At 61.4% G+C, this 113,961-nt stretch carries 93 protein-coding genes, 2 tRNA genes, 29 pseudogenes and 1 riboswitch (2 of these 125 running past the window's edge); of the genes and pseudogenes, 63 read left to right on the forward strand and 61 right to left on the reverse strand.

What is annotated here, in order from left to right; genetic code table 11:
* Nucleotides 1-175: the 5' portion of a hypothetical protein gene (locus tag ACFQH2_RS09505; RefSeq protein WP_377076667.1), read on the reverse strand. 155 nt of this gene lie to the left of the window's left edge; 175 of the gene's 330 nt are visible here — the first part of the coding sequence; it begins with the start codon at nt 173-175; its stop codon lies off the left edge, out of view.
* 109 nt (nt 176-284) lie between these two features.
* Here ACFQH2_RS09505 and ACFQH2_RS09510 point away from each other — a divergent pair, with 109 nt between their 5' ends.
* Nucleotides 285-944: an HAD family hydrolase gene (locus tag ACFQH2_RS09510; protein ID WP_377053043.1), complete on the forward strand. Its 660-nt coding sequence runs from the start codon at nt 285-287 to the stop codon at nt 942-944.
* A gap of 47 nt (nt 945-991) precedes the next feature.
* Here ACFQH2_RS09510 and ACFQH2_RS09515 read toward each other — a convergent pair whose 3' ends face one another.
* The gene (locus ACFQH2_RS09515; RefSeq protein ID WP_377053045.1) at nt 992-1,606 is read right to left on the reverse strand and encodes a PIG-L deacetylase family protein; all 615 of its coding nucleotides are present in this window, start codon (nt 1,604-1,606) and stop codon (nt 992-994) included.
* Nucleotides 1,607-2,663: 1,057 nt separating this feature from the next.
* Here ACFQH2_RS09515 and ACFQH2_RS09520 point away from each other — a divergent pair.
* From ACFQH2_RS09520 to ACFQH2_RS09560, 9 genes are all read left to right on the forward strand, one after another.
* The gene (locus ACFQH2_RS09520) at nt 2,664-4,073 is read left to right on the forward strand and encodes a flippase (protein WP_377076668.1); all 1,410 of its coding nucleotides are present in this window, start codon (nt 2,664-2,666) and stop codon (nt 4,071-4,073) included.
* 262 nt (nt 4,074-4,335) lie between these two features.
* Nucleotides 4,336-4,485, forward strand: coding sequence for an NAD(P)-binding domain-containing protein (locus ACFQH2_RS09525; RefSeq protein WP_377076669.1), 150 nt, complete (start codon nt 4,336-4,338; stop codon nt 4,483-4,485).
* Between the two features lie 220 nt (nt 4,486-4,705).
* Nucleotides 4,706-5,677, forward strand: coding sequence for a nucleotide sugar dehydrogenase (locus ACFQH2_RS09530; RefSeq protein ID WP_377076984.1), 972 nt, complete (start codon nt 4,706-4,708; stop codon nt 5,675-5,677).
* The gene (locus ACFQH2_RS09535) at nt 5,667-6,863 is read left to right on the forward strand and encodes a glycosyltransferase family 2 protein (protein WP_377076670.1); all 1,197 of its coding nucleotides are present in this window, start codon (nt 5,667-5,669) and stop codon (nt 6,861-6,863) included. The genes ACFQH2_RS09530 and ACFQH2_RS09535 overlap by 11 nt, the downstream gene beginning before the upstream one ends.
* Nucleotides 6,860-7,399 carry a hypothetical protein gene (locus ACFQH2_RS09540; protein ID WP_377076671.1) on the forward strand — a complete coding sequence of 180 codons (540 nt, stop codon included), beginning with the start codon at nt 6,860-6,862 and terminating at the stop codon, nt 7,397-7,399. The genes ACFQH2_RS09535 and ACFQH2_RS09540 overlap by 4 nt, the downstream gene beginning before the upstream one ends.
* Nucleotides 7,400-7,461: 62 nt before the next feature.
* Complete coding sequence (locus ACFQH2_RS09545; RefSeq protein WP_377076672.1) at nt 7,462-8,823, forward strand: hypothetical protein; 1,362 nt, start codon at nt 7,462-7,464, stop codon at nt 8,821-8,823.
* Nucleotides 8,824-9,098: 275 nt separating this feature from the next.
* The gene (locus ACFQH2_RS09550; RefSeq protein ID WP_377076673.1) at nt 9,099-9,272 is read left to right on the forward strand and encodes a hypothetical protein; all 174 of its coding nucleotides are present in this window, start codon (nt 9,099-9,101) and stop codon (nt 9,270-9,272) included.
* A complete protein-coding gene (locus ACFQH2_RS09555) occupies nt 9,269-10,132 on the forward strand; it encodes a polysaccharide lyase (protein WP_377076674.1) in 864 nt (287 codons plus the stop codon). Before ACFQH2_RS09550 ends, ACFQH2_RS09555 begins: the two co-directional genes overlap by 4 nt.
* Before the next feature lie 162 nt (nt 10,133-10,294).
* Entirely contained in the window at nt 10,295-11,401 is a 1,107-nt protein-coding gene (locus ACFQH2_RS09560; protein ID WP_377076675.1) for a glycosyltransferase, read from the forward strand.
* 6 nt (nt 11,402-11,407) lie between these two features.
* On the opposite strand, the gene ACFQH2_RS09565 is transcribed toward ACFQH2_RS09560, so the two are convergent.
* The gene (locus ACFQH2_RS09565; RefSeq protein WP_377076676.1) at nt 11,408-12,385 is read right to left on the reverse strand and encodes a DUF1616 domain-containing protein; all 978 of its coding nucleotides are present in this window, start codon (nt 12,383-12,385) and stop codon (nt 11,408-11,410) included.
* Nucleotides 12,386-12,744: 359 nt separating this feature from the next.
* Here ACFQH2_RS09565 and ACFQH2_RS09570 point away from each other — a divergent pair, with 359 nt between their 5' ends.
* A complete protein-coding gene (locus ACFQH2_RS09570; RefSeq protein WP_377076677.1) occupies nt 12,745-13,707 on the forward strand; it encodes a DUF2334 domain-containing protein in 963 nt (320 codons plus the stop codon).
* A gap of 144 nt (nt 13,708-13,851) precedes the next feature.
* Nucleotides 13,852-14,586 (forward strand): annotated as a pseudogene (locus ACFQH2_RS09575) (IS6 family transposase).
* Between the two features lie 23 nt (nt 14,587-14,609).
* On the opposite strand, the gene ACFQH2_RS09580 reads toward ACFQH2_RS09575, so the two are convergent.
* The 9 genes and pseudogenes from ACFQH2_RS09580 to ACFQH2_RS09620 form a co-directional block, all read right to left on the reverse strand.
* A complete protein-coding gene (locus ACFQH2_RS09580; RefSeq protein WP_377053063.1) occupies nt 14,610-15,545 on the reverse strand; it encodes an NAD-dependent epimerase/dehydratase family protein in 936 nt (311 codons plus the stop codon).
* A gap of 333 nt (nt 15,546-15,878) precedes the next feature.
* Entirely contained in the window at nt 15,879-16,928 is a 1,050-nt protein-coding gene (locus ACFQH2_RS09585) for a tyrosine-type recombinase/integrase (protein WP_377053065.1), read from the reverse strand.
* Nucleotides 16,925-17,365, reverse strand: a complete 441-nt coding sequence (locus ACFQH2_RS09590) for a DUF5805 domain-containing protein (protein WP_377053067.1) — start codon at nt 17,363-17,365, stop codon at nt 16,925-16,927. The genes ACFQH2_RS09585 and ACFQH2_RS09590 overlap by 4 nt, the downstream gene beginning before the upstream one ends.
* Nucleotides 17,366-18,974: 1,609 nt before the next feature.
* Nucleotides 18,975-19,601, reverse strand: a complete 627-nt coding sequence (locus ACFQH2_RS09595; protein ID WP_377053069.1) for a DUF1641 domain-containing protein — start codon at nt 19,599-19,601, stop codon at nt 18,975-18,977.
* Nucleotides 19,601-20,739, reverse strand: a pseudogene (locus ACFQH2_RS09600) (NAD(P)/FAD-dependent oxidoreductase). Before ACFQH2_RS09600 ends, ACFQH2_RS09595 begins: the two are co-directional and overlap by 1 nt.
* A 1-nt stretch (nt 20,740) precedes the next feature.
* Nucleotides 20,741-20,980: a sulfurtransferase TusA family protein gene (locus ACFQH2_RS09605; RefSeq protein WP_377053073.1), complete on the reverse strand. Its 240-nt coding sequence runs from the start codon at nt 20,978-20,980 to the stop codon at nt 20,741-20,743.
* Between the two features lie 440 nt (nt 20,981-21,420).
* A complete protein-coding gene (locus ACFQH2_RS09610; RefSeq protein WP_377053075.1) occupies nt 21,421-22,005 on the reverse strand; it encodes a DUF502 domain-containing protein in 585 nt (194 codons plus the stop codon).
* A gap of 43 nt (nt 22,006-22,048) precedes the next feature.
* Nucleotides 22,049-22,587, reverse strand: a pseudogene (locus tag ACFQH2_RS09615) (CBS domain-containing protein).
* Between the two features lie 37 nt (nt 22,588-22,624).
* Entirely contained in the window at nt 22,625-23,002 is a 378-nt protein-coding gene (locus ACFQH2_RS09620) for a DUF555 domain-containing protein (RefSeq protein WP_377053079.1), read from the reverse strand.
* A 303-nt stretch (nt 23,003-23,305) separates the two neighbouring features.
* Here ACFQH2_RS09620 and ACFQH2_RS09625 point away from each other — a divergent pair, with 303 nt between their 5' ends.
* From ACFQH2_RS09625 to ACFQH2_RS09665, 9 genes and pseudogenes are all read left to right on the forward strand, one after another.
* Nucleotides 23,306-23,581: a hypothetical protein gene (locus tag ACFQH2_RS09625; RefSeq protein ID WP_377076678.1), complete on the forward strand. Its 276-nt coding sequence runs from the start codon at nt 23,306-23,308 to the stop codon at nt 23,579-23,581.
* Nucleotides 23,582-23,590: 9 nt separating this feature from the next.
* Nucleotides 23,591-24,324: pseudogene (psmB, locus tag ACFQH2_RS09630) on the forward strand (archaeal proteasome endopeptidase complex subunit beta).
* A gap of 44 nt (nt 24,325-24,368) precedes the next feature.
* Complete coding sequence (locus ACFQH2_RS09635) at nt 24,369-25,604, forward strand: HD domain-containing protein (protein ID WP_377053085.1); 1,236 nt, start codon at nt 24,369-24,371, stop codon at nt 25,602-25,604.
* A 73-nt stretch (nt 25,605-25,677) separates the two neighbouring features.
* Nucleotides 25,678-26,690 (forward strand): annotated as a pseudogene (locus tag ACFQH2_RS09640) (amidohydrolase family protein).
* 87 nt (nt 26,691-26,777) lie between these two features.
* The gene (locus ACFQH2_RS09645; protein ID WP_377053089.1) at nt 26,778-27,053 is read left to right on the forward strand and encodes an ArsR/SmtB family transcription factor; all 276 of its coding nucleotides are present in this window, start codon (nt 26,778-26,780) and stop codon (nt 27,051-27,053) included.
* Between the two features lie 55 nt (nt 27,054-27,108).
* Nucleotides 27,109-27,420 (forward strand): hypothetical protein, encoded by a 312-nt coding sequence (locus ACFQH2_RS09650; RefSeq protein ID WP_377053091.1) that lies wholly within the window; start codon nt 27,109-27,111, stop codon nt 27,418-27,420.
* Nucleotides 27,421-27,624: 204 nt separating this feature from the next.
* Nucleotides 27,625-29,691 carry a DUF7282 domain-containing protein gene (locus tag ACFQH2_RS09655; protein ID WP_377053093.1) on the forward strand — a complete coding sequence of 689 codons (2,067 nt, stop codon included), beginning with the start codon at nt 27,625-27,627 and terminating at the stop codon, nt 29,689-29,691.
* A gap of 130 nt (nt 29,692-29,821) precedes the next feature.
* The gene (locus ACFQH2_RS09660; RefSeq protein ID WP_377076679.1) at nt 29,822-30,067 is read left to right on the forward strand and encodes a universal stress protein; all 246 of its coding nucleotides are present in this window, start codon (nt 29,822-29,824) and stop codon (nt 30,065-30,067) included.
* Nucleotides 30,058-30,300, forward strand: a complete 243-nt coding sequence (locus ACFQH2_RS09665) for a universal stress protein (protein WP_377076680.1) — start codon at nt 30,058-30,060, stop codon at nt 30,298-30,300. Before ACFQH2_RS09660 ends, ACFQH2_RS09665 begins: the two co-directional genes overlap by 10 nt.
* Nucleotides 30,301-30,309: 9 nt before the next feature.
* Here the strand turns inward: ACFQH2_RS09665 and ACFQH2_RS09670 are convergent.
* A pseudogene (locus ACFQH2_RS09670) lies at nt 30,310-31,241 on the reverse strand (biotin--[acetyl-CoA-carboxylase] ligase).
* Between the two features lie 99 nt (nt 31,242-31,340).
* Between ACFQH2_RS09670 and ACFQH2_RS09675 the strand changes: the two are divergent.
* Nucleotides 31,341-32,337: pseudogene (locus tag ACFQH2_RS09675) on the forward strand (tyrosine--tRNA ligase).
* A gap of 363 nt (nt 32,338-32,700) precedes the next feature.
* Nucleotides 32,701-32,826, forward strand: coding sequence for a hypothetical protein (locus ACFQH2_RS09680; protein ID WP_377076681.1), 126 nt, complete (start codon nt 32,701-32,703; stop codon nt 32,824-32,826).
* A 204-nt stretch (nt 32,827-33,030) separates the two neighbouring features.
* Here ACFQH2_RS09680 and ACFQH2_RS09685 read toward each other — a convergent pair whose 3' ends face one another.
* Nucleotides 33,031-33,540, reverse strand: coding sequence for a macro domain-containing protein (locus ACFQH2_RS09685; protein ID WP_377053103.1), 510 nt, complete (start codon nt 33,538-33,540; stop codon nt 33,031-33,033).
* Between the two features lie 120 nt (nt 33,541-33,660).
* Here ACFQH2_RS09685 and ACFQH2_RS09690 point away from each other — a divergent pair, with 120 nt between their 5' ends.
* A complete protein-coding gene (locus ACFQH2_RS09690) occupies nt 33,661-34,821 on the forward strand; it encodes a hypothetical protein (protein ID WP_377076682.1) in 1,161 nt (386 codons plus the stop codon).
* A 20-nt stretch (nt 34,822-34,841) separates the two neighbouring features.
* On the forward strand, nt 34,842-35,078 hold the full coding sequence (locus tag ACFQH2_RS09695; RefSeq protein ID WP_377076683.1) for a hypothetical protein: 237 nt from the start codon (nt 34,842-34,844) through the stop codon (nt 35,076-35,078).
* Here ACFQH2_RS09695 and ACFQH2_RS09700 read toward each other — a convergent pair.
* Nucleotides 35,075-35,695 (reverse strand): DUF7504 family protein, encoded by a 621-nt coding sequence (locus ACFQH2_RS09700; RefSeq protein WP_377053107.1) that lies wholly within the window; start codon nt 35,693-35,695, stop codon nt 35,075-35,077. The two genes, ACFQH2_RS09695 and ACFQH2_RS09700, sit on opposite strands and share 4 nt — an antisense overlap.
* 115 nt (nt 35,696-35,810) lie before the next feature.
* Here ACFQH2_RS09700 and hisC point away from each other — a divergent pair.
* The 5 genes and pseudogenes from hisC to tpiA all read left to right on the forward strand — a co-directional run bounded on the left by hisC (nt 35,811) and on the right by tpiA (nt 39,313).
* Nucleotides 35,811-36,882, forward strand: a pseudogene (gene hisC, locus ACFQH2_RS09705) (histidinol-phosphate transaminase).
* Between the two features lie 8 nt (nt 36,883-36,890).
* Nucleotides 36,891-37,385: an adenylate kinase family protein gene (locus ACFQH2_RS09710; RefSeq protein ID WP_377076684.1), complete on the forward strand. Its 495-nt coding sequence runs from the start codon at nt 36,891-36,893 to the stop codon at nt 37,383-37,385.
* Complete coding sequence (locus tag ACFQH2_RS09715; protein ID WP_377053113.1) at nt 37,382-37,990, forward strand: CDP-alcohol phosphatidyltransferase family protein; 609 nt, start codon at nt 37,382-37,384, stop codon at nt 37,988-37,990. Before ACFQH2_RS09710 ends, ACFQH2_RS09715 begins: the two co-directional genes overlap by 4 nt.
* A 57-nt stretch (nt 37,991-38,047) precedes the next feature.
* Nucleotides 38,048-38,584 (forward strand): multiprotein bridging factor aMBF1, encoded by a 537-nt coding sequence (locus tag ACFQH2_RS09720; RefSeq protein WP_377053115.1) that lies wholly within the window; start codon nt 38,048-38,050, stop codon nt 38,582-38,584.
* 84 nt (nt 38,585-38,668) lie between these two features.
* Entirely contained in the window at nt 38,669-39,313 is a 645-nt protein-coding gene (tpiA, locus tag ACFQH2_RS09725) for a triose-phosphate isomerase (RefSeq protein ID WP_377053117.1), read from the forward strand.
* 28 nt (nt 39,314-39,341) lie between these two features.
* On the opposite strand, the gene ACFQH2_RS09730 is transcribed toward tpiA, so the two are convergent.
* The 3 genes and pseudogenes from ACFQH2_RS09730 to ACFQH2_RS09740 all read right to left on the reverse strand — a co-directional run bounded on the left by ACFQH2_RS09730 (nt 39,342) and on the right by ACFQH2_RS09740 (nt 42,082).
* The gene (locus ACFQH2_RS09730) at nt 39,342-39,638 is read right to left on the reverse strand and encodes a PadR family transcriptional regulator (protein WP_377053119.1); all 297 of its coding nucleotides are present in this window, start codon (nt 39,636-39,638) and stop codon (nt 39,342-39,344) included.
* 301 nt (nt 39,639-39,939) lie between these two features.
* Complete coding sequence (gene sod / locus ACFQH2_RS09735) at nt 39,940-40,551, reverse strand: superoxide dismutase (RefSeq protein ID WP_377053121.1); 612 nt, start codon at nt 40,549-40,551, stop codon at nt 39,940-39,942.
* A 111-nt stretch (nt 40,552-40,662) separates the two neighbouring features.
* Nucleotides 40,663-42,082 (reverse strand): annotated as a pseudogene (locus tag ACFQH2_RS09740) (cryptochrome/photolyase family protein).
* 98 nt (nt 42,083-42,180) lie between these two features.
* Here ACFQH2_RS09740 and ACFQH2_RS09745 point away from each other — a divergent pair.
* Both ACFQH2_RS09745 and ACFQH2_RS09750 read left to right on the forward strand, forming a co-directional pair.
* Nucleotides 42,181-42,465, forward strand: a complete 285-nt coding sequence (locus ACFQH2_RS09745; protein WP_377053125.1) for a DNA-directed RNA polymerase subunit L — start codon at nt 42,181-42,183, stop codon at nt 42,463-42,465.
* A gap of 256 nt (nt 42,466-42,721) precedes the next feature.
* Complete coding sequence (locus ACFQH2_RS09750) at nt 42,722-42,913, forward strand: multidrug transporter (protein WP_377076685.1); 192 nt, start codon at nt 42,722-42,724, stop codon at nt 42,911-42,913.
* A gap of 152 nt (nt 42,914-43,065) precedes the next feature.
* On the opposite strand, the gene ACFQH2_RS09755 is transcribed toward ACFQH2_RS09750, so the two are convergent.
* Nucleotides 43,066-43,365: a hypothetical protein gene (locus tag ACFQH2_RS09755; RefSeq protein ID WP_377076686.1), complete on the reverse strand. Its 300-nt coding sequence runs from the start codon at nt 43,363-43,365 to the stop codon at nt 43,066-43,068.
* Nucleotides 43,366-43,463: 98 nt separating this feature from the next.
* Between ACFQH2_RS09755 and ACFQH2_RS09760 the strand changes: the two genes are divergently transcribed.
* The gene (locus ACFQH2_RS09760; RefSeq protein WP_377053131.1) at nt 43,464-43,739 is read left to right on the forward strand and encodes a hypothetical protein; all 276 of its coding nucleotides are present in this window, start codon (nt 43,464-43,466) and stop codon (nt 43,737-43,739) included.
* 112 nt (nt 43,740-43,851) lie between these two features.
* Here ACFQH2_RS09760 and hisF read toward each other — a convergent pair.
* The 3 genes and pseudogenes from hisF to ACFQH2_RS09775 all read right to left on the reverse strand — a co-directional run bounded on the left by hisF (nt 43,852) and on the right by ACFQH2_RS09775 (nt 45,559).
* Nucleotides 43,852-44,666, reverse strand: a pseudogene (gene hisF / locus ACFQH2_RS09765) (imidazole glycerol phosphate synthase subunit HisF).
* 54 nt (nt 44,667-44,720) lie between these two features.
* A complete protein-coding gene (locus ACFQH2_RS09770) occupies nt 44,721-45,062 on the reverse strand; it encodes a hypothetical protein (RefSeq protein ID WP_377076687.1) in 342 nt (113 codons plus the stop codon).
* Nucleotides 45,059-45,559, reverse strand: coding sequence for a hypothetical protein (locus ACFQH2_RS09775; protein ID WP_377076688.1), 501 nt, complete (start codon nt 45,557-45,559; stop codon nt 45,059-45,061). Before ACFQH2_RS09775 ends, ACFQH2_RS09770 begins: the two co-directional genes overlap by 4 nt.
* A gap of 112 nt (nt 45,560-45,671) precedes the next feature.
* Here ACFQH2_RS09775 and ACFQH2_RS09780 point away from each other — a divergent pair, with 112 nt between their 5' ends.
* Nucleotides 45,672-46,208 (forward strand): GNAT family N-acetyltransferase, encoded by a 537-nt coding sequence (locus ACFQH2_RS09780; protein WP_377053137.1) that lies wholly within the window; start codon nt 45,672-45,674, stop codon nt 46,206-46,208.
* A gap of 15 nt (nt 46,209-46,223) precedes the next feature.
* On the opposite strand, the gene ACFQH2_RS09785 is transcribed toward ACFQH2_RS09780, so the two are convergent.
* Nucleotides 46,224-46,844, reverse strand: coding sequence for a hypothetical protein (locus tag ACFQH2_RS09785; protein WP_377053139.1), 621 nt, complete (start codon nt 46,842-46,844; stop codon nt 46,224-46,226).
* Between the two features lie 145 nt (nt 46,845-46,989).
* Between ACFQH2_RS09785 and ACFQH2_RS09790 the strand changes: the two genes are divergently transcribed.
* The 4 genes from ACFQH2_RS09790 to ACFQH2_RS09805 all read left to right on the forward strand — a co-directional run bounded on the left by ACFQH2_RS09790 (nt 46,990) and on the right by ACFQH2_RS09805 (nt 49,432).
* Nucleotides 46,990-47,403, forward strand: coding sequence for a PadR family transcriptional regulator (locus ACFQH2_RS09790; RefSeq protein ID WP_377053141.1), 414 nt, complete (start codon nt 46,990-46,992; stop codon nt 47,401-47,403).
* A gap of 389 nt (nt 47,404-47,792) precedes the next feature.
* Nucleotides 47,793-48,020, forward strand: a complete 228-nt coding sequence (locus ACFQH2_RS09795) for a hypothetical protein (RefSeq protein WP_377076689.1) — start codon at nt 47,793-47,795, stop codon at nt 48,018-48,020.
* A 6-nt stretch (nt 48,021-48,026) separates the two neighbouring features.
* On the forward strand, nt 48,027-49,043 hold the full coding sequence (locus ACFQH2_RS09800; protein WP_377076690.1) for a multicopper oxidase family protein: 1,017 nt from the start codon (nt 48,027-48,029) through the stop codon (nt 49,041-49,043).
* Nucleotides 49,031-49,432, forward strand: a complete 402-nt coding sequence (locus ACFQH2_RS09805; RefSeq protein ID WP_377076691.1) for a multicopper oxidase domain-containing protein — start codon at nt 49,031-49,033, stop codon at nt 49,430-49,432. The genes ACFQH2_RS09800 and ACFQH2_RS09805 overlap by 13 nt, the downstream gene beginning before the upstream one ends.
* A gap of 32 nt (nt 49,433-49,464) precedes the next feature.
* Here ACFQH2_RS09805 and ACFQH2_RS09810 read toward each other — a convergent pair whose 3' ends face one another.
* Entirely contained in the window at nt 49,465-51,138 is a 1,674-nt protein-coding gene (locus ACFQH2_RS09810; protein ID WP_377053147.1) for a glycoside hydrolase family 13 protein, read from the reverse strand.
* A gap of 214 nt (nt 51,139-51,352) precedes the next feature.
* On the opposite strand from ACFQH2_RS09810, the gene ACFQH2_RS09815 reads away from it, so the two are divergent.
* Complete coding sequence (locus ACFQH2_RS09815; protein WP_377053149.1) at nt 51,353-51,637, forward strand: DUF7550 family protein; 285 nt, start codon at nt 51,353-51,355, stop codon at nt 51,635-51,637.
* A gap of 88 nt (nt 51,638-51,725) precedes the next feature.
* Here ACFQH2_RS09815 and ACFQH2_RS09820 read toward each other — a convergent pair whose 3' ends face one another.
* The 5 genes and pseudogenes from ACFQH2_RS09820 to malA form a co-directional block, all read right to left on the reverse strand.
* Nucleotides 51,726-52,121, reverse strand: a complete 396-nt coding sequence (locus ACFQH2_RS09820) for a hypothetical protein (protein ID WP_377053151.1) — start codon at nt 52,119-52,121, stop codon at nt 51,726-51,728.
* Between the two features lie 137 nt (nt 52,122-52,258).
* Nucleotides 52,259-54,668, reverse strand: a pseudogene (gghA, locus tag ACFQH2_RS09825) (glucosylglycerol hydrolase).
* A 170-nt stretch (nt 54,669-54,838) separates the two neighbouring features.
* Complete coding sequence (locus ACFQH2_RS09830) at nt 54,839-55,186, reverse strand: fluoride efflux transporter FluC (RefSeq protein WP_377053155.1); 348 nt, start codon at nt 55,184-55,186, stop codon at nt 54,839-54,841.
* The gene (locus ACFQH2_RS09835; RefSeq protein ID WP_377053157.1) at nt 55,187-55,588 is read right to left on the reverse strand and encodes a fluoride efflux transporter FluC; all 402 of its coding nucleotides are present in this window, start codon (nt 55,586-55,588) and stop codon (nt 55,187-55,189) included.
* A 26-nt stretch (nt 55,589-55,614) separates the two neighbouring features.
* Nucleotides 55,615-55,686: riboswitch (Fluoride riboswitch) on the reverse strand.
* A gap of 44 nt (nt 55,687-55,730) precedes the next feature.
* Nucleotides 55,731-57,683, reverse strand: coding sequence for an alpha-amylase MalA (malA, locus tag ACFQH2_RS09840; protein ID WP_377076692.1), 1,953 nt, complete (start codon nt 57,681-57,683; stop codon nt 55,731-55,733).
* A gap of 299 nt (nt 57,684-57,982) precedes the next feature.
* Here malA and ACFQH2_RS09845 point away from each other — a divergent pair.
* Nucleotides 57,983-58,914, forward strand: a pseudogene (locus tag ACFQH2_RS09845) (quinone oxidoreductase family protein).
* Here ACFQH2_RS09845 and ACFQH2_RS09850 read toward each other — a convergent pair.
* Nucleotides 58,911-59,600, reverse strand: a complete 690-nt coding sequence (locus tag ACFQH2_RS09850) for a 6-hydroxymethylpterin diphosphokinase MptE-like protein (protein ID WP_377053163.1) — start codon at nt 59,598-59,600, stop codon at nt 58,911-58,913. The pseudogene ACFQH2_RS09845 and the gene ACFQH2_RS09850 sit on opposite strands and share 4 nt — an antisense overlap.
* A gap of 207 nt (nt 59,601-59,807) precedes the next feature.
* Nucleotides 59,808-61,025 (reverse strand): annotated as a pseudogene (gene folP / locus ACFQH2_RS09855) (dihydropteroate synthase).
* Nucleotides 61,026-61,181: 156 nt separating this feature from the next.
* Between folP and ACFQH2_RS09860 the strand changes: the two are divergent.
* Complete coding sequence (locus ACFQH2_RS09860; RefSeq protein ID WP_377053167.1) at nt 61,182-61,703, forward strand: hypothetical protein; 522 nt, start codon at nt 61,182-61,184, stop codon at nt 61,701-61,703.
* A pseudogene (locus tag ACFQH2_RS09865) lies at nt 61,696-62,425 on the forward strand (RNA methyltransferase). Before ACFQH2_RS09860 ends, ACFQH2_RS09865 begins: the two are co-directional and overlap by 8 nt.
* On the opposite strand, the gene ACFQH2_RS09870 reads toward ACFQH2_RS09865, so the two are convergent.
* The gene (locus ACFQH2_RS09870) at nt 62,410-62,682 is read right to left on the reverse strand and encodes a hypothetical protein (protein WP_377053171.1); all 273 of its coding nucleotides are present in this window, start codon (nt 62,680-62,682) and stop codon (nt 62,410-62,412) included. The pseudogene ACFQH2_RS09865 and the gene ACFQH2_RS09870 sit on opposite strands and share 16 nt — an antisense overlap.
* Before the next feature lie 112 nt (nt 62,683-62,794).
* On the reverse strand, nt 62,795-63,808 hold the full coding sequence (locus ACFQH2_RS09875; protein WP_377053173.1) for a DMT family transporter: 1,014 nt from the start codon (nt 63,806-63,808) through the stop codon (nt 62,795-62,797).
* A gap of 180 nt (nt 63,809-63,988) precedes the next feature.
* Between ACFQH2_RS09875 and ACFQH2_RS09880 the strand changes: the two genes are divergently transcribed.
* Entirely contained in the window at nt 63,989-64,468 is a 480-nt protein-coding gene (locus ACFQH2_RS09880; protein ID WP_377053175.1) for an Lrp/AsnC family transcriptional regulator, read from the forward strand.
* Between the two features lies 1 nt (nt 64,469).
* On the opposite strand, the gene ACFQH2_RS09885 is transcribed toward ACFQH2_RS09880, so the two are convergent.
* The 9 genes and pseudogenes from ACFQH2_RS09885 to ACFQH2_RS09925 all read right to left on the reverse strand — a co-directional run bounded on the left by ACFQH2_RS09885 (nt 64,470) and on the right by ACFQH2_RS09925 (nt 71,396).
* Nucleotides 64,470-64,913 carry a hypothetical protein gene (locus ACFQH2_RS09885; protein ID WP_377076693.1) on the reverse strand — a complete coding sequence of 148 codons (444 nt, stop codon included), beginning with the start codon at nt 64,911-64,913 and terminating at the stop codon, nt 64,470-64,472.
* A gap of 326 nt (nt 64,914-65,239) precedes the next feature.
* Nucleotides 65,240-65,458: pseudogene (locus ACFQH2_RS09890) on the reverse strand (GAD domain-containing protein); the annotation flags it as partial.
* A pseudogene (gene gatE / locus ACFQH2_RS09895) lies at nt 65,370-66,334 on the reverse strand (Glu-tRNA(Gln) amidotransferase subunit GatE); the annotation flags it as partial. The pseudogenes ACFQH2_RS09890 and gatE, both read right to left, overlap by 89 nt.
* A 212-nt stretch (nt 66,335-66,546) precedes the next feature.
* Nucleotides 66,547-66,752, reverse strand: a pseudogene (locus ACFQH2_RS09900) (HVO_2901 family zinc finger protein); the annotation flags it as partial.
* 224 nt (nt 66,753-66,976) lie between these two features.
* Nucleotides 66,977-68,383 (reverse strand): class II fumarate hydratase, encoded by a 1,407-nt coding sequence (locus ACFQH2_RS09905; RefSeq protein ID WP_377053181.1) that lies wholly within the window; start codon nt 68,381-68,383, stop codon nt 66,977-66,979.
* Between the two features lie 58 nt (nt 68,384-68,441).
* Nucleotides 68,442-69,422 carry a flap endonuclease-1 gene (fen, locus tag ACFQH2_RS09910; RefSeq protein ID WP_377053183.1) on the reverse strand — a complete coding sequence of 327 codons (981 nt, stop codon included), beginning with the start codon at nt 69,420-69,422 and terminating at the stop codon, nt 68,442-68,444.
* Nucleotides 69,423-69,508: 86 nt separating this feature from the next.
* Nucleotides 69,509-70,366 carry a hypothetical protein gene (locus ACFQH2_RS09915; RefSeq protein WP_377053185.1) on the reverse strand — a complete coding sequence of 286 codons (858 nt, stop codon included), beginning with the start codon at nt 70,364-70,366 and terminating at the stop codon, nt 69,509-69,511.
* Nucleotides 70,367-70,481: 115 nt separating this feature from the next.
* Complete coding sequence (locus tag ACFQH2_RS09920) at nt 70,482-71,063, reverse strand: GNAT family N-acetyltransferase (protein ID WP_377053187.1); 582 nt, start codon at nt 71,061-71,063, stop codon at nt 70,482-70,484.
* A gap of 3 nt (nt 71,064-71,066) precedes the next feature.
* Nucleotides 71,067-71,396: a hypothetical protein gene (locus ACFQH2_RS09925; RefSeq protein ID WP_377053189.1), complete on the reverse strand. Its 330-nt coding sequence runs from the start codon at nt 71,394-71,396 to the stop codon at nt 71,067-71,069.
* Between the two features lie 119 nt (nt 71,397-71,515).
* Here ACFQH2_RS09925 and ACFQH2_RS09930 point away from each other — a divergent pair, with 119 nt between their 5' ends.
* From ACFQH2_RS09930 to ACFQH2_RS09955, 6 genes are all read left to right on the forward strand, one after another.
* Nucleotides 71,516-72,466, forward strand: a complete 951-nt coding sequence (locus tag ACFQH2_RS09930; protein ID WP_377053191.1) for an A/G-specific adenine glycosylase — start codon at nt 71,516-71,518, stop codon at nt 72,464-72,466.
* Nucleotides 72,467-72,591: 125 nt separating this feature from the next.
* Nucleotides 72,592-73,170, forward strand: coding sequence for an NADPH-dependent FMN reductase (locus ACFQH2_RS09935; RefSeq protein WP_377053193.1), 579 nt, complete (start codon nt 72,592-72,594; stop codon nt 73,168-73,170).
* Nucleotides 73,167-73,763, forward strand: coding sequence for a YIP1 family protein (locus ACFQH2_RS09940; protein ID WP_377053195.1), 597 nt, complete (start codon nt 73,167-73,169; stop codon nt 73,761-73,763). Before ACFQH2_RS09935 ends, ACFQH2_RS09940 begins: the two co-directional genes overlap by 4 nt.
* A 102-nt stretch (nt 73,764-73,865) precedes the next feature.
* Complete coding sequence (locus ACFQH2_RS09945) at nt 73,866-74,132, forward strand: HalOD1 output domain-containing protein (protein ID WP_377053197.1); 267 nt, start codon at nt 73,866-73,868, stop codon at nt 74,130-74,132.
* Between the two features lie 81 nt (nt 74,133-74,213).
* Nucleotides 74,214-74,759, forward strand: a complete 546-nt coding sequence (locus ACFQH2_RS09950; RefSeq protein WP_377053199.1) for an HAD family hydrolase — start codon at nt 74,214-74,216, stop codon at nt 74,757-74,759.
* Nucleotides 74,644-74,910, forward strand: a complete 267-nt coding sequence (locus ACFQH2_RS09955; RefSeq protein WP_377053201.1) for a zinc ribbon domain-containing protein — start codon at nt 74,644-74,646, stop codon at nt 74,908-74,910. The genes ACFQH2_RS09950 and ACFQH2_RS09955 overlap by 116 nt, the downstream gene beginning before the upstream one ends.
* A 249-nt stretch (nt 74,911-75,159) precedes the next feature.
* Here ACFQH2_RS09955 and ACFQH2_RS09960 read toward each other — a convergent pair whose 3' ends face one another.
* A complete protein-coding gene (locus ACFQH2_RS09960) occupies nt 75,160-75,822 on the reverse strand; it encodes a uracil-DNA glycosylase family protein (protein WP_377053203.1) in 663 nt (220 codons plus the stop codon).
* A 518-nt stretch (nt 75,823-76,340) separates the two neighbouring features.
* On the opposite strand from ACFQH2_RS09960, the pseudogene ACFQH2_RS09965 reads away from it, so the two are divergent.
* Nucleotides 76,341-77,028, forward strand: a pseudogene (locus ACFQH2_RS09965) (metallophosphoesterase family protein).
* A 21-nt stretch (nt 77,029-77,049) separates the two neighbouring features.
* On the opposite strand, the gene ppk1 reads toward ACFQH2_RS09965, so the two are convergent.
* The 6 genes from ppk1 to ACFQH2_RS09995 form a co-directional block, all read right to left on the reverse strand.
* The gene (gene ppk1, locus ACFQH2_RS09970) at nt 77,050-79,428 is read right to left on the reverse strand and encodes a polyphosphate kinase 1 (protein ID WP_377053207.1); all 2,379 of its coding nucleotides are present in this window, start codon (nt 79,426-79,428) and stop codon (nt 77,050-77,052) included.
* A 1,107-nt stretch (nt 79,429-80,535) separates the two neighbouring features.
* Nucleotides 80,536-80,609, reverse strand: a tRNA-Thr gene (locus ACFQH2_RS09975).
* A gap of 69 nt (nt 80,610-80,678) precedes the next feature.
* Nucleotides 80,679-81,254, reverse strand: a complete 576-nt coding sequence (locus ACFQH2_RS09980) for a CBS domain-containing protein (protein ID WP_377053209.1) — start codon at nt 81,252-81,254, stop codon at nt 80,679-80,681.
* Between the two features lie 85 nt (nt 81,255-81,339).
* Entirely contained in the window at nt 81,340-82,101 is a 762-nt protein-coding gene (locus ACFQH2_RS09985) for a GTP cyclohydrolase III (protein ID WP_377053211.1), read from the reverse strand.
* Between the two features lie 60 nt (nt 82,102-82,161).
* Entirely contained in the window at nt 82,162-82,482 is a 321-nt protein-coding gene (locus ACFQH2_RS09990; protein ID WP_377053213.1) for a DUF5785 family protein, read from the reverse strand.
* 46 nt (nt 82,483-82,528) lie between these two features.
* Nucleotides 82,529-83,989, reverse strand: a complete 1,461-nt coding sequence (locus tag ACFQH2_RS09995) for a DUF7289 family protein (RefSeq protein ID WP_377053215.1) — start codon at nt 83,987-83,989, stop codon at nt 82,529-82,531.
* Nucleotides 83,990-84,170: 181 nt separating this feature from the next.
* Here ACFQH2_RS09995 and tbsP point away from each other — a divergent pair, with 181 nt between their 5' ends.
* Nucleotides 84,171-84,983, forward strand: a complete 813-nt coding sequence (tbsP, locus tag ACFQH2_RS10000) for a transcriptional regulator TbsP (RefSeq protein ID WP_377053217.1) — start codon at nt 84,171-84,173, stop codon at nt 84,981-84,983.
* Here tbsP and ACFQH2_RS10005 read toward each other — a convergent pair.
* On the reverse strand, nt 84,980-86,740 hold the full coding sequence (locus ACFQH2_RS10005) for an ATP-binding protein (RefSeq protein WP_377053219.1): 1,761 nt from the start codon (nt 86,738-86,740) through the stop codon (nt 84,980-84,982). The two genes, tbsP and ACFQH2_RS10005, sit on opposite strands and share 4 nt — an antisense overlap.
* A gap of 87 nt (nt 86,741-86,827) precedes the next feature.
* Nucleotides 86,828-88,014: pseudogene (gene mct, locus ACFQH2_RS10010) on the reverse strand (succinyl-CoA:mesaconate CoA-transferase).
* Between the two features lie 183 nt (nt 88,015-88,197).
* Between mct and glmS the strand changes: the two are divergent.
* From glmS to citE, 5 genes and pseudogenes are all read left to right on the forward strand, one after another.
* A pseudogene (glmS, locus tag ACFQH2_RS10015) lies at nt 88,198-88,617 on the forward strand (methylaspartate mutase subunit S); the annotation flags it as partial.
* Between the two features lie 25 nt (nt 88,618-88,642).
* A pseudogene (locus tag ACFQH2_RS10020) lies at nt 88,643-90,066 on the forward strand (methylaspartate mutase subunit E); the annotation flags it as partial.
* 9 nt (nt 90,067-90,075) lie between these two features.
* Nucleotides 90,076-91,347: pseudogene (locus ACFQH2_RS10025) on the forward strand (methylaspartate ammonia-lyase).
* A gap of 25 nt (nt 91,348-91,372) precedes the next feature.
* A pseudogene (mch, locus tag ACFQH2_RS10030) lies at nt 91,373-92,484 on the forward strand (2-methylfumaryl-CoA hydratase).
* Nucleotides 92,481-93,515, forward strand: coding sequence for an L-malyl-CoA/beta-methylmalyl-CoA lyase (gene citE / locus ACFQH2_RS10035; protein ID WP_377053231.1), 1,035 nt, complete (start codon nt 92,481-92,483; stop codon nt 93,513-93,515). Before mch ends, citE begins: the two are co-directional and overlap by 4 nt.
* A gap of 182 nt (nt 93,516-93,697) precedes the next feature.
* On the opposite strand, the gene ACFQH2_RS10040 is transcribed toward citE, so the two are convergent.
* Nucleotides 93,698-94,177, reverse strand: coding sequence for a response regulator transcription factor (locus tag ACFQH2_RS10040; RefSeq protein WP_377076694.1), 480 nt, complete (start codon nt 94,175-94,177; stop codon nt 93,698-93,700).
* A gap of 637 nt (nt 94,178-94,814) precedes the next feature.
* Between ACFQH2_RS10040 and ACFQH2_RS10045 the strand changes: the two genes are divergently transcribed.
* Nucleotides 94,815-95,171 carry a transcriptional regulator FilR1 domain-containing protein gene (locus ACFQH2_RS10045; RefSeq protein WP_377076695.1) on the forward strand — a complete coding sequence of 119 codons (357 nt, stop codon included), beginning with the start codon at nt 94,815-94,817 and terminating at the stop codon, nt 95,169-95,171.
* A 158-nt stretch (nt 95,172-95,329) separates the two neighbouring features.
* Here ACFQH2_RS10045 and ACFQH2_RS10050 read toward each other — a convergent pair.
* Both ACFQH2_RS10050 and ACFQH2_RS10055 read right to left on the reverse strand, forming a co-directional pair.
* A tRNA-Ser gene (locus ACFQH2_RS10050) sits at nt 95,330-95,413 on the reverse strand.
* Nucleotides 95,414-95,466: 53 nt separating this feature from the next.
* Nucleotides 95,467-96,216 (reverse strand): hypothetical protein, encoded by a 750-nt coding sequence (locus ACFQH2_RS10055; RefSeq protein ID WP_377053237.1) that lies wholly within the window; start codon nt 96,214-96,216, stop codon nt 95,467-95,469.
* A gap of 99 nt (nt 96,217-96,315) precedes the next feature.
* On the opposite strand from ACFQH2_RS10055, the pseudogene ACFQH2_RS10060 reads away from it, so the two are divergent.
* The 3 genes and pseudogenes from ACFQH2_RS10060 (at nt 96,316) to ACFQH2_RS10070 (ending at nt 99,069) form a co-directional block, all read left to right on the forward strand.
* Nucleotides 96,316-97,709: pseudogene (locus ACFQH2_RS10060) on the forward strand (phosphomannomutase).
* A 68-nt stretch (nt 97,710-97,777) separates the two neighbouring features.
* Nucleotides 97,778-98,164 (forward strand): cytidine deaminase, encoded by a 387-nt coding sequence (gene cdd / locus ACFQH2_RS10065; RefSeq protein ID WP_377053241.1) that lies wholly within the window; start codon nt 97,778-97,780, stop codon nt 98,162-98,164.
* Nucleotides 98,165-98,209: 45 nt separating this feature from the next.
* Nucleotides 98,210-99,069: pseudogene (locus ACFQH2_RS10070) on the forward strand (nucleoside phosphorylase).
* Here ACFQH2_RS10070 and ACFQH2_RS10075 read toward each other — a convergent pair.
* The 3 genes and pseudogenes from ACFQH2_RS10075 to ACFQH2_RS10085 all read right to left on the reverse strand — a co-directional run bounded on the left by ACFQH2_RS10075 (nt 99,064) and on the right by ACFQH2_RS10085 (nt 101,687).
* Nucleotides 99,064-100,218, reverse strand: coding sequence for an NAD(P)/FAD-dependent oxidoreductase (locus ACFQH2_RS10075; protein ID WP_377053245.1), 1,155 nt, complete (start codon nt 100,216-100,218; stop codon nt 99,064-99,066). The pseudogene ACFQH2_RS10070 and the gene ACFQH2_RS10075 overlap by 6 nt on opposite strands.
* A gap of 111 nt (nt 100,219-100,329) precedes the next feature.
* Nucleotides 100,330-100,860 (reverse strand): annotated as a pseudogene (locus ACFQH2_RS10080) (TrmB family transcriptional regulator); the annotation flags it as partial.
* Nucleotides 100,861-101,007: 147 nt separating this feature from the next.
* A pseudogene (locus tag ACFQH2_RS10085) lies at nt 101,008-101,687 on the reverse strand (metal-dependent transcriptional regulator).
* A 112-nt stretch (nt 101,688-101,799) separates the two neighbouring features.
* Between ACFQH2_RS10085 and rocF the strand changes: the two are divergent.
* Nucleotides 101,800-102,704: pseudogene (gene rocF, locus ACFQH2_RS10090) on the forward strand (arginase); the annotation flags it as partial.
* A 7-nt stretch (nt 102,705-102,711) separates the two neighbouring features.
* Here the strand turns inward: rocF and gyrA are convergent.
* Together gyrA and gyrB are read right to left on the reverse strand one after the other, a co-directional pair.
* A complete protein-coding gene (gene gyrA / locus ACFQH2_RS10095) occupies nt 102,712-105,177 on the reverse strand; it encodes a DNA gyrase subunit A (RefSeq protein WP_377053253.1) in 2,466 nt (821 codons plus the stop codon).
* A 13-nt stretch (nt 105,178-105,190) separates the two neighbouring features.
* Nucleotides 105,191-108,403 (reverse strand): DNA topoisomerase (ATP-hydrolyzing) subunit B, encoded by a 3,213-nt coding sequence (gene gyrB / locus ACFQH2_RS10100; protein WP_377053255.1) that lies wholly within the window; start codon nt 108,401-108,403, stop codon nt 105,191-105,193.
* Nucleotides 108,404-108,615: 212 nt separating this feature from the next.
* Here gyrB and ACFQH2_RS10105 point away from each other — a divergent pair, with 212 nt between their 5' ends.
* Entirely contained in the window at nt 108,616-111,072 is a 2,457-nt protein-coding gene (locus ACFQH2_RS10105) for a DNA topoisomerase VI subunit B (protein WP_377053257.1), read from the forward strand.
* Nucleotides 111,069-112,159, forward strand: a pseudogene (locus tag ACFQH2_RS10110) (DNA topoisomerase IV subunit A). The gene ACFQH2_RS10105 and the pseudogene ACFQH2_RS10110 overlap by 4 nt, the downstream one beginning before the upstream one ends.
* A gap of 5 nt (nt 112,160-112,164) precedes the next feature.
* Here the strand turns inward: ACFQH2_RS10110 and ACFQH2_RS10115 are convergent.
* Entirely contained in the window at nt 112,165-112,911 is a 747-nt protein-coding gene (locus ACFQH2_RS10115) for an MBL fold metallo-hydrolase (protein ID WP_377053261.1), read from the reverse strand.
* A 58-nt stretch (nt 112,912-112,969) separates the two neighbouring features.
* Nucleotides 112,970-113,961: the 3' portion of an ATP-dependent DNA ligase LigA gene (ligA, locus tag ACFQH2_RS10120; protein WP_377053263.1), read on the reverse strand. Its footprint extends 685 nt past the window's final position; only the last 992 of its 1,677 coding nucleotides appear in the window; the start codon falls outside the window, past its right edge; the stop codon is at nt 112,970-112,972.

Consider the following 113,961-nt stretch of genomic DNA (forward strand, 5'->3'; position numbering starts at 1 on the left):
GCCAGTCGTCGTCGGTCGCCAGCGGGACGGGTGCCCCCGCGTCTGCCAGGCGAATTCCCGCAGCTGCGGGGTTCGCGTCGATACCGATCACCTTGTGATCCGTCCTGGCCAGCAGCGATTTCACCGCCCCAACGCCGCTTGCGCCGCCGACGCCGGTCACGAGTACTGTCGCCATGTAGTTCGTTTGCCAGTTGTGACACTTATCTAATAACTGCTTACGACGGGACGACTACAGTAGGACCTAACTATTGAAATGCTATTGTCCCTAAATATAACCACTTGCAATGCCTGCCGCAGTGTGTTTCGACCTTGATGGGACACTGTTCGACGACCGTCAGTACGTGCGCGCGGGCCTCGAACGTGCCGGCGAAGTCTACGCTGAGCGAACTGGCGTTGACTTGACCGATGCTTTTCTTCGGGCGTACTTCCAAGCCAATGCGACCGACGCAACGTTCGATGCGGTGCTCGCAGAGCGTGGATACTCCCTTGATGCAGTCCCGGAGTTGGTCGATGCGTACCACGCCAACGACGCCGCGCTGGTACCGTTCTCGGATGTTGAACCGACGCTGTCGGTCCTCAAAAACGAGTACGCGCTCGGCTTGGTCACCGGCGGGCGAAACGGTCGCGCAAAACTTCATCGGCTCGGGCTGGCGGACTACTTCGATATCGTGATCGTCACATCGGAACTCGACACATCCAAGCGGGAGCCCAAACCATACAAGACTGCACTACGGGAACTCGACGTGCCGGCAGAGGCGGCGGTGTACGTCGGTGACCGCCCCAGCCTGGATGTCTTACAGCCCCGAGCCCTTGGCATGCGGACCGTGCGAGTACGGCGGGGCCAGTACGCGGAGCGCGTCCCGACCGGGGATGCCGTCCCGGATGTCACCATCGATAGCCTTGCCGAGCTCCCAGACTTGCTGGCGTCCCTGCCGGACGACTAAACCGAGTGAGGTAGGCCGGCAGAAAACACCACTCAGGGACTCGTCCGCTAGTTCCTCGGATCCTGCTTGATGCGTATGACTTGGAACGCCTCGGCATATCGGGTATTTGCTTGTCGCCCGCGGAACCGTGCCAGCCCTTCCATCGCCTCTGCTTCGAGATACTTCTTTTCGGACTGGCTCTCGTGAGTGCGAATTGCCTCGATCTTCTTTTTGAGCACAGATTCAGGCATGGGGCTGTAGTATTCCGGCGCGAACGAAGACCGCGTTGACGGCGACTCGAAGGACAGCACCTCGTCGACGTTCCGGGCCGCCGCGATAGATGCCAGCGCGGTGTTTCGGTGGTCTTGGTGGGTGTCTTTTTCCGAGTGGATGTAGACACGGTCGGCGCCGACCGACTCGAGGATGTCATCGATCTGCTTGACGAGTTCACCCCCGTAAGCGACTTCGGTGTCCGTATAGCCGAGAAAGTGGAGGTTGTCGACATCAAGAATCTCTGCTGCCCGCTCGCACTCGCGCTCCCGTTTGGCCGTGTTCGAGAGTTCGCCGCCGCTGGTCACCACGATGAAGTCTATAGTGTGTCCCTCGGCTCGGTGGAGTGCAACCGACCCGCCAGCCCCGATCTCGATGTCATCAGGGTGAGCTCCGATGGCGACAATGTTCATAACAGTAAGATGATTTCATAGGCATAATGTTATTTTCCAAATACCACTAGCGATGAGTTCGGGTCCGGACCGGTCGGCTGTTACGAAACAGTCAGGTGTAAAAATGTTGATGCTGCCGGTCCACTTGGCTTTTTCACTCGTCATCGAAACTGTGCGAAACTCGTAGTCGATCTCCGGGGAGAGCCCAGTGAGGCTTGTTACAAAGAACCCGGTCTCTACCCGCGTCTCGCCGATGCTACGGTCTATTCTTGTCGTCAACCTCAAGTCATTTGAAGTGACAGTTGGCAAACTGCGCGCCATCGAAGCCACTGAACGCCCAAAAGTCCATGGCTATCGTGTTCGGTCACGCCCCCACCCCTTAGAACCATATCTCTATAATTGCGCTATTCACCACCATAGGCACCCCTGCCGAAGCCCCCCTCGCCGTAGCCACTATTCCCGGCGCGTGTGCTACCTTTCTGGCTCGCCACCGCTCCGAGACCAATGGCGACCGCCCCAGTCATATGCACGAAGCCTCGTCGATCCACGGAAAATTCGGAATCGGGACTGGTAATATCGTCATACTCGTGTTTAGGATCTTCTACCATATGCGTAGGTACAAGCTACTACGGGTAATTAATACTTTTTGCTAACTGCTTACCTACTATACAAATTTATATACTTACTAATATAATATAGGATATTTATACTAACTAGATAGGAATCTCCAAACCTAAAGTAAGGTACTATTACCTCCACCGATCAGGCGACTCTGAGTGTTCGCGCTGTGCAATCGTCGCTACGCTCGTGGAGTCGCGATTCCCATGTGCGGAGCCGGTCGCAGGGGTGCTCGGACGCCATGAAAGCTGCAAATACTATTGCCGGGCCTGATGTTCTTTGTGCCACAGCAGTCGTCACGAAAGCCGGTCGACCCGTATCTGTGCGTCGCAACCGGGTGGGTCCAGGGTAGCGTTCGCGCCACTCCTATGATTGACGGGGCCGTGCTTCGTCGTGGCGGTTGTCACTGGATACGATGGTCGACGCTTCGAGCCTCTCACGGGACTTCGCGACTGAGACTATGGCGAGACTGGTGTACTACGTGACCTCGGGCTTAGTCATCGTCTTCCTCTCCCGAGAGCTGATGCCGTCGGACTATGGCAAGTTGTTTTTCGCCATCTCTGTACTGACCGTCTGCCGACTGTTCAGCAGTCTCGGGATCGCGAAGTCCGCGGCGAAACACGTCTCGTATTACCTCGATGCCGACGGCCAGCAGGTCCGCCACGTCCTCACACAATCCGTACGGTACAATGCCGTCTCCATCTCCGTGGTTGCTGGCACGGTCCTGTTCGGCGCAGGCACCATTGCGTCCGCTCTCGGCGAACCGACCATCGCTCCGCTGCTCGCCGTCGGGAGCCTCTACGTGGTGTTCGCAACATTGTACAACTACACTCGCGTGGTGCTCCAAGGGTTCCAGGACATCACCGCCAGCGCGACCGTCTATGCGAGCGAGGGCGTCGGGCGCATCGCTGGCGTGTTCATACTCGTCACGTTAGGCTACGAACTACTGGGAGCGCTCGTCGGCTACATCGTCGGTTTCGTGCTCGCGGCTGTCATCGGTGTCTGGCTGCTCGCCCAGCGAATCCCCTCCCGCAACGAGACCGACCCCATTGAGAACGGACTGGTCAGGCGTATGCTCCGGTACAGCCTACCGTTGACGGTGACGCGGGGTGCGTGGGTGCTCGACCGGGAAGTGGACATCATCCTCGTGGGATTATTTTTGAACCCCGCGGTCGTGGGATACTACGTCGTCAGCAAGCAGATCATGACGTTCGCGACGGGGCCTGCCCAGTCCATCGGGTTCTCTATCGGACCGCAGTTCAACGAGGCTGCGGTCGCCGAGAACGAGGCGTATGCCAGAAAGACCTACGAGCGCGTCCTCGTCTACCTCCTGTTGTTCTACCTCCCCGCCGTCGTCGGGCTGTTCCTGCTGGCGGCGCCGGTGGTAACGACGGTGTTTGGCGAGCAGTACCGGGATGTCGTGCCAATCCTCCAGACGTTCTGCGCCGCCATCGTGCTGGTTGCAGTGACGAAGTCGACAGAAGATATCCTTGACTACCTCGGGCGAGCTGACTCCCGTGCCGTCTTCAAGATACTGACTTCCGCCGGCAACGTTGCGCTTACTGTAGTGTTCATCCAGTCGCTAGGCGCGATCGGGGCCGCCGTAGCGACGGTCCTCATGCAGGCGGTGTACGCGGCGCTCTGTCTCGGAGTTGTGAACACCGAGCTCGGACTGCGGGCGGGGTTCCTCCTTCGGCAGTCCGTACAGGTCGTCGGAATCAGCACGATGTTGGCTATGGTGGTGCTGGTGATCCGCGGATATGCGAGCAGCCCAGTGGCAATCGCGGGCGTCATCGTCACAGGGACGATGGTCTGGACCGTGCTCGCCGTGTTCGGGGGTTCTTTTCTTTGGACTCGCTGTACAACCTAGCGCCCGGAAAGGAGTAGCGTCCCCCGATGGCCGACGGTCTCATCGACCCGCCGCCCCGCACGCATTCTCTTCCAAACGGGTATTCGATCACATTACAGCTCACGCTACGGACAGACAGGGAGAGTGTTCGCGGATATCTGGGAGCTTTTCTGCGCTTGCAGTGGGGGGTCGATCCGGCGCCACAGTACTTTGGCTGGTAAGTTTCAGTTATATATAATTCGTTGCTCATAACCAAAAGGGCCCTCCACAAAAGGGGGATAGCATGACGGAGATACGCGTCATTGGGATGGGGTTCGTTGGGATTCCACTCGCAGTCGCGTTCGACGACGCCGGCCACGAAGTCGTTGGACTCGACATCAAAGAAGAACGGATTCGAGAACTCAGACTGGGAACGACCCGACTAACGAACTAGAGGACGCGGTGATCAGGGAGAGTGACGTCGAGTTCACGACCGACCCGACAGCCGTCGAGGGGTTAGACTACGCCATCATTACGGTTCCCACGCCCATCGACGACTGGCACCGACCGGAACTCGACATGATAAAAGCCGCTGGACGCATTGTCGGCGACCAGCTTCAGCCGGGGGCACGGTCGTTCTTGAATCGACCGTCTACCCCGGGGGTACAAGGGAGATCCTCGTCCCGGCGCTTGAAGCCGCCTCGGGGCTGGAGGCCGGGCATGACTTCGGAGTCGGCTACTCTCCCGAACGCATCGCCCCCGGCCCCGCTGACGACTACAGTTTGCGACAAACGAGCAAGCTCGTTAGCGCGGGTGACGAACAGACGCTTTCGGAGACCGTCTCGCTCTACGAGTCCATCATCGAGGCCAGCGTCCACCCGGTGCCCACCATCGAAACGGCAGAGGCGGCAAAGTGTTTGGAGAACGTCCAGCGAGACGTCAACATCGCACTCATCAACGAGTTCACCATCGGATCCCGGAAACTCGACATCGACCTTGACCCCAGGGCAGTCCTTGACGCGGCAGGCACGAAACCAGCGTTCCACGACTACCAACCGGGTATCGTCGGCGGCCACTGCATCCCGATCGACCCCCATCTGCTGGCGAAACGGTTCAATCGGGACGGCTTCTACTCGGCACTAATAGAGAGCGCCCGCCGGACGAACGATTCCTTTCCGCGGCATATCGCCGAGCAGGTCGCCAAGAACGTCCCTCAAACCGAGACCGTCCTGCAGGCGGACGGGGGCGGAGTGGAAAGACTATCGGACGGAACGATGGCTGACAGGGAGTCCGAGGGGTTCCGTACGCTGGTCCTCGGATTCGCTTACAAGGCGAACATAAGTGACCCACGTAACGACGCCCTCGGCACGCTCATCGACGAACTGAACTCCTACGGCGCGTCCGTCGATGGTTACGATCCGCTGGTCGACGACAACCATTTGGCGGCCGAGTTCGGCGTCCATCCCGTCGATGATCCCGACTTCGCGGCGTATGACGCTGTCATTGTCACGACGCTTCACGACGAGTTCCGGGATTACAGCCTCAACGACCACAACACCGCGGACGAGTCGCCGTATATCGTCGATCTGACCGGCCACTTCAGGCAGTCCGCGGACACGCTGTCGACAGAGAATAATGTATCGTGATGCCACCGTCGGCGTGGTCGTCCCCGCCTACAACGAGGAAGGGTTCGTCGGTGACGTGCTGCGGGACATACCAGACTTCGTCGACCGGGTATACGCCATTGACGACTGCTCCACGGACGGCACGTGGTCAGAGATCCTTGACGCTGCCTCGGTAGCGGTGTGCGGCAACGGCGCCGGCAAACTCCAGTACCGCGACGAGCGGCCGGACGCCCACGGGTCATTCCTTCGCGAGCCCGAAGCATCGCGGTCAGTCGTACAGACGTTCGAAGATCGCATAGACACCATCGAGTCCCGTAACGATCTGGTAGCAATTGCACACACGGAGAACTTCGGCGCGGGCGGCGCCATCAAGACGGGCTACCTCGCCGCGCTCGTTGACGGCATTGACATCACCGTGACCATCGACGCAGATGGACAGATGGACCCACGAATCATGAATCGACTCGTCAAGCCCGTCGTCGACGGCCGCGTCGAGTACACGAAGGGGACCCGGCTCGTAGACGGCCGGCACTGGCGTGAAATGCCGCCAGTACGCGCGTTCGGTAACACCGTCCTGACATGCATGACGAAGGTAGCAAGCGGTTACTGGCCGATGACAGACTCCCAGAACGGGTACACGGCAATCTCTCTAGACGCCCTGCAGCGCATTGGGGTGGAGAACCTCTTCGAGTACTATGCGTACTGCAACGCAGTCCTCGTTCGCTTGAACACCCAGAATGCGCCCATCGCGGATGTCGAGGTCCCGACCACATACGGCGAAGAGACAAGCAACATCGAAATTTCAACGTTCCTGACCAAGGTAACGCCAATGCTCGCGGAGCGATTCCTCTGGCGGCTCCGCACTGAGCTTGTCGCCGACAAGTCGTCGCTCGTGGCGCTGCTGTACCTCGTCGGAGTGGTCTGTCTCCTCATCGGTTCAGTGCTCCTGACACCGCTTTGCCGGCTGGTAACCGGCCGGCGGTCCTACCGAGGTGCGGCGGAAACCTTGGGTGCGGGCGCGCTTTCGTTGACAGTCGCCATGGTCGTCGAGCGCACGGCATCAGCCGACCTCGTCGAAGTGGTGCTGCCGAGAACCACGACGGCTGGGGAGGTAAACGATGACCCGGTATTCGCGATTGGAACAGTCTCACCACCGACGCCCTGCCCCCGAGCATGGGTGCCGCTGCTCGACACTGACCAACTATGACGTTGCCGATGGACGTGTGGGCGATCGGAAGGGATTACGACAACATCGCAGGTACCGTTGCATACCTCGCGCCGGCGGCGGCCATTTCCGCGACAACCGGTGTTTACGTTGCGGGACTGACGACATTCGCTGTCGTCTCTCTGTACGCGACCGTGCCGATCGTGGTCGCGTCGACGACGGCACTCCTTGTCAACCGCGTTTCGATCGCGCGCGAGGTGGTGTTTGCGAGATCACTCACCCCGGCCAGATTGCGGCTCTCTGTTGCCGGCTACTTGACAATTCACGGACTCTCCCTGCTGACTGCGTCGGCCGGGGCCATCCGACCGTATGCCTACTACGGTCTTGTTGCGCTGGCGGCCGCCATCATACTGTTCCAGCTGCTCCACACTGAACCGAGCCGAGCACGAGTCGTTCTCTTCCTGACGGAGATTGCAGCCCTACTTGCGACTCTTGTCTGGTCAGTAACTCTAAAGTACCGGTATTTTTTGGACGCACAGATGTATTTCCCCACCACCGTTTTGTCGACAGCCTGCTGACCACCGGACACATTACTGATGCCTTCGGTTCGTACCAGGGGTTCCCGCTATGGCACGTCCTAATGGCGTTCCAGCAGCAGCTCTATGGCGGCGTCGTGGACACGCTCGTAGTGTTCTTTGTGACAACGGGCGTCGTCTATGCTGTGGCGACAGTCGCCATCTACGCGATGGCGAGACGGTTCGGATTTTCAAGAGTCATCGCCGTCGTGGCGGCTCTCGGGATGTGTGCGATACCGTTCGTGGTTTTATACGGGATGTATTCCATCCCGCGGAGCGTCACAGCTGTCCTGTTCCTGTTCTCCCTACTAGCCCTGCTGCTTGAGGACCGTCGAGGGACCTTCATATTCCTCGCGTTCGTCGTCGGAATCGCAGCCTACCACACTGTCAGCCTCCCGTTTATTTTCGTCACCCTTGGCGCGTACTACGCCGCGGAACGACTTCTCAACACGCGCTCTCACGGGAACGGAGCGTCTTCGTATGTGGTCTCCACAGGAGCCCTGCTCACGATACCGGTTGTGCAGGTGGTCTACTGGGGACTCATGGATCCTGCTTTGATAGAACGGCTCATCTCCCTCGCCACCGAGAACGCGACATACGGCCTGTCCAATGAGACCGGAGGTATCACGACACAGTTCATTGAGTCGCCACTGCACGAACTCGCAAACTACACTCCGTTCGGGTTCCTGTTGCTGTTCATAATGTTCGCCGTTGTCGGCTCGGCGGCCGCAAGCAGGCTCTCGCGGCGCGGCGAGTGCGTCCTATTGGCGACGCTGCTGCTGGTCCCACTCTCGTTCCCAGGGCCGGCGATGCTATTTAGCGTAGTGTCGAACGTTACGGCTGACATGGTCCTCCGGTTCGGCCAGTACACATACCCCTTCGTCGCGCTCACGTTCGGCGTCGGAGTCGTGTCTGCGGCGCGGGCCGGGGCGGCCGTCGGCGGCCGTCGCATCGCGCTGGCGGTTGTCGTCGTGCTGGCGTTCACCACCGTCTTCTTTGCCGTCTCGAACGACTTCGTCGCCTCGGACAACCCGGTGGTTGAGCGCGACGATTTCTACACTTTCTACCTCTCCGAGTCCGAGGTGACGAGCGTCGGGACGATCACCGAGACAGCCGACCGGTCGGTGACCAGTGACTACGTGACCTGCAGGTACGTTGAGAACCCCGGGAACGGGGATTGTCACATTATCCAAGCAGACCCGATGAACAGGGAGTTGCACACCGCGGACGGCTCAGTGTTCGTTCTCCGGGGCGCCGAACTAGCACAACGGCCGCTGAGCGTGTTCCCGACCAACGAGAGAGTGGAGGACCCGCCGTACTCGAACTTCCGCCAGTCCCTTCCGGCATCCTCGCCAGTCTGGAACGACCTCGACGACCGTCACCGCGTCTACGACTCGGGGTCCGTGACGGCCTATACAGCGGACTAACAGTACGCTCAGCCAGGGGTGGCCGCTTTCCGGATAGCGACATTATCTTCCCAGGAACAATTTATTACATTCCAACTACCGTACTCATACGGTTTCGATATATTTTTATATTAGTTATATATATACATATAAAATTAACCAAAAAGAGTATAAACCGTTTTGCTATATGGGTACCTATGACAGAGAACCACGGCTTCGACACACCCGAGCAGGGCACAAGCGACTGGGGGTGCCACTGAACCGGAATTTCTGAACGACTCGACATTGCCGTCGAGGTGCGCGACCAGGAGTCCGAACTCGACACCTACGACCCGAAATCTGGTGCCAAGTTCTACGCCGTCGATACTGGGAACGCGTACGTCGGTGACGGAAGCGAGTGGTCCCAGGTGCCAGTCGCGACCCATAACCACCAGCAACTCGCCGTCGGGGACTCCTCCGACTCCCGGTGAAGGACAGCGACCCCGATTCGCCAGCTCCCGGCGACGTGTGGTTCCGCGGCGACGCCGGTGAGGTCCGCGTCCACACTACCGATGGCACTCAGACGCTCGGCGGGTCCTCGACCAGCACAGCCGACAGCACCCAGGTGTCCTTCGACGTTACCGAACCGTTCGAAGACGACAACTGGACCGCCACCTTCGGCGACGGCTGGGACTACGGGCTCGCCGCAAACGCCGATATCCGCGATGTCGCGGGACGCGACGGGAACCAGCTCCAGGCAACCGTCCCCGGCGGCGAGAACCGTGGCATCTACACGATCCACAACCATGCGGCTCGAACCGGCCAAGCGCCGACGTCGTGCTACCACAGCTTCGCACTCCGGTTCGAGCCCGGGTTTACGGACAACATCACCGACGACGGGAAGCTCCCCGGGTTTGCCGGCCGCGACGGCACTGACGAGGGCGCTGGCGGCAGTCCCGCCAACGGCACGGGCTGGTCGGCGCGCATGGGGTGGGACGACCCCAGCGACCACGGCCCCGGCATCGCAGTCGACTGGTACATCTACCACATGGACGTATCGGGCTCGTACGGCGAACACGATTATTGGGGCCGGCTCCTTGAGGAGGACGTGTGGCACGACTTCGAGCAGTACATCGACCTCGGCACGCCCGGCGAGAACGATGGCGTGCTCCGGGGCTGGATCGACGGGAAGCTCGAGTACGAGCGGACGGACCTCCGCTTTCGGGACAGCGGCGGAAACGATGTCCAATGGTCTTGGTGGGATTTATATCACGGTGGCGGCAACACGCCGAGCGGCAACATCACCGTCCAGTTCGACGATCTCGGCATCGTCCGCGGTGGGATGCCATAACCGGCACAACCCACCGCAACCGACCCGGTTGCCGAGTGATCACGCAACCATCGCGGGGTTGGCCGGGTAGGCTGTTTAGAACAATACCTTAGGCCCTCTTGAGAATGTCAGACAATGACCAGCGACGACACGGACTGCGACGACCCAGGACCCGGGGTCCAGATGATCGGAACACTCCCGCCCTGGAAGGGCATCTCGTCGTACTGCAAGGCGCTGTACGACGGACTCAACCGGTCGCTCCGTAACTTCACGTTCGCCGGCTGGCGGAGCCTCTACCCGGCGTCGCTCTACCCGGGCGGCGACCCCCGGACTGGCGAGGAGCCTGTCAAGGCCGAGAACGTCCAGCGTCGGCTCGCCTGGTACGACCCGGTGAGCTGGCTACGCTTGGGCCTCGACCCGGATATCGACCTGATTCACGCCCAGTGGTGGTCATACCCGTTGGCGGTCCCGTACGTGGTCGTCTTCGCCGTCGGCAAGGCCCGCGGCAAGACTATCCTTCTGACCGTTCACAACGTCGAGCCGCACGAACAGACGCGGCTCAAGATGTTCCTGAACGCTGCCGTCTACCGGTTCGCCGACGAGCACGTCGTGCACAGCGACCGCAACCGTAAACAGCTTACCGACGGGCGCCCCATCTCGCCCGAAGATGTCCACGTCATTCCCCACCCGACCATCGGCCCGGACCGCCGCGGCGTCACCGCGACAGAAGCCCTGTCCTGGCTCAACCTTGACGAGGACGCTGATGTAGTCCTGTTCTTCGGGAACGTCCGAGAGTACAAGGGCCTGGACTCGCTCGTCGAGATGGTCGCGGCGCTCCAGGAAAATCGGGACATCGAACTGGTCGTCGCAGGCAAGTCCTGGGTCAACTGGAGTAACTACGAGGCGCTCATCGCCGAACAAGACCTTACAGAACACGTCCACCGGTTCCCCGGCTACATCCCCGAGGCCGATCTTGAGTACTTCTTCACGGCCGCCGATGTCGTCGCGCTTCCCTACGATTACTTCGACGCCCAGAGCGGCGTCGCGGAGCTCGCGGACCACTTCGAGACGCCGACCGTAGGATACGATGTCGGGGGACTTGCCGACCAAGTGGACGTCGTTGCTGACGACCGCGCCGAGTTCAAGCAGGCGCTTTGCGACGGTATGGACAGCAATTTGTCCAAGTCAGCGGACTCTGAGGACGCGATCGAACGCCACCTGCGGCTGTACGAAGACCTGCTCGACGAGAACGTGACTGTTTCTGAGGAGCCTGTGCCGCGCGGGCACTGACGGCGGTCACTGCGCCGTCCGATAGTCGGACTTGCTCGCGTTCGATACAACCCAGAGGTATACATGGTTCGCCGCGGACGCCGTCGACGCGGTGTCCGGGACGTCGTTAGGATAGAGGAGCCAGACGACCCGGGATCGGTCGTCGCGGGCGGCTGGCGTGAACGTATAGTTCCGGACCACGGTCTCGTCGGCGTCGACGGCGACGGTGAAGCTGTCGAGCGGCGTCTGGTCGCGGACCTCTGTTGCGTTCCCGGCCTCGTCGACAGTCTGCTGGATGACGACGACCGTGTAGTTCTTAGGCTGTCCTTCGTGGTTGCTGATGGCCACGCCGATGGTTTGCTGGTCGCCCCCGACAACCACCGAGGACTGGTCGACACCAGCGAACGTCTCCCCATCTCCCGACAGCAGGTAAAACTCCGAGTACTGCTCGTCGTAGGACAGCTCCACGGCTGCGTACCCGGCGCTCATCGCGAAGAAGAGGACCGACACGACGAGAACTGCGTTCACCACCCTCACTGATCCACCGCCAGTGCCAACCGGCCACACCTCGTCGAGACCGTCTGGCAGACCTGGCCGGAACTGTGCATTGCCGGGAAGCTGCCACCGGCGCAGTGCGGCGAGGACGGCAACCACGATTGTGAATCCGCTCACTGAGAGCAATACAGGGACCAACTGGATGCCCCAAGGCGTGAAGTTCCACGCGTATCCGATGGCCGGTACTATGATGATGCTTAGCCCGACGGAGAGCAGGAACCGCTCGGTGACGGTGACGCCGTTAGCTCCCTCCGTCCCGGGCGCTGACGATAGCTGTCCTCCAACACGTTCGCCGCTCTCAGCACGGAACCGCTCTGGGAATAGGGCTGCGACAACGACGTACCCGGGCACGAGACAGACGAAGACGAACCCGAGGGGTACTCGAAGCGGCGTGCTGCGGAGGATTGGGAAGAAAACGGCAGTGTTCAACGCGAACGTCAGTCCAATCACCCCAGGAGGTCGACCGGTACGGGGCGAGCTGTCGAACGGAAAATACCCATTTATGGTCCACGTTATCATACGGTAGTAAAGTAATGCGGCCCGAAACGACCTGACGGTCGCCGTCCGACGGACGAATCCACTGACCGTTGGCGAGGCGCTCTGGGTACGCCAATGCTACTGTCAGTCGTCGGGACTGCACTAGACGGAACGCACAGACCGACTGACCTGCCCCAAGTAACACTGCAGCACGACTCCTCGAAATCTAGAACTCCGCGGAGAATTCGAGCCGACCCAGACAGACTTGGGACGCGAACAACACAATTTGCGAGTATAGTTTTGTGGCTGGATAACGTTATTATCGGTGAACAATGGGACACAAGCCAATCAATCGGCGACAACTATTAGGTGCGCTCGGCGGGAGCGTTACCGTTTCTCAGCCGGCTGCCGCCGGATTAGAGAAGGGACACAAGCATCGCCAGATTCTGAACCAATCTGATACTACAGATAGTGACGAGACAGAATATAACACGGTTGTAATATTCAGAAACGACGATCCAGCGCCCTGGACAGATATTGAGGTTCTTTCTGGTGTCAATGAAGTCTTCATAAATAATGAGATACCCTTCACACAGGGGATAGTTCCATATGATAAAAATGAAGACGAAGGTATTAATTTAGAACATGAAGTCTGCGAGTACTTAAATTCTGTCGCCGAAGACAACCCAGAGTTGGTTGAAAATGCCCTGCACGGTTACACTCATGTCCGAGAAACGGATTTCTTCTGGGGTAGTGAGTTTGGTGGCCTAACATACGATCAACAGAACCAAAAAATAACAAATTCACTACAACAGTTCGACGAATGTTTTGACCAGACCCCAACGACATTCATACCACCCTTCAATACATATGATGAAGCAACAGTACAGGTGTTAGCCGAGAAAGGATTCCGGCTGGTATCCGGTGGATTTTATTTTCAGAGAGACTATTTTGGAAAAGAAATGGTTTGGGAAGATAACGGAATCATACACCTACCAGCTAACCTGGCTATGGAGGACTCAGAGACACAAGAAGTCAAGAAAATAGACAGTTTAGAACAGGAATATGACAAAAACAGCGAGGAATATAGTCTAAATGTTATAATGTTGCACTATAATCGTTATTCTGAAGAGGCGGATAAACAAGTCTTGGAGGGAATGATACAGCACGCCTTGGAGGACAATAGTAAATTTATGACGTTGGGTGGGTTTGCAGAGCAGATCGAAAATGGCGCCCTCAAGAGAACGGAAGACGGGTGGAGAGTGAAGGAAACCCACTCCACCAAATCCTCTTGAGAATGAACGAAGGGGAGGTTGCCACTATCATACCCGTCCAGAATTCAACGAACGTCTAATATTATAAATCATAGTATAAATTCCCTATAGGGAACTGTCTAGTTGAGGGATTGAGGAACGAGGAGGTCGTAGTGAGTTCTGTCCATGAAACTCGTAGACCTCCTCAAAGAACGCTTAGATGTGGAGAATAAAGATACTTGGGAGAACGAGCGCACGCCGACACCCGTGCGCTGTTTCGCGATTCGACTTCACTCGAGGGGGTTGTCAGTGCGTAAAGTCGAGGTCGTCTTGGACTAGTTGGGTGTCGATCGCTGCTATCAGGCAGTCTGGAACTGGAAAGAGAAACTAACCGAGACAGAGCCCGAACCGCCGATGTCCACGAGAACAAAGTTCTCGTGCGACCCATCAGAACGCTTGAGTTCTGAGGACGGTGGAGCCATCGCGGGTTGCGGTTGACGAGAAGCAAATCAAAGTTGACGGGGAGAAAAGTTGTTCTACGCCGCGATCGACACAGGGTCAAAATTGCTGCTTGAAGTCGATGTCTACAGCTGCCGCAGGACAGACCTCGCAGCGGCGTTCCTGTATCGCCTTACCGAGAAAAATGGGATCGCCAATACAGAGTTTCTCGTCGATGCTGGAGGCTACTTGACTGCCCCTGCTCGCCGAGAATTGAGCGGTCAGCTCAACTACATAAGGCGGAACCACATCGAAAAGTGGTTCCAGACCGTGACGATGCGAATCAACTGCTTTCACCCGTTTTGGCGGGGCAATCCATCCAGTGCGAAACGCTGGCTGCGACGATTCAGACACTACTACAATCGACACCGACCGAACCAAGCGTTAGATGGAGCGATTCCTGCCGAGGTGGTTCTGAACTAGACAGTGCCAAAAACAGGCGTTTGTCAGCCATTCGGTGGCTTGTTCGTGTACTGGCGACACACTCGTTTGATACCTTCTTCGAATGATACTTGGGGCACCCATCCCGTTTCTTCCTTTATTTTCTCTATATCGGCACACGTGTCAGAGACATAGACATCCTGTGGAATCGGATTCTCCACGTATTCTGGATCGATATTTCGTCCTAGTTCCTCGTTCAGCAACTTGACGACGGTGTTGAAGTCGTAACTTGTCTCGGTACCGAGATTGTAGGTGCCATCGAGTTCGTGATCAGCTGTGAGTTCGAGCCCGCGCACTACGTCGTTGACATGGGTGAAATCCCGCGTCTGGGTACCGTCCCCGTATAGTTTCGGCGACTGTCCGTTCGCGATATCGTCGGCGAACTGAGCGATCACGTTCGCGTACTCCCCTTTGTGTTCCTCGGCGCCACCGTACCCCTGGTAGACCGAAAAGAACCTCATTCCGGCAACGTTCATATCGTAGTGATTCGAGAAGTACTCGCCGTACCGCTCGCGAGCGAGTTTCGAGGCCTCGTATCCCGTATTCACTGAGACGGAAAGGTCCTCCGGCGACGGTTCAGTCCGGTTTCCGTAAATCGAAGAGGTGGACGCATAGACGATCGTCTCACAGCCGCTTTGGCGGGCGTGTTCGACGACATTTGTGAATCCTTCGACGTTTACACGCGCACCGAGCTGGGGATCCTCCTCGTGCATCGCGTACGAAGAGAGTGCAGCGAGGTGGTATACGACATCGACATCGGTCGGGAGATCGTCTTCGAGCACGCTTCGCTCGTGGAACGTGACCGCTCGGTCGAGATTGTCCGGCGTTCCCAGATACCCGTTATCGACTACGACGACGTCGTTATCTTTTGCGAGGTAGTTTGCGAGATTCGATCCTATGAACCCGGCACCGCCGGTTATCAATACGCGATCGTCCTCCATAGAAGAATACGCCACAAACGGATACAAAAACGTGCCACCCGTCAAACACTGTGATGAAATTCCATGTCAGAGTAGGCTACCCCGCATGGACGGCCGAACGAGACGGTTAGAGCGGTCGACGATGGATCCGAACTATGGCCACCGTGCTCAAACACAAAGACGTGTATACCGGACAGTTTTCGTGTGTGTCGTACATCGGATCGATGCCCGGTAGTCCCCTACCGATTGATATAGCATTATTTGATTTATTAGGTGGCAGTCGGACAGCTTTTACCGTTCAGCAAACCAGAAAGTCGCTCCACTACACACGAAATCAGTCGTATCGGTGTCGAACTACAACAACGAGTAAATACTCTCCTCGTACGTCTCCCTTACCCGATCCCCCCAGTTGTGGGTGTACGTATCGATGACGTCGTCGGCGACGTCCCCACGCAGATACTTCACAATCCCACGGTCACCCGTCTCACTCCGAAGGTGCGTTGTGAAGAAGTGCCGAAAGTAGTGCGGCGTGACGTTCTCTGCGGCCCCGCCGCCGGTCCGGTACCAGCCCCGCTCACTGGCGTGGTCCGTGACGAGCGTATGAGCCATGTCCGTCGTCAGGCGGTGGCCCCACGAGTCACCGGTGCTTACGAACAGTGGATCGGCCTCGGAGATCGGATCCGGGCGGACGGCCAGCCACTCGACGAGCACGGATCGGAGCTCGTCGTCTATCGGAACGACCGTCTGGCGTTTCCGCTTGTTCGAGGCCGTCCGTTGCTCGCCGTTCGTCAGTTCCCCACGGGAGGGCTCCGGCGAAACGTACAGTGTGTTCGTCTGTCCGGAGAGCTGCGGTCGGACCTCACTCTCCGTGTCCAGATCCAGGGGCTGTAAATTCACGTCCTGGATGTCGAGATTGCAGAGTTCGCCGACCCGCAGTCCGGTCTTCAGCAACGTCACGACGACTGCTTTATCCAGCGGGTGACAGATACCCTGTACGAACTCCCGTATCTCCGGGATGGAGATCTCTCGCCGGGCGGGGTCAGTGTCGATCGATTCCTCGATCTGTTCGACGACCAGCGTCATCGGGTTCGATTCGAGTACGCCGACCTCCATCATGTAGCCGTAAAACCGGTGGAGATACGAGGCGTAGGTCGCAACGGTGCTTCCCGCATGCCCTCCCCGTAGCGAATCGACCCACTCCATGCAGTCCCGATGGGTTGCCCCGTCGATACTGAGGCCACCCTGAGAACGTTCTGTCCCCTCGCCGAGGAATACCTCGAACTGCCGCAAAACGCGTTCGTAGGCCGCCTGTGTCCGCTCTGTCTTGCCGTGATAGCCGACGTCGCGGACGAAGTATTCGATCGGATCCTCGACGCTCTCGTCGGGCGTTTCGGTACGGCTCATCTGTCCCCCGAGAGCGTGTAGCCGCCATGCCGGCCGCTGTAGCGGACCTTGCTTTCGTCCTGCAGTTCGGCCATCGTATCGTCAAGCCGTTCCTCGATGTCGTCGGTCAGCGCCTCGACCAGTGCTTCCCACGAGAGCGTCCCCTCGCGTTCGAGCAGGGCAACGACCCTTTCGGAGAGTTCACCACTGCTGCCGGCCTGTCGGACCATGTTCTCGTTCTCTCTCTCCTGGGCCGATGCACCTGCTGGGGAGGAGTCATCGGCGTCGCCGTCCGACCCGCCGAATCCACGCCGACCGGCCTGCACCATCGACCGGACGAACTCGCTCTGACTCATACCGAGTTCGTCGGCGTGAGATTTCCATTGTGCTTTTTGATACGCCGGGACGTAGGTCTTCACGGAGGTTCGCGAGGTATCGACGTCGTCGTCGGTAGCCATGAACGGGTGAACGACTCCCGCCTGCATTAATGTTACCATAACTCCAGATAAACATACTTATCCCTAATTCTGACACTGTATATTTTCTTTCTAAGAGCCTGATACCCTTCGTTTAGATTTTTATATTATATTTTAGGACCATATATTGATCGCTGGTTTGAGAAGAATCTCCAGATTTGCGGAGTACGGTTATAGAGTGATCTCCTCATTCACCCTTGGGAATAGAGCCCGACAGTCGTCTTCCTGAAGCGGGTTCCAGACGCCGAATCTGGTATGGCTCTTGCTTCAGATTCGCTACTGCGATGCGAAGATTCCGCAGTGCAGTTGTTGATTTACTCGGTCGAGATGCTCATATCAGTGGGATGATGATCGACGGTTGCACCCAATGAGTGCGTCGGCCGGGTGGCGGCGTGTCGGCGAATCACGCGGGAGGCCCGCGCCTGCTCCAGGCAGATCAAGCATCCGGACCGTCGTTGAACCCGGAAGAGGTGGTATATCGAGAACATCGTCTCGTCCGATCGACCGACCTGTCGGGCGGGGTAGTCCCCTATCGGGCAGTCGTCGAGAAGTATGTGCGAAGCCGTTTCATGGGTCAGTCCGAGTAACAACCGACCGGGCATCCCGCAGTTTCAGAGTCGTTTGACCACCCTGCCGCAGGAAGTACGGTTACAGCTACGACTGCAATCGGATGCTCCTTGCCAGAAAGCTATGTCGGATCGAGAGTGTCACCATGACTGCGGTGGTAGCTAGCGACCCGCCTCGAAACGAATCGCTTGCCAGGTGAGCAGCGTGAACTCCGATACGAGACCACAGTTCCAGTGGGGCGTCTATGTCCCGGGAGTGGGGTGGCTGTGTCCGCCGACGGGTGTCATCTCCGGGGGGACACATAAAAGCACGCCCCAAGGTAGATGTAGGATAGTTTGTCTGTGAGAGTGTGGGACGCTGATACAGAGTCCGATAGCCGCGCTCCAGTATTCGGTCTCCCCGGGTGACGGTTCCCCTGGCTGATTGGGGTGGGAGTACCCGCTACCACTTGCAGGATACACCCCTCGCGCCTGTGCACACCAGGGGTTCCGGTGTAGATGATGGCATCAAGCCACGGGTATAATGGAATTGACGGTGCCGGATCCAGGCTTCCGGCCGGGGTACAGTTGGGTCGATCCAGAGCGGTGAACGAGCCGTCGAGTATGGGGTGTAGGATTCACGATGGACAATCAACGACATTTCCCGGGGTCGTCCGGGAGGGCTCTGTACTCAATCATCAGCCAGCCGGGAGCAGTGATAACGACTCCGACGATATCGGTAGCGGGCAGGTACAACCGCCGCTGGTTCTTGGATCTGTTCGCAGTCCTAGATCAATAAAATCCTGCTTCATACCTCTCGACGACGGATTCCGGCATCGACCAGACTACCGAATCCGTTCTCAGTAGAGTACAGATACTGTCCGAGTGTGTACGCATAAACTACATATAGCTATATCGAAACTGGGGATGTGTTTGTAGATAATCGAGTGAAAGATACTTAATCAATTCAGCGGGAATTGCGCTCGCTGGATGGGCTCGTACGGGTTGCAACGGGAAGTGGACTCTCGTCCACCCCTCGCTACGGCCTACCCGCTCTCGGTCGTCTGCCCGACTGCCTTCGCGAGCGAGAGGAAAAAGCCAAGGCCTTCTTTGACTTCGGGGTCTCGCAAGGCTTTGACGACGCCGACTGCACCGACTGGCTCCGTCGGTTCGGCACCCGCTTCACCCACCGCTTCGAGTAGCGACTCGACAGTTCGGGCGACGTCGTCGTCCGAGGCAGTGTCCGCGACCTCGCCGAGCGTCGTTCCCGTCGCCGCGAGTTCGGTCACCATCTCGTCGTCCATCGCGTTCGAGGCGAGTGCGATGAGGTCAGCCATCGCCATGAGGTCCTCGAGCGTCCCCGACCGCTGCAGTTCGGCCACTCCCTCGATGGCGTCGGCCATGTCCTCAGCGTTCTCGCCTGCGGCCTCGCCGAGTTGTGCGGCCTCGGGCGTCGCCAGCCTATCGGCCGCCGCACCGAGATTCGTCGCAGTGCCAGACAGTTCCTGGACCATCCGGTCGTCCATCGCGGACGTCGCGAGTTCGGCAGTGTCGAGCAGGTCGTTAGCGACCCCAAGCCGATCGAGAAAACGGGCGACCTCCTCGGGGTTCTCGGCGACGAGGCTTTCCAGGTCGACCTCCTCAGCGTCGGGAGGGTGTGCAGTGTCCGACATTACAGTAGACCCCGTGCTGTCAGCCAGTAGGACTCGTTGTAGCCCAGTTTCGCCCAGTGGAGATGTTTCGACGGCTCACGGACGAACGGTTCATCACCGTACTCGAACTCGATGAACGTGGCCTCGTCCATCCCAGCCTCGAGGAAGCAGACTGTCTTGCCGCTGTAGGTGGCGGTAGGAACCGCTCCCCGGGCCTGGCTAGCGATCCGGTCGGCGACCACGTCTGCCTCATAGTGGGCGACGCTGCCGGCCTTGCTCGTCGGGACGTCCGCCGCGTCACCGATGGCATAGACGTCTTCGGCCGCCGTTGCTTCAAGCGTGTTCCGGTCCACGTCGACCCAGCCATCGTCGCCGAGACCGGCGTCAGTGACGAGGTCGGTGCCGCCGTGGGGCGGAATCGCGACCAGCAGGTCGTACGACAGTTCGGAGCCTTCCAGCGTCTCGATGACCTCCGCCTCGGGGTCGACCTCGTCGACGTTGAAGAACGTCTCGTAGCCGATGTCGCGTTCGTCGAAGAGATCCGTCGCCCAGTCGGCGATCGATTGGATCCCGTGAGTGCGGTTGATGGGATATGTGTACGTGATTTCGACGTCATCGCGCAGGCCGCGCTCGCGGAGCCAGTCGTCGACCATCAACACGAACTCGACGGGTGCGGCCGGACACATATGGGGAACGCCGATGACGCTCAACACCAGGTGTCCGTCGGTGAACTGCGCAGCTCGTCGCGCAGTTGCTCGGCCCCGTCAGGGCCGTAGAAGTGGTGTCCACCCTCTACGAGCCCCGGGACGGTCTCGGGTTCGAGGTTTGCACCGGTCGCCACTGTGAGTTGATCGTACGCGAGCGCGGGCCCGTCCGCGAGTGACAGGCGCTTCCCGTCAGTATCGATGTCGACGACCTCGTCGATGGTAAGGGAGACGCGTCTGTCCACGAGTTCCTTGATCGGTCGCTTGGCGTCCTCGACCGTCTTCTTCCCGAACGGGATGTAGAGGAACGTGGGCTTGTAGACGTGGTTCTCGTCGGCCGTTATCAGCCGTACCTCGACGTCGCCGTTCTCGATTTCGGTCTGGAGTTCGTCCGCGAGTCGGTTCGCGAGCACGGTCCCGCCCGTCCCGCCGCCGACGATAGCGATTCGCTCCATCTCAGGTAACCTCGATGTAGATGTTCCAGTGGTCGTCGAGCTCTTCGATCTCGAGTAGCTCGTGGCCGGCCTCGTCGAGCCACTCCGGAACGTCAGTAGTGGAATTACGCTCCGTCGTCTGTAGCTTGACGACCGTGCCGGGGTCGAGTGTCTTCACCTTCCCGATGAGGTCCATTAGCGGGCCGGGACACGTTGCTTCGCGCGAATCGATCGTAACGTCCGCAGTGATATTTTCTGTCATTGTTTTCGGTTTCGTAGTCGAGCACCGCCGCGTCGTCGATGGAACTCGTCCGCGCCGAGTTCACCGTACGCGTTGCGGTCGCGGGTGGTCACGAGTGCTCAACCTCCGTGATCACAATGGATCTACAGTATTGTTAAATAAACCCATTTCTACAAATTCCAGACTGGGAGATTCGGCGATACGTATATATGCGTGTAGACGTTCTGGGGGTAGGATCCGCCTCCAACGACGCCTCAATGAATACACTAAAACCCGAAATAGGGGCTATAACGCTATAAAACGCATTTTCTTGACGAGGCTAATGTCTCGATGTCGGTCAGTCCGACAGTCATAGGAATAGCACGATCCAATGGGAACGACGCCGCCGCGGTTCTGGGCGAACCCGTCTTGTTTTATATGCACACGATAGCTGTGTCAACTCCCGCAGTTAGCGGACTCCGTCAATCGTCGGACGGCACCTGCTCCGACGACATGCCGTTTTGCTCCCCGAAGCCGGCGCTGAGGACGCGGGTCAACGCATCCTCGATCGACTCGTCGATCTCTTCGAACTCGTCATCGTCGAGTTCGATGACGAGGCCGCTGGTGACGTTCGGGGAGGTCGGAACAAAGATGACGTGATCACCCGATTTGGACCGCTTTCCAGTTTTGAACGCGGTCATCCGCAGGTCCCCCCAGAGGTTCACTTTGACAGGCTGATTGAGCTCGGACGATTCCGTGACGGCGGTTTCGACAGCCATCTGGGAGGCGTTGTAGACGATCCGAAGGCCGGGAACGCGATTCATCAGGGAATCCATCCAGCCCGCGAAGATGGAGCCAATCGCCGTGCGCATTAAGTATCCGACGCTAAGAACGACGGTCGCAACCAGTAGAATGCTGAGGACGACGCCGACCGGGGAGGGGTTGATGTCGTTGAACAGCGGTAGCCCTGCAATAAACCCGTAGAGCCATCGGAGTGCGTACAATGAAACGAGAATCGGGACCAGAACGACGAAGCCGCTTCCGAGGTCCCGTTTCACCCAGTCCATATCCTACCCTGGCTACACAGCCTCATATGCGTTCCTGTCGATGCTACGAGAGGCGGCCGGCGATGTCGGCCTCGGTGAGGATGCCGACGGTCTCGCCGCTATCGGTCACCATCACGGCCTTGTAGTGTTCGAGTAGGCTCGTAACTTCGTCGAGCGTAGTATCTTGGGACACCGTCGGAAAGCTCTCGCTCATGAACTCCCGAACCGGTTCGTTCCTGTCGTCTTCGTCGGCATGAACCAGGTCGCCCTGGCTTATACTGCCGACGGGGATACCGTCCTGCAGGACCGGTAGCTGGGAGTACGCCTCCTCTTCCATCTTCCTGACCGCATCGCTCAGTTCGTCGTCGGGCGAGACGCTGATCACGTCGCTGTGCATCAGATCCTCGGCTCGCACGATTCCGGTTTCGGCCTCGGCGAGCGCGCTAACGATCCGCCGAAGCGTCGACAGTCGCGGATCGACATCGCCTCCTCGATTCGCGCGATCAACGGCTGTGAGACGTCCGCACGATCCGCGAGTTCGCTCTGGGTTAGCTCCAGTTCGTTCCGTCGTTCTCGAAGATCGGCTGGCGTCGGGAGGTCCATACCGGTAATTACCCGGGGTTATAGAATAATGTTTGGGTCAGGGTTCCGATTCTTCTTCGAGTTCGGCCTCGTCCTCGTACTCGATCGTTTCGACGACCGAGAGCGGGACGTCTCGAAGGGTGCCACCGACTTCGCTTTTGCCGATGCGCTGGGCGTGCTCCTCGCTATCGGCGTTGAACACCTTCATCTCCAGCACGAGGCCGACGAGCGCGGTGTCAGCGGCGATGAATGCCGAGTCGAACGGCTCACCGCAGGCGGGACAGCCCGTCGCCCCGACATCGACCTCGACGTAGTCCATGTCCTGCTGATTCAGTCGCTTCCCGGCTTCGCTGACCGCGACGCCGATTGCGTCGTCGATCGAATTAACGTCACGAACCAACCACGCGGCTTCCATCACAACGAGATAGTTGCTCATAGCTGTACCTTCCCGCTGGAGGTTATCGTTCTTTGCGGTTCGTCCCTGTGCTCGACGAGCGGAAAACCGTCACTGCCGGGCGCGCACGAGAACGGGATAATACTTATAACTTATACAGTGCCACCGGATGTGCGCTCCGATTCCTACCGCACGTCTGTCGGCTATCCTACTGTAATTTCTCCCGGGAAAAGCGGAGTTGAATCGCACGACGTAGTCGGTGTGATCCAGCTATGATCTGTCATTCTATATGATTTCATTAGTTATGCTTTTATACGACCCTCGCAGAGCCACGAGCGAAGACAGATGATCGAACGCGTTGCCAAAGCCACACTGCTTGCCCTGTACCAGCTTACCATCGTGATCGGGATCGTCCTGATGCCAGTCGCGGTAGCACTCCAGCGCACCCTCGGGCGCGCCCCCCGCTTCACCGGTTTATCGAGCGCGTCGATCGAACGTACGAAACGGCGGTCTGATGGCAGTACTCTCGCTGAAACGCAGTATTTGGCCAGCAACAGTAGGGTTCCGATAGCTGCCCTCGAATACCGCAAACTCGGCCATTTATATGTGGCCGGCTTGTAGTAACGCCCAATGCGTACCCCCATGGATAACTCCCAGTTCTCACGCAATCAGGACCGTCTCGATAATACCGGTACGGACCCGCTGAGCCCTCGCTCGGCTCTCTGCCGGACCCGCAGGTCTCCGAATCCGAACTCGAAAACGTCAACAAGACCGGGACGACCACCATCGGTCTGACGACCGACGACGGCGTCGTCGTTGCGACGGACATGCGTGCCAGCCTCGGCGGCCGCTTCGTCTCCAGCAAGGACGTCCAGAAGGTCGAGCAGATCCACCCCAACGCCGTTCTCACGCTCGTCGGCTCTGTCGGCGGCGCGCAGTCCTTCATCAAATACCTCCGCGTCGAAGCGAACCTCTACGAGACCCGCCGCGGCGAGACGATGTCTATGCAGGCGCTGTCGACGCTCGCCGGGAACTTCGCCCGAGGCGGACCGTTCTTCGCCATCCGACCCATCCTCGCCGGCGTCGACGAGGAAGGCTCCCACGTCTACAGCCTCGACCCCGCGGGCGGCGTCGTCCGCGACGACTACACCGTCACCGGAAGCGGCATGCAGGTTGCCTACGGTACCCTCGAACAGTATTACGAGGAAGGAATGTCGAACGAGGAAGCAATAGAGGTCGCCGCACGTGCGATCCAGAGCGCCACCGAACGCGACACCGGGAGCGGTAACGGTATCTTCATCGCCGAAGTGACCGAGGAGGACGTCGATATCCACGGTCACAAGGACTACGACGAACTGCTGTAGGCCACGTGCCATCCTTTTTATAGCAACACGCCGAACGCGCGTCCATGGCGACGATCAAAGACAGCGTCCACGACCATATCGAGGTCGAGGGCGTTGCAGCGGCGTTGCTGGACACCCCCGCTGTTCAGCGGCTCCGACGGATCAGACAACTTGGAACTGTTTCCTACGTCTACCCGTCCGCGAACCATACCCGATTCGAGCACAGCCTCGGCGTCTACCATCTCGCCTGCCAGGCACTCGATGGACTCGGCGTCCACGGCCAGCAGGCCGAACGGGTCCGCGCTGCCGCGCTCCTCCACGACGTGGGTCACAGCCCGTTCAGTCACAACGTCGAGACGGTGATCCACCGACACACCGGCCGGTATCACGACGACGTCGCAGAGCTCCTCGCAACGAACCCCGTCGGTGACGTGCTACGGGCACACGATCTCGAACCGGCCAGGATCGCGGATCTGATCGCCGGAAACGGACAGTACGGACAACTCGTCTCCGGAGAACTGGATGTCGATCGGATGGACTATCTGGTCCGTGATGCTCACCACACCGGCGTCCCGTACGGCACGATCGATCACGGGCGGCTCGTTCGGGAACTGACGTTCAAGAACGACCAACTCGTCCTGCAGGAGGGGAACGTCCAGAGCGCCGAGAGCCTGCTGGTCGCGCGTGCGCTGATGAACCCGACCGTCTACAACCACCACGTCGCCCGGATCAGCAAGTCGCTGCTCAGACGCGGCACCGAGCGGCTGATCGACGAAGAATCCGTCTCCGGGTCGGACCTTCGCCGGATGGACGACAGTGACCTACTCGTTGCGCTCCGGCGTCACGACGCGACCGAATCATACGCGGAGGCCCTGGACGAACGGGACCTGTTCAAACGAGCCGTCTGGGCCGAACTCATGGACGTCCCGGACGAGATTATCGAGGCCGGACACGACCGCATCCGCGATCTGGAGGCGGATATCGCGGATCAGGCGAACGTCCGATCCGCACAGGTCATCCTGGACGTCCCGGACCGACCGACGATGACCGAGTCGACGACACGGGTCGTCGTCAGCAACGAGATCAGACGGCTCGATCAGCAATCGCCGCTCGTCGAGGCGCTCCGTGCCGCACAGCAGTCACAGTGGCGGCTTGGCGTATACGCCCCCGAGGAAGTAAGCGAACGCGTCGGGCGGGCGGCCGCGTCCGTCCTCGGTCTCGATACCGATGGTGGCCTCGTCTCCGACGTTCGCGAGGGGCACTACGCCACACTCGACGAGTTCGATCACGCCTCGAACTAACGGCGATAGACCCGCTGGGACGGTCTCGATCCGGAACGACAGGCAAATGGGTGATACGCGTGTACACCCGCGTATGCATCTGGACGGGACAGTGCTGCGCGGTCCCTCCTTCGAGCCGGTCGAGGGGCGCGTGGTGATCGATGGCGGGGAAATCGTCTCTATCGAGGAGATGGAGACGACGAGCGATGACATCATTCTCCCGGCGTTCGTCAACGCCCACACCCACCTCGGCGACTCGATCGCAAAGGAAGCGGGCGGGGACCTTTCGCTCGAAGAGCTAGTCGCGCCGCCGGACGGGCTAAAACACCGACTGCTCAGGGAGGCATCACGGGACGAACTCATCGAAGGGATCCGGCGCTCGCTCCAGTTCATGGAGTCGACCGGGACGGGCACCTGTCTCGAATTCAGGGAGGGCGGCGTCGAGGAGTCCGAATGTTCCGAGAGGCGGCCGAGTACAGCGACCTGCAATCGCTAATCCTGGGGCGGGAGACCATCGATGCGATGCAGATCGCGGACGGCTTCGGTGCCAGCGGCGCGAACGACGCCGATTTCGAGACCGAACGGACGGCGACTGGGGAGGCTGGCAAACTGTTCGGCATCCACGCCGGCGAGGTGGACTCCAGCGACATCAACGCCGCACTGGACCTCGACCCGGAGTTCGTCGTCCACATGGTTCATCCCGATCCAGTCCATCTCCAACGCATCGACGACAGCGAAGTTCCGATCGTCGTCTGCCCGCGATCGAACATCGTCACCGGCGTCGGCCGCCCGCCGATCGCGGAGTTGGCCGAGCGCACGACGCTCGCGCTCGGCACGGACAACGTGATGACCAACAGCCCCTCGATGTTCCGGGAGATGGCCTTTACTGCGAAACTGTTCGATCTTTCCGCCCGGGACGTACTCCGGATGGCGACGGTAAACGGTGCACGGATCGCGGACCTCGACCGTGGCCTCGTCGAGGAGGGCCGGCCCGCGAAACTCCTCGTTCTCGACGGCAACTCCGACAATCTCACCGGTGCACAAGACATCGTCCGGGCGGTCGTCCGCCGCGCGGGACCGGCCGACGTGAAGCGACTCGTTCTGTAGCTATCGGGCCGTCGAGCATGTTTCGGTAGCGGTCCTCGTCGACCGTTTCCCGGGCGTTTAATACAATCCGCTGATTCCATCGGATTAATGGAGGCGGTTCTGTGGTACGTGCTAACCGGAACCCGCGGTGGTGAGAACCGTGTTCGGATCCTCAACGCGCTCGACGAGAAACCGCGAAACGCCAACCAGCTCGCTGAAGCGCTCGACCTCGACTACAAGACGGTTCGTCACCACCTCGACGTGCTGATGGAAAACGACATCGTCAGCAAGAGCGGTGACGACTACGGAGCGATCTATCTACCCGCTGACCGGACCCGCCACCACTGGGAGACGGTCGAAGAGATCATCACACAGGTGGAGTAACTATGTACGAAATTGGGAAAGGACGTATCAGAGCTGACTGTAAAGGAGGGGACAGATGAGTATCTGGGTATCAGTGGCTCAAGGCGCCACTGCCATCAATGTCCTGTTGCTGCTCGGGTTGAGTTACATCTGGGGTAGCAATTTCCTCAAGTTCCGGTCGAAGCACGCTTTCGGACTACTGCTGTTTGCTGTCTTCCTGCTGCTGGAAAACGGTCTCATGCTGTACTACTACCTGATCGATCCGATGCTTTCAGCGTGGTGGCACAACGAGTCGTTAGTGCCGATAATCGTCTGGCAGACACAGATGGCGATCAACGTCATGCAGACGGTCGGTCTCTCGGTGCTGCTCTGGATCACCCTCGACTAACGCTCCTGCGGGCACCACTCCCTTCCTGCGCTCCCTGACCGCCAGCGACGCAACGGCCCGCGCGTCGCGGACTCTCCGGGCCTCTCGACCCCCCGCCGTCCCGTCCGATGTGGCGGAATTTGGGTGACAATCAGGCCGGAATACTGCACGAGTACGGCCGTAGTCCGGGAAATCTTCTTTTAAGTAGTCCCGGGGAAGTATGATATGCGTCGAATCAGCGCAGCGCTGATGGCACTCGTCGTTGCGACCAGCGTGGTCGGGATGGCGGGGGTCGTCGGTGCGAGTGCGACCGAATCGAGCAGTATCGGACCAGCAACAGAAAACGAGGCAGCAGTGACCTTCGAGACACAGACTTCTGGCGGATCGACCGTCACCGTCGACGAGGCGACACTCCCAAACGGCGGCTTTGTGACGATTCACGATAGCTCGCTGGCCGACGACGAGGTGTTCGGCAGCGTCGTCGGAACGAGCGCGTATCTCGAAGCGGGCACGCACGAGGATATCGAGGTCGCCCTCGAAAAACCGGTGACCGAGGACGACACCCTGTTCGCGATGCCCCACACGGACACGGACGACGACCGGATCTACTCGTTCGTGTCGAGTAACGGCGACGCCGATGGCCCCTACACCGTCGACGGGGAGATAGTCCTTGACGACGCGGACGTGACGGTGTCGGCGTCTCTGGAGGCGACGGCACAGCCAAGCGACGGCGAGTCCGTCGTCGTCGACCGCGTCGAACTGTCCGAGGGCGGTTTCGTGACGATTCACGACAGCACGCTCGAAGACGGCGCGGTGTTCGAGAGCATCCGCGGCACGAGCGAATACCTCGCCCCCGGCGTCCACGAGAACGTTCGCGTGACGCTCGACGAGTCGCTCCACGGCCACGAGACGGTGTTCCCGATGGCGCACATGGACACGAACGATAACCAGTCCTACGACTTCCCCGAGACTGAGGGTGCCGAGGACGGGCCGTTCGCCGATGCGCATGGTGCTCCAGTTACGGTCTCCGCGGACGTGACAGTTAGCGAGGACGCCACGGTCTCCTTCGAGGCACAGTCCTCGGGCGGCAATGCGGTCGTCGTCGAGGAGGTCTACCTGCCCGACGGTGGCTTCGTCACGATGCACGACAGCACGCTCGAAGACGGCGCGGTGTTCGAGAGCATCCGCGGCACGAGCGAGTACCTCGACGCCGGACTTCACCAGAACGTCGTCGTCCACCTGGACGACACGGTGGAGGCTGACGACACCCTGATGGCGATGCCGCACACCGACACCAACGACAACGAGGCGTACGACTTCCCAGAGACGGAGGGGGCGGAGGACGGCCCGTACACGGTCGACGGTGAGATCGTGATGGACGGCGGCGAAGTCGAAATTTCGGCCGCGGTCTCGGTGAGCGACCAGGACTCCGACGGTACCAACCTGGTCGTCGACCGCGTCGACACCGCCGAGGGCGGCTTCGTGACAGTTCACGACGCCAGCCTGTTCGGTGGCGACGTCTTCGGCAGCGTCGTCGGGACGAGCGAGTACCTCGCCCCCGGCGTCCACGAGGATGTCGAGGTTCAGGTCGACGAGCGACTGACAGCGAGCCAGGTGATCGTGCCGATGGCCCACACGGACAGCAACGGGAACGAGGCCTACGACTTCCCCGAGACGGAGGGCGAGGAGGACGGCCCGTACGTCGCTGATGGCGGGGCAGTCGTCGACACGGCGAAAGTGACGGTCCCCGCGAGTATCGACGTGAGCAATCAGGACTCCGACGGCAAGTCGGTCGTCGTCGACGAGGTCACGCTTCACGACGGCGGCTTCGTGACGGTTCACGACAGCACGCTCGAAGACGGCGCGGTGTTCGACAGCGTCGCTGGGACGAGCGAGTATCTCGGACCGGGAACCCACGAGAACGTCGAGATCATGCTCGACAGCGAACTGACCGCCGACGAGACGGTGTTCGCCATGCCGCATCTGGATACTGACACCGACGAGACGTACGACTTCCTCGACACCGAGGGTAGCGAGGACGCACCCTACACTGCTGGCGGCGAACCAGTGCTGACTCCGGCAACGATCAGCGTCGATGGCATGGACGACGAGGAGATGAACGGTGACGAAGAGATGAACGGTGACGAAGAAATGGACGGTAACGAGGAGATGGACGACGAGGAAATGACCGCCGAAACCGACGATGGCGACGACGGATCGCCCGGCTTTGGCTTCGTCGCTGCAGTCGCTGCGCTACTCGCCGCGGTCGGTATCGCCCGACGGCGCGAGTAGGCCCGAACGGTCCCATTCGGCTCACGCTGGTGGTTCGGCCCTGCTTTTCACCCCGTTTCCGCTTTCCGGGAGCGGCGCGAGCACGCACCGAAACGTTATACTCCCTGATGGTAAGGTACCATGTAACAAGATGTACGATCGGATACTGGTTCCGACCGATGGCTCCCCTGGCGTCGGACGCGCGGTCGATCACGCGGTCGACCTCGCCGCAACCCACGATGCGACAGTCCACGCCATCTACGTCGTAAACTCGGCGACGTTCGCAGGACTCCCCATGGAGGCGTCGTGGAACGGGATCAGCGACGTCCTCCGCGAAGAGGGTCAGGAAGCGCTGAAGCTGTCGAACGAACCGCTGATAAAGCGGATGTGCCCCTGAAGACACGCCTGATCGATGGCTCCCCACGCCGTGCAATCGTCGAGTACGCGGACGGCCACGACTGCGATCTGATCGTCATGGGCACCCACGGCCGCGGCGGGATCAACCGCCTCCTGATGGGCAGTGTCACGGAAGGCGTGATCCGGACCTCCGACCGACCGGTGCTGACGGTGCAACTGGGGGACAAATCCGACAATGACGACCAGCGAGACGACACACCAACCCAAGCCTGAGTCCGACGATCAGGTCGCCCGGAGATGTTCGCAGTCCCCCGCGTGGACCCGCACCGTTTCCGTTCCTGTATCGACGAGCAATGTCCCCGGCCGTTCGACGTCGATTGCTTCTCCCTCTACGACACCGTCCGGCGTCTCGACGCGGACGCGCCGGCCGAGCGTCAGCGCGAGGTCGCGCCAGCGGTCGAGAATCGCTTCCTCGTCAGCGAGCAGGTCGTCGAGTCGTTCGAGCACTCGCTGAGTGAAGGTTCGCCGGTCGACGTCGCCGACCTGCTCGCGGATGCTCGTCGCCGTATCCGGGAGTTCCTCCGCGTCGATGTTCGCGTTGACACCGATCCCGACGACGACCCAGGAGACGCGGTCGGCTTCGCCCTCCATCTCCGTGAGGATGCCAGCCAGTTTTTTCTCACCGTCGTCGGTCGGCACTAACACGTCGTTTGGCCACTTGATCCCGGCGTCGACGCCCGTCTCGCGGGCCGCCGTGGCGGTGGCGACCGCAGCAGCCAGCGTCACCAGGGGGCATGCGCCGGCGGCATGGATGGTCGGAGGACGGCACTCAGCCAGACGCCGCCACTCGGCGCGGCCCATTCACGGTCGAGTCGTCCGCGCCCACCCGTCTGCTCGTCGGCGAGCACGACACGGTTCTCTGCCCCCTCGCCTGCCGCCTCGCGTGCGCGGTCGTTAGTACTCCCGATCGAGTCGTGATATTCGATCTCGAAGGGGGCTTCGAGGCCGTACTCGACGGCGCTTTCCCCGAACTCGGGGACCGATTCGAGGACGTAGCCGTCGCCCTCGCTCTCGATGACGAAGCCCTCCTCCCGGAGCGCCTCGACGTGTTTCCAGACTGCGGCACGGGTGACGTCGAGGCGCTCCGCGATCTCTGCCCCGGAGACGTCGTAGTCGGCGATTGCTTCGAGAACGGCGCGTCGGGTCTCGTTCATGCGTGGGTGTTCAGAGCGGGGGTATTGTCGGTTCTGTCACGCCGTCGAGACCTGCCCGACTTGGGAAGCCCTAAATTCCCTCCCCGATAGAGTGCTCGTATGGATACTTACGACCTGATCACTCGCAACGCCGAGGAGGTCGTCACCGACGAGGAAGTCGAAGCGCTCGCGGCCGACCCCGACGAGAAACGGGCATACGTCGGCTACGAGCCATCCGGCGTCCTGCATCTTGGGCACCTGCTGACAGCGAACAAACTGATCGACCTGCAGGACGCGGGCTTCTGAAATCGTCGTCCTGCTCGCCGACGTCCACGCCTACCTCAACGGGAAGGGGACGTTCGAGGAGATTCGTGAGACGGCCGAGCAGATGCGCGAGCAGTTTCTCGCGTACGGACTCGACGAGTCCCAGACCGAATTCGTCTACGGTTCCTCCTACCAGATGGACGAGGAGTACGTTCTCGACCTCCACGCCATCGAACTGGAGACCTCGCTGAACCGTGCCCAGCGCGCGATGGCCGAGATTCAGGGCGACGAGACGGCGAAGGTCTCTCACGTCGTCTACCCGCTGATGCAGGCGCTCGACATCGAGTATCTGGACGTCGACCTCGCTGTCGGCGGTCTCGACCAGCGCAAAGTCCACATGCTCGCGCGTGAGGAACTCCCGAGTCTGGATTACGAGGTCCGGCCGTGTCTGCACACGCCGATCATCGCCGACCTGACGAGCGGCGAGGGGAAGATGTCCTCCAGCAGCGGGACGACGATTTCGATGGAGGACACGCGAGACGACCTCGAAGAGAAGATCAACGCGGCGTTCTGTCCGCCCACGCGGGACCCCGAACCGGACGACGACGGTAACGAGCGCGAAAACCCCGTCCTCGAACTGTTCCAGTACCACGTCTTCCCACGGTTCGAGTCCGTGACTGTCGAACGCCCCGACGAGTACGGCGGCGACGTCACCTACGAGGAGTACGAGATACTCGCCGAGGACCTGGAAAGCGGCGAACTCCATCCGGCCGACGCAAAGGGTACTCTCACCGCCTACCTCGACGAACTGATCTCGCCCGGCCGAGAGCGTCTCGACGAACTCCGTGCGTAAGCAGTTCTTCTGATCGTTTTTGAATTGAGGCGCTACGACCCCTTCCTCAACGGGCGACCGAGGGGAGCGAGTAGAGAGGAGAGACAGCGTTCACTGCTCTTCCATGAGATCAGTCACTCGGTGCTATAGTCACGCATAAGTTATAGAGATATAATTTAGCACATATTGCGTGGTTCATCAGGAAATTTGTAAAGAATCTGAAGAAGTGTTTTAGTGGGATTACATAGTATATCTTCCTGTACCGGTGATCAAATGTCCCAGAGCACGTCAGATCCCACTAGAGGCGAGTTGTTTCAGAACGAGCGACCGACCCGGCAGGGATCAATATCGAGATACGACCTCCTCCTCGCGGTCATACCGCTGGTGTTTCTGATCGCAGCAGTGTTCGGCGCTTTGCTCTCGGTGCCGCTAAACCTCTCGCTGTTCGGTGCGGCGCTGGTCGGTGCTGTCGCAGTCGTCGACGGCGTGTTCTGGAACCCGCCAGTGTGAGGATTCGGCAGCGTCGAATCCCGACGCGCACGTTCGTCCAGCAGTCTCTACAATCAGCGTAGGATCTCAACCAGTTCGTGCACCTCGACGGAATCAGCGGTTACGCCGCGATGAAAGGCATTCCCGCTCCGAGACTGAGCGTTGCTTTCAACGGTGGTCTCCCGGATCGACGTCGAGCGGACCGGTAGCCCCGGTTAAGGTCGCTTAACTATCGGTGAACGGCGCGGTAGCCGACTCGACGGTCGCGTATTCGTCGTCGCTATAGGCGATAAACCGAACGTCCGATAGCGAATCGGGGTCGTACTCGGCGATCGTTTCCGCGATGATTTCAGCCCCTCGGTCGAGGTCGAAGCCAGCGACGCCACAGCCGAGTGCGGGGATCACGAGCGACTCACAGCCTCGCTCGTCCGCGGCTTCCAGCGCATTTTGTGTGGCCTCGCGGATGCTTTCGGCCGTCGCCTGGCCGTCGCCGTAATGGGGCATCGCGGCGGCGTGGATGACGTACTCCGCGTCGAGGTCGTAGGCGTCGGTCACCGCCACCTCGCCGAGGTCGATGGGCCCTTTCGACGTCGCTTCATCGTCGAGTTCCTGGCCTGCACGACGTCTGAGTGCCCCGGCGACACCGCTTCCCATTTTGAGACTCGTTCCGGCCGCGTTGACCAGTGCGTCAGCGGACTGTGCAGCGATATCACCCTGAATGGTCTGGAACTCCATGATCGGAGCTACCACCTCCGACCCCCTCACTGTAATGGGTAGTAACGGTACCATTTGACATGGCATGGAAAGGTAGAAATGCCCTCGATAAGTAGTATATAACGAGACAGTACCCCGCAAATGAGTCCCGACGACACACCGGATCCCTACGGCGATTATGCCGAGTTACTCCGTGAGATCGGTATTCCAGACGAGGAGACCCGATCACTCCACGTTGGCGACGGCCACGACGTCGCCGACCAGCCGCTCTTGCCCTTCCTGGAAGACAGAGTTGAATCGTCGGCCGCGACAGACCTCGCCCGCAAACTCGTCGACGTCCTGACTCAGTCGCGGCGCGGGATGAGCGCGACCGGGAGCTACTGGAACTACGCGCCGGAGGTGCACCTGAACGAAGTGTTCGAGCCCTACGGCTGCTCTGTGACGTTCCAGGACGCCTCACACGGCGATGGCCAGTCGAGTTTCGAGGTGATCCTCGAAGACGCCTCCGGAACTGGCCACCGGACCACCTTCGAGTACCCCGAAACGCCGCTCGGAGACGATAACTTCCCGGCGCTGCTCGCAGCCATCGAACGACGCCTGCTCTCGAACACCGACCTGACGTTCGTCCTGCTGACCCCAATCGACCGGCGCTGGCGAGTCCTCATGATCGAGCACGCACGGCTCGACCATCTCCGAAGCGAGTACGGCGAGCGAATCAAGTTCGCCGGACTCCCGCTCCTGCGCGAGGACCAACTCGAGGCCTTCGAGCGTGGCGAGGCGACCACAGTGAAGCCACAGTCTGGCGAAACGATGGCGGGGACGGATCGCGACCCCAGCACCGCCCATCGGCGAACACACCCGGACGCGGCCGACGGTTCGCTTGCACGTATCACGAGTGTCGATGACGGACCGACGCCCGATCCGGACAGCGAGGGCGATCCTGGGGCGGTGTTCGCGGGCTCTCCGGACGACCTCGCCGCCCAAGCAGGGGAAGACGCCGGCCAGTCCAAGCGCGACGGTATGCAGGCCACGGATGGCGAACTCAATCAGGTGTTCGGCGACCTCTCGGGCGTCTCGCTCGAACCCATCGAGCAGGAGACCGACAACGACGGCCCGGTCGAGGAGTCGGTCGATATCGGCGAGCGAACCGAATCCGAGGCCGAGGCCGAACCGGATGGCCTCGACGACCTGTTCGAACAGATCGAGCGCGAAGCGCTCACCGACGAGGATAGCGCCTCTCCGGCCGGACCCGGCGACTCGACTGCCGTTGCTGCCACGGCAGGGGAGGCGGAGCGTTACTGACGGCGTCCAGCAAGGGCCAGTTGGCCGAGGACAGAGAGACGACCGACGGGACAGAGATAGCTTCAGACGCGGATTCGGCGGACGAAGACGCGTTCGACATCGCCTCGCTGGTGGCAGGGCTATCCGCCGAGGAGGATGCCGACGCTACGGAAACGAAGGAGAGAACGGAGGACACCGACCCCGTCGAGGACGCCGACAGCACCGAGTCGTCTCCCGAGTTCGAGTGGGTGAGCGACGACGAACTCAGCAGTCGTTAGAGGCGAAGCCAGTCGCTGGAGACGTCTTTGCCGAGCAGATGCCAGCGCTGCTCGGCGATTCCGTCCTTCTCACGAACCTCGACCAGTGCGTCGAACAGCGGTTCGATCAGGTTGACATGATCGCTCCCCCGTTCGACGCGAAGGTGGTAGTGGCCGATCCCGTAGACGCGTCTGACCGAGGCCGTAAGGACGTGCAAGAGCCGAAACAGCTCTTCGGGGTCGTGGTCGACGAACAGGGGGCCAAGCGAATCGAAACAGAGTCGCAGTTCGGCTGGCGAAAGCGCTCCGGCACGCGTCTGGAACTCCTCTATCCGGGAGACGACCTCGCTCCCGAGCCCGCTCAGTGAGCTCTCGCCCGTCGCAGACTCCTCGCCAAAGCGCACGATTTCCCGGTCGATGCCGTCGAGGGTGTCGGGAGCACAGGCACAGACCGGCCCGCGTCCGGAGAACACGAACAGTCGGCGACGGTCATCGTCACCGACCAGATGGCGACATGCGTTGCTGTGGACGTTCCCGTTACCGACGAGCAGGAGGTTACAGCCGTTCTGTTTGAGTTCGGCCAGTTCCTGGGAGAACGTCGTGCTGTCCGGAACGCCGTCGCCGCGTCCGAATTCCATCACTTTTTCGTTTGAAAACAAGGTCTATTAAACATTGCGGCGTCCGGCGTTCTCAGGTGGCTACAATCCATCCTCCTTGAGCACGCTTAAGAACCGCCGGAAACTGGTAGGGAGTATGAACCCACGCGACCTGTCGGCCCACACCGAGTACGTGGCGGGCCGAGGTATCGAGGAGGTCGCCCGCGACCTCGGCATGGATCCGTCGGACCTGATCAAACTCGCGTCGAACGAGAACGCGTTCGGCCCGAGTCCGGCCGCCGTCGAGGCTATCGAGGCCCACGCCTCGTCGGTGAACAGCTATCCGAAGACCTCACACGCGGATCTGTCCGAGGAACTCGCCCACCGCTGGGATGTCGAGCCGAAACAGATCTGGCTCTCCGCCGGCGGTGACGGCTCACTCGATTACCTCTCGCGGGCCATGCTCGCCCCCGACGACGAGGTGCTCGTGCCGCAACCGGGCTTTGCCTACTACGCGATGAGCGCTCGCTATCACCACGGCGAAGTGAACGAGTACACCATCTCACAGGCGGACGGCTTCGCACAGACCGCAGAGCGGGTACTCTCGGCGTACGACGGCGAACGGATCGTCTATCTCACGAGTCCACACAACCCGACCGGGACGGTCTGTCCGCTCCCCGACGTCGAACGGATCGCCGAGGAGACTGCCGAGGAGACGCTCGTCGTCGTCGACGAGGCCTACGGCGAGTTCGCCGATATCGATTCGGCGGTCGGCCTCGTCCGCGAGCGAGAGGACATCGCGATCATCCGGACGTTCTCGAAAGTGTACGGGCAGCAGGGCTTCGGCTGGGCTACGCCATCACGCCGAGCGAGTGGGCGGATGCGTACGCCCGCGTCAACACGCCCTTTGCGGCGGGAGAGCTCTCCTGTCACGCCGGCCTGGCGGCGCTCGACGACGAGGAACACGTCGAGCGAACCGTTTCGACGGCCGAGTGGGCGCGCGAGTATATCTACGAGCACGTCGACGCACCTACCTGGGATAGCCAGGGGAACTTCGTGTTGCTCAGGGTCGGAGAGGCCACTGCAGTCGCCGACCGACTGCAGGAGCGCGGCGTCATCATCCGCGACTGCACTGCTTCGGGCTGGACGACTGCATCCGGGTGACCTGCGGTACGGAAGCCGAGACGAAACGCGCCGTGGACGCGATAAACGAGGTGTTAGCGGAGTGAGAGTCGCAGTGACTGGGACGCCCGGGACGGGCAAGACCACCGCGACGGAACTGCTGGAGACCGACCTCGACGTCGTCCACCTCAACGAGGCCATCCGCGAGGAGGCTCTCTACGAGCGGGTCGACGAGGAGCGCGACAGCGTCGTGGCCGATATGGATGCCGTCGCGGAGTGGCTCGGCGGTCGGGACGACGTCGTCATCGACTCGCATCTGGCCCATCACCTGGACATTGATCGCGTCGTCGTCCTCCGCTGTCGCCCCGACGTGCTTGAGGAGCGCCTCGTCGAGCGTGGCGAGGGCGAAGCGTCGGCCGCGGAGAACGCCGAGAGCGAGGCGCTCGACGTGATCCTCTCGGAGGCGGTCGACACGCACGGCTTCGATTCCGTCTACGAGATCGAAGCGACCGAGCGCACGCCCGAGGCGGTTGCCACGGAGATCGAAGCGGTCATCGAGGGAGAGCGCGATCCGAGTGCCGGCGAAGTTTCGTACATCGAGTATCTATGACACTGGATCAGTTCCGTTCGGTCGCCGACCGAGCACTCGAACCGTTCGTCGCGCTATCGACCCGACTCGGACTGTCGCCCGACGCGATCAGCGTGCTCGCCTTCGTCGCCGCGGCCGTCGCAGGCGGTGCCTACTACCTCGCGAGCGAGACGGCGATCCTGTATCTCGCGGGGGCCGTTCTCGTCGGACTCAACGGGGCACTCGACCTGCTCGACGGCGCGGTCGCTCGCGAGCAAGAAGTCGACTCGAAGGCCGGGGACCTGCTCGATCACGTGCTCGATCGGTACGCCGATATCGTCGTCATTGCGGGACTCGCCGCGGGAATCGGCCACTACCCGCTCGGGTTCGCGGCCGTCACAGGCGTCCTGATGACCTCCTATCTCGGAACGCAGGCCCAGGCGGTCGGGCTGGACCGGGTCTACGCCGGCGTGCTCGGGCGTGCCGATCGGCTCGCACTCATCGGCGTCGTCACCGGCGTCGCCGCGTTCGTTCAGCCGTCAGTGGCCGGATTCGGCCCGATCGGCTGGCTGCTCGTACTCTTTGCCGTCGTCGGCCACGTCACGGCGCTCCAGCGGTTCTGGGGCGCATGGGGCGCACTCGATTGACCGACGGCGTCGCCACGGCGTACCTTTTATCAACGCTGGCAGCGAAAGGGGAGACATATGGTGCAGTGTGAAATGTGCGGCGCCTCGGTGTCGTCGCCTAAGACCGTCAAGATCGAGGGAGCCGAACTCGACGTCTGCAGTGACTGTGCTGACTTCGGGACCGAAATAAAGACCCAGCAGTCCTCAAGTTCGTCCACGAAGTATTCGACGGGGTCGAGTTCGAGCGGCTCGGATGGTTCGAGCGGATCGTCCGGAACCAGCGGCTCCGGCGGTTCCAGCCGATCGCGATCCCGCTCGGACATGTTCGACGACATGGACGAGATCGTCACCGATTACGACGAGCGGATCCGCTCTGCACGCGAAGAGAAGGATCTCAGCCAGTCCGACCTCGCGAACGAACTCAACGAGAAGGCGAGCCTCATTCGAAAGCTCGAACGCGGTGACACGCTACCGAGCGACGACATCAAGTCGAAGCTCGAGAGCTTCCTGGGACTCTCGCTGACCGGCGGCGTGGCGTCGGACGACGAGGAGTGGAGCGGCGGTTCGGCTGACGGCGAGTACACGCTCGGCGACGTCGTCAAACGAAAAGACTGAATCCGGCCTCGAACTGGGGAATCGTCTTCTCAGCGGCCGGGAGTTCTCGCAACCTATTTGTCGCCAGCGACCGCTGGTGAACGTATGTTCGTCCTTGTAAACCTCAAGGCGTATCCGTGTGATCCAGTCGAAGTAGCCACCGCAGCGCGCGAGGCAAGCGAGTCTTCCGGCATCGACGTCGGTATCGCGCCCCAGGCCGCAGCGATCGAGGCCGTCGCCGAGACGGGCGTCGAGACCTGGGCCCAGCACGTTAGCCCCGTCGAGCACGGGAGCCACACCGGTAGCACCCTCGCCGAGGCGGCCGACGACGCGGGTGCGACTGGGACCCTGCTCAACCACTCGGAGAACCGTCTCAAACTCGCCGACATCGATGGCTCGCTCGACGCGGCCGACCGCGTCGGCTTCGATACGGTCGTCTGTGCGAACAACCCTGATCAGATCGCCGCCGCGGCCGCGCTCGGTCCCGACGCCGTCGCTGTGGAGCCGCCGGAGCTAATCGGGACCGGCACGCCGGTCAGCCAGGCCGATCCCGACATCGTCCGTGACGCCGTCGACGCCGCCGCCGCGGTTGACGAGTCCGTCGACGTCTACTGCGGTGCAGGGATCAGCACCGGAGAGGACGTCGTCGCAGCCGAGGAACTCGGTGCTGACGGCGTACTGCTCGCCAGCGGCGTCGCGAAGGCCGACGACCCGCAGGCGGCGCTCGAGGATCTGGTCGAACCGCTGTAGACGCCCGAAAACACTCCTGAAGTCACGATTATAGCGAAACCTCGGTTTCGTCGTTTTCGAGGTACCGTCGCTCCCACTCCCGCCGCGCTTCGAGTTCCCGGTCGCCCCGCTGGGTGAGTGCGTAGTAGTTGGTTCGGCGGTCGAGTTCGCCTTTTTCCACTAGCCCCTTATCGACGAGAGCATCGAGATTCGGGTAGAGCCGTCCGTGATGGATCTCGCTCTCGTAGTACTCTTCGAGTTCTTCTTTGATCGCGAGACCGTGTGGGTCGTCACGGCCGGCGATGACGTACAGTAGGTCCCGCTGGAATCCGGTTAGGTCATGCATGTTCTCCCCCATATAGTTATCCAACTATCAAACTGATAAATGTACAGGGAGTTAGGAGATACTGAGAGGGGTATCTGTCGGATCCCGGTGAAGATCAGGTAACCGTGTTACCTCCGAGACATCGGTTATTGGTCGTCTTTCACCGACATATTCGAGCATGCTAAACTACTGCTGAGAATTCATGTCATATATTGATAGTGCTCAGGAATACGTGTCAGTTACATACGGTTCTTGGGGGCGTTAATACTTTCAGCTAACCGTAGCGTACTGCAGAAAGAATCGTGAGGTCTTGGCGGCTACACTACTCGAAGTGGTCGAGGCACTTATCGTACTCTTCAGTTGCCTTGTCCCAATCGACGACCTCGAAGAACGCGCTGATGAAGTCGCCACGGGCGGGGCCGTAGTCGTAGTAGTAGGAGTGCTCCCAGACGTCGATGGCGAGAACGGGATGTGCGCCCCAGAGCGCGCCCTGGTCGTGCTTGTCGACTGCGACGTTACGCAGTTGTTTGGCGACCGGGTCGTAGACTAGCAGGGCCCAGCCACCAGCAGCGCTGGCGGCGGCCTCGAACTCGCCTTTCCAGCCTTCGTAGGAACCGAAGTCCTCTTCGATGCGTTCGAGTAGTTCGCCGTCGGGTTTGCCGCCCCCGTTGGGATCCATGTTCTCCCAGAACAGGGTGTGGAGATAGTGTCCACAGCCGTTGTGGGTGACGTTGCCGATAGCGCCCGCGGAGGTACCGAAGTCCCCGTTCTCACGGTTCTCGGCGAGGGTCTCCTCGGCGCTGGCAAGGCCGTTCACGTAGCCCTGATGATGGGTGTCGTGATGCCACGTCAGCACCTGCTCGGAGATGTGCGGTTCGAGCGCATCGTAGTCATACGGCAGCGGCGGCAGTTCGGGTTGGGAATGTTCTGGCATAGCTATTGCCTCCAGTTCCAGTATCGGTTCGATGACTGTTAAACGTTTAGAAGAGGGTAGTTGACATACCACATACCAGAGAGTTGTCCCCGGCTTTCACAGTCGCCCTGGTCACTCGCCCCGTGCCGTCTCGAACATCTCGATTGCCGCTTCTCGGCGCTGGCTATGCTCGACGATTGGGTCGGGATACTCCGGTGCGAGTCGACGCCGTTGTGTCGCGGAGAGTTCGTGCCAGGTGTGGATCTGCTCGGCCTCGACCGCTTCGAGTTCTGGTATATACCGCTTGATATACGTCGCGTCGGGGTCGTAGCGCTCACCCTGCGTCATCGGATTGAAGATCCGGAAGTACGGCTGGGAGTCGGTGCCGGTCGAGGCGGCCCACTGCCAGCCACCGTTGTCGTTTGCCGTCTCGTGGTCCACAAGCCTCTCGCGGAACCAGTCGTAGCCCTCGCGCCAGTCGATCAGCAGATCCTTGGTAAGAAACGAAGCGACGATCATCCGCACGCGGTTGTGCATATAGCCTTCGTCAGCAACTGGCGCATCCCGGCGTCGACGATGGGATAGCCCGTCTCACCGGCTTTCCACGCCGCCAGATGCTCCGGGTCGTCGCGCCACTCGATTCCGTTCTCGTACTCCTTGTAGTTCTCCGAGACGACTTCCGGATTGAAGAAGAGAACGTGGCTGTAGAACTCCCGCCACGCGAGTTGGGATTGGAACTCCTCGACGGACTCTGCTTCGGCGTCGCTGTCGGCACGCTCCATCGCGTCGGCAGTCGCCGCGTACACCGTGCGAATCCCGATGGTTCCCCACTTCAGATCCGCCGAGAGCCGCGAGGTAGCGTCGTCTGCCGGGTAGTCCCGCCGCTCGTCGTAGCGGTAGATATCCCCGGCACAGAACTCGTCGAGACGGTCGCGGGCGGCGTCGGTGCTGGCCGACTGCAGGTCGGCATCAGGTTCGTCGAAGCCGAGGTCGCCGACGGTGGGTAGCGACGTCGACCACCGATCCGGGACCGAGTGCGACGCCGGATCGGCGAGGTCGTCCGCATCCGGTGTCTCGTAGGGGTCTCCTTCTCCCGATCCAACCACTTCCGGCCGAAGTAGGTAAAGACCGAATACGGGTCACCGTCGTTCGTCGTGATCGAGCCTGGTTCGTGACAGATCGCGTCGTGGTAGCTCTCGCGGGCGACGTCAACCTCGTCGAGCGCCTGTCGAACCTCGGTATCGCGTTCCCGCGCCAGTCCCGAGTAGTCCTTGTTCCAGACGACGGCCTCGGCGTCGGTCGTTTCGGCGAGACGCGACAACACGGTTCGAGGATCACCGCGCGCGAGGAGGAGGTCACTGCCCTTGTCACGATAGGATTCTCTTAGCGAATCCAGCGCATCAAGCATATACGCGACCCGTGGTGGTGATCCGTGCTGGAGGACGGCTTTGTCAAATACGAAGACGGGCAGAACCGATCCGGAACCGGCAGCCTCGGTGAGGCCGCAGTTGTCCGTCGGTCTGAGATCCCGTCGGTGCCAATGGATCTTCATACCCTTCTTGACGACCCGAAGGGAATAAATCCTCCTCCTGACCGGTCGGAACGCTCGCTATCGAAAGCTACAAACCCGCCACAAGCAAATTTGTCGACATGGAACTACGGGTCATCGAAAACACTGAGGACGAACTCTCTATCGAAATCGGCGAAGAGGATCACACCTTCATGAACGTACTCAAAGGCGCGCTACTGGAGACAGAAGGCGTCACTGCGGCGACCTACGACATGAACCCGGAGCAGTCCGGTGGACAGACCGAACCGATCCTCGGTATCAAGACGGACGAGTCGACGGACCCGCTCGACGCGCTTGAAGACGGCGCGGGACGAGTTCGGGACAAGACGAACGCCTTTCGCGATGCCTTCGAGACGGCGGCCTGATCGGAACTAGCTTTTCTGTTGTGGTGTCGGATCGGACACTGGTCGTCCATGCCGTTCAGTGAACCGCCTCGGGGTCAAGCTCCGAAACACTCGGCCTGTTTAGATGTCTCACAGCAAAGCATCTGCTTCGGTTTCGCCTCTGCCGTGCCACCACAGGCAGTTCAAGGCTAGAACCCTGCCCGGTCTGAAACGGCATAGCTACGCGTCGCCGGTCGATCACCCCCTTTTTGAGTTCTCGGAGAACATAGTTGAGAACATGTACCAGATCGAGTCGTCCTGGGGTGCCGTGATCGGATTGCTCGTTGCTGTCGTCGCAATCGTCGGTACGCAGATGCTTGGCTGGGAGTGGGGATCCGAACAGCTGGTGCCAACGATTATCGGCGTCGCTGTCGCCGGAATTGCCGTCGTACTCGTCGTTCAGAAGACTACTGGGGTAATAAGTAATTAGGATCCAGTCATCACCGGGCCGTCCGCGCCCCCCACCGTTCAGTCCGGGTGGGTCACTGATCGGTCGGTTTGGACCCTCCAACGTCTTCCACGGCACCGATTACAGCGCGATGAGCGCGATCAGTCCGAGTCCCGCAATCGCGATCAGCACCATCAGCGGCAGGTACGGCCTCGCAATCGATTTCCACCCGGTCCGGCGTTCGAGGTCGCGATCGAGTTGTTCGTAGGAAGGTTCGATCTTCTCCAGTTCCTGACTGCCACAGCGACTGCAGGGGGCGTGTGCTTGACGTGCTGGCGACCGCAGTCGCTACACGCCCAGACGAAGTTCGGGCCCGTCTCGACCGTTGCCGACGTCTCCTCGTCGTACTGCTTGAACGAGTCGTACCCACAGTCGGTACAGGGCGGGTCGTCGCGTGCGTGAGGTTTTCCACAGCGCTCGCACCGGTAGACCATTCATTGAACCTGGGAGATGGTACATATAAGACCCGTGAAACCCCCTCCCCGGCGCCGGAGAAGGAAGGTTTTAGTCACGAACTCGGCTACATTCGACTATGATCAGAGCGCTCGTCTTCTACGTGTCGACGGCGGTAGTCCGGGCCATTTTCGCGGCTGTCGGCGCGGTGAATCTCACCGGCGAGATCATCGGGCCGGGGTCCATGCTGATGGCGCTTGGCGGCCTCGCGCTGGTGGTGTTTGCGGCGTACAGGCTTCTCCTCGACGACCCGGCCGAGTCCGCGCCGGACGATAGCTGGGTCGGGACGATGGTCGTCGCTGCCGTGCTGTTGAGTCTCTGGGCGGTGACGGTGTCGCCGATATCGAGCGGGTGAGGTCGTGGCTTGTTTTCGACGTGGTTCGAGTATCGTGACAGACCACTTCGAGAACTGTAGCGGTATACTTCGAGAAGTGTAGAATCGAACTTCGCAGCGACAGACGAACGGTCTACAGCCGAACAGGCACGTCCCGCTCGTCCAGATACTGTTTCACTTCCTGAATCGAATACTCGTCGAAGTGGAATATCGATGCCGCAAGCGCGGCGTCGGCGTTCGCCTCAGTGAATATATCGTAGGCGTCTTCGGGTCCCCCACAGCCAGAGGACGCGATTACGGGCGTATCGACGGTATCACAGACTGCCTTCGTCAGCGGGATGTCGTAGCCGTCTTTGGTCCCGTCGGCGTCGATGGAGTTGACGAACAGTTCGCCCGCGCCGCGGCGTTCGGCCTCCGTGGCCCACTCGACGACGTCGATGCCGGTTCCCTCGCGGCCACCCTTCTTCGTGCACTCGAACCAGCAGGACTCGCCGTCGACCTCGACGTAGTGTTCGCCCCCTCGTCGTAGCGGCGCTGGGCATCGACGCTGATAACGATACACTGGCTGCCGAAGGCCGCCGCCCCCTCGTTGATGAGGTCGGGGCGTTCGAGCGCGCCAGTAGTGATCGAGACTTTGTCCGCGCCGGCGCGGAGCGTCTCCTTGATGTCCGCACGGGTCCGGATGCCGCCGCCCACAGTGAGGGGAATGAACACCTCGTCGGCGACGTCCTCGACGACGCCGAGCATCGTCTCGCGCCCCTCCGCGGAGGCGGTGATATCGAGGAAGACGAACTCGTCGGCACCGGCCTCGTTGTACCGCTTTGCCATCTCGACCGGGTCGCCGGTGTACTTGAGATCCTCGAAGTGAACGCCGGTGTAGACCGCGGGGTTGCCCTCTTCGTCCAGATCCACGTCGATACAGGGGATGATCCGCTTTGTGAGGCCCATATGCCCGACCGTAGTGTGGGAGGGTATACAAAGGGACCGCTCCACGCAAGCGCGTCAGTCGGCGACGATCCGTTCCAGTCCGGCACTGACGACGACGCCGCCGACCAGACCGAGCCAGTGCGCGTAGACGTTGATGATCATACCGTCGACGACGACCCGTTCGGGGAACAGTCCCACGACGAAGGCGACGAGGAGGGCAGTGACAAGGCCAACGGGAATCGCTTCGGCACCGAGTTGAATCCAACTGGCCCGGTCGTTGGGGAGTCGACCGCGGACGCTGACGGCCAGCGCTCCGAGACACAACACTGAACTCCCGGCCGCGCCGGCGAGCACCAGCGGGTCGACGACGCTGGCGTGCGAGAGATAGAACGTCACCAGTAGTATCAGGAAGATCAATGCGCCGGCAAACGTCGCGGTGCTTTTCGAGTAGGCGGTTCGCAACAGGACGAGCAGGGCGACGTAGACGAACCCCCGGCGGCGGCGACGACTGCCGAGAAGCCACGCGTCGTCGGTGCTCCGGGAAACATCGTCGCGAAGGTCGTGTAGCTGACGACGTTGACCGTTATCGGAACGACTACCAGTATCGCACCGAGCGTGGCGAAAAACCACCGACGGCGTCCTGCTTCGAGACAGAGCAGGTAGGCCATCACGATTGCAGCGACGTAGCCAGTGACGTTGTTCCGTAGATGTGGGACGTTCGAGTGGACGTAGGCGGCGGTGAGAAACTCCAGTGGCTCCGGATCGCCGTGCTGGAGGATGAGCGTTGTTCGCAGGCTCTCCGGTGCCAGGAGATGAACTCCGATCAGCAGCGCCGGGATCGCAGTGGCCACTACGAGCACGTCGAGCGCGACGCTCCGGCGCCTGTAGCCGAACACCCGATGAGCCTCTTCCATGCGACCTGTCGTCAATATGTAGCGTCAGTAGGGCTTTCCGCGTTTCGGCTCCGGCCATCGAGACTGCCTGGAGAGAGTCAGTTTTTTCTCCGTAGCTTCTGTACGAGAGTCTATGCCCGGACCCGTGTTTCTCCAGGGCGAGCAGGTCGAGTTACGCACCATCGAGAAGGCCGACCTGCAGTTCATGCAACAGCAGGTCAACGATCCGCAGGTCTGGCGGGCAATCGGGAGCGACCGACCGATCAACGCCGAGCAGGAAGAGGAGTTCTACGACGACGTCGTCTGTGCCGAAGACAACGTGAACCTCCTGATTACGGACGAAGGGACCGCCGTCGGGACCATCGGCCTCGACAAACTGGATACGGGTAACCACACTGCGGAACTCGGTTACTGGGTCGCACCCGACCACCACCGGATGGGCTACGGCGGCGACGCCGCCGCCCGGATTGTCGAGTACGGCTTCCAGCAACTCGGCCTCCATCGGATCGAGGCCCGCGTTTTCGAGTTCAACGATGCCTCGAGTGCGCTGCTCGAATCGGTCGGCTTCCGAGAGGAAGGCGTCCACCGGGACGCGGAGTTCGTCGACGGCCAGTTCCAGGACGTCTACTGGTACGGCCTGCTGGAAGACGAGTGGCGCGAGCGTCAGTGAACTCACACGGCCCCCTTACGGCAGTTCTTCAGTCGCTTCTACGAGATCAGACACCGTCCGCCAGCGGTACAGTCGCCCTTCCCCTTCGAATAGCTCGAAAACGCCGTCCTGCATCCAGCCGAACGGGTGGTCCTCCTCGTACTCGCGTTTCAGCACGTGGCTCCTCTCGAAGTACTCCTCAGTGCCGACGAGCAGTCCCTGCTCGACCAGGAAGCCGCTCTGCTCTTTCTCGGCGACGCCGACGAGATAGGTGACAAGGTCGGCGATCAGGCAGAACTTCTGGATACTGTTGTCCCACTCGCCGCGGACGTCGACCATGCGGAAGGCGTAGGCGTCCCCGCGGCGATTGAGACGGTCGACGACGAGATTCAGCCGACGTATCGGCTCACGGTCGTAGTTCCCCAGCACGAAGTACGACCGATCCGTCTCGTAGACCGGACCGAGTTCGGCCATCGCGTGGAGGATCTCTTCGTTGTCGGCCAGCGTGATCTCGTCGGCGTCGAGACGCTCTGTCGCACTCGTCAGGACGTCCCCGGGCACGGAGGGATCCTCCTCGTCCGCGGACTGTTCGCTGGAGGTGGACGGCGCTTCGTGGGAGGGCCCCTCGTTCGGGGACGACGACTCCTCGTTAGACATATCGGTGTCGTCTCACCGGGGTTGCATAGGCGTTGTGTCCGACTGCTCCAGCAGATCCTCTAGAGTACTTTCTCTCGAAGTAATCTACCCGAAAGTGATTTACTCCAGAGTAAACTACTTATGGACACTTCGCGTAGATCACAGTATGAGCACCGACCTGAGCGAGGACGAGGGCGCGGACAACCGCGAACTGCTGCACTTCGTCACGCAGGAGACGCGGTTTGCCATCCTCAGCAACGTCCTGCAACATCCCGAGGGACTGCCGTCGATGTACGAACTCGAACAGCTAAACCCGAGCGTCAGCGAGGCGACCGTCTACAAGCACGTCCAGAAGCTCATCGACGCGGGCGTCCTCGAAGAGGTCGCGCTGCCGGACGGCGAGCACCGGCAGGGCTACCCGTGGAAGTTCTACGGCCTGACCGAGGAGGGACGGGCGTTCCTCGAGGAGCACAACCTACTGGCCGCCGAGGAGACGCTCCAGCGGATCTACGAGTCCATATCGGACAGACCCGAGAAGATGGAAAAGTACGAGAACGCGCCGCGGCCTGACGGCGGATAACCGCGGGCACTCTCCTCCAGTTCTGACGGATTTCTTCGGGCAAGGCAGGCGGTCGCTCGGAGTAGTTGAGACCGCAGGAACGGACTCGCACACCTGCAGATGGAGCACCGGTTCGGATTCTGCACCGTCCGGACGATGAGGGCAACAGCCTACGGACAGAACTGCGCCCCCTGCAGGGGCAGTTGATGCCGTCCGAGTCGTAGTCAGTTGGCCTGTCACATGTTTTGCAATACACACTATATCATACAATGACGTATCTACTACTGTGACCGGCATATGAGGCCATCATTACACCGTCTCGGCCGCATCGCGCATAGGGTCCTTCAGCAGGACTCGTGCTCGGTGCAGTCCCAACTGCTATCGCCGCCCCGCAGCAGCGAACTGGCGAGATGATGAACGAGAGCTGGGGCCTGTTCGGTGTCTGGTGGATACTCTGGCTGTTGTTGCTCGTCGGACTGATCGTTCTCGTCCTTGTCGTACTCGGCCGGGGCTCCCAGTTTCAGTCCAGCGATGAGCCGGATCGAGCCCTCGCCGAACTGCGCGAACCGTACGCGCGCGGCGAACTCGACGACGAAGAATTCAGAACACGATGCCGGCGGCTACGCGAGGAGCGATGATTCCCCATGACTGAAAAGAAACTCACTCGACGACAGGCGCTCGCAGTTACCGGTGGTACAGTCTCGGCCGGACTCGCTGGCTGTCTGGACAACTTTCCGGGCGGTGATAGCTCGCCCGAAACAGGTCCGTTGCCGGAACCGGAGTACGGTGATCCGGACCGAACGTATCGCCTGACAGCAACCGAGAGCGACGTCTCGGTGGCGTCCGACGAACGCCACGACGGCTGGACGTACGACGAGGAGTACCCCGGTCCGGAAATCCGGGCCCGCGAGGGCGAACGCGTTCGCGTCGTCATCGAAAACGACCTCCCGGAGGAGACGACGATCCACTGGCACGGGATGGTCCTCGACGGGGACAACGCGATGGACGGCGTACCCGGCGTCACCCAGGAAGCGATCCAGCCGGGCGAGGAGTTCACCTACGAGTTCGACACTGAACCGGCCGGCACACACTGGTATCACAGCCATGTCGGCCTGCAACTGGATCGGGAACTTCTGGGCCCACTCATTATCGAAGAGAGCGATCACCACGTCGAGTACGATACGGAGGAAACACTCATTCTCGACGAGCACCTCCCCGGTGAGCCGCGGGTAGAGACCTCGTCGAGGAACGGCCGGGGCATGGGCGGCGGATTCCCCGATGCGCCACCTGCAGTCGGCACGCTCGTGAACGGACAGCTCCCTCGCGAACCAACACACGTCGACGTCGAGGAAGGCGAGCGCATCAGACTCCGACTGATCAACGCGGCAGCAGCAGCGACCTACCGATTCGGGATCGAGGGACACGAGCTACTCGTCACGCACACTGACGGCCCTGCTGTCGAGCCTGTCTCCGTCGATACGCTGGAGATCGGCATGGAGGAACGATACGACGTCGTGGTCGAGGCGCAGTCGCCGGGACGATGGCCGATCCGGATCAGGCCGGTCCGCTCGTCGACGCCTCCCGGCCGAGCGATACTCGATTACGAGGGGAGTGACGGGCGGATCACCGAGGAGGGATCGGCCGTCGGATGCTCCAGCTAACGGACCTCCGATCGACCGACTCACAGGCCGCGTCCGAGGGGACTCCTGACCGGACGGTCGATCTAACCCTATCAGGGACGATGATGAGTGGCGACGCGTGGACTATCAACGGACAGACCTACCCTGATGCCGATCCGATCTATATCGCCCCAGGGGAGCACGTTCGGTTCCGGATGGTCAACCGAAGTCCGATACGCCATCCGATGCATCTTCACGGACATCAGTTCAGAGTCGGCGACGTACTCAAAGACACCGTCGTCGTGCCCGGTCGCATGGGCCAGGTGACGTTCGACTTCGTCGCATCGAACCCCGGCGGCTGGTTCTTCCACTGCCACCATCTCTATCACCTGGAGACCGGTATGGCGCGGGTCATTCGCTACGAACAGTGATCGAAACGATTTGCCTGGTCTGCGATTCAGAACTACTGCTGGTAGACGCGTGCTTCGTAGGGTCGTAGCTCCAGCACTCGATCCTCCGGAGTCTCGTCGACGTCGTAGTTGCTGACGACGAGTTCGGCGTCGTCTGCGAGATCGCCGATGTGGATGTGGGGATGACCGTTAAAGAAGTTACAGACGACGATCAGTTCGTCGTCGTCGAGTCGGCGCCGGTAGGCGAACACCTCGCCGTGTTGGGGATCGATCAGTTCGTAGTCGCCGTAGACGAAGACGTCCCGCTCCTCGCGGAGATCCATCAGTTCGCGGTAGTAGTGCCAGATGGACTCTTCGTCGGCACGAGCAGCCGCGACGTTTACTTCGTCGTAGTTGTCGGTGACGTGGATCCAGGGCTCGCCGTCGGTGAAGCCCGCGTGCTCGGAGCCGTCCCACTGCATCGGCGTCCGGGCGTTGTCACGGCTCATGTTTTCGAGAATCGGCCGGACGTCCTCCTCGTAGTCGTCGGCCCAGTCGCCGAGTGACATCTCAGTGAAGTTCTTCGCTTCGACGTCCCGGATCCGGTCGGGATCCTCGAAACTCGTGTTGGTCATGCCTATCTCCTCGCCCTGGAACACGAACGGCGTCCCCTGCAGGGTGAACTGGAAGGTGGCGAGCATCTTCGCGGACTCCTCGCGATACTCTCCGTCGTCGCCGAAGCGCGATACTGCGCGGGGCTGGTCGTGGTTAGTGAGATAGTTACAGTTCCAGCCGTCCTCGGCGAGGGTGTTCTGCCAGGAGCCGATGATGCGCTTGAGTTCGCGCAGATCGAGTTCCTGCAGGTCCCACTTGTCGTGGCCGGTGTCGACGCCCATATGCTCGAAGTGGATCAGCATCGAGAGGCCGGTCCCCTCCTCGGCGACGTACTCGCGGGCGCGGTCGGCATCGACGCCGACCATCTCGCCGACGGTCATGACGTCACGGCCGGCGACGGTTTCATCGACCATCTCGCCGATGTACTCGAGGATGCGTGGGCCGCCGACGAAGTGTGAAGCACCGCCGTGTTCGCCATCCGGTAGGCCCTCCGTCTTGGAGACGAGGTTGATAACGTCCATGCGGAAGCCGTCGATACCGTGGTCGAGCCACCAGTTCATCATGTCGTGGATCTCCTCGCGGACGGCCTCGTTGCGCCAGTTGAGATCGGGCTGTTTCTCGTCGAAGAGGTGGAGATACCACGCCTCGCGTTCGTCGTCCCAGCTCCAGGCCGGGCCACCGAAGAAGGACTCCCAGTTGTTCGGCGGTTCCTCCGGGTCTCCCTCACGCCAGTAGTAGTAGTCCTCGTACTCGGGGTTACCCTGCCGGGACTGCTGGAACCACTCGTGCTCGTCGGAGGTGTGGTTAACGACGAGGTCCATGATGAGCCGCATGTCGCGGTCGTGGAGTTCGTCGAGTAGCGTCTGCCAGTCGTCCATCGTCCCGAACTCGGGGTGGATCGACTGGTAGTCTGCGATGTCGTAGCCGTTGTCGGCCATCGGGGACTCGTAGACGGGGTTGAGCCAGACGACGTCGACGCCGAGCGCGTCGAGATAGTCGACTTTTTCGACGATGCCCGGGATGTCACCGATCCCGTCGCCGTCCGAGTCGTTGAAGCTTCGCGGGTATATCTGATAGACTACTGCCTCCTTCCACCAGTCACGGTCAGGAGACTGCTCGTCGGTTCTCGTCATTGCCAGATTGTCAGCAATGGACAGTCAAAAAGACAGTGATCCGTTTCTTTACGGCCTCTACCGGTGTATCTATTGGCTCGGACCGCTGAGCACGGTCCCCCAGCGGTTCAACGTCGGAAGGGCGGGCCGTCACCCCGCGAATCTCGACTGGACAGTCTGGAGCCCTCATCGGCGGACAGAACTGCTTAAGTTCACCCGTCGTAAACATCCGCCTATGACCGATGCTGACGACGAGGCCGACGACGAACTCGCAGTCGACCAGAACCCCAGCAAGACGGACGTCCCGTTCGGTGAGGGTAGCGAGGACGACGAGGAGTTCGAAGAGCCCGAGTCGACGTCAGAACCCACGGAATCGGATGAGGACGCCGACAGCCCAGCGACCGTCGAGGGGCGGACGACTGCCCCGCAGAGCGCGTACAGCAACCGTCAGGCACTGATCGGCGGCCTGATCACCGCGGTCGGTCTCGTAGTCGCGTTCGGCATCCCGCTGTTGCTCTGAAGACGCCGTACCTGAGGACTGCAAATCGCGTCGCGTCATCGCTGGCTTTCGATCCCTGCTACCGCTGCGTGCGTATCCGGGAGACGTATTAATCGCCAGTAGACAGGTGTCGCTCCTGTTCGAGGCGCTGGCAACCAACGACCAGCGAATCGGGGATCCGGCCCGTGGAGGTGTGAAGTGCCTCAAAGACGGCCGCGACTTCCTCGAACCGCGGACCACGTTCCACGACGAGGGGATCAGTTTTCCACTCGACGAACTCTCGGTCCGCCAGCAATGGCAGGTGGCGGTGATACAGCTCTACTTTCAGTGCCTCCGAGTCGGCGGGAGCGTTCGGATTGACGGCACTCTCGGGCAGGGGAACTGCTCCCTCGGTGTCCAGCAACGAGACGATCAGTTGCCGACGGGGTTCAGCTGTGAGGACCTCAAATACGTCATTCCATTTCTCGATATTATGTTTTCCGTTTTTAAATTGGGTACCGGTCATACTGTCAACGAATGTGGACATCGCATAAAGTATTATCTTGACAACGCTAGACACAGAGAATCCATCGGGACTCCCTCTTCTCACAGGGATAACGTTTGCGAGTCTCGGCCCTCTCCGTGACAGAGTGTATGGCCGTTTCAGCGAGTCCGGGAGAACACGACCGCCTCGCTGTCGTTCAGCGTCAACGGTTCATCGGCAGCGACCTCGTCGAGGGCTGGAGTTGCCAGCGCGACTTCCCAGCCGTCGCCCGCCTCGTCGACGAGGTCGGTCGGCGTGACTGTCGCCGCCCGTCCCTCCATATTTGCCACGAACAGGAGCTCTTCACTGTCGTCGGGCGCACTCCGCCGACCGTAGTAGAGTACAGATCCGTCCGTCGGGTGACGGTAGTCGAAGAGCTCGCCCTCGTCGAGCGTCTCGCGGAGCCACGGCCGGTCGTGGCGGAACTCGCGGATGCGCAGGTCGAAGGCCGTCCGGTCGGCGTCCTGTTCGTCCTCGTAATGAACGAGATTGGCAAACTCGGCGACGTCGCGCATCCAGGCGAGCGCGTAGGCTTCGAGGTCGTCGGGCGTCAGCGGTCCGTCGCCGAGGGGCGGATTGGTCGCGTCGAGCAGTGGTGCCATCTCCTCCAGATCGAAGTCGACGGCCTCCCCGATCGCGGCGAGGGTGTGGCCGAACGCACACAGGGCGTCTGCGCTCTCGAAGCCGAGTTCTCCGAGTCGGGTGAACTGTTCGGGATCTGCGAACGCCTCGTCGGTGACGTACCAGTCGACGAAGTACGCGCCGTTGGCGACGACTTTGACGTTCCAGCTATCGTCGGTATCGCGGGTGAAGTACCACGGTGCGCGGGCGTTGCCGTGAGCGAAGTCCATCGGGACGCCCGGGAGGAAACAGTACATCAGCGCGTTCGAGGCCGGGTTGTCGTAGGCGCGTTCGATCGTTCCACGGAGCGTCTCGGCGAGATACGGGTTCTCCTGGGTGGCGTCCCACTCCTTGCCGACCTCGACCTGCGCGCCGCGGCGCATCGTATCGTGGTTGGCGACGCCGGAGATCCAGTGGTCGCCCAGATCAGCAGCTCTTCGACACGCCACCATTTGCTCGCCCAGAAGGTGAGGATCGCAGGCGTGTTGTGGGCGAACGTAACCGGTCCCCACTGGAACGAGTGGGGGTGGTCCTCGATCAGTTCGCGGTAGGTAGAGGCGAGTTCCCAGTCCTCCTCGGGCCACGGCCGGCCGTCCTCGAAGATCATCCACGGCCGGTACTCGGTACCGGCTATCTCCTGGGTGACCTCGTCCATCTCGGTGAGATACGCGTCGTCGTGGTACTCCTGTTCCGTCTCGGAGTCCCAGTAGGTGAAGTCCTGTGCACCGTCGACGCGAATACCGTCGGCCCCCAGTTCATCTTTCGCCGCTGGAGTTCGAGCAGGATCGCCCGAACGGTCGGTTGGCGGTAGTCCAGTTCCTGCCCGTACATTCCCGGCCCCTCGAAGTAGTAGTCGTTGAGTAGCGGGAGCGCACCGTTATCGGCGTGGCCGAGCGCGATGTCGAAGACGACCCGCATCGGCGTCGGCATCTCGTGGAGGGTTGCGATGAAGTCGACCAGTTCGTCCGGACGGCCGGTTTCGAGCACCGCGGGGTTGATCGCCGAGAAGCCCGAGACAACGATGTCGTAGCCCCAGTTGACCATGTCGGGGGAGCGAGTCGTGATCTCGACATCGGTCGGCTCCGGGTCCGTAATCGGGCCGTCGATCTCGAAGTGATTCGGCTGGTGGTCGCTCTCGACGATCGGCGCGATCGGCATCACCTGCACGCCGTCGTAGCCCGCGAAGTTCCGCTCCATCGGAGTCAGTGCCTCGCCCTCGCGCTGTTTGCGGGCGATCTCCTCGTAGCGACGCGCAAGTCCCCCGAGCGACCCCGCTTCCGAGGTGGTGCCGGGGTGCAGTTCGAGCAGATTCGTCGCCGGGTCGACCCGCGGAAGCCCGTCGTGCTCGCTCGTCCCGACCGGTTCCTCGTCGGCGCCCAGCGACTCGAAGTACCCCCGATCCGGACGACTCGCGTTCAGCGCGTCGACGTCGTATAGCTCCGCGGGGGCGTACGCGCCGAACGGGAGCGAGTACGCGAGCGGGTCCTGAATCGTCTCCCAGCCCTCGTCGGTCTCGTAGGTGAGACGGTAGAGTGTTCCGAGCGTCTCCCGGGTTCCTGGCTGTGCTCCCTCGACGGCGGCCCAGGTGTACTCGCCCTGACGTCGAGTCGGCACGCGCTCGTGGCGGAACGTTGTCGTGGCCTTGTCCGCACCTGGATCGACGTCTTCGACCGGCGTGAACAGTTCCAGAGAGACATCGTCGGGGCCAACGCCTTCGTCGACCAGCTCCGGCGTCCAGAAGCCGAACTCCGCGACGTCGCCGTCAACGTGCGCGCCGAGTCGCTCGACGACGACCTGAGCGCCTTCGAAGGACTCGTCGTGGCGCTTCAGTCGGTCCACCGTCCATTCACAGAGTCGTTCAGTCCGACGTTCGTGCAACGTACAGGGGTCCGATGTGTGCTCACTCATGCTATCTCCTCAGTCCGTGGCCGGGAGTCGACGGGGCGCGCCGCCGTATCTCCGGTCCACCGATGGCCTGCTGCCTGGGTTTGTCGTAACAGGTGTTGATAATACTTTTCGATACGCCGGATGACCGGGTAGTTAGTCGATCAGCTCTGGAGGTGTGGACTCGTCTGGGGCTACGCCTGAACGAGCAGTAGCGCGATTCCCATTGCGATGAGCCCGCCGACGAGGTTCCCGACGACGTGGAGCGCCGACATCCACTGTTGCCCGCGGTCCCAGAGGTCGACCGCGACAAACGAAAACGAGGAGAAAGTGGTGAAGGAACCACACGCGCCGACGCCGACGAACAGCATCGCGCCTTCGCCGACGCCGCCGAACGCGACCAGTCCGAGCACGAAGCTTCCGATCACGTTCACGACCAGCGTGGCCCATGGGAACTGGGCGGCCGGAAGCGACTCACCGACGGCGTAGCGGAGGACCGCACCGATCGCACCGCCCGCCCCGAGGAGATATGCTGGCTCCATCTACGCCACCTCCTCGACCCTCGGCGCGACGACCCGGTGTACGACTACGCGCCCCAGAAACACGGCCGCAAAGCCGGTGACGTAACTGGCGAAGATGTAGCCGAGTCCGATCAGCGGGTCGGCGGTGACCACGTCCAGCACGAAGGTGCTGAACGTCGTAAACGAGGAGAGAAAGCCCGTGCCGAAGACGAACTGGGACTTGTCCGAGAGCGCGCCGATCATCGACGCCTCGTAGAGGATCAGCGCGAGCGCGAAACTACCGAGAACGTTGACGGCGAACGTCGCCCCGAGCGTCGATGGGATGGTCAGTTCGACGAAGTAGCGCAGGTTCGAGCCAGCGAAGCCGCCGACGGCGATCAACAGTACCGTTTCCAGACGCACGAGTGGATGAGGGCCTGACATTGTAGAGTCCCACCTGTAGCGGCGGGTTCGGGGTAGGAGTCATCAGCCAGCAATGCTGCTGGCGGTTGAGTCAGGCGGACTCCATCGCCCAGTACAGAAAGATAGGTGATAGAAGGAGTAATAAATCTATTCGTTCCGGCGACTACTCGGCGGGAACGACGACGACGTCCTCGACGAGCACGTCGGCGTCATCGGCGTCGATGTCTTCCCCGGAGATGAGGTCTTCCGACCCGACGGCCTCGCCGAGCGAGACGGACTCGGCGTCGGGGCCGAAGTTCAGGACGACGACGACGCGTTCGCCCTCGTTTTCGCGGGCATAGGCGACGACGCCCTGGTGAGACGCCTCGCTCTCGACTTCCTCGTAGTCGGCATCGTAGCTGAGTGCATCGAGTTCGTCGCGAACGTTCACCAGTCCCCGGTAGTGGTTCCGCAGGTCCTCGTCGGGGTCGTGCCAGTCGACTTTCTCGCGGCGGGTCTCCTCACCGATCTCCTGACCCGCGTACAGGAGCGGGATACCGGGCAGAGTAAACAGCGCACCAGCGGCGGCCTTGGCCTGGGTCTTCCCGCAGTCCTCGGCGTAGCGGCTCTCGTCGTGGTTCTCCATGTACAGGAGGAACGCGGCGTGATCCGGGAAGCCGGTTCGCGCGCGGTTCTCGATGGCGTCGGTGATCGCGGAGGCGTCCATCGCCGCGTTACCGACCTGCCGGAGGTTGTGATACAGCGTCGTGTCGAAGTGGACGTCGAAACAGAGTTCGTGGAAGTCGGCAATGTAGGGAATCGTCTCGTCGAGCAGGAGGAACTCGGAATCCTCGGCTTTCACGCGGTCGCGAAGTTCCTGCCAGAAACTCGTCGGGACGGCCCAGGCCATGTCACACCGGAACCCGTCGACCAGCGGTGCCCACTCGTCGACCGCGTCCAGCAGGTGACGACGAACCTCCAGGTTGTCGAAGTTGAAGTTCGCGATGTAGGGCCAGTCGAAGTAGGTGCCAGGCTTGTCGTTCTCCGGATCCTCCCACTCGTACCAGTCGCGGTACTCGGAGTCACCGATCTCGGCGCGTTTGAAATACTCGTGTTCCCGGGCGGAGTGGTTCATCACGAGGTCGAACAGTACCTTGATACCGTTGTCGTGACAGTCGTCGACGAACGCCTCGAACTCCTCGCGGGTGCCGAGGTCGTCGGCAATCGAGAAGAAGTCGACGATGTTGTAGCCGTGATCGAAGTCGTCGTTCTGGAGTACCGGCGTCAGCCAGATACAGTCGATACCGAAATCAGAGAGGTCCTCCAGTCTCTCGGAGATCGCCTCGAACGTCGCCTCCTCGCCGTCGGAGAAGGTTCGCACGTAGATCTCGTAGAGTGTGACTTCTTTGCCCCAGGCCGGCGGTTCGTTGAGACGGTCGACCGTGACCGTCTCCCCGGTGGTGTCGACTGCGACCGCGTCGGCGACGCTGTACGCGCCGGGAGCGACGGCGACCGCGTGGAACCGGCTGTACTCGCCGAGCGACTCGATCGGGACTCGGGCGGTGTGATCATCGACTTCGATGTCCTCGGTCGATGCAGCATCGCGGTCGTCGGCGACGAACTCGACGTCGAGATCATCGACGGAGAGATCGCTTCCGACCGGCGGCGTCGCGTCGCCAGTAAGCACGAGGTAGTCGCCGTCGACGTGTGCGTCGAGTCGGAGGCGAGGTCGGTCGCCGGAGCCGTGGACGCCCGTTCCTGCGCCGCTCCCGCTACCGCTTTCCATGCCGGATCCCGAGCGCAGACCGGAGCCAGAGCGAAGGCCCGATCCGGAGCGCAGACCGGAACCGGATCGTGGACCGGAGCCTGCCGGATCGAGCACTGGTGGGCTGTAGTTCGACGGGAATGCCCGGATCGTTAGCTCGTGGTATCCGTCCGGGGCCTCTAGTCCGATCGTATACGTCCCGACTCCGTCGGGGACGAACGTTTCCACAGGATCCGAACCGACTGCCGCGTTACTCTCGTCAGGTGCGTCGACGACGTTCCAACTGTAGGTGCCGGAGGGATCTGGATCCCTCGGCGCGAGATCGATCTCCGAACCGACTGCCTCGAAACGAGGCGGGCCAGGGTGATGCATAATCACTTCAGAAGTTCATCCTACCCCACCTTTTATTTCCCGGTTCCCGTTTTCGTATGTACTACCGCAATTAAACATGTTGATTCCGGTTATATGCTACCTAAGAATCGTCCTCGTAGGCATCGGATCACGACGCAGCCGGGTGATTTTGCTCATCGAACCCGCCCTTCCACAGAGAAACCCCGAAACAGAAAACACCTGTAAAGTTCTCACAAGTTGTACACGATTTATACATGCGGCTGCCCTACGAGCGCACGATGCAATCAGTGCTGGTCGAGGCGTTCGGCGGGTCGGAGACGATGACAGTCCAGGAACAGGAACGTCCAGAGCCGGGTCCCGAGCAGGTCCGCGTCGAGGTCGAAGCGGCCGGGATCAACTTCGCAGACATCATGCAGCGCCGCGGCAAGTATCCCGGGGTCCAGAGCCACCGTACGTTCCTGGGATGGAGGCGGCCGGACGTATCGACGCGACCGGCGAGCGCGTGAATCTGGACGAGGGCGACCGTGTCGTCGCAACGCTACCCGGTGGCGGCTACGCGGAGTACGCTCTCGCCGACCCACAGGCGCTGTTTCCGATTCCCGACGGAATGAGTTTCGACGAAGCTGCGGGCTTTCCGGTGCAGTTCCTGACCGCTCACGGCTGTCTGTTCGGCTGGGGTGACCTCGAAGAAGGCGAGCGAGTACTGATCCAGGCCGCCGCGGGCGGCGTCGGAACTGCGGCGGTGCAGTTGGCCTCGCAGGCGGGTGCGGAAGTGTTCGGAACGGCGAGCACGGCCGAAAAACTCGACCTCGCCAGTGATCTCGGCTGTGATCATCCGATCAACTACACCGAGACCGACTTCGTCGAAGAGATCGACGAGATCACCGACGGCGAGGGGGTCGATCTGGTGCTCGACGGTGTCGGCGGCGACGTGTTCCACGAGAGCCTCGATGCGCTCACCCCGTTCGGTCGGATCGTCACGTACGGTGCGGCCAGCGGCGAAACCGCATCCGTCGACACCGGGCGGCTCCTGTTCGAGAACAAGAGCGTGATCGGCTATCACCTGGGCCGCGCACGGGCGGAGGATCCGGGCCGTGTCCTCGAAGCCGTCCCGGAGCTAACGGGTAGTCTGACGAGCGGCGATATGGAAGTCGTCGTCGGCGAGTCGTTCCCCCTCGAAGACGCCGCGGAGGCTCACGACTACATCGAGGACCGACAGTCCTCCGGCAAAGTCGTACTCCATCCGAACTAGATCGGCAGGTCGGACGTATCGATTTCGTCCCGCCGACCATCGAGAACCTCGAACTCGTCGCCTCGCCGACGCTCTAGCCAGTACAACAGGCGTTCGGCCCAGTCGAGTTTCTGTCGTTTCATCGGTTCGACCGAGTGGTCGTCCAGATCCCACCCGGGAAAGCGTAGCTCCCGCACACCGAATTCGTCGGCGAGAAACGCCGCCCGGTCGCCATCAGTAAAGCCGCCGAAATTGTAGACCGGCCCGACTGGAGCGGCCTGCGTCGTCGCAAGCACCTGCTCCTGGTCGAACTCCGGGACGTGCTCGCGCACCGCAGGGACGTTGTCGCCGTGTGCGTGGACGGCGACCGGAACACCCGCGTGGGAGAGTTCGATGGCCGTGTCGACGTTCTTGTCGAGGTCCGTCACCATCAGATCGATGTCGACCCCTGCGTCTCTGAGGTGATCCGCCGCGACGGAGGCGGCGACGACGAAACCGGCCTCGGCCGCGCGGTCGGTCTCTGCCTCGATAGACGGCCCTCCGCCAGCGATGGCGACCGTCCCATCCCCTACGTCGACCAGCCGATCGAACTCGAACGGCGTCGCAATCTCCGCAAGGACGTCACGCGCGTGCTCGTCGGCCGTCCGGTCGAAGCCGAAATCCCGAAGAATCGCTTCGTACACTGGCTCCCACTCGGCTAGTTCCATGCCGGTCCCCCACGGTGCCGAACTGGACTGCCGAGGCTGTTCGGAGTCCCATCGGCAGTAGAACCGCGCACACGGCGCTGTCGCTCGGATATGTAGGTCCACAGCAAACCGCTGATGTGGGCCGGAACGGCACCTCCAAGTACCCCTACCCGAGGGCCCTTCCGGCTTCCAAGCTTTCTTTTCTGGTCCTTTGGCATAAGCTTTCTCTTACTCAAGCACCGTCCGGAGAGCGCTCGTAACGGACTCTCGACCCGTCTCAGGTTCGTTTGCCGTAGCTGAATCCGTTGTTTCCGAGAGCCGTTCGACGACCGATCGGAGCGCTCGATCCGACCCGACCAGAAGGCTGGATTCGGTCCCCGCGACGAACGACACGCCGGCGGACTCCGCCACGTCTGCAACGAGTTCCGCCGTCGCCGCACTGACTCCGCTCAGTTCTATCGTGCGAGTGACGAGCGCGTCGGGATCCGGTTCCGGCGCACCGATCCGGTCAAGATGACGCGCCACGTCGCCCGCCGTCCTGACATCTAGCTGTTCTGCGCTCACGTCACTGCCCCACTGTCGCGACGAGGAGCGGCCGAACTCGTGACCGATCGCGGCGGCGTCGACCGTCTCCTGCACGTCGTGCGTTCGGATGACGTGTGCGCCTCGTTCGACCGCCATCGACGTCGCGGCGAGGCTCACCGGAAGCCGCTCGTCGGTCCCGCGGCCAGCGACGTCACCGAGGAAGTTCTTCCGGTTGATCGAGACCAGCATTGGCTGGCCGAAGCCGCGGAACTCCCGTAGTCGGTGGAACGTCTGCTGGTCGTCCTCGATGGTCTTCGCCTCGCTCCAGCCGCCGAACGCGGGGTCGACGATGGTCTTGTCCGTCATCCCGTTCTGCTTGAGCGCCTCGTACAATCGATCGACGTAATCGGCGCTTGCCGCCCACTCCGCCGAGCGGCGCTGTTCCCAGTCGATAGCTTCGATCGCTCCCGGACGCTCCAGATCGGCCGGGCTAGCCATCTTCGCGACGGCGACGTCGTACTCCCGGCAGACATCGGGCATTCTGGGATCGGCGAAGCCACAGATGTCGTTGACCATGTCGAAGCCGCGGTCGAGTGCGGCCTCTGCGACGCTGCGTAGCGCGTCTCGATCGAGAAGACGGCATCACCGCTGACGCTCTCGATCGTCTCGATGGCCGTATCCAGCCGTTCGAGTTCTCCTCGGCCGAGAGCACCTCGAAGCGTTTGTTGGCCGATTCGAGGCCGACGTCGACGATGTCGGCTCCCTCGCCGATCAGTTCGTCGTCGACGTAGGCCGCCGCCTCGCCCGGATCGTCGTAGACGCTGGGGTCGTAGGGGAGTCCTCGCTGACGTTCAGAACGCCCATGATCCGCGGGGGATGATCGTCGCCAATACCGAGACCGGCCGCGTCGACGGTTTGCATGTGCGGGTAGTAGGATCGAAGCAACATATGGGGACCGGTACACCCGACCACGGACCGGTATTCGATCGCCTCCTCGGCGGGATTGGTGTCGAACCTGGCCGTTGCGATCGACCTGCAGACGCGCTCTTTTTACTCCCGCGGTGGCTATCCGGATCCATGAGCAAGGTCAGTATCGGTCTGCGTGGCTGGCGGTTCGACGAGGAGAAGGTCTTCACCGACGACGGCGAGTTCAGACCGCTCGAAGAGATGCCACTGGAAACGAAAAAGCGGCTGGTACGGTTGCAAGACATCGTCAGCGCACCGTGTGACGCCTGCTGGCTCGAACACGGCGACGAGAACCCCGACGAGTACAATCCGAGCGAAGTCGTCTACGGCGAACCGCTCTCGGAGGTGTTGCTCTGTGGCGAACACGAGAACGATCTGGTCTACTGGTTCCGCGAGGCTGGCGGGAGCGAGTACGCCGAGACCGACGAGTTCGACGACGCCTTCCACGAGTGGTTCCTTGACGGCGGCCGCGCCCCAGAGGGGTACGACGGCGTCGAACACGTTGCGACGGATCCCGACGAACTTCCGGATCCGCCGGCCGTCGACGAACAGGAACAGGACGGAGAGTGGGAAGTGACCGAAAAGGTCGATCTGCAGGACCTCGATCAGGAGTACCCGGGCGCGGATGAGTAGTGCCCCAGCGGTCGCAGTCGTCGACGCCCAGACGCCCGGCAACGTGGGGACCATCGCCCGCGCGATGAAGAACTTCGGGTTCTCCGAACTGTTGCTTGTCGACCCGCCCGAACTCGACCGGGAGGGGAAGCCTACGGCTACGCAGGACAGGCCCGCGAGGACATCCTGCCGAACGCTACCGAGATCGAGTTCGACGACCTCGTGAGCGAGTACCATACCGTCGGACTGACGGCGACGACCAACAAGAACGCGACCAAACACGTCCGCTATCCGTTCTCGACGCCCGACGAACTGGCCGAGGAGTTACAGGTCGTCGACGCCCCCACCTGTCTCGTCTTCGGCCGGGAGGACAACGGGCTAAAAACGAGGAGCTGGCTCGCCTCGACGAGGTCTGTGCGATTCCGGCCAGCGAGGACTACCCTGTTCTCAACCTCGGACAGGCGGCGACAATCACGCTCTACGAGTTCCGCGAGTTGGCGCTATCGAGTACGCAACTTCCCGATGTCGAGCGGGATCGGGCCAGCGAAGCCGAGATAGAGCGGCTTTACAGCCAGTTCGACGAACTACTCGCGGGGATCGGTCATCCCGACGAGAAACGCGCGAAGTCGGGACGGATGTTTCGTCGGCTAATCGGTCGCGCACATCCGACAGATAGAGAAACGGTAACGTTGCTCGGGATCTTCCGCCGGGCGGCCGAGGAACTGACTCAGGACGTCGACTGAGCGGCGTCCCGATCCGCGATCAGTTCCTTGCGGCGGAGTTTCTCCTTGTCGAGCCACATCCAGTCCGCGCGTGGATGGGTCTCATCCTCCGATTCATCCGACCGGACTCCCTCATCGTCGATGGCCTCGCCGATGATCTCTCTGGCAGTCAGTACGGATTCCTCTCGCTTGTCTTTGATAATCTGTGCAGGTGTCAGTTCCGGAGAGTTGCCCATGCTCCAGGATAGGACGCTATCACTCGTTAGTATGAACTCCATACGGCTACAGTAAGCTGTGTTTACCTTCGTTTAACGACTGTATTCTATCGGCAATCTACCAGACATAACGATGACCTATCAGCAATATAGGAAAATTATAACATCGATACGATTAGTCGGCATCCTGTTCAGTCGGCCGACCGCCGTCAGTTCGTGTTGGGCCCCCGTGGGCGTCTCCGGTAGTTGCCGCCCTGCCAGTAGCAAGCGTCGACCGGAGCAGGGCGCGGATGGACTTCCGCTTGATGAGTGCAAAGCCGGTCGCGATGGTCACGAGGCCAACCACGGTCAATGCATCGACGACGGATCCGAGCAGGAGCCAGCTAATGCCGATGGCGACGACGGGTTCGGCGTAGCCGACCAGGTTGACCTGAATCGCCCCGCTCCGCTCGAGCAACTCGAAGTACAGCAGGAACGCGAGGACGCCCGAGACGAGCGTCAGATAGCTGTACGAGAGCACTGCGGTCGCCGTCATCTCGACCGCTGCGAGGGACTCACCGCTGGCGAACGCCCAGACGAGCAGGACGGCAGCACCGATCAACATCGCCCACGCCTGCAGGGTTTCGATCGGTAGACCGGCGTCGATCGGTCGGACGAGCACGCTCCCCAGCGCGAACGCGGCCGCGGCCCCAAACACGAGTGCGACGCCGACGGTGACGTCGGAGGTCAGGGCCGCTCGTGAGGGCTGGACGACGAGGCCAACGCCGATCAGACCGAGGACGAATCCGACGACGCTGATGGCGCTCAGTCGCTCGTTCGGGAGGATCGTTCCCGCGAAGGCGACGGTCAGGATCGGTGACGTGCTGACGATAGTCGCCGCTACAGCCCCCGAGACGTACTGCTCGCCGATGTACAGCAGGCCGTGATACAGCGCAATGACGAACACGCCTGCGACGATCACTGCGAGCCACTCGGCCCAACCCGTCGGTCTGAGCCGATCAGTGACGACGCCGGCGTAGCCGAGCACGATCACACCCGCCAGCGCATAGCGAAGACCCGCAAAGAGCAGCGGGGGGACGTGTTCCAGTCCGATCTCTATCGCCACGAACGAGCCACCCCAGGAGAGGGCGAGCAACGAAAACAACACTGTATTCCGAAATCCAGACGGCATAGATCCGAACGTTCTCATACTGGGTTCGAAATTGTTGACTAAACTTATAGTCTTCTACAACACACCGTGATATCGTTGATGATGATTCCCACATATGGATAATATCCGAGTCTATACCCATAGCAGGCCCATCAGTTGTAGCTTTCTTCAATCATATACGCCGAAGAACATTAGTGACGGTATCGCAAAGGGCGGATCATGGACGAACGCGACGTGCGCCTCCTGAAATCCATCGCCGAACTCGGGACGGGAAGCCCCGAACAACTCCACGAGGAAACCGGGATCCCGGTCTCGACGATCCACTACCGGCTCTCGAACCTCCGGGAGGAGGGTGTCATCGAGAACGACCGTTACGAGATCGACCTCGACGAACTCGGCCTCGGCGTCACGGTGCTGATCGAGGTTCACGCCGATTACGAGGGGTCCTACGAGGAGTTCTCGGAGCAGTTGCTCTCCGTCGAAGGCGTCACGAACGTCTACTTCACGATGGGCGAGACGGACTTCATCGTCGTTGCACGGCTGAGCAGCAGCGAAACGGTCGAACGACTGATCGCGGATTTCGAGCAACTCGATGGCGTCGACCGGACGGACTCGACGTTCGTCATCTCGGCCATCGAAGAGAGAGACGCCCTGCAGAGTTACAGTCTCAACACGTTACTCGACGAACTGGTCGAGTAGTTCAGGCTCGCTTCTGGATCTCCTCGCGCAGTAGTTCGCTCACGAGGTCACCGTCGGCTTTCCCGCGAAGCGCGCCCATGCACTCGCCCATCAGGCCGGAGAACGCGCCCATCCCTTCCTCGGCGACCTGCTCTTCGTTGCGCTCGACCACTTCGACGACTGCCTCGCGGACGTCGTCTTCGGCCGCACTGCCGAGCCCTTTTTGCTCGGCGAGTTCTGCGGCGTCCGAATCGGGATTCTCCGCGAGCGCGGTCAGGAGTTTGGGGACGCCCTCTTTGGCGAGGTCACCGTCGTCGACCAGTTCGAAGACGGCGAGGAACTGCTCGTCCTCGAGCGCTTCGACCGGCACGTCGTCACGGCGGAGTTCTGTGACCGTGCTTTCGAGCGTGCCCGCCACGAGCGTCGGATCGGTCCCGTTCTCGACGGCGTGCTCGAACAGCGGCATTCGGCGGCCGTAGGCGACCTGCTCGGCAGCCCCTCGCCGAGGCCGAACTCGGACTGGTAGCGCTCGACCTTCTCCGTGAGGAGTTCGGGCTCTTCGACCGCCGAGAGGTCGGGTTCGACCGGCGGAACGTCCGTCTCGGGATACATTCGCGCCGCACCTGGCAGGGGCCGGAGATACTTGGATGTGGTGTCCTGGTTCGCGCCGCGGGTCTCCTCGGGAACGCCCTCCATGGCCGTCTCCGCTCGCTCTGCGGCGGCCTCGATTGCGCCGTCAGCGACGTCCGCCGCCGCGGCGACGATGGCAACTGCGTCCTCTTCGCCTGCGCCGACCGCGTCGCGGAGCGCCGCGACCTCTTCCTCGGTGACGCCGTAGGCCGGCAGTTCGTCGGTGTGGAAGATACCGCCAGCGCCGTGTCGTTTGGCATGATCGGAGAGTTCGGTTCCGAGTCGGCGGTCGGGCTGGATCTCCTCCCGACCAGCCCATCGAAGCCGTAAAGCGGGACGGCAGTGACGGCACCCCCTCGTCCAGTGCGCCGCGGATGACACCGCTGTCGGTGTCTGCAAACACGTCCGAGACGTCCTGTACGTCCCCGACTGCGGCGTCGCGCTCGCGGAGTTCGTCGCGAATCTCCAGCAGGCGTGCCTGGCGGCGGACCTCGTTGCGGACGAACTCGTCGATGTCGTCGAGGCTCTGGACGCCTTTGAGTTCGACGCGTGCGCCGTCAGCAATCGAGATGTTGACGTCCTGGCGGATCGTCCCGAGGCCGCGCTTGACTGCTCCCGTCGAGCGGAGCAACATGCCGATGCGCTCGGCGGCGTCGCGGGCCTGCTCGGGGAGGAGATGTCCGGTTTCGTCCCGATTTCGACGAGCGGGATGCCAAGTCGGTCGAGGCTGAATCGGACGCCCTCCTCGGTCGCGGCGACGCGCTGGGCGCTTTCCTCTTCGAGCATCAGGTCCTCGATGCCGACCGGTCCTTCGTCGGTCGATATTTCGCCGTCGTCGGCCATCTTCGTGGTCCGCTGGAACCCCGTCGTGTTCGAGCCATCGACGACGATTTTCCGCATGACGTGTGCCTGATCGACTGGCGTCATGTCCAGTAGTTGGGCGATTTCCAGCGCGACTTCCAGCGCCTCGTCGTCCAGCCGTCGCGGCGGTTCGTCGTCCTCCTCGACCAGACAGGTCGTATCGTAGCCGAGATACTCGAACTCGCGTTCGACCTGGCTCTCTTCGAGCGCGGCATCGTCGATCTCGCCGAGTTCGGATTTCGTCGGGTGGAGATACCGCGTGAACCGGCGCACCGACTCCTCAGGGTCGCGTAGCTCCGTCGGACAGTCACAGAAAAGCTTCGTCGCCGTATCCAGTTGCTGGTGGATCTCCAACCCGGCGACGAGGCCCAGTTCCTCGTAGTCGTACTCGGTCATTGACTGACAGTCGGACCGCGAGGGGTAAAAAACCGTTCAGTTCTGCTCGGCCAGCGGTCTACCGACACACCGGTTTGGTGGGGTAGGTTCCGGCCGGACTGACCGACCCCTGAGCGACGACTGGCACGAGAGCGGTCGCTGTCTGTGCGCCGGTCGCTTCCGTCTCCGAACGGCGTGGGTGGGCAGCTTCGGCGTTCTACGCTTGCGGTATTCAGTCGATAGAGGTCCTCTGTCAGTCCTTCGCCGTCGCAATCGTCGTTCGGACATCGATAATGCCAACCGTCCCGTGTCGCCGCCGCCTCACTGAACTTATCTCCGCACTGTTCACAGAGGAGTGTGTCCTGTTTGCAGGTGTCGCGGTGGAGTTCTGCTTTAGCTTCGTCGAAAACGTCTGATTACAGATACGACAGGTGTGCATACTGCTACTTCGGATTCAGGGTTAAAAACTGCATGGGATCGTTCGCGCGGGTATTAGGTGCTGAAAACTCCGTTTTCGCCAGAACTAACTGCCAGACAGCGCTACGATCCGCTGACAGTGTAAGAATTACGAAAGAATCGACGTAGTATGTTCGAGCAGTCGGTATCGAGGGGCGAAACGCTTAGATATCCGATAGAATCGGGTCGGTGCTTGCGCGCCCGAGGTCAGTCCCCGCCGAGGATGCCGGGCGAGGTCATCTTCGCGGGGTCGAGCACCTCGTCGGCCTCCGCCTCGGAGAGGTAGCCCTTCTCGACGACGACTTCACGGACCGTCTTGCCCTCCTTGAGCGCCGTTTTGGCGGCCGTCGAGGCTTTGTCGTAGCCGATGTGGGGGTTGAGTGCTGTCGCCAGCGCCATCGACTGTTTGACCTGCGTCTCACAGTGTTCCTCGTTGGCTTCGAGGCGGTCGACGAACCGGTCGGCGAACACCTCGCTGGCGTTCGACAACAGGTCCGCCGACTGGAGGAAGTTGTACGCGAGTACGGGTTTGTAGAGGTTCAGGTCGATCTGACCTTCCGCGGCACCGGCGGAGACGGCGGCGTCGTTGCCGACGACCTGCTTGTGGACCTGATTGACCGACTCGGCGACGACGGGGTTGATCTTGCCGGGCATGATCGACGATCCGGGCTGGTTCTCCGGCTGTTCGATCTCGCCGAGGCCGTTCCGTGGGCCGGAGGCGAGCAGTCGGAGATCGTTCGCGATCTTGTTCAGCGACCCGGCGACGACCCGAAGCGCGCCGTGGGCCTCGCTCATCGCATCGTGTGCGGCCTGCGCCTCGAAGTGGTTGTCCGCTTCGCGGAACTCCAGTCCGGTCTCCTCGCTGATGTACTCGGCGGCGCGCTCGGCGAACTCCTCATGGGTGTTGAGGCCGGTGCCGACCGCTGTCCCGCCCAGTGCGAGTTCGCCGAGATGCTCCCGGGTCGACTCGACGCGTGCGATCCCTTTCTCGACCTGGCTGCGGTAGCCGCCGAACTCCTGACCGAGGCGGATCGGCGTCGCGTCCTGCAGGTGTGTTCGACCGGTTTTGACGATCCCGTCGAACGCCTCTTCTTTCGCGCCCAGCGCGGTCTCAAGCGTCGACAGCGCCGGCAGGAGATCCTTCTCGACGGCTTCGAGCGCGGCGACGTGCATCGCCGTGGGAATCACGTCGTTGCTCGACTGGCCGTAGTTGACGTGATCGTTCGGATGGATCTCGCGGGATCCGATCTCGCCGCCCACGATTTCGGTCGCCCGATTGGAGATCACCTCGTTCGCGTTCATGTTCGAGGAGGTCCCACTCCCCGTCTGGAACACGTCGACCGGGAACTGATCGTCGTGCTCGCCGGCGATCACTTCGTCGGCGGCCTGGACGATGGCTTCGGCGGTCTCCTCGGATAGCAGGCCGAGGTCGAGATTCGCCCGGGCGGCGGACTTCTTGACGATGCCGAGCGCGCGGACGAACCGACGGCCGAAGGTCAGCCCGCTGATCGGGAAGTTCTCGACGGCGCGCTGGGTCTGTGCGCCCCAGTACGCGTCAGTCGGCACCTGCATCTCTCCGAGACTGTCTTCCTCCGTACGGTAGTCGTCCGACATATGATACCGTACTCTCGACCGGAGAGTAAAACCACCGAAACGTCGGCGGCGAGAGGGGTCAGGTCCACCGGTCGAGACCGGTCTGGGTGAGCGCTTCCTCGATACGCTCGAAGCCGCGTTCGACCTCCGCCGCATCGACTTCCCACTCCTCGACGACGTACTCCCGGGCGGCCTCGACGTCAGGCGAGGGATCCGTCGAGAAGTCGTACTCGTCGGTCACCGCCGGATCGAGAAAGAGCGAGCGGATCCGGTCGGCATGTTCGATGTGCTCGTCGCGCTCGTCGAGGACGGCCCACAGGTCGCCGTGCTCGTGGATCAGTTTCACCGCCGTCTTCGGCCCGATACCGTTCACGCCGGGGTTGAAATCCGTGCCACAGAGAATCGCCACGTCGACTAGCTGTTCCCAGGTCAGGTCGTGCCGGTCGAGCGTCTCCTGTAGCGTCATGAGTTCGGGGTCGCCCTTGCTCGTCAGTTGGCGGAGCGTCTTCGGCGCGCCACAGAGCAGGGCGTCGTAATCCTCGGTTCCGACGTAGTCGACGTCGCCTTTCCGGGCCATGTATGCGGCCTGTGACTCGCCCTCCGCCGGCGCTTCGACGTACGGGATGTCGAGCAGGTCGAGTAGTTCCCGCGACGTCTCCTGGATCGTCGGCGTGAGTCGCTGGGTGCGAGATTCCAGCCGTGCTACGGCGACGCTATCGCCCCGCTCGCGGGCGTCTGCGAGTTGCTCTTCGGCGTCCTCCCGGGCCTCGCGTCGGGATGCTATCTCGTCGTCTTTGAGTTCGGACGGCCCGCCGTCGAAGACGAACACCGGCGAGAGGTCGTTCTCGAAGAACTTGGGCAACCCCTGCACGATGCCGACGAGATTGGCCACTTCGGTGCCATCGGCCGTCGTGTACACCGCGTCGTTAGTGAACTTCACCGTCGTCGTTAGATACCGATAGAGCCAGTTGTGTGCGTCGACGCCAACGACCCTCCCGTCGAGGTCATCGAAGGACACTGTTTCGAGTGCGGCCAGTTGGCGGAGTGCTGCGTTTCCCATTACGGTTTCGTAGTGTACGACGTTTTGAATACTCTCGGTTCGCGGCGACGAATCGGAGCGGATCGGCCACTATATCATGTCGATTGTTACCACTCCATATACGTGAGATACTCGGTGCCCTCGTACTCCAGGAGCCACGTTCCGTAGAAACCGTCTTCACGGATCCCCTCGTGCTCCCGAATCCGTTCGCTCACAGACTGGAAGTCCTCGTCGTCCGAGAAATATCCCTCATCTATCGCCTCCTCGACGACCGCGCGTTCGTCCTCGGAGAGGCCCGATAGCGTGAACAGATACTGCTCGCGAACCTGATCGGCGAACGGTTCGACGCCGGACGCGACTTCGTTTACCTCGTACCGATACTCGTCCTGGGTGGCGGTTCGCGAATCGACAGCGACCCGATACCGGTTCTCGTCGTAGACGAGGATATCGTACTGTTGCTCCGGGACGAACACCGACTCGCCCTCGACTTCCTCGGCGGTTCCGTAGCCGACGCCGAGGTCGTAGCCATCAGTGTTGGGGGCTGATTCCCTCGATACGATCGGGTCCAGACGCTGTCGATCGGCTTCTGGGAGGTCGTCGTACTCGATCTCACCGCGTTCGGGCGTCGAATCCGCCGGATCGAAATCGATCTGGACCTCGTAGACGGTTACCTCGCCACTGTCGATCGGACTCTCCGAGACCTCGTAGAACGTGTCCTCGTACCGGACTGTGTCCTCTCGGTCGAACAGTTCGTATCGCCCGCTCCGGGTGGCCGATCCGTTTTCGAGGGCGGACGAGACCACCGTATACTCCTCGGAACCGGGTTCGGCCGTCATCGAAACCTCGGAGGCGATATCGTCTGGCGTTGCTTCGTCCATATCGAGGACGACGGATGGATGAGCGCACCCGGCGAGAGCAACGGAGAGGAGGGCTGTTCCGCTCGCGAGGAACTGGCGACGTCGCATGGAGGAAGTGACAGGGGATCTGCATGAAAGCTTTCTGGTTCGTCCCTGTATCGACCACTCCGCACCGCTCACCGTGGCGAATTCGACCGAGTCACAAAAATCGGCTCGTGGCCCGCTACGAATCACTCCCCGGCGGTTCGGCGTCACGTCGCACCGAGAGGAACTCCCTCTCCTTCTCGGAGAGCGTCTCCCGGCCCCGGAACCGCTCGATGCCGCTCCGATACAGTTCCCCCATCGAATCGGCGTCTCCATGCGCGACGAGTGCCTGCTCGCGGGGGTACACGAGCACCAGTTCCGCGATGCCCGTCTCCTCCCCGGTAAAACCGAAGCCCGCTTTCCAGAGCGCCTCGTAGGCGAACGGGTTGTTGACGGCGATTCGGATCCGCTCGTAACCGCGGGCCATCGCCCTGTCGACGGTCTCGGAGACGAGTTCGGGACCGAGTCCCTCGCCACGCAGGTCGGCCCGCACGGTGACGTAGCGAAGCCAGAGCGTCGTCTCGTCGGTTCTGTCCTCGTTGAACGCCACGGCGGCGAGCACGTCCTCGGGGTCGATGGAATCACCGTTCGCGGTCCCATCGCGACGGAGAACGGCCTTCCCGGTTGTCGACATCACGAACTTCCCCGCGTAGCTGAACACCTCCCAATCGAGTCGGAGCGTCGGGCCGTCCTCGGGCCAGCCGAGGAGTTCGAACGCCATCCCTCAGAACTGGTAGCGGCGCTCGTCCTTCTGTTGTTGCTGTGGGTACTCGATGCCGCCGCCCATTTCGTCGTAGGTCATCCCCGATAGATACTCGTCGTAGGTGACGTCGTACGCGCTTCGGAGATGGAAATCGAGCTTTCCAGTCTCGACGGTGCTCTGGAACAGCAGCCGAACCGCCTCCTCGATCAGATCCTGCGGGTCCTCTTTGTCCATCGCGGCCATCAGCATCGTTAACTCCCGGCGTGTGTCGTCGTCGAGGTCGAGTGCGAGTTCCTCGTCCAGCGACTCGTAGGTCTCCTCGACGTCTTCAGTCAGGTTGTCGAGACTCATATCCAGCATTTGCGCCGAGTCGCGGATACCCCTTTCGCTGTCCGGTCACAGCGGGTGGCGTTCGCCGCTCAACAGCGGTGATCAGAGGCGATAAACCGATGCCGTCCCAATGGCTGCCAATGACAGACGACGCGGCGTCGACCGACGATGGCCCGTTCCCCGGCGGGCAGTCGCTCCCGGACGACCCCGAGGCGGTTCGTTCGGCCCTGATCGGGTGGTACGAGTCCGACCACCGTTCGTTCCCGTGGCGGGAGACGACCGATCCGTACGAGATTCTCGTCTCCGAGATCATGAGCCAGCAGACCCAACTGTCCCGGGTCGAGAGCGCGTGGGAGGAGTTCGTAGACCGATGGCCGACGACGGCGGCGCTCGCGGCGGCCGACCGCTCCGATGTCGTCGGCTTCTGGAGCGATCACAGCCTCGGCTACAACAACCGCGCCCGCTACCTCCACGAGGCTGCCAATCAGATCGAATCGGCGTACGACGGCGAGTTCCCCACCGATCCCGAGGCGCTACAGGAGCTACAGGGTGTCGGCCCATACACTGGCAACGCCGTCGCCAGTTTCGCCTTCAACAACGGCGATGCGGTCGTCGACACAAACGTCAAGCGTGTGCTCTATCGGGCGTTCGACGTCGAGGACGACGACGGAGCGTTCGAGGCCGCAGCGCAGGCGCTCATGCCCGACGGCGAATCGCAGGTCTGGAACAACGCGATCATGGAACTGGGTGGAGTTGCCTGCGAGAAGACGCCCTCCTGTGACGCCGCTGGCTGTCCGTGGCGCGACCGCTGTCACGCTTACGCGACGGGCGATTTCACCGCGCCGGACGTTCCGACACAGCCGAGTTTCGAGGGCAGTCGTCGGCAGTTCCGCGGCCGGATCGTTCGACTGCTCGGCGAACACGAGGAGATGGATCTTGATACGCTCGGCCACCGGATCCGCGTCGACTACGCCCCCGACGGGGAGTACGGCCGTGAGTGGCTTCGCGGACTCCTCGAGGACCTCTCGGACGACGAACTCGTCGAGATAGAGGACGGGGGCGAGGAGACAGTCGCAACGCTTCAGTCTTGATGTGAAATATATGGGCCGCGAAAGCCTCCGGCGCACCACCGAACGGGATGTCTACAGTTCCACGGCAACGCCCTGGAAACGACAGGTACCACACGGTTTTTGACTGCCGAGGACGACTCCACGCTATGGACGAGTTGCCACACGTCGTCGCGATCTGCGGGAGCCTTCGGGAGGAGAGCCACACCAGGAACGCGTTGCTGGTCGCCCTCGCCGGCGCGGAGGCCACCGGTGCGACGATCGATCTGATCGATCTCCGAGAACTCGATCTGCCGGTGTTCGACGCCGACGAACCAAGCGCCGGGGACGCCGAAGCACTAACTGATCGGGTTCGGCAGGCGGACGCAATCTTGCTTGGAACGCCAATGTATCACGGGTCGTACTCCGCGCCGCTGAAGAACGCGCTCGATTACTGCGGGTTCGACGAGTTCGAAGACAGATCCGTCGGGCTACTGGCGGTTGCAGGCGGGCGGTTTCCGGTCACGGCGCTCGACCATCTACGCTCGGTGTGTCGCGCGCTCGACGCCTGGGTACTCCCGTACCAGGCGGTCGTCCCACAGGCCTCCCAGGCGTTCGAGGGCGGCGAGTTCGTCGACGAGGAACTCGCGAACCGCGTCTCGACGCTCGGTCGACGCCTCGTACAGTACGCCGATATTCGGCCCGATCCCGCTTCCTTCGAGAGCGAGGAGAACGTCGGTGCCCGATGAGCGAGACAGTACAGCCAGGAAAGCGTGGTGGGCTCTTCTCGGCGCTCCTCAGCGCCTGGCCGTCGGTAGTTCTGTCCCCGAGAGAGTTCTTCCGCACCAGCATCGTCCCCGGCGAACAGGCTCCGGGGCTCCTGTTCGCGATGGGCGTCGTTCTGGTCTCTGAAACTCTGCGCCTCCTGCTCAGCGGGAACCCGCTACCGGCGCTGGGTGGCTATCCGGTACTGTCCGCGATACTCTGGATCTCGGCCGCAGTGCTGTTTCTGACACCGGCGGCTCTCCACCTGATCGCCGCCTTACAGACGGTGTTTCTGATCCCGGTCGCGGCCGACCGTGCCGGAGTCAGCGAGACTGTACAGCTACTCGGCTATTCGGCCGCTCCGTGTGTCCTCGCTGGGGTTCCGGTGCCCGAGGTACGCGTCCTCGCAGGCGGATACTCGTTCGTCCTGTTACTCATCGGGCTCTCGGAAGTCCACGGGATTAGCTTCGAGCGAAGTCTGCTCGTCGGCATCGTTCCCGCGTCGCTCGCGTTCGGATACGGCTTCCGGACCTTCGACGCTCTCACGACCCTGCTCGCCCGCTGGTACATTATCTAACGCCCGAGAGATATGGCATCCCAAAACCGAAAGAGCTGAGATCTAAAACTGTTACGAGATCCCACGTCAGTTTTTTATCTCCAAAGGTATAGGTGGGATACGATGACTACAATCGATCCGCAAGGGCAGGAGTCGGTCAGTACGACGGTTGTCCATGCGCTCGCGGATGCGAAAGAGGTCGATCCTCTGGAACTGGACCCTCTGTACGAGGCGCTCGATCCGGACGCGCTCGACGCTCTCTTTGCACCCGTCGAGGGATCCGAATCGGAGCGCCACGGGAAAGTCCAGTTCACTACGAACGGCTACAAAGTCGAGGTGACGAGCACTGGGCGGGTCCACCTCACTCCGCAGGCCGTAGAGCCCCAGTAGCGAAGCGGCCCGGCCGGTCCTGACGACAGTATCAGCCTCGATGCCGAAGTGTCTTTGAATGCGTCTCGCCAAGTGTAGTGTATGCTCGACGACCAGTACGACGCAGTCGTATACGATCTCGACGGGACCCTCGTCCGACTCGACGTCGACTGGGGAGCGGTAACACGGGACGTACAAGCCGTCTACGACGAGCATGACGTAGACGACGTCGACGGCGACGGCGGTCTCTGGAGTCTCTTTCTCGCCGCCGACTCACACGATATCGCAGCGGAAGTCGAACGGACGATCAGTCGGCACGAACGAGCGGGGGCGACATCTTCTCGACGGCTACCGCTTGCTGATCGCGTGAGCGACCACTCTGTTCCCGTTGGCGTCTGCTCGCTCAACTCCGAATCAGCCGTGCGCATGGCCCTGGAGACGCACGGTCTCGACGCAGACGTCGCGGCGGTCATCGGGCGCGACTCCGTCCCGGGGCAGAAACCCGATCCAGAACCGCTACTGGCTACGATCGATGGACTGCCAGCGACGGTCGAGCGCCCGGTGTTCGTCGGCGATTCCCCACGTGACGCGACGACAGCGGACCGGGCCGACATCGCATACAGGGCCGTCGACGACCTGCTCAAATAGGAACACGAGTCAGGAGTGCAGTCAGTGTGATGAACTTGTGGGCCGTGACGGGAGCCAGTTCAAGTGCCCGCACTGTGGGTACGTGAGACACGCGGATTTGAACGCGGCTGAGAACATCAGTCAAAGAGAGGGTGATCCATGCACGGCGTAGCACTAACGGTGACGCGAACCGTGCGGCCCAGCACGCTGAAAACCGTGCCGTCTGCTTCGCAGACGCCTACCATGTGCAGGTGGGAAGGCTCGTTTGACCGAGCTACACGCGCTGTAAAGCACGCTCGTGGTAATAATCGAGCGGCGACCTGTGACGCTGGCCACGCGAAAGCGTTTTTGAGCCGCCAAGGAAACGCGCAACCTTAATATCCCCATCGGGGAATCCCACGGGTTCAACCGTGGGAGGAGGTCAACGAACGATGTACTGATCCTGCGTCGCGACGAATCGACCGAGTTCCGACGCCTGGCGATAGTCAGACGCGAGGATCGATCGCATCCGAGAAAGCAACTGTTCTCGCTCGTTCCCGCCCCAGTCGGTCGGGTCGGCAATCGGCACCACGAGAAACCCGCTTCCACGGAGTTCAGAGGCGTGTAACTCCTCCATATCAAGCGCTTCGCCCACCGGTCGTGCGGTGTATGACTCGAAGACGCGGCGCGTCGCTCTCTCGCCCACTGGCAGGAGGACGTGGGCCGAGATTGCGCGAAGTTCGGCGTCGAAGAACGGTTCGAGTCGGGCGTACTGGCGCTCAGAATGGCGATCACCCTCCGGCAGACAGCACATGTGGAGATAGCTACAGAACAGGTCCGAAACTCGTGGGTCCGACTCCGCGTCCGGATCGACCAGGTCGACGTCAGCGAACACTGACAGTAGTTGTTCGCCCGCCTCGCTGCCGGTGAACGGAATACCACTCCCTTCGCCGCCGTGGACGGCCGGGCAGTCGCCGATCAGGTGGAAGTCGGCATTCGCATCGCCGTATCCGTACACTGCGTCCGATCCATCACCCTCACAGGGAACCTCACACGGAGGCTGCATCCCGAACGGATTACTCGTCCGATCTGTTACGTTTTCCACGCGAAGCGGCTACGTCTCAGGACAATAAAACCGGACCGGTTCGCGCAAAGCAAGGGGTTGTCGGCGTAGTTACCACTTGCTAATTGGCCGAAATATTGACACCTGCGGCAACGAGAATACTGACAGCGACTACCAAACAACTCCCCACGGCGGGCCCGCCCTGATAGTGCGTTATCGCTCGATAGTCTCTCCATAGGTCGGACAGATTGTCCGCAATCCCTCCGGGGACTATCCGGGGGTAACTGCTTCCAGTATCTGGATGTGTACGATCCGAGGAGATTTCTCGGGTCCATCTCCTCGCCGTTTACCAATCGAAAGTAGATAGTCCGTATAATCGCGACGAACGATACCCCAATGACGGGTATTCACCAATGCCACGCGATAGTCCCGATACTCTTGAAAATTACCGAGAGATATATAGGAGTATTGCCATCTATTAGAAACTTATTAATCCGAACGCGGACAGTTTTCATTACGAAGCCGAAGTCCTTCGAGAAGCCGCTTTAAATTTCAATTCAATGACTATACCGCCCCAATTCAATCATGATGTCGAAGCACACCACCAGCGGTTTGACATCGATGGATACGATCAGGTCTACATCGTCGGAGACGTCCATGGAAGCCAGTCAGCGCTTGAGGATCTGCTTATCGAACTCGAGTTAACCGCCGACGACCTCGTCGTCTTTGTCGGCGATTTGGTCAGAAAGGGACCGAACAGCCCCGGAGTCATCGATCTGGTTCGCGACGATCCGCGTCTTGTCAGTATCCGCGGAAACAACGAGCAAAAAATCGTGCGGGGAGACAAGAACCCTGAGTGGCTCCGTAATGGTGATCAAGAGTACTTCTGAATCGCTTCCAGTCGCGATCTCTTTTGACGATACTCTCGTTATCCATGGCGGCATTGACCCGGAACGAGCACTTGACGACCACACTGTGGAAGAGCTGTTGACGATGCGTGCACCACACGGCGATGGGTACGCCGGACCGTTCTGGTACGACGAATACGATGGTCCCTACCGTGTGTTTTTCGGTCACACTGTTCATGACCACCCGGTGGAAAGAAACTACGCTGTCGGCCTCGATACCGGCTGTGTCTATGGAGGAACGCTCACTGCGTACGACTACCGGAACGACGAGTTCGTCACGGTAAATCCGACGACGACTCATCAAGACCGGGCCAGTTCAAAGGTCGTTGACCCGGCCTGACTCGGTAACCCCACCCGGGTGCTATTGATACTCGGAACGAAGGCGGTTGCGTGCGCCGTCACGCGTTTTGAAATATCGACGGTCACCATCGGTCGTTCGAATCGCCCAGCCGTACATCTCGCTGTCAGGACGATACCACTGCTCTGAATACGCGTTGAACACGGACACGTGTCCACCGTCCGATTGAGCGTTTTCAGCATCAGCGCCAGTAGCTTCGTCCGACTCCTCGGATTCAGCGGTCGTCTCGTCCTCCGTAGCATCCTCAACGAGGAGATTCCCCTCGATTAGATCCGCATCGACCACTATTCCCGGTCCGTAGCCGCGGTCGAGGGCTGCTTCTGTGGCTGTTATTAGTGTCTCTTGGATATCTCGTACCGGCCCGTCATCGGGGGACGCTTGTTCATAGCTTCCGTCGCTTTGCATCACCCATCGGCGGCGATTATCCCTCAGCGAGACTTCCAAAATGAAACGGAGTTGTCTACGCAGTTGTGTGGCCTCCACAGGTGTAATAGCCTCTACTCGATAATCGAGGTTGCGAGTCATCCAATCGGCCGATCCGATGTACCACTCAGGCTGGCCTCCGTTCTCGAAGTAGAATATCCGGGCGTGTTCGAGGAATCGGCCGACGATAGAATGAACGGTTATGTTCTCACTCAGCCCCTCGATACCGGGGCGGAGTCGGCAGATGTCCCTGACGATCAGGTCAATCTCGACACCAGCCATCGAGGCACGATAGAGTTCCTCGACCATCGAGGGGTCCTCGAGTCCGTTTACTTTGACCACGATTCGTGCGTGACGGCCGGCATGAGCGTTTTCAGCCTCCTTTCTGACCATCTGCGTGAATCGCTCTCGCATCGTCACAGGTGCGATCAATAGCTTCCGAAAACGGTCGTCGAGCGTGGGTCCGGTAAAGAAATTAAATACCTTCGTGAGATCAAGACCGATATCGCGGTCAGCAGTCAACAATCCTGCATCAGAGTATCCTTTTGCTGTTCCTGAGTGATAGTTTCCGGTACCGACGTGTGAGTAGAGTTGGACGCCGTCGTCCTCCTGACGAACGACGAGCGCCGTCTTGGTGTGGGTTTTAAATCCGACGGTACCATAGGCGACGTGGATACCTTCCTCTTCGAGTTGTCGAACCCACTCGAGGTTGTTTTTTTCGTCGAACCGAGCTTTGAGTTCGACCATCACCGCTACCTGTTTGCCGTTTTCGGCGGCGTCGATGAGGCTCTGAATAACCTTCGAGTCGCTTGCCGTCCGATAGATAGCCGCTTTTACTGCGAGCACGTCAGGATCGTTCGCCGCTGCGTCGAGAAACCGCTGGACAGTCCCCTCAAACGAATGATACGGGTGTTGCGCAAGAATGTCTTCTTTCCGAATCTCACTGAAGATATCTATCGATCCGGCTTGAGTGTCACTCGTAATCGGTCCAATTCTCGGGTGGGGTTGGGGAGTCCAGGATGACGGTTTGAGGTCGGGACGGTCGAGCTCACTCAGTTCGAAGAAATCCTCAAAATCGATCGGTCCATCGCGATAAAACACCTCTTTGTCATCCATATCGAGTTGCTCCTTGAGGATCGAAACCGATTTGTCGGGCATATCGGCGTCAACTTCAAGTCGGACAACTGTCGCAAAGCGACGCTGTTCGAGGACTTCCTCAACCCTATCTATAAGATCTTCAGCAACTTCTTCGTTGCGCCGTACCTCGGCGTTTCGGGTCACTTTGAACTTCGATACGTCCTGGATATCGAGGTCGGGAAGTAGCAGGTCGAGATTGGCTTCGATGAGATCCTCGATGAGAATATAGCGGTTAGCCTCACCAGGGACCGTTATCAATCGAGGCTGGTTCGACGGGATTTTGATTCGAGTGAACGTGGATTCGCTGGTCTCGTCCGACGAGAGTACAGCAAGAGAAAGCGAAAGGTTCGAAATGAATGGGAACGGGTGAGCCGGGTCGAACGCGAGTGGTGTCAGGGTAGGGAGAATTGACTTCTCGAAGTCGGTCCGTAGTTCTCTTTGCTTATCCACCGGTAGTTCGTCGGGGACACGGATCTCGACTCCCTCTTCAGCAAGCGTTGGCTTCAGTGTCGTCTGCCAATAGTCAGACTGCTGTTGAAAGAGCGGATGTGCCATGTCGAGCACCTCGTGCCACTGTTGTTTCGGCGTTCGGCCGTCCGGCGTCGTCTCCATCACACCCGCATCGATCTGTTGTTTGAGGCCGCCGATGCGTTTCATAAAGAACTCATCAGTGTTCTTCGTAAAGAACGCGAGAAACCGAAGTCGCTCGAGCGGCGGATTACGCTCGTCCATTCCCTCACGGAGAACGCGCTTTTGAAACAGGAGTTCTGAGAGTTCTCGATTGAGATAGTAGTCGGGGTCTTTGAGGTCTCTGTCGCTCACCGGATCACCCCACCGGGGGAAGTTGACGTGACGGAACGATATCCGGTTTCGTGGGCCTGAATATACCTAATCATGGAAGCAGTATATGATTTCTTTTGGTCATTCTATGATTGCTAGTAATTTCGTTTGCCTGGGTTGACAGCGACCACTCAGTTCTCGGTAGGGGACTGGAGGGGTGGACTCTCACTCGGCGACTCAGGTGGTTTGTCGGACGTTGTGACACCCGATGATACGCCCTCAGGTAGCCATGTGGTAGTCCGTTTCCGCCACTCTCCTATCGGCAGGTATTCGAACTCGTCTGGTGTGACAATAAGCTCAAGCGTTCTATCAGTTATCTGGTGCTTTCGAATGGCGGCCTTGCTCTCATCTAGAGGGTGATTACGGAGGTGATTCTTAACGATTGGAAAGAAATCATCCTTCGAATGATCGTTCCTCTTTCTTTCAAGTACTTGAATAGAGTCACAAGTAGGACACTCTGAGAGAACGGCGCTTGGCATTATGGTACCTTTGTAATCCAATCATAAGTAACATAGTAAATAGTCCTATTGTACAGTATATAGTTTTTACTCGTTGATACCGGCGTATTAGATTTAAATAATTAATGTCACTGATTCCGTATTATACTTTAATAGATCCATTTCTGGCACGGTTACTAATCCTGACTTTTATCTTATATTTTAGTCGTTCGCGCACTGTTTTGGAGTTCGACAGCCTCCGTCTGCTCAATCGACGACTATATCGAGTTGGTCTGGTCATCAGTGACCGGTTCAGCCTCGTCGAGTCGGCCAAAGAAATCGTTGGGTCGGTCACTCCGACCACCCCGTCTCCGTGGGTGTCCCTCACGGATTGTTCGGGGCACCAAGCCAGGGCAGGGATTTGAACTACGTGAAGACGGTCCTGTTCACTCCGTCCACAGGCTGCAACTTCTCTCGTTCAAATCACTTTGTCGACGTGGGTGTCCCTCACGGATTGTTCGGGACACCAAGCCAGGGCAGGGATTTGAACTACGTGAAGACGGTCCTGTTCACTCCGTCCACAGGCTGCAACTTCTCTCGTTCAAATCACTTTGTCGACGTGGGTGTCCCTCACGGATTGTTCGGGACACCAAGCCAGGGCAGGGATTTGAACCCCGGGAGTCTCGATTACAAGTCGAGTGCTTGAACCGCCCAAGCTCCCCTGGCGCAATCTGTGATAGGAGGTACCCCTTTGAGTGGTTTTCGTCTTGGAGTCACGAGAAAGAGCGACGGCGATCAGACGTCACGGCAGTCCGCACAGAGCATCTGCCCGTTGAAGTTCTGCAGTTGCTGGGTCAGGCTGCCACAACTCTCACAGACGCTCTGACTGGAGTACTCCGATCCGGGACTTGGCGAGACCGTTCGGTCGGCGACCGCCCCGGCGCTCGTCGAGGCGACGGCCTCGGTGTCCTCACGGGGTTCCGAGCCGTTTTCGAGCAGTGATGCTGTAGCGGTCAACAAGTCGTCAGCGGTCACCACGCCGACCAGTTCCTCGCCCTCGGTGACGAGCAACCGGCCGGTGCCCTGCGTCGACATCCAGTCGATTGCCTCCACCAGTGGGGCGTTTGGCGATAGTACGGCTTCTGGCTCTCGCATATACTCGCTCGCCGTAGACCCCGACTTGGAGTCTGGAATGAGTGGTAACAGATCCAAGGCGCTGATAATCCCGACTGGTTCGCTTCCCCGGACGACTGCCGCCGTGGATGCCTCCTCTTCGCGCAGCACATGCGCGACGTCGGAGATCTCATCTGCCTCGCTTACGCCGACAAAGTCACGAGACATGATTTCGCGTACTGTCAGATCGCTCTGCATGTGAGAATGTACCACACCTATCGTCTAAAAGCTACCCCCATCAATTTTATATTTGTAGCAGCGGTAGTTACTAAGTCCCGAAACCTCACCGACGGAATTCGACCGTCGTCTCCTCCGCACGGGCGTGCTCCAGCGCGTGTTTGGCGTCCATCCCCGCATTGTGGGCGTTCCGACCGACACCGACCCCAACTCGCAGGTCTACCGCAGCGGTATCGGTGACGTGATCGACCGCAGCATCGTACTGCTCGGCGCTCAACTCCGGACAGGTGGCGATGATGTTGTCTCCGCCGACGAAAAACGAGAGCGCGTCGTTCTCCCGACGCATGTACTTCATCAGTGCCGCGTAGCCCTGCTCGATCTCGATGAAGCTATCGAACGCGTTGAGCTGATCGGTGTACTCGCCGGTGGCGTCGATGACGTCGAAATGAGCGATCTGGACGTCGTCGTCGGTCCGGTACTCGAGGTCGATCGTCCGGCCGGCGAGGATCTCTCGGCGTCCCTTGTCCTGTGCGCTACCGGCATCCTGCAGCCGCTCGGTGGCGTCCGACAGCGCGGCCGCGGGTGAGACACCCGTCGCGACGGAGAGGCTGATACTTACCGGATAGCGGTTCCCGATGGACTCCTGGATCAGTTCGTGGTCCTCGACATCGAGGCCGTTCGTCACGGCGATCATGTTGTCGAATCGGGTGAAGAAGACGTAGCCCCCACGCTCCCCGACCTTCTGTGAGAGGTCGGCGTAAAGTTGGGACTGGAGCGTCTGGAGGTCGACCTCTCGTCTCGGTTCGGGCGTCACAGTCCACGGGCCGTAGTTGTCGATCTGAACGAGCGTAACCTGCGTATTCGTCACAGTATTCCGTGATTGGCGTGACTACCCCATAAGTATCCTGAATCGCAGTGCAGTCGGTCCCTATGCGTGCTTGGTCTCCGGGTCCGCACCGACCGGGTGGTAGTCCCAGAAGTCACCGCGTCGCATCGCGTCGCCGAGTTCGCCGTGCATGTCGACGAACGACTCGAACTCGTCGGCCTCGACGTACTCGAAGATGTCGGCCACACTGACCACTCGCTGGTAGTTGATCCGGATCGGTTCGTCGCCGTGTTCCTCGACGAACTCGTCGACGGAGAGCGGGAAGTCCTCCTCTTCGTCGACCTTCTTGGCGATGATCGCGATACCGTACTTGCGCATCCCTTCGCTGCCCTCGTCTCCGTCGGGGTCGTGGGGCCAGTCCATACCGAACGTGTGGACGGGGTCGGCAAAAACGTTCCTATCGGATCAGTTAGCTCGACACCGTGACAGTCCGTTCGGTGACGTGGAGGTAGTAGAACTCGGGGCCGCTGCCTTCGTCGACGAAGGAGAATCCCTCGCCTGCCGTGATCGATTCGTGGTAATCGAAATTGTTGGAGTTGACGCTGCTCCCGAACTCCATCTCGTCGGCGATAACTGCCCCCTTGAATTCCTCGTTGCCTGCCTGCATGTATCCGTCAGAATCGGGGGCGTAAACGATTGCGTACACATCCGTTTTCGGATTTTTACTCCCTTCCCCATCGCTGAAGACGTATCCATCAGAAGAGACAAATATCACCGTTTGCTTAGGTTCGGCGTCGTTTCCGACGACTGCGTTGTTGTCTTCGGTGGTATCGAAATTCCCACCGACATAGAAGATCACTCGATTGTCCGCTCCTTCGACAGTGAGCCCGTCGCCGTCGGCGATGACGTTGCCGTCAACGTACACCTCGATTTCCTCGTCGTCCTCAAAGTCGCTGGTATCAAAGTGGTGTGCGCTGTCCAGATCGTCATCGATGTAGTAGAACCCTGGATCGTCGACGGTATCCGGCAGTTCGTTGTAGTCAGCGTCGTCCCGGTCGCTCGCCTTGTTCTTGATGAGAGTATTGGCCGAAACGTGGTCACCCTCGGTTTCCGCCAACTCATCGTCATCATCGGCTGATGCATCAATGTACTCGGTCGCACCGATAGCGGTTTCATGATCGAAGGCTTCCGGACCGAGCTCGAATGGAACACTCAGTTCGACTTTCACCATGCCTTCGGTACCGTCTCCACAGCCCTCAGAAATAGAACCCCGAGTCTGCTGGCTGAAATACTCCTCCCAGCCCTGACAGTACTCACTTTCCAGTTCGACGTAAACAGTACCACCGCTTAGCGGATTGTTCTTGTTGACATCGTCCGTCGGGTAGTGTCGGTCCTCGCGTTCGAGTTCCAGTTCACCGCTGAGGGTGCCGCTACTGCTGATATCGCCGTCGACTTTCTGGATTGGGAACGAGAGCGCGTTGTCCCGGTAGTAGAAGTCCGGCGCTGAGACGAGCGAACTACCAGAGCCACGCTGTCGGAAGACGCCACCGCCCTGATACGCAACCGTGTCGCCGTTCTCGTTCGTGTAGACCAGAGAATTGATCGGAATCGGATCGTCACCGTCGCTGTAAACGTTTTTTGTCCCGTCGGTCCCGACGTGGTAGATCTTTAGCTTTCCAGTTCCTTCCTTTACTTCCAGGTTGCCGTCCGCCGTCCCGAGGTCGAACTCGACCGAGTCACCGTCCTCCAGGTCGCTGGCGTCGGCGGCAAGACTCGAGAACGACGACTCGACCTGCGCCGTCTCGATACCGCTCTGGCTCTCTGTGAACATCGCCGCACCGGCGACCGCAACTGTGGCCGCGACCGTTATCGCAAACCCGGCCATCAGTATCACGCCGAGAACGTGGGCGACGCCGCGATCTTCATTCATTATGGATAGGTACACTTCCCAAGTACATATGTTTAATTGCTGGCCGGCAGTTGCACGGAGATGTTCGGAATCGGCCCGTCTGTCGAAAGGGACGTGCATTGCCGGGTAGTGGCTAATCAGGACGCGGCGTCGATATTAGACGATAAAATTAAATACGTATCGGGGTAACAGATTAGCCGTGATGAGTAATAATTTACTCGATCGAGCGCGCGAAGATCTACTATCTGACGTCCTCTCGGGGACGACGGACGATCTACTACTGGTAAGTCCGTCCGAAGCGACGCTCGTCGATCTGATCGACGTGCTGTCGGACCACGAAGACGGACCGCGTGTAGACGTGCTTGCCGACGCTGCGACGATCAAGAACGTCATGGAGGACTTCATCGTGGCCAGCAGGGCCGCGGATCTGCTCTCGGCCGGGGTGCTCTCGCTCCGAGCGAGTGACTCGCTGGCGACCAACCCGCTGGTGATCACCGCCACTGGCGTCATGACCCTCGTCACGACCGACTCGTCGGTGAGCGGACTCACCTCCGAGGACGGCGCGTTCGTCGAGGATGTCCGGACGGAGTACCGCGATCAGTGGGACGATGCAGAGGAGTACTCCCTGCGGACGCCGCCGATTTCGGAGGTCAACGACGGCCTCGCAGAGAGCCTCGGCGAGGACGCCGAAGGCGATTTCCGCGCGATGCTCGATTCGCTCGAAACCGCGCGGGGTGACGACGGACTGGACGAGGTGACCGTCAGTCTGCTCGTCGCCGCCAAGAACGAGGCGCTCCTGTACGACATCAGCAAGTGGGGCGAAGATACGGGCGTCGCCAGCAAGGCGACGTTCTCGCGGACGAAGACCCAGCTCGAAGAGAAGGGCCTGATCGAGACGGAGAAAGTGCCGATCGAGGTCGGACGCCCGCGACTTCGGCTCACACTCGCAGACAGACGGCTCCAGTCCGCCGACAGCGACCAGATCGCATCGGCCGCCCAGTCGATCCTGACCTAATCCTCGAACCGATGCAGTAGTTCTTCGAGCGTCTCCTGCTCGGCGACCGACTCTATCTCGCGTTCGAGTACGTCCTGCTCTAGCCGGTACAGGCCCGTTCGATCACGTGTAATGAACGGTCGCTCCCGGAGTTCCGAGAGGAACGTCCAGACGTACTGTACGGGCACCTCAGTCGCAGATTCGATCTGAGCTACGGCTACCGGGCCGTCCGCGGCAATCGTCTCGACGATCTGCCAACACTCGTCGTTCCCGACCGGGACTTGCGTCGCGGCCGCCTCGATTTCGGAGACGATCGGCTCGCAGTGGAGGCGATCGATCGTTTCGGACACGGACACGTCGGAGTCGACGTCGCTCTCGTCAGGGGAAGCCTGTTCCTGCCCCTTCGGTACGTCCGTCGCCGTCGATCCCGCTTCGCTCTCCGAGAGCGACGATGTCTTCTCCTCAGGAGAATCCGGTAGATCGATCGGTGAGTCGTCGCTGTCCGCTGGCTCGGAGTCGGCAAACGCGGTCTGGACGACGGACTCCTCCCCGTCGTCGAAATCAATGGTCGCTGTGGCGTCCCGAAGCCGCTGGTTCTCCGTCTCTAGCTCCGCGATGTGCTGATGAGCGTCCCCCAGTTCGGTCTGCAGGTCCTCGATCTGTGCTTCGAGTTCTTCGATCCGGTCGTCTTTGGCCGCGAGGCGCGCTTCGACGTCCTCGGGGGTCATGGCTACGTCGCCACGAGAAAAGGCGTTAGCGAGCTGTCTCGCCGCGTTCGAGACGTCACGAGCCTGATCGAGTTCCGATTCGAGCTGGTCGATCTGGGACCGTTTCTTGTCGAGTTCCTGTTGCATGTCAGCCAGTTCACTCGACCGTTCCTCTTCTTCCTCCGATAGCTCCGCCAGGTCGTCCATCAGCGAGTCACTGACCGATTTTAACTCCGGGCGCTCGAAGTCGTCGAGGCCGGGCGTCGCGCCCGCGTCGAAGGTCCGCTTGCGTCGGAACTGGATCCGGCGAACGTCGACTTCCGTCCAGTCGGTCTGGACGAACGCCTCGCCATCGCCCAGGTCGGCGACCAACTCCTGGTACTCGCTCTCGACGACCCGCCCGACGACTTTCGTGTCGTTGTCCCAAGTCAGTCGGTGCCAGACGAGCCAGTTCGCCTGCGTGATGAAGTCCTTCTTGACGTCCGCGGGCCGCTGGCTGATCCCCATGATCCCGAGGCCGTGTTTCCGGCCGCGCTTACCGATCTTGATGAGCATCTTGCCGGTCTCGCCGCCACCACCTTTCTGTGGGAGATACTCGTGGACCTCCTCGACGACGAGCAAGAACGGCTTCTTGAGCTTCTTCTCTTTGGTAAACAGGTGTCGTGCCGTCTCTCGGAGGAGTTCGTCGGCGACGTCCTCGTCGAGATAGCCGGAGACGTCGAGGATGATCGGTACGTTCTCTTCCAGCGCGAGCGTGGCGATCCGCTCGGCGTGTGCGGGACCGATCTGGATGTCACATTCCTCGTCAGCACCCGCGTGAAGCAGTTCGTACTCCTCTTTCAGGCCGTAGTACTCGCCGTCGGTATCGACGATCAGAACCGGATAGCCGGAATCGAGTAGCTCCTCGATGACGACGCTCGCAGTGTTCGACTTCCCGGAACCGCTCTTGCCGGTGACGAAGCCACGGCCGGTCAGAACGTCGACGACAGGAAGTCGGACCGGGGTTCCAGCGACGGCATCCCCCGCGTCGGTACTCAGTTCGCCGATAGTGATCCGCTCGCGTTCGCTCACCTACGACCCCCTCCCCGATTCCCTGCGTGTTGCATTACTCCGTATCTCACGTGACGACCACTTGAACCCTTTGCCGGGTAGGGATCCCTACTCGTCGCTCGGCGTCGGTCGGCGGGTCGACGCCCGCACTTGCTCGTCGAGTAGTTCCGCTCGATTCTCGTCGAGCAGTGGGGCACGGTAACCCGGGTCCGGCGGGGTTCGCGTCATCTTGATCGGGTTGCCGGCGACGGTGACCGACGACTCGGTGCCTGGCTGGGCGACGTCGACGAGCATGTCACGGTCGTGGACGTGGTCGTCCGCAAAGACGTCCGCGACGTCCTGCACCGGCGCGACAGGGATCCCGGATAGCGCCGAGAGAACCGTCTCGGTGTCGTGCTCGCGGGTCCACGACGCGATTGCCTCCCGAAGCGTCTCCCGGTGTGCAAGCCGACTGGCGCGGTTGGGGTACTCCTCGGCGAGCGCTGGGCGGTCCATCGCCGTACAGAGCTGTTGCCAGTGGTTCGTCCCGAACGCCGCGATGACGACGTAGCCGTCAGTCGTTTGAAGGCGTCGTACGGGAACAGCGTCGGATGGGAGTTGCCCTGACGAGTCGGCGCTTCGTCCCCGTAGGAGTACTGGTAGACGGTGCGCTCACAGAGGCTGATCATGCTGTCGTACATCGCGGTGTCGACGAACTGTCCCTCGCCGGTTCGCTCGCGGTGGTGGAGCGCCGCGAGGATCCCGACGGCGTTGAGTGCGGCTGTAAAGAGGTCGCCGACGCCCGGCCCGACCTTCGTCGGAGGCCCGTCCTCCTCGCCGGTGATCTCCATCACGCCGCCGAGCGCCTGCGCGATCAGGTCGAAGGAGGGCTGGCCCTGTCGGTCGGTCTCGCCGGTGCGGGGGTCGCCGAAGCCACGGATGGCGCTGTAGACGAGGCCGGGGTTGTGCTCGCGGAGTCGTTCGTAGCCGAGGTCGAACTTCTCCATCGTCCCCGCCCGATAGTTCTCGACTACGACGTCGGCTTTTTCGACGAGCGAGAGGAACGCCTCGCGGTCCTCGTCCTCGCCGAGGTCGAGTTCGAGGCTCTCCTTCCCCCGGTTAACGCTCTGGAAGTAGCCGCCGTAGGCCTCCGCGTCGGGGTCGTCGTAGAACGGCGGGTTCGACCTGATCAGGTCCCCGCCCGGTCGCTCTATCTTTACGACCTCCGCGCCCATGTCCGCGAGCAACATCGTGCAGTACGGGCCGGCGAGCACCTGTGTCAGGTCGAGAACGTACAGATCGTCTAGCGCACCCATGGTTCGGCGCTCGGGGAGGTGGTCAAAAAACCTTATGGATTAATCATTAAGAATACGTCGAACGTTCGGATTTCTGTGGGTATGTACTGGTTCACATTGGGTGTGTATAAGGATCCTTCGAGAGTAACATCATGAAAAATCATTAAGTTTAAGTCCGCCTCGGTCAACGACTTCGATACCGACATGCAAAAGACAGTCATCCTCGGCGTGATCGGGTCCGACGCACACGTCGTCGGCATCACGATCCTCGAGCAGGCTTTGCAAGCGGCAGGGTTCGACGTCGTCAACCTCGGCGTCCAGACCTCTCAGGCTGAGTTCGTTGAAGCAGCGAGCCGCGAGGACGCCAGCGCGGTACTGGTCTCGTCGATGTACGGTCACGCCAGTCAGGACTGTCAGGGCTTCCACGAACGGATCGCCGCGGCTGACCTCGACGTCGTCACCTACATCGGCGGCAATCTCGCCGTCGGGCAGGACGACTTCGAGCAGACCCGACGGGAGTTCCGGGAGCTCGGGTTCAACCGGGTCTTCGATTCGGAGACGGATCCGGAGGAGGCTATCGCCGCGCTCCGGCGCGATCTCCAGATCGCAGCCACAGAGCCGGAGAACCCCCGATCAGAGGCTAATACGGATGCTACGGGACGAATGCATGCCATCCGACGAGTTGCAACGCATCGACGAGCGCGTCCGGGAGAACTGGCCGACCGGCGCTGCCGCGGCGTTCGAGGAAGCCATCGAGTTCCACGAGTCGCTCCCGCGAGAGAAGCAGTTCGCGACGGTACTCGAGTCGGCCGACAGGCCGCTGTTACAGCCCCGTGCCGGCGTGCCGTTGCTGGACGACCAGATCGACCTCCTGGAGCATCTCCGATCGGCCGGGAGCGCGGACCTGCTGCCGACGACGATCGATTCGTACACCCGCGACAACGAGTACGGGAAGGCCGAAGACGGTCTCAGCGACGCACGGGAGACAGGCGAGGCCACGCTCAACGGCTTCCCCGCGGTAAACCACGGCGTCGAGGGCTGTCGAGAACTGATCCTCGCGACCGACGCGCCGGTCGAGGTGCGCCACGGGACGCCGGACGCCCGACTGCTCGCCGCCATCACGTTCGCGGGCGGCTTCCAGAGCTTCGAGGGCGGTCCGATCTCCTACAATATCCCCTACACCAAAGAACACGATCTCGCCGAGACGATCGAGCACTGGCAGTTCGTCGATCGGCTGGCCGGGGCGTACACCGAGCGCGGCGTCCGCATCAATCGCGAGCCGTTCGGTCCGCTGACCGGGACGCTCGTTCCGCCCTCTATCGCCATCGCGGTGATGCTGCTGGAGGGCAAACTCGCTGCGACGCAGGGCGTCCGCTCGCTCACGCTCGGCTACGGACAGGTCGGCAACCTCGTTCAAGACGTCGCGGCGCTCCGGTCGCTCCGCTCGCTCGGCGAGGAGTACCTGCCCGACGAGGTGACGGTGACGACGGTGTTCCACGAATGGATGGGCGGGTTCCCGCCGGACGAGGCCCGGGCGAACGGCGTCATCGGGCTCGGCGGCGCAACGGCCGCCGTTGCACAGCCCGACAAGGTCATCACCAAGTCACCACAGGAGTTCCAGGGCGTCCCGACAAAGGAGGCGAATGCCGCCGGACTCCGCACCACGCGACAGCTGATCGACATGATGATCGAGCAGGACGTCCGGCTCGACGGCGTCGAGCGCGAGCGCGAGTTGATCGAGCGTGCGACCCGCGAACTGATCGACGCCGTTGAGGCCGCGGGCGACGGCGATGTTGCCCAGGGGACGATCAATGCCTTCGACTCCGGCGAACTCGACGTCCCGTTCGCGCCGAGCGACAGCGCGCAGGGGGCGGTTCTGCCGGCGCGAGACGACGACGGCCGCGTCCGGATCTTCGAGTTCGGCGAACTGGCGGTCGGCGAGGAGATCAGGAGATCCATCACAACCGGCTCGACGCCCGGGCGGAAACGGAAGGGCGCGACCAGTCGTTCCGGATGGTCGCCGACGACGTCGATGCGATCAGCGACGGTCGGCTGATCGGCCGTCCCACGGGGGTGACTGAGATGCGGATCGAACGCGTTCGCGCCGTCCCCACCGTGTCGGGGTTCTTTTTCGACGACCAGCGGGCGATCAAACGCGGCGCGGAGCAGGACGGTTTCGGCTACCGCGGCGAACCTGTTACGCCGGGGTTCGACAGCATCCGGCAGGCCGGCGAGGCGCTGACGGTCGAACTGGAGCTAAGCGACGGCTCGGTCGCCGTCGGGGACTGCGCCGCGGTCCAGTACTCCGGTGCCGGGGGCGCGATCCACTCTTCCGGGCGGAGACGTACCGTGATGTCGTTAGGGGGTCTGTCGCGGACGAACTCGTCCGCCGGGATCCGGACGCGTTCGCGGACAACGTCGCAGTGATCGAGGCACTGCCGGCGGTCCATGGCGACGGCGGCGCGCTCCACACCGCGGTCAGGTACGGCGTCTCGCAGGCGCTGCTCGATGCCGCCGCGACCGCCCGGCGAACCACCCCGACGGACGTCCTCGCGGAGGCGCTCGGGACCACGCCGGCGACCGAGCCTGTGCCCGTGTTCGGGCAGTCCGGCGACGACCGGCGAGCCAACGCCGAGAAGATGCTGCTCAAGGGCGTTCCGGTGCTCCCGCACGGACTGTTCAACAGCGTCGAAAAGCTCGGCCCGGACGGCAAACGGCTCCGGGAGTACCTCGCGTGGCTCGCCGACCGCGTCGACGACCTCGGCCCGGCGGGGTACGATCCGCGCTTCCACGTCGACGTCTACGGCATCATCGGCGAGGTCTTCGGCCCCCGTACGACCGGGCCGAACTCGCCGAGTACTTCAGCGAGTTACAGGCCGCTGCTGACCCGTACCCGCTCCAGATCGAGGGACCGATGGACGCCGGCAGCCGTGCCGAACAGATCCGGGCGATGGCGACGCTTCGCGACGGGCTGGCCGAGGCTGGCGTCGACGTCGACATCGTCGCCGACGAGTGGTGTAACACCGCCGGGGACGTCCGCGCGTTCGTCGACGCTGGCGCGGCGGACGTCGTTCAGATCAAGACGCCGGATCTCGGCGGGATCCAGCACAGCGCCAGAGCAGTGGAGTACTGCCGCGACACCGACACCCGTGCGTACCTCGGTGGGAGCTGCAACGAGACGGAGATATCCGCCAGAGCGTGCGCACACGTCGCGCTCGCTACCGACGCCGCGCAGGTGCAGCAAAGCCCGGCATGGGGTTCGACGAGGGGTACATGATCGTGACCAACGAGATGCGGCGGACACTGGCGCGGCGACGGCGGGAGGACCCCGTCGGGGCACCGACGACCGACTGATGCGACCGACACTCAACCACAGACGATGACGGATACCACAGAACCGACCGACTGGACCGACACCGAGACGTTTCAGAGCGCCCTGGAGCGCGCCGAGACGCTCGAGAAAGGCACGTACTTCGAGGGGTTCGCGGAGGGCGACTCGATCGCTCACGCGCCCGGACTCAGGCTCACGCGTGCCGGTAACGACCGCTGGATGAGCCAGACGCTGAACCACGATCCAGCCTACTGGCGCTCGGACGCCGCTGCCGCACTGGGCTACGAGGAGCCGCCGATCCACCCCGACTACCTGCTTGCGGCCGTGATGGGCCCGACCGTCGAAGACCTCAGCGAGGAGGGGGCTACTTCCTGGGCCGAACCGACGTACAGTATCACACCGACGCCGTCTACCCGGGCACCGAACTCCGCGTGGAGTCAGAGGTGCTCGAAACGACGGCCTCTAGCTCCCGACCCGCCTACGGCATCGTGACCTGGGAGACTCACGGCTACGACGCGACGACCGAGGAGCCCCTGCTGTCGTACCGCCGGACGAACATGGTGCCCCGCCGTGAGCCGGTCGAGACCGACGGCGAGGAGGCCGACTCGCAGGGAGAGACCGAGCGCAATACGCCGGACCTACCAGAGGAACTGATCGCGCCCGACGGGCCGTACTTCGAGGACTTCCGCGCGGCGCTGGGCGAGGTCGCCGGCCGCGACGCTACGGTGGCCTATCGCCACGAGCGCGGCCGAACCCAGGACGACCTGCTCGTCGCTGGTCTCCCGCTTGCGACGCTCAACACCGCAAAACAGCACCACGACGCTTCGGCGATGGCCGATTCTCCCTCCGGCGAGCCGGTTACCTACGGCGACGTGACACGCTCGATAGCGCTCGGGCACGCCCGCTCGGACGAGCGGACCTACCGCGAGCTCCGGTGCGAGGACGAGCGGTTCCACGACTTCGTCACCGCAGGGGACACCATCTACGGCTTCACTCGCGTCCTCGACACGGCGGCGACGCCGACCGTAGCGATTCCAGAGAACACCGATCCCGGCCGCGCCGGACAGGTCACCTTCGAGCATCTCGCGTTCAATCAGCACGACGAGCCGGTCTACTCCGGCCGTCGAACCGCACTAATCGAAACCAGAACCCACCGATGACACGACTCTGTCGCACGTTCCAGACCGCACCGGCCGCCGTCCCCCGCGAGGACTCGGCGAAGTACCTCCGCTCGGGACTCACCGCCGAGGGGTTCCAGCTACCCGACTGGCTCGTTCCGGACATCGAGGACGGCACGGCACCGGAGATGAAAGACGCCGCACTGGAAAACACTATCGAGCTACTCGGAGAGCACGGCGACGCCTTCCCCGGCGAACTCTGGCCCCGCGTGCAGTGGGGCTACGACAGCGAGACGGCCCGCGAGCGGGGTCGCCAGGAGATCGAGACACTCGTCCGCTCGGTCGGCGACCGGATGGACGGCGTCGTCGTCCCGAAGGTGGGCCGCGTCGAGGACGTCCGCGCTGCGGCGTCGGCGATCGAGGAGTACGAAACGTCGTACGGCTACGAGGCCGGATCGATCGAACTCGCCATCATCGTCGAGACGGCGCGAGCAGTGTCGGATCTCAACCGCATCGCACGGCTGGGCGAGGGCCGCCTCGCCGCGCTCGTCTTCGGGCCCGTCGATTACACGGCTGAACTCGGCGGGCGCGAACTGGACGAGGGACGGCCGGCCTGGCCCGGCCTGCTCGAACGGCTCTCGAACGAGGCCAGCGCGGGCGGCCTGCTGGCGATCGGCGGCCCCTTCGACCAACTGTACCGCGAGCGCGCCGGCGTCCAGTTTTATAACGGCGACGCCTACGCCGAGCAGGTCGAGCGCGAGGCGACGGTCGGGCTCGACGGGAGCTGGTCGTTGCATCCCAATCAGACCGCACAGGCGAACCGGATTCACATGCCGCGGGAGTCGGAACTACGGCGCGACGTCGGGCGCATCGAGGCGTTCGAGGAGGCCAAATCGACCGGCACCGGCGCGGTCTCCGTGGACGGGCAGATGGTCGACGAGGCGACGTTCAAGAACTTCGCAAACACCGTCGAGACGGTCCGCCGCATCGATGAGACGCGTCCCGAGCAGACGGCCGCCAGATACGACGACCGGCTTCTGTCGCGGGCGCTTGATCTGGATACGGACTGGTGAACTCTGACGGGTGGATTCGCAACTGCAGATGCTGTAGCTGGCTCTCGAACGATACTCCCGCATCTGTGATCCGGTAGAACGGCGGTCTCAGCCGTCGAGGAACTCGCCATCCGCGAACCCGAGTTCGTCGTGTTCGGCCAGCATATCTTCGAGATCCTCCTTGATCGACGTTGCGAGCACGGTCAGTTCCTCGTAGCGGTCGTCGTCTTCAGCTCGAATCGGGGCTTCGAGCCTTCGAGCGTTCGTAGCTTCGATTTGAGTCGGAAGTACTCGTTGAGACGCATCTCGTAGGAGTCCAACAACAGTTGGGCCTCGACCACGTCACGGATCTCCTCCCCAGTTACGGGCTTGATGACGTACTCGTCGAAGGGCATGTCGACGATGTCGAAATCGGGGTCGGCGGCGGTAACCATCACGACTCTCCCGCTGTACCCCTCGGCTCTGATCCGGTCGAGGAGTTGATCGCCCGGTAGTTCCGGCATCCGTCGGTCGAGAAGTACGACGTCGAACTCGTCGTCGATCAGTTCGAGCGCTTCGGCACCGCTGTAGGCTGTCTCTACTCGGTACGTCGTCTGAAGATGGGACGCGTAGAGGTCAGCCAACCGTTGCTCGTCGTCGACGACCAGGACGGACGCTCCCGGATCTGCCGTCGTCTCCATCATCGGAGAGTTTGGCCTGATATGACAAGTAACCATGGGCACTACGGACCTGCTTCATTCAGAGGGCCGAGCGTTTGTCGGGGACCAATCTTATATTAGGCACCATACGTAATAGCCCACTTAGTCGGTAGCTACCGAACCCGTCACAGGGCTACCAACGACGACCAGGGGTGCGAAACTCTCGGTAGCACACAGGGTGCAGTACTGAAAAACATGTTAGGGATACACGAAATCGCCGGGATCATCCACCGACGCTGGGACTGTCTAGATGCCATCGTCGAAGCACCGGGACCGAAAGGAGAACTAGCCGACCGTCTCGATACCCCACGATCCACGCTCGACGACATCGTCCGCGAACTCGAGGGGGCAGGCCTCGTCGCCTACGAGGAGGGTAAATGGCGTGCCACCACCGTCGGTCACTATGCCCACGATAGCTATGGCCGATTTCTCGGGTCACTGGACGGTGTGCAGGCGGTCGGAGACATCCTCGCTCCGCTCTCGGACGCCGAGAGCATCGCGCCAGCCATGCTGAACGGTGCCGTCGCACACGAGGCAACGGACCCGGTGCCGGATGCGGTCGTCCAGCAGTTCATCACGCGCATCGGCGACGCCGATCGGATCAGGGCTTTGCCCCCGGGCAGTGTCAGGCTACGCCGATACGGTCCCCGAGCAGGCGGCGGAGACCGACACGACCGTCGAACTGGTGATGACCGAGGATATCTACGAGCAACTCACGACGCTGTACCCGCCCGACAACCGGCCGGCTGCCCAGCGGGAGTCGCTACGGGTCTTCCACGGACCGATTCCGTACGAATACGGCCTCTGGATCGGCGACGACTCTCACGCGGGCCTCGTCGTCTACACCGACCAGGGTATCAATGGCCTGATTATCAACGAGTCCGACGCCGCCGTCGAGTGGGCGACCGAGCAGTACGAGCAGGTCCGCGAACGAGCAACGCCGGTCACCGAGCAAGGGGCCTACGACACTACTCGGTGACGACCTCACAGAGGGGAGAAGGCTGTTAAGACCGGACGTCGAACGACGACGTTATTTCGGGATTTGAACTCGATGGCAAACGTGAGCGTCAGCGAGCGTTTGCGTAGTTCAAATCCCAGCACGGATGCTTCGCTCGTCACCACTGTTCCTCGCAGAAGCGGTGGGGCTGGGATTTGAACCCAGGAATCCGTGAGGATACCTGCTCTCAAGGCAGGCGCAATAGGCCGCTCTGCCACCCCACCACAACTACCAGTATACGGGCGGGCGGTTAAGACCTAACGGATTCCACCGATACTCACTCGCGAGTCAGTACTGCGTCTCCATCCTTCTCAGTGACGTAGAGTCCAAGTTCGTCGAGATGTTCCGTCGTGTACTTCGGGACGACGCGCTGGGCCGTGACGCGCGAACGGATCCGCGACCAGAGCGTCAGGAGGTCGTCGCCGTCTTCGAGCAGCGGGAGCGACTCGATGAACTCGATATCGTGACCGGCATCGCTACCGCGCGTCGAGAACGTTTCGAGGGCTGGCGTGCGGTAGACGTCCTCGAAATCGACCGGTTCGGTGAAGCCGGCGAAGTAGACTCGACCGCTCGACGCCGGACCGAGCACGAGTTCGTTGGTTCGGAGTTTCATCGCCGCGCTGTCGATATGTGCCCGACCGAGCAGCGGCGCGGCCGGATCGGCGATCGCCGCGGAGCGGACGCCCTCCTCGTCGAGGAGGTGAGTGATGGTGTTCCCGACGCGTGCGGCCCGGTTCGACCCGACCTGCACCTCGAAGCGGATCTCGCCGATATCCTCGACTGCCTCGGCGGCGAGCGCGCGAAGTTCGGCCTCGGGGCCGGCGTCGTACCGATCCGGCAGGTCCGCCGCCGCGCGGTAGTTGACGAGTGCTTCGCCCCCACTCGCGTCGATAGCGCGCACGACGTCTTTGAACATCGCCGCGTAGAGGTCGGCGGCCTCGTCGGCCGACAACGGCGACGTATCGGGGAGATCTTTCAGCACGAGTTCAGGGCGAGGCAGCGTCGCGGGAACGGCAACCACGGTCATACTACGCCATACCGGCCAGTCGGTTTTAAACCTCGCCGTTCGATCCGTCCTCGTGTCGTTCCGCCGGTGTTTAGGTAGACCCGGTCCGGACGTGTACACATGGATCTGTTCGGGACGGCAGGGATACGAGGACCAGCTCGCGACCGGGTCACGCCGAAACTCGCACTTTCGGTCGGGCAGGCGGTCGGCAGGTATATTCGAGAGAGCGAGACCGGAACACCGCCGGTAGTGACCCTCGGTTGGGACGGCCGCGAGACCAGCCAATCCCTCGCTGCCGCCGTCGAGGCTGGCCTGACCAGCGGTGGCGTCGATGTGCTCCGGGTGGGCGAACTGCCGACGCCGGGACTTGCCTACTGTTCGCAGGGGCGCTACGGCGTCATGATCACCGCAAGCCACAACCCGCCGACAGACAACGGTATCAAACTCTTTACCGACGGCGAGGAGTTCGACAGCGCCGCGGAGGGACGGATCGAGCGACTCGTCACCGACACCAGTGAACCGACCGAGTGGACCGAGTTCGGGACGACGCGAACCGCCGACGAACTGGCGACCTACCGCGACCGGATCACCGAGTACGCCGCCGAGACGCTGGGAGGGGCCGAGGAACCGCTCTCTGGCGTCTCAGTCGTCGTCGATTGTGGGAACGGCGTGGCGAGCGTCGCGACGCCGCAAGTGCTCCGCGCGCTCGGTGCCCACGTCGTCACCCTGAACGCGAACGTAGACGGGACCTTCCCCGGCCGCGAGAGCAAGCCGACCCCGAGACGCTCGGCGATCTGCGTAGATTCGTCCGCGACGGCGACTTCGACCTCGGTATCGGCCACGACGGCGACGGCGACCGAATCGTGATCGTCGGGCCGGACGGTGATGTCGTCCACGAGGATACTATACTCGCCGTCCTGGCGCGTCACTACGTCAAAGCGAGCATGAACGAGGATCCTGTCGTCGTCACGACGCCGAACGCCTCCGCCCGAATCGACGAGGCGGCCCGCGATCAGGGCGGTCGGACCGAACGGGTTCGACTCGGTGCACTGCACGAGGGCATCGCCCGCGAGCGCGACGCCGGAACCGACGAGACCGAGGTCGTCTTTGCTGCAGAGCCCTGGAAACACGTCCACACGGCACTTGGCGGCTGGATCGACGGCGTCGCCAGTGCCGCCGTGCTCTCCGGCCTCGTCGCGGAGGCCGGCGACGTGGCGACGCTTATCGAACCGATCACCGAACGTCCCTACCGGAAGGTCAGCGTTCCCTGTCCCGACGGGGTCAAATCACAGGCGATGGAGCGAATCGAACGGGAACTCCCCGAACAGTTCCCCGAGGGCGACGTCTCGACCGAGTACGGTGTCCGCATAGAGTTGCCGGACGCGTCGTGGGTGCTCGTCCGTCCCAGCGGCACGGAGGAGTACATCCGGTTTTATGCCGAGAGCGACGATATCGATGCTCTGGTCGAGACGACGCGGGGCGTCGTCGAGGAGTGCATCGCAGCGAGCGAGTAGACCGCCGAACTGGACGTCCCTTACTCTCTGCCGCAGGCTACTTGTGACTACTCCGTCTACTCCGCGCCATGGACGACCTGATCGAACTCGCCCGCGAAGCGCGTGAGGCGTCGTACGCACCCTACTCCGAGTATGCGGTTGGCGCAGCGCTCGAAACGAGCGACGGCACGCTCTTTACTGGCTGTAACATCGAGAACGCGAACTACTCGAACAGCGTTCACGCCGAGGAACTCGCGCTGTCCGAAGCGGTCCGGGAGGGCTACCGGGAGTTCGACCGGATAGCCGTCAGTTCGAGCGAGGAAGACGGCGTGACTCCGTGTGGGATGTGCCGGCAAAGCCTCGCCGAGTTCTGCCCGGAGGACCTCGAAATCCTGTGCGACGAGGGCGATACCGTCTCGGAGTATACCCTCGGGGAACTGATCCCGAACACGATCCACCGCGGAATGCTGGAGTAGCGTTCGACACCGGGCTATTTACTGGCTGGCAAGAAACGTCGGTTTATGAGCGACGAGACAGACGACAGCGCGACCGGGGATGTCGGCGTCCCCGGCGACAGCGAGGATCCGAACGACGAACAGCAGTACCACCTCGAAGTCGGGCCGGACGACGTCGCCGACGCGGTCTTGCTGCCGGGCAACCCCGAGCGCGTCCCGACGATCACCGGCTTCTGGGACGACAGCGAGGAGGTCGGCCGCCACCGCGAGTACGTCACCTCGACGGGACAGTACGAGGGAGCGTCGATCAGCGTCACCTCGACGGGAATCGGCTCCCCATCGACGGCCATCGCGGTCGAGGAACTGGCCAGGACCGGCGTCGAGACGTTCATCCGGGTCGGCTCCTGTGGCGCGCTCCAGCCGGAGATGTCGGTCGGCGACCTGATCATCACGACGGGCGCAGTCAGACAGGAAGGGACCAGCGACGAGTACGTCCGGGAGGACTACCCCGCGGCCGCGGACCACGAGGTCGTTTCTGCGCTGATCGCCGCCGCTGAACGGCTCGGACACACGTATCATACCGGCGTGACGATGAGCGCCGACAGTTTCTACGCCGGGCAGGGACGACCCGGCTTCGACGGCTTCGAGGCCGCCGGAAGCACTCAACTGATCGACGATCTACGCGAGGCCAACGTCGCCAACATCGAGATGGAGGCCAGTGCGATCCTGACGCTGGCGAACGTCTACGGGCTGAGAGCAGGTGCGGTCTGTACCGTCTACGCCAACCGGGAGACCGGTGAGTTCAGGACTGAGGGGGAGGCAGAGCCGCGGAAACGGCGTCGCTGGCGGTTAAACTGCTGGCGAGGATGGACCGGATCAAGGCTGAGCAGGATGTCGACCGCTGGCACGCCGGACTGTCGCTATAGGTCGCTCCAGGCCTCTCTGGCGCGGGACCAGGAGGTCAGATCCGCGATCCAGCGGGCGGCGATGAACTTCTTGAGCGTCTGTGCGGGCACCGAGCCAAATGTCTCGATGGGCATGTACATGACGTCGCTTGCAACGGCGTCCTCGCCGACCGAGATGACCGTTCCTTTGTCGTGGTGTGTCCAGGTCTTTAGAGGCCGATTATTGACCGCTCGGGCGAGGTTCTCACCGGCGACTTCCGCTGCCTGCCAGGCCGCCTGAGCCGTCGGCGGCGCGGGCTGGTTGCCCTGTTCGATGATCGCGCTGTCACCGATCGCAAAGACGCGGTCGTCGCTCGTCTCGAACGTCGACTCGGCGTTGACACGATTGTGCTCTTTCTCGACCTCCGCATTGTCGAGTGCGTCGCGCCCGGTGATACCGCCGGTCCAGACGAAGACATCGTAGTCGATCGGTTCGCCCTCGTCGAAATGGATCGTCGCCTCGTTGGCTTCCGTGATCGGGTCGTCCGTCATAATTTCGACTCCGGCCTCTTCGAGTTCCTCCCGGAGTGCCTGCTGGATGGCGTCCGATCCCGACGGGAAGATATCTTCGAGGGCTTCGACGAGCGTGATCTCGATCGGCGCGTTGTGGATGTCGCGGAACTCCGCGACCTCACCGGCGATCTGGATGCCCGAGAGTCCGGCACCGCCGACGACGACGTGGGCGGGATCGTTTCGGGTCGCATCCTTGGCGGCGGCCGTAACCTGCTCGTGGATCTCCAGCGCGTCGTCGAGACTCTTGAGCGTCAGGGAGTGCTCTTCGAGGCCGGGAATGCCGTAGTACGCAGTCTGGCTTCCCAGTGCAACGAGCGCGTAGTCGTAATCGACCGTCTCCCCGTCGGAGAGTTCGATCTCTCGGTCGTCGACGTCGAGGCCCGTGACTTCTTCCTGAATAAACTCCGTTCCTGGAGATTTGATCTCGTCGACAGGGATCTTGATGCTCTCCTGAACTGCTGGGTTGCGGATACAGCGATGGGATTCGTGTAGAACGAGATGATAATCGGTGTCCGAGATCCAGACAATATCGGCAGTGCCACTCAGCTCTTTTTCGAGTTGTTGTACTGCGCCAGCGCCCGCATAGCCGGCACCGAGTACAACGACCGTGTCCGTCATGGATGCTACTCAGCAACCCTTGGATACAAACCCTTTGCATCACAGTTTGGGTAGTGACAATGTACCATAGGCTGTCCGGAAACTCGAAACGCAAAGAGAGAAGAAAGCGCTGTGCTCGGGCTCTTCGGCCGGAGCGACCATCTCGTTCAGCTGGAGGATGAGGATATTGTTGGTGTCGTCTTTCCCGTCAACTGTTCCTTCGATGAGCAGTTTCGAGAGCGGCGTCGGACCGACGGTGACGTCGTCACCCTCGTGGATGTCCCGCGACGAGCCCTGGAGGTGGATCTCGGCGCGACAGAGTTCGGGGTGATGGACGCTGCTGAGGTTGATCTCGCTAATGTTTGCTTCTTCGACCGGTTCGCCCTCGTGTGCGAGGGGTACGGAGGCCGGTTCGTCCATTCGCTGGATGTCGAGCGCCTCGAACGCGGTAGCCGTCGGCTTGTAGCCGCCTTTCGGTCCGGGTACACCCTCGACGAGTTGGAGTGCTTTCAGACTCTGCATCTGGTTACGGATCGTCCCCGGGTTGCGGTCGACCTCGTCCGCGATATCTTCTCCTTTGACTGCGTCTTCGGTCTCCCCGTGAAGGTTGACCAGGGCAGTAAGGATGGTCTTCTGGCTGGGAGTCAGTTCAATCGATGACATAGCCAATTATTCGGAACAGATCCTCTTAAATGCGGCGAATAGCACCGTTATCATTTCTGAATATAGTAGCGTCAATTCAAAAAAATAATCCATCTAGGATGCACGTCAAACAGACGTTGTACTTTCCGAATAGCGTCCCGGTTGCGGCTAGTTCGTCAATCGTGCAGTCGATGTCCGGTCGACTTCGACGTTCGCCGCGATCCGTTCGGGGAGCGAGACTGTCCCTCCGCCCACCTGTACGGTCACCATTCCGAACGGTGCGATCTCATCGATCGTTAGTTCCACGCCGGGATCGATGTCGTGTTCCGACAGATACTGCAGAACCGAGGGGTCACGGTCGCTGATCCGGTCGACGACCACGCTGTCACCCTCCTCGAACTCGATTAGCCCACGCCCGTCGCGCTCGACGGGGGTTCGAGTTCGGCGTTGGGAATCGGGTCGCCGTGTGGGTCGACCTCCGGGTCCCCGAGTGCCTCGACGACGCGCTCTTCGAACTTCTCGCTGATGTGGTGTTCGAGGCGGTCGGCTTCCTCGTGGACCTCGCTCCAGTCGTAATCCAGTTCGTCGGTCAGATACGCTTCGAGCAAGCGGTGGTGGCGGACGACTTCCAGTGCCACCCGCTCGCCCTCCTCGCTCAGTTCGACACCCTTGTACTTCTCGCGCTCGACGAGACCCCGTTCGCTCAGTTTGTCGATCATACTGGTGACAGTCGGGGACGTAACGTCGAGATACTCAGCAATCTCCGAGGTCTTGATCCGGCCGTCTCGCTCTTGCTGGAGGTGGTAGATCACCTTCAGATAATCCTCCATGACGTCGCTGAGCATCATCGTTGCAGTAATTAGACGTGGCTAACTTGTATATCTACCGTCAGGGCAACCATCGCTAGACGGGTCTTTTCACGACAGTACTACTAAATCGCCGGTTTGTGTAAAACCGTGTATGAAACGCACCGTTCGGATTATCGGCGCACCGACGGACTACGGAACCAACAGGCGTGGTGTCGACATGGGGCCGTCGGCGATCAGATACGCCGGGCAGTTGACCAACTCGACGCCTCCAATCGACAGACGACCGACGTTGGCGACCTCTTCGTGGCCCGAACGGCCGCCGAGGACGAGCGAACCACCGACCCGAACGCGCGCCATCTCGACGAGACGCGGGAGGTCTGTGAGCGCGTCAGCGCCGAAGTAGGCGACGCTGTCGACGACGGCGAGATACCGCTTCTTCTGGGCGGCGATCACTCCGTCGCAATCGGCACGGTCAACGGTGCCGCGCGTGACTCGGCGCTTGGCGCAGTCTGGTTCGACGCACACGGCGATTTCAACACGCCCAGCACCACACCATCAGGGAACGTTCACGGTATGCCCCTCGCCGCATTGCTGGGCCACGGCGAGTTCGAATCGATGGAGTGGGCCAGAACGGAGGGACTCAGCGAGGAAAACGTCGCACTCGTCGGCGTCAGAACCCTCGACGAGAACGAACGCGAGCACCTCCGTGAGAGCGATATCACCGTGTTCACCATGTCCGATATCGACACCCGCGGACTCACGGACGTCGTGCAGGAAGCGCTGGATATCGCGACAGACGGGGTCGATGGGTTCCACGTCAGCCTCGATATGGACTGGCTAGATCCCCAGATTGCACCGGGCGTCGGAACGCCAGTCCGCGGGGGCGTCACGTATCGGGAAGCACACGCCGCCATGGAGCAGGTCGCGGCGCGGGACGATGACGGGTCCACGCTTCGCTCTATCGAAGTAGTCGAGGTCAATCCGATACTGGACGAACAGAACGAGACCGCAGACCTCGCCACCGAGTTGGCGACGAGTGCGCTCGGCAAACGGATCTACTGGTTTACTCGCCGTCGCTGGATGGGAGCACGTCCACGCTCGCGACGGCGTCGTCATCATCGACTTCCATCACCGTCACGCCCATCGTGTTCCGGCCGACTTCGGAGATGTCCGCGGCAGGGATCCGCATGATCTGGCCGCGTTCGCTCATCAGGACGAGATGGTCGTCCGGACTGACGGACTTGACAGTCGTCACCGGCCCGTTACGCTCGCCGGTCTTGATGTCGATAAGCCCCTTGCCGTACCGTGACTGGGTACGATACTCCGATAGCTGGGTCCGCTTCCCGTAGCCGTTTCGGGTGACGGTCAACAGCGCGTTCTCGTCGTCCTCGTCGGTGGCGACGAGGCCGGCAACGGCGTCGTCCTCCTGTAGCTTGATACCGCCGACACCGCGGGTGTTCCGACCCATCTTCCGGACGTCGTTGACGTCGAAGCGGATGGTCATCCCGCCCTCGGTCGCCAGGACGATATCCTTGGAGCCATCCGTCACTGCGACGTCGACGAGTTCGTCGCCGTCTTCCAGGTTCGCCGCGATGATCCCCGTCGAGAGGACGTTCTCGAACTCCGTGGCCGCGGTCCGTTTCACGTAGCCGTCCCGAGTACAGAGTGTCACGCACTCGTCGGACTCGAAGTCGTCCGTCGCCACGACGGCGGTGATCTCCTCCTCGTCGTCGAGGTCGATGAGGTTGATCGCGGACTTCCCGCGGGCAGTCCGGCCCATCTCGGGGATCTCGTAGGCCTTTAGCTGATAGACCTGTCCGTGGTTGGTGAAACAGAGTAGGTAGTCGTGGGTGCTCGCGCGGAACACCTTCGACACCCGGTCCTCGTCTTTGACGTCCGCGCCGATGATCCCCTTGCCGCCGCGACCCTGGGGATCGAAGTTGGCGGCGGGCATCCGCTTGACGTAGTCGTCTTCGGTGATAACGACGAAGACGTCCTCCTCGGCGATGAGGTCCTCGTGGGTGACCGTCCCGACGTCCTCGACGATGCTCGTCCGCCGGTCGTTCGCATACTCGTCTTTGATCTCTCGCAGTTCGGTCTTGATAACCTCCAGCAGTTCGCTTTCGTCCTCGAGGATCGTCTCCAGTCGCTCGATGGTCTCCTGGACGGACTCGTGTTCCCGCTTGATCTCCTCGGCTTCGAGCGAGGTCAGGCTACCGAGTTGCATCCGGACGACGTGGTTTGCCTGCTCCTCGGAGAACTCGTACTGTTCGCGTAGTTGGGCTTTCGCCGTGTCGCGGTCCTCGGAGTTCTGGATCGTTTCGACGACGTCCTCGACGTGTTCGAGCGCGTGGAGTCGGCCTTCGAGGATGTGTGCACGGTCCTCCGCCTCGGCCAGGTCGTACTCGCTACGGCGTCTGACGACCTCCTTGCGGTGGTCGACGTAGTGTTCGAGCGTTTCCTTGAGCGTCAGGACTCGTGGCTGGCCGTCGACCAGCGCGAGGTTGATAACGCCGAAGGTCCGTTCGAGGTGGCTTTCGAGTAGCTGATTCTTGACGAGGTCGACGTTCGCGCCGCGCTTGCACTCGATGACGACGCGGACGCCGTTCCGATCGGACTCGTCACGCAGGTCGCTGACACCCTCGATCTTTCCTTCGTTGATGTCCTCGGCGATCCGCTCGACCATTCGCGCCTTGTTCTCCTGGAACGGGATCTCGGTGACAACGATCCGGTCGCGGCCCGTGTCGGTCTCCTCGACTTCCATCTCGGCACGCACGCGAAGTCGCCCGCGGCCGGTAGAGTACGCCGAATAGATCGCGTCGCGGCCGACGATGTTCGCGCCGGTCGGGAAGTCCGGGGCCTTGATGTGTTCCATTAGCCCGTCGACTCCGACGTCGGGATTGTCGATCAGTTCGACCGTCGCGTCGATGACCTCCCCGAGGTTGTGCGGCGGGATGTTCGTACTCATCCCGACTGCGATCCCCGAAGAGCCGTTGACGAGCAGGTTCGGGAACGCGGAGGGCAGAACCTCCGGTTCGGTTAGCCGGTCGTCGTAGTTGGGCTTGAAGTCGACAGTGTCTTTGTCGATGTCTTCGAGTAACTCCTCGGCAAGCGAGTCCATCCGCGCCTCTGTATACCGCATGGCTGCGGCCGGGTCACCGTCCATCGAGCCGAAGTTACCCTGACCGTCGATAAGCGGATGTCGCATCGAGAAGTCCTGTGCCATCCGGACCAGCGTGTCGTAGATCGCCTGATCACCGTGGGGGTGGTAATCACCCATCGTCTCTCCGATAACTGAGGAGGACTTGCGGTGCGAGGAGCCGCTGCTGACTCCCATCTCGTTCATGGCGTAGAGGATCCGCCGGTGGACGGGTTTAAGCCCGTCTCGGACGTCCGGCAGCGCGCGGCCCGCGATGACGCTCATCGCGTAGTCGATGTAGCTCTGCTCCATTTCGTCTTCGACGCGAACGCGCTCTACGCGAGCGGCGTCGGCGTCTGCGTCTGCTGGATCGGGAACGTCTGAACTCATACTAGAACCTCCATTAGATGTCTACCCACTCTGCCTCCGGCGCGTGTTCCTTGATGAACTCCTTGCGTGGCTCGACGGCGTCGCCCATCAGGACCGAGAACATCTTGTCCGCGGCCGCAGCGTCCTCGATATTGATCTGCTTGAGGACGCGGTTTTCGGGATTCATCGTCGTCTGCCAGAGCTGTTTCGGGTTCATCTCGCCCAGTCCTTTGAACCGCTGGACCTGCGTGGGGTTGCCGTTACACTTCTCCTCGACGATCTCCTCGCGTTCGGCCTCGGTCATCGCGTCGTAGGTGTTGCCGTTGTACCGGATGCGGTACAGGGGTGGCTGTGCGGCATAGACGTAGCCGGCTTCGAGCAGCGGCTTCAGATGCCGGTAGAACAGCGTTAGCAGTAGCGTCCGGATGTGCGCGCCGTCCACGTCGGCGTCGACCATGAGGATGATCTTCTCGTAGCGCACGTCCTCGATGTCGAACTCGTCACCGATCCCCGCACCGATAGCGGTGATCATGTTCCGGATCTCGTCGTTTTCGAGGATCCGGTCGAGGCGGTGCTTCTCGACGTTCAGAATCTTCCCACCGAGGGGAAGGATCGCCTGAAACTCGGGATTACGGCCCTGTTTGGCACTGTTGTGCACGAACACCCCCGATTCGAGAGCGAAGTTATGGGTTCCGGGTACTTCAATATCGTAGACATCCTCGGTCACATCAAGTTGTTCGACGGATTGGACAGTGTGATTATGGGATTCGACAGCCTCTATCATCGCCGACTCGTCCTCGAAGAACTTCTCGATAGTCGTCGCTTTGGTCAGGACATTCGGATCGTCCTCCTCTCGTCGTAACTTGTCATAGTTTTCGAGAGATCCTTTTGATTCGAGAATCTCCTGCATGAACGGGATGGTGTTCTCGTAGTAGGTTTCGTTGTACGCTTCCATCCGTTGTTCTCGGAACTCCTCGGTCCACTGCTCCTCAGTCTTCTGACTTCGCCACTCCAGAAGTTCTTCGTCGTCCCACTGCTCAAGTGCTTCTTTTCGTCGCTTTTTTACTGCCTCTGGGTTGTTCTGGAAGTACTCTTTCACACGGTCGGACTGTTCCTTTCGGTTTTGCTCGTCCGACCAGTACTCTCGTGCTTCCTCTGTGAGACGTTGGTGGACCCGCTCTCTATAGTCAGGGTTATTATCGTAGTACTCTTGCCACGCGTCCATCATATAGGCCTTGTACTCGTCGTCTTCCCACTGTTTTTTGGCCTGTTCGCGTAGGATCTCAACCGTTTCATCTCGTTGCATCCGCTCGCTCATCATCGCCCGGAACTCCTCGGATTGTCGTAATTCTCGGAGCTTCTCCCACACTTCCTCCGTGTGAAGCGTCTCCGCCGCGTGTTCTCGGTGAAGCTCCATGTGTTCGTCATGCGAGAGCCGTTCTATGTTGTCAGGGCGGTTGTTTCGCTTATCGAAGTCGACGTGATGTTTATGATCTCCTTCATCCGGGCTGTAGGTTCCGTTTTCAAGATTGAACCGATCAGCGAGCAAGTGGGTGAACTCCCAGAAGTCACGCATGACTGGCTGTTTTACCATCTCGTAGCCGTCAATGGTGATGTTCTCTTTATCCGTATCGGACGCCTTCCGGTACAGAGGCATCAGAGACTGACCCGCATCGAGGTCAGCAGCCTCACAGTAGCTGCCGTCTCTGAGCATGAACTCGTGGTCCGGGGTACATCGAATTGACTCGCCATTGTCCAGCGTGACTTCGACAAGCTCAGCATCTTCTTTCGTGACGCGGGGGTGTTCGACCCGACCGATGCCGATTTTCCCGTCGTCCTCGACTGTGTAGCAGTAGTGGCGTCGGCCGTTCTCGTACTCCTCGACGAGTTGCTCGAATGAGACTGAACGTCCTGAGGCCAGTGCAACTTCAGTATCACCGGTAAAGCAACCGCCGGCGCTGTCGCCCTCCACGATGAACAGTTCGGAGTCCTCGGGGTCGCGGCTCTGGCAGTCGGCCAGTTTGCCCGGCAGCGCGGTCGATTCGAGCGCGCTCTTGCGGCGTGTCAGCTCTTCGGCCTTCTTGGCGGCTTTCCGCGCTTTGGCCGCTTCGACGGCCTTCGAGACGACGGCTTCTGCGGTGTCCGGGTTCTCCTCGAAATACGTGCCGAGACCGTCGTGCACCGTTCCCTCCACGATCCCACGGACCTCGCTGTTACCGAGTTTCGTCTTCGTCTGCCCCTCGAACTGCGGGTCGGGATGTTTGATCGAGACGACTGCGGTCAGACCTTCGCGAATGTCGTCGCCTTTGAGGTTCTCGTCGAGGTCTTTGAGCAGGTTGTTCTCTTTCGCGTAGTCGTTGACGATCCGCGTCAGCGCCGTCTTGAACCCGGTCAGATGGGTTCCACCCTCTCGCGTGTTGATGTTGTTCGCGAAGGCGTGGATCGATCCCTGTAGTTCGTCGGTCGCCTGCATCGCGACCTCCACCTGGATATCGTCCTCTTCGGCCTCGAAGTAGATGATGTCCTCGTGGAGGTTCGTCTTCGTCTCGTTGAGATACTCGACGAACTCGCGGATGCCGCCTTCGTAACAGAACGATTCCTCGCCCCCGTCGCGGTCGTCCTGCAGTGAGATTTCGACGCCGGAGTTGAGGAAGGCGAGTTCCCGGAGCCGATTTGCGAGGGTCGAGAACTCGAAATCCCCGGTCTCGAATATCTCGTCGTCGGGCCAGAAACGGATCTCCGTTCCGGTCTCCTCCGAGGGTTCCAGATCGCGTACGCGCTTGATATCGTACTCGGGTTCGCCGTGGTCGAACCGCTGTTTCCAGACGGCACCGTCACGGCGTACCTCGACTTCGAGCCACTTCGAGAGGGCGTTCACGACGCTTACGCCGACGCCGTGAAGCCCACCGGAGACCTGGTAGGACTTGTTGTCGAACTTCCCGCCGGCGTGGAGGACGGTCATGATGACCTCCAGCGCTGGCCGGTCGTGCTTCTCGTGAGTATCGACCGGGATCCCACGACCGTCGTCGCGGATAGAGACCGACTCGTCGTCGTGGATCGTCACCGTAATCGAGTCACAGTGGCCCGCAAGTGCCTCGTCGATGGAGTTGTCGACCACCTCATAGACGAGATGATGCAACCCCCGAGAATCTGTAGAACCGATATACATCGCAGGGCGCTTTTGGACAGCCTGGAGTCCTTCGAGGACCTGTATCTGTCCAGCGCCGTACTCCGTTTCATTGGACATTAAAATCTACTTTCCTCTAGTCTTTCGGGGGTGATAAAGTTCACGTACGCGCGCGAGCGCGCTCGGCCAGCAGGTTTAAACAGGAGGCGTATGCTCTGCTTACCGCCCGGTGTTTGGCGTGTAATCGGATCTTTCTGAACGAATCCCACCCGATTCCACTTTCACTCCGCTAACGAATGGGTTTTATTTCCCCCACCGCTAACCGTTCCGTAATGACCTCGTTTCAATCGACGCTCGGCGAGGACGAAGGGATCGCCGAAGAACTGGCCGAGAGCCAGCGAGCGATCTCTATCGCCGAGTTCTTCGAGAAGAACAAGCATATGCTCGGCTTCGACAGCGGTGCCCGCGGGCTCGTCACCGCCGTCAAAGAGGCGGTCGACAACTCGCTCGACGCCGCCGAGGAGGCCGGCATTCTCCCGGACATCTACGTCGAGATTCAGGAATCGGGCGACTACTACACGCTCATCATCGAGGACAACGGTCCCGGTATTACCAAAGAACAGCTTCCGAAAGTCTTCGGAAAACTGCTGTACGGCTCCCGGTTCCACAAGCGAGAACAGAGCCGCGGTCAGCAGGGGATTGGAATCTCCGCGGCAGTACTTTACTCCCAGCTCACCAGCGGCAAGCCGGCGAAGATCACCAGCCGAACGCAGGGTTCGGAGGAAGCCGAGTACTTCGAACTCGTCATCGACACTGACACCAACGAGCCGGAGATCCGGGCCGAGGACACGACCTCGTGGGATCGGCCACACGGCACGCGGATCGAAATCGAGATGGAGGCGAACATGCGAGCGCGCTCACAGCTTCACGACTACATCAAGCACACTGCAGTCGTCAACCCGCACGCACGCGTGGAGCTAAAAGAACCGCAAGAACACTTCAAGTTCGAGCGCGCCGAGGAGGCCGAACTGCCCGCCGAGACCGAGGAGATCCGCCCCCACCCCCACGGCGTCGAACTCGGGACGGTGCTGAAGATGCTTCAAGCGACGGACTCACACTCCATATCCGGATTCCTCCAGAGCGAGTTCACCCGCGTCGGCAAGAAGACGGCCGACAGCGTTATCGACGGCTTCCGCGACCGACACTACGGTCGCGAGATGTCGTGGACACCACCCCAGACCCACGAGGCTGGCATCGCCGACGCAGTCGTGGACGCGACCAACGGCAAAAGCCCGGCCGCGACGGAGGCGTTCGGAGAGGCGGTCGAAGCGGAACTCGACGACGAAGAGCGGATCGCCCACCACACGGTGGTCGCCGCAGTCCGCGAGGCCGCGACCGAGGTCGGCAACGGCCACGATACGACCCTCGGCGAGACGGTTCGCGAGAACGTCGTCGAGGCAGTCTGGACCGTCGTCACTGACGGACGGCTACCGGACGAGAGAGCCGAAGACGACGAAAGCGAGGGAACTGGACGGCGCGCAGCCGACCTCTACACTATCGTCGACGACGCGACGAGTACGCGCAAGGACGACGCGACGATCAAGGGAATCGCCGACCGCCTGGCCTCGAAGTTCGCCGACAGCGACGATTTCCGCGACCGGACGACCTACGACGAACTGAACCGGTACATGGACCGCTCAGCGGACATGCTCGAAGAGCACAGCGAGGCGACGTTCGGCGGGACAGCGCGCGAGAACGTCGTCGAGGCGGTCTGGGATCGCATGCAGACCGTGCCTGACGACCCGCCGAAGGTCTCGGCTATCGCGGACAGCCGTGACACGGCAAGCGAGCTACTAGAGGCGATGCGCGCGGCGAACATCATGTCGCCGCCGACGAACTGCCTCTCGCCGATCACCGATACGCTGGTCGAGGCCGGACTCCGCAAGGAGTACAACGCCGACTTCTACGCGGCGGCGACGCGGGACGCCGACGTCCATGGTGGCGACCCGTTCATCGTCGAGGCCGGCATCGCCTACGGCGGCGACCTGACCGCCGAGGGGAAAGCGGAGGTGCTTCGGTTTGCCAACCGCGTCCCACTGGTCTATCAGCGTGGCGCGTGTGCGACGACCGACGTCATCAAGAATATCGGCTGGCGGAACTACAACCTCGATCAGCCGGGCGGCAACGGCGTTCCGAACGGCCCCGTCGTGATCATGATCCACGTCGCCTCGACGAACGTTCCGTTCACGAGCGAGTCCAAGGACGCCATCGCCAACGTCCCGGAGATCGAAGACGAGATCGAACTCGCCATCCGCGAGGCGGCCCGCGAACTCAAGAGCTACCTCAACAAGCGCCGCTCGATGGAGAAACGGAAGAAGAAACAGGACGTCCTGGCGGATATCCTGCCCGAGATGGCCGAGAAAGTCTCCGAAGTCACCGACCAGTCGGCGCCGAACTTCGACGACGCGCTGGCCCGGATTATGAACAACGTCCTCGTCGACCGAGCGGTCGAGGGCAACGGCAACGCCAGCACGGTGAACCTGACAATAGAAAACAACTCGAACACGAACGAATCGATCGAACTGACAGACATCGTGACGGCCGAGCCCAGCAACCTCCCCGACGACGCGACCGTCGTCGAGATGGACGGCGAGTGGTTCGTCAAGTGGTCGCCGACGATCAAAAGCGGCGACGAAGCCACGCTATCGTATGCCACGGATCCCGATGCCACGTTCGACGTGACGGTAGAGGGCGTCGAAGACGCGAAACTGACGGTGAATGACCAATGAGTACTGACAGCAACACGGAAGCCCAGAAGAAACTGATCGACCTCGCCGCGGAGTTTTACGACCAGTTCGACCGCGGAGAGATCCCGACGATGAGTCTGCCGACCCGGACCAAGACCAACATCGAGTACGACGAGGACTCTAACGTCTGGGTGTACGGCGACCGCGAGAGCACCCGCTCTGCCAACAGCATCCGCGGTGCGAGAAAACTGCTGAAGGCGGTCTACACCATCGAGTTCCTCAACAACCAACTCGAAGAGGATCGCTCTTCGACCCTGCGTGAACTCTACTACCTCTCGGAGTCCTGGGACAGCGACGAGGCCCAGTTCTCCAGTCAGGACGAGTCCAACCAGATGATCGAGGACCTGGAGATCGTCTCGGAGGTCACTCGCGAGGACTTCCACATGCGTCCCGAGGAGTCCGGCGCGACGGTCATGGGGCCGCTCCACATCCGCGAGCAGACCCGCCGCGGCGAGCGCAAGATCCACTGCCAGAAAGACGTCGGCGAGGGGGCTACCAGATCCCGAACAACCCCGACACGATCGAGTTCCTCGACTGCGACGCCGACTTCGTCCTCGCCGTCGAGACCGGTGGTATGCGCGACCGCCTCGTCGAGAACGGCTTCGACGAGGAGTACAACGCTCTGATCGTCCACCTCAAAGGCCAGCCAGCGCGGGCGACCCGCCGGCTGATCAAGCGACTGCAAGACGAACTCGGCCTTCCGGTGACGGTCTTTACTGACGCCGACCCGTGGTCCTACCGGATCTACGGCTCCGTCGCGTATGGCTCGATCAAGTCCGCCCACCTCTCGAAGTATCTGGCGACGCCGGAAGCGCAGTTCATCGGCGTCCGCCCCGAGGACATCGTCGAGTACGACCTGCCGACCGACCCACTTTCGGACTCCGATATCAACGCCCTGGAGAGCGAACTGGAGGACCCGCGCTTCCAGACGGAGTACTGGAAAGAACAGATCGAGATCCAGCTCGATATCGGCAAGAAGTCCGAACAGCAGGCGCTTGCCTCGCGCGGTCTTGACTTCGTGACGGACACCTATCTCCCGGACCGTCTGGAAGAGATGGGGATGCTATAGACTTTTTACGATTCGTCCAGCGCGACGGGCAGGCCCCGCTTTGCCAGATCGACCACAAACGCGTCCGAGTCCGCCTCCAGCGCCCCGAAGGTGTTGTAGTGGATCGGTAGCGTGAGGTCCGGGTCGAGTTCCTCGGCGAGATCAGCCGCGCTGTGGCGGTCCATCGTGAAACTCTGGCTGATAGAGGGCAAGAAGACGTCGACATCTAGCTGCTCGTGGCCCTCCAGCACGTCCGAGTCCCCCGGCCAGAAGACGGTCGTATCGCCGAACGTGAGGTGATAGCCCACGCCGAACCCCTCGGGATGGATCGGCTCGCCGCTCGCGTCGACGTTCGGGCCGTCCGGCCTGTTGTACGCCGGTACTGTCCTGACGATCACGTCGCCGAGTAACTCGTCCGTGTGTTCGTCGACGCGCAAGACGTCGTAGGGCAGATCCTGCAAGCGCTCGACGTCGCGGCCGATTCCCGGTGCGTACACTGCATCGTAGGCGACGACCGTCGCGTCTTCGTCCGCCACGCGGCGAATCCCGTCGGAGTTGTAGTGGTGGTCGTGGGTGATACAGACGAGGTCGCCGTCCTGCGCATCGTACTCTCGGGCCGGCGGGTGGCCGACGTCCCGCCCCTCGGGCGTCCATTCGCCGGTCAGGACGCCGTAGCGGCCGGGATCGAGGTAGACGACCGTATCGTCGTGTTCGATCCGAACGGTCGCGTAGCCGAGCCAGTCGATAGTGAGGTCGCCGTAGGTAACAGTCATAGTTGGACGCTAGTCGACTGGATCGTTAAGCGTTCGGCTTCCGGCGTTCGGTCAGGGCTCAGTCTGCAAGCCGTTCGACCCGTTCTAGACTATCCGCGTCGTGGACGTCGATATCGTCTCTGACGCCGACGAACCGGGGGAAACGGAGCGCGTAGCCCGAGGAGTACGTCGGCGAGGACTGGATCTCCTCGTAGCCGACCTCGAAGACCACTTCGGGGTCGATATCGACGCTCTGGCCGTCCTCGCCGCGCATGTGCGGTTCGAGCAGGTCCGTCAGTTCCGCGAGTTCCTCGTCGGTGATACCCGTGGCGACTTTTCCCAGCGTCTCGTAGCCGCCTGCGGTCCGGGCCGATAGCAGGAACGTGCCGAGGAAGGTGGCCCGTCGCCCCTCGCCCCACTCCGCGCCGGTAACGACGAGGTCGAGCGTCTCGACGTCCGGTTTGCGTTTGAGCCAGTGCTTGCCGCGACGGCCCGGCGAGTACGTCGAGTCCGGATCTTTGAGCATGATCCCCTCGTGACCGGCCGCCAGCGCCTCGCTATCGATTGATTCGATCTCGTCGGGATCGTCGGTAATTTCGAGCGTGGAGCGCTCCGGGCCGTCGCCGAGCAGGTCGGCAACCCGGTCGTGACGCCGGGAGAGCGGTTCTTCGAGCAGGTCCTCCCCGCCCGCGTGCAGACAGTCGAAGAAGGACGGCCGGACCGTCACGTCCTCGCGTGCGGCCTCGATATCGTGCTTGCGCCGGAACCGCCGGAGCACCTGCTGGAACGGGAGCGGGTCGCCGTCCGCGTCGATGGCAACCACCTCCCCGTCGAGGATGACCGGTTCGGCGAGACGGTCCTCCGCGAACTCGACGACCTCCGGAAGCGCGGCGGTGACGTCCTCCATGTTCCGCGAGAAGACGCGGGTCGTCGTATCACGCTTGCCCTCGATTCCGTTGGGGTCGTAATGCAACTGGACGCGCGCGCCATCGTACTTCCACTCCACGGCGGCTTCCTCCCACTCCTCCAGCGCGTCGGTGACTGACCCGGCCTGTGCGAGCATCGCCTGTA

This window comes from Natronoarchaeum sp. GCM10025703, from assembly GCF_042661985.1.
Classification (GTDB): Archaea; Halobacteriota; Halobacteria; order Halobacteriales; family Natronoarchaeaceae; genus Natranaeroarchaeum.

Bases quoted from the DNA above. Each gene is read 5' to 3' on its own strand.
- citE (WP_377053231.1), top strand. From the start codon at position 92,481: ATGACACGACTCTGTCGCACGTTCCAGACCGCACCGGCCGCCGTCCCC.
- gyrA (WP_377053253.1), bottom strand. From the start codon at position 105,177: ATGAGTTCAGACGTTCCCGATCCAGCAGACGCAGACGCCGACGCCGCT.
- ACFQH2_RS09955 (WP_377053201.1), top strand. From the start codon at position 74,644: ATGGACTGCCAGCGACGGTCGAGCGCCCGGTGTTCGTCGGCGATTCCC.
- ACFQH2_RS09800 (WP_377076690.1), top strand. From the start codon at position 48,027: ATGACTGAAAAGAAACTCACTCGACGACAGGCGCTCGCAGTTACCGGT.
- ACFQH2_RS09790 (WP_377053141.1), top strand. From the start codon at position 46,990: ATGAGCACCGACCTGAGCGAGGACGAGGGCGCGGACAACCGCGAACTG.
- ACFQH2_RS09605 (WP_377053073.1), bottom strand. From the start codon at position 20,980: ATGACAGAAAATATCACTGCGGACGTTACGATCGATTCGCGCGAAGCA.
- ACFQH2_RS09875 (WP_377053173.1), bottom strand. From the start codon at position 63,808: ATGAGAACGTTCGGATCTATGCCGTCTGGATTTCGGAATACAGTGTTG.
- ACFQH2_RS09610 (WP_377053075.1), bottom strand. From the start codon at position 22,005: ATGGACTGGGTGAAACGGGACCTCGGAAGCGGCTTCGTCGTTCTGGTC.
- ACFQH2_RS09795 (WP_377076689.1), top strand. From the start codon at position 47,793: ATGATGAACGAGAGCTGGGGCCTGTTCGGTGTCTGGTGGATACTCTGG.
- ACFQH2_RS09830 (WP_377053155.1), bottom strand. From the start codon at position 55,186: ATGGAGCCAGCATATCTCCTCGGGGCGGGCGGTGCGATCGGTGCGGTC.
- ACFQH2_RS09655 (WP_377053093.1), top strand. From the start codon at position 27,625: ATGCGTCGAATCAGCGCAGCGCTGATGGCACTCGTCGTTGCGACCAGC.
- ACFQH2_RS10075 (WP_377053245.1), bottom strand. From the start codon at position 100,218: ATGACGGACACGGTCGTTGTACTCGGTGCCGGCTATGCGGGCGCTGGC.
- ACFQH2_RS09590 (WP_377053067.1), bottom strand. From the start codon at position 17,365: ATGGCTACCGACGACGACGTCGATACCTCGCGAACCTCCGTGAAGACC.
- ACFQH2_RS09850 (WP_377053163.1), bottom strand. From the start codon at position 59,600: ATGGAACTAGCCGAGTGGGAGCCAGTGTACGAAGCGATTCTTCGGGAT.
- ACFQH2_RS09925 (WP_377053189.1), bottom strand. From the start codon at position 71,396: ATGAGTCTCGACAACCTGACTGAAGACGTCGAGGAGACCTACGAGTCG.
- ACFQH2_RS09525 (WP_377076669.1), top strand. From the start codon at position 4,336: ATGACGGAGATACGCGTCATTGGGATGGGGTTCGTTGGGATTCCACTC.
- ACFQH2_RS09745 (WP_377053125.1), top strand. From the start codon at position 42,181: ATGGAACTACGGGTCATCGAAAACACTGAGGACGAACTCTCTATCGAA.
- ACFQH2_RS09515 (WP_377053045.1), bottom strand. From the start codon at position 1,606: ATGAACATTGTCGCCATCGGAGCTCACCCTGATGACATCGAGATCGGG.
- ACFQH2_RS09715 (WP_377053113.1), top strand. From the start codon at position 37,382: ATGACACTGGATCAGTTCCGTTCGGTCGCCGACCGAGCACTCGAACCG.
- ACFQH2_RS09940 (WP_377053195.1), top strand. From the start codon at position 73,167: ATGAGCGAGACAGTACAGCCAGGAAAGCGTGGTGGGCTCTTCTCGGCG.
- ACFQH2_RS09905 (WP_377053181.1), bottom strand. From the start codon at position 68,383: ATGTCGGACGACTACCGTACGGAGGAAGACAGTCTCGGAGAGATGCAG.
- ACFQH2_RS09510 (WP_377053043.1), top strand. From the start codon at position 285: ATGCCTGCCGCAGTGTGTTTCGACCTTGATGGGACACTGTTCGACGAC.
- fen (WP_377053183.1), bottom strand. From the start codon at position 69,422: ATGGGAAACGCAGCACTCCGCCAACTGGCCGCACTCGAAACAGTGTCC.
- ACFQH2_RS09570 (WP_377076677.1), top strand. From the start codon at position 12,745: ATGGGACACAAGCCAATCAATCGGCGACAACTATTAGGTGCGCTCGGC.
- ACFQH2_RS09585 (WP_377053065.1), bottom strand. From the start codon at position 16,928: ATGAGCCGTACCGAAACGCCCGACGAGAGCGTCGAGGATCCGATCGAA.
- ACFQH2_RS09690 (WP_377076682.1), top strand. From the start codon at position 33,661: ATGAGTCCCGACGACACACCGGATCCCTACGGCGATTATGCCGAGTTA.
- ACFQH2_RS10115 (WP_377053261.1), bottom strand. From the start codon at position 112,911: ATGACTGTTACCTACGGCGACCTCACTATCGACTGGCTCGGCTACGCG.
- ACFQH2_RS09760 (WP_377053131.1), top strand. From the start codon at position 43,464: ATGATCAGAGCGCTCGTCTTCTACGTGTCGACGGCGGTAGTCCGGGCC.
- sod (WP_377053121.1), bottom strand. From the start codon at position 40,551: ATGCCAGAACATTCCCAACCCGAACTGCCGCCGCTGCCGTATGACTAC.
- ACFQH2_RS09520 (WP_377076668.1), top strand. From the start codon at position 2,664: ATGGCGAGACTGGTGTACTACGTGACCTCGGGCTTAGTCATCGTCTTC.
- cdd (WP_377053241.1), top strand. From the start codon at position 97,778: ATGGACGACCTGATCGAACTCGCCCGCGAAGCGCGTGAGGCGTCGTAC.
- ACFQH2_RS09810 (WP_377053147.1), bottom strand. From the start codon at position 51,138: ATGACGAGAACCGACGAGCAGTCTCCTGACCGTGACTGGTGGAAGGAG.
- ACFQH2_RS09730 (WP_377053119.1), bottom strand. From the start codon at position 39,638: ATGCATGACCTAACCGGATTCCAGCGGGACCTACTGTACGTCATCGCC.
- ACFQH2_RS10040 (WP_377076694.1), bottom strand. From the start codon at position 94,177: ATGATGGAGACGACGGCAGATCCGGGAGCGTCCGTCCTGGTCGTCGAC.
- ACFQH2_RS09815 (WP_377053149.1), top strand. From the start codon at position 51,353: ATGACCGATGCTGACGACGAGGCCGACGACGAACTCGCAGTCGACCAG.
- ACFQH2_RS09990 (WP_377053213.1), bottom strand. From the start codon at position 82,482: ATGGACTGGCCCCACGACCCCGACGGAGACGAGGGCAGCGAAGGGATG.
- ACFQH2_RS09635 (WP_377053085.1), top strand. From the start codon at position 24,369: ATGGCGACGATCAAAGACAGCGTCCACGACCATATCGAGGTCGAGGGC.
- ACFQH2_RS09775 (WP_377076688.1), bottom strand. From the start codon at position 45,559: ATGGAAGAGGCTCATCGGGTGTTCGGCTACAGGCGCCGGAGCGTCGCG.
- ACFQH2_RS09685 (WP_377053103.1), bottom strand. From the start codon at position 33,540: ATGGAGTTCCAGACCATTCAGGGTGATATCGCTGCACAGTCCGCTGAC.
- ACFQH2_RS09835 (WP_377053157.1), bottom strand. From the start codon at position 55,588: ATGTCAGGCCCTCATCCACTCGTGCGTCTGGAAACGGTACTGTTGATC.
- ACFQH2_RS09920 (WP_377053187.1), bottom strand. From the start codon at position 71,063: ATGGCGTTCGAACTCCTCGGCTGGCCCGAGGACGGCCCGACGCTCCGA.
- ACFQH2_RS09650 (WP_377053091.1), top strand. From the start codon at position 27,109: ATGAGTATCTGGGTATCAGTGGCTCAAGGCGCCACTGCCATCAATGTC.
- ACFQH2_RS09820 (WP_377053151.1), bottom strand. From the start codon at position 52,121: ATGACCGGTACCCAATTTAAAAACGGAAAACATAATATCGAGAAATGG.
- malA (WP_377076692.1), bottom strand. From the start codon at position 57,683: ATGCATCACCCTGGCCCGCCTCGTTTCGAGGCAGTCGGTTCGGAGATC.
- ACFQH2_RS09540 (WP_377076671.1), top strand. From the start codon at position 6,860: ATGACGTTGCCGATGGACGTGTGGGCGATCGGAAGGGATTACGACAAC.
- ACFQH2_RS09930 (WP_377053191.1), top strand. From the start codon at position 71,516: ATGACAGACGACGCGGCGTCGACCGACGATGGCCCGTTCCCCGGCGGG.
- ACFQH2_RS10055 (WP_377053237.1), bottom strand. From the start codon at position 96,216: ATGACCGTGGTTGCCGTTCCCGCGACGCTGCCTCGCCCTGAACTCGTG.
- ACFQH2_RS09625 (WP_377076678.1), top strand. From the start codon at position 23,306: ATGATCGAACGCGTTGCCAAAGCCACACTGCTTGCCCTGTACCAGCTT.
- ACFQH2_RS09945 (WP_377053197.1), top strand. From the start codon at position 73,866: ATGACTACAATCGATCCGCAAGGGCAGGAGTCGGTCAGTACGACGGTT.
- ACFQH2_RS09950 (WP_377053199.1), top strand. From the start codon at position 74,214: ATGCTCGACGACCAGTACGACGCAGTCGTATACGATCTCGACGGGACC.
- ACFQH2_RS09785 (WP_377053139.1), bottom strand. From the start codon at position 46,844: ATGTCTAACGAGGAGTCGTCGTCCCCGAACGAGGGGCCCTCCCACGAA.
- ACFQH2_RS09935 (WP_377053193.1), top strand. From the start codon at position 72,592: ATGGACGAGTTGCCACACGTCGTCGCGATCTGCGGGAGCCTTCGGGAG.
- gyrB (WP_377053255.1), bottom strand. From the start codon at position 108,403: ATGTCCAATGAAACGGAGTACGGCGCTGGACAGATACAGGTCCTCGAA.
- ACFQH2_RS09880 (WP_377053175.1), top strand. From the start codon at position 63,989: ATGGACGAACGCGACGTGCGCCTCCTGAAATCCATCGCCGAACTCGGG.
- ACFQH2_RS09545 (WP_377076672.1), top strand. From the start codon at position 7,462: ATGGCGTTCCAGCAGCAGCTCTATGGCGGCGTCGTGGACACGCTCGTA.
- ACFQH2_RS09780 (WP_377053137.1), top strand. From the start codon at position 45,672: ATGCCCGGACCCGTGTTTCTCCAGGGCGAGCAGGTCGAGTTACGCACC.
- tpiA (WP_377053117.1), top strand. From the start codon at position 38,669: ATGTTCGTCCTTGTAAACCTCAAGGCGTATCCGTGTGATCCAGTCGAA.
- ACFQH2_RS09660 (WP_377076679.1), top strand. From the start codon at position 29,822: ATGTACGATCGGATACTGGTTCCGACCGATGGCTCCCCTGGCGTCGGA.
- ACFQH2_RS09805 (WP_377076691.1), top strand. From the start codon at position 49,031: ATGCTCCAGCTAACGGACCTCCGATCGACCGACTCACAGGCCGCGTCC.
- ACFQH2_RS09645 (WP_377053089.1), top strand. From the start codon at position 26,778: ATGGAGGCGGTTCTGTGGTACGTGCTAACCGGAACCCGCGGTGGTGAG.
- tbsP (WP_377053217.1), top strand. From the start codon at position 84,171: ATGAGTAATAATTTACTCGATCGAGCGCGCGAAGATCTACTATCTGAC.
- ACFQH2_RS09700 (WP_377053107.1), bottom strand. From the start codon at position 35,695: ATGGAATTCGGACGCGGCGACGGCGTTCCGGACAGCACGACGTTCTCC.
- ACFQH2_RS09870 (WP_377053171.1), bottom strand. From the start codon at position 62,682: ATGGAGTTCATACTAACGAGTGATAGCGTCCTATCCTGGAGCATGGGC.
- ACFQH2_RS09750 (WP_377076685.1), top strand. From the start codon at position 42,722: ATGTACCAGATCGAGTCGTCCTGGGGTGCCGTGATCGGATTGCTCGTT.
- ACFQH2_RS09595 (WP_377053069.1), bottom strand. From the start codon at position 19,601: ATGTCGGACACTGCACACCCTCCCGACGCTGAGGAGGTCGACCTGGAA.
- ACFQH2_RS09915 (WP_377053185.1), bottom strand. From the start codon at position 70,366: ATGCGACGTCGCCAGTTCCTCGCGAGCGGAACAGCCCTCCTCTCCGTT.
- ACFQH2_RS09560 (WP_377076675.1), top strand. From the start codon at position 10,295: ATGATCGGAACACTCCCGCCCTGGAAGGGCATCTCGTCGTACTGCAAG.
- ACFQH2_RS09755 (WP_377076686.1), bottom strand. From the start codon at position 43,365: ATGGTCTACCGGTGCGAGCGCTGTGGAAAACCTCACGCACGCGACGAC.
- ACFQH2_RS09995 (WP_377053215.1), bottom strand. From the start codon at position 83,989: ATGAATGAAGATCGCGGCGTCGCCCACGTTCTCGGCGTGATACTGATG.
- ACFQH2_RS10105 (WP_377053257.1), top strand. From the start codon at position 108,616: ATGACCTCGTTTCAATCGACGCTCGGCGAGGACGAAGGGATCGCCGAA.
- ACFQH2_RS09580 (WP_377053063.1), bottom strand. From the start codon at position 15,545: ATGGAGGACGATCGCGTATTGATAACCGGCGGTGCCGGGTTCATAGGA.
- ACFQH2_RS09720 (WP_377053115.1), top strand. From the start codon at position 38,048: ATGGTGCAGTGTGAAATGTGCGGCGCCTCGGTGTCGTCGCCTAAGACC.
- ACFQH2_RS09885 (WP_377076693.1), bottom strand. From the start codon at position 64,913: ATGCCGCTGTTCGAGCACGCCGTCGAGAACGGGACCGATCCGACGCTC.
- ACFQH2_RS09535 (WP_377076670.1), top strand. From the start codon at position 5,667: ATGTATCGTGATGCCACCGTCGGCGTGGTCGTCCCCGCCTACAACGAG.
- ACFQH2_RS09620 (WP_377053079.1), bottom strand. From the start codon at position 23,002: ATGAGCAACTATCTCGTTGTGATGGAAGCCGCGTGGTTGGTTCGTGAC.
- ACFQH2_RS09860 (WP_377053167.1), top strand. From the start codon at position 61,182: ATGAGCAAGGTCAGTATCGGTCTGCGTGGCTGGCGGTTCGACGAGGAG.
- ACFQH2_RS09980 (WP_377053209.1), bottom strand. From the start codon at position 81,254: ATGCAGAGCGATCTGACAGTACGCGAAATCATGTCTCGTGACTTTGTC.